Annotated in this window: 110 protein-coding genes and 1 pseudogene (1 of these 111 only partly in view); 55 read left to right on the top strand and 56 right to left on the bottom strand. The window is 67.6% G+C overall.

Features of this window, described 5'->3' with window-relative positions:
* Window positions 1–105: 105 nt before the first annotated feature.
* The 3 genes from HF877_RS09265 to HF877_RS09255 all read right to left on the bottom strand — a co-directional run bounded on the left by HF877_RS09265 (window position 106) and on the right by HF877_RS09255 (window position 1,777).
* Window positions 106–747, bottom strand: a complete 642-nt coding sequence (locus tag HF877_RS09265; RefSeq protein WP_169621076.1) for a LysE family translocator — start codon at window positions 745–747, stop codon at window positions 106–108.
* A 169-nt stretch (window positions 748–916) separates the two neighbouring features.
* Window positions 917–1,342, bottom strand: a complete 426-nt coding sequence (locus HF877_RS09260; protein WP_169620866.1) for a hypothetical protein — start codon at window positions 1,340–1,342, stop codon at window positions 917–919.
* Window positions 1,343–1,504: 162 nt separating this feature from the next.
* Window positions 1,505–1,777 carry a GlsB/YeaQ/YmgE family stress response membrane protein gene (locus HF877_RS09255; protein WP_169620865.1) on the bottom strand — a complete coding sequence of 91 codons (273 nt, stop codon included), beginning with the start codon at window positions 1,775–1,777 and terminating at the stop codon, window positions 1,505–1,507.
* Window positions 1,778–1,988: 211 nt separating this feature from the next.
* Between HF877_RS09255 and HF877_RS09250 the strand changes: the two genes are divergently transcribed.
* Both HF877_RS09250 and HF877_RS09245 read left to right on the top strand, forming a co-directional pair.
* Entirely contained in the window at window positions 1,989–3,566 is a 1,578-nt protein-coding gene (locus tag HF877_RS09250) for an MFS transporter (protein WP_346765099.1), read from the top strand.
* 75 nt (window positions 3,567–3,641) lie between these two features.
* The gene (locus HF877_RS09245) at window positions 3,642–4,316 is read left to right on the top strand and encodes a phosphatase PAP2 family protein (RefSeq protein ID WP_240952198.1); all 675 of its coding nucleotides are present in this window, start codon (window positions 3,642–3,644) and stop codon (window positions 4,314–4,316) included.
* A gap of 18 nt (window positions 4,317–4,334) precedes the next feature.
* Here the strand turns inward: HF877_RS09245 and HF877_RS09240 are convergent, their stop codons facing one another.
* Window positions 4,335–5,207 carry a TIGR03620 family F420-dependent LLM class oxidoreductase gene (locus tag HF877_RS09240; protein WP_206036873.1) on the bottom strand — a complete coding sequence of 291 codons (873 nt, stop codon included), beginning with the start codon at window positions 5,205–5,207 and terminating at the stop codon, window positions 4,335–4,337.
* Between the two features lie 105 nt (window positions 5,208–5,312).
* Here HF877_RS09240 and HF877_RS09235 point away from each other — a divergent pair, with 105 nt between their 5' ends.
* Window positions 5,313–6,041 carry a Clp protease N-terminal domain-containing protein gene (locus tag HF877_RS09235; RefSeq protein ID WP_169620864.1) on the top strand — a complete coding sequence of 243 codons (729 nt, stop codon included), beginning with the start codon at window positions 5,313–5,315 and terminating at the stop codon, window positions 6,039–6,041.
* Window positions 6,042–6,123: 82 nt separating this feature from the next.
* Window positions 6,124–8,241, top strand: coding sequence for a catalase (locus HF877_RS09230; protein ID WP_169620863.1), 2,118 nt, complete (start codon window positions 6,124–6,126; stop codon window positions 8,239–8,241).
* 111 nt (window positions 8,242–8,352) lie between these two features.
* Here HF877_RS09230 and HF877_RS09225 read toward each other — a convergent pair whose 3' ends face one another.
* Window positions 8,353–9,999, bottom strand: a complete 1,647-nt coding sequence (locus tag HF877_RS09225; RefSeq protein WP_169620862.1) for an acetolactate synthase — start codon at window positions 9,997–9,999, stop codon at window positions 8,353–8,355.
* Between the two features lie 60 nt (window positions 10,000–10,059).
* Window positions 10,060–11,091 (bottom strand): FAD-dependent monooxygenase, encoded by a 1,032-nt coding sequence (locus HF877_RS09220; RefSeq protein WP_169620861.1) that lies wholly within the window; start codon window positions 11,089–11,091, stop codon window positions 10,060–10,062.
* 68 nt (window positions 11,092–11,159) lie between these two features.
* Here HF877_RS09220 and HF877_RS21615 point away from each other — a divergent pair, with 68 nt between their 5' ends.
* From HF877_RS21615 to HF877_RS09205, 3 genes are all read left to right on the top strand, one after another.
* Complete coding sequence (locus HF877_RS21615) at window positions 11,160–11,729, top strand: TetR family transcriptional regulator (RefSeq protein WP_169620860.1); 570 nt, start codon at window positions 11,160–11,162, stop codon at window positions 11,727–11,729.
* Between the two features lie 302 nt (window positions 11,730–12,031).
* Entirely contained in the window at window positions 12,032–16,627 is a 4,596-nt protein-coding gene (gltB, locus tag HF877_RS09210; protein WP_169620859.1) for a glutamate synthase large subunit, read from the top strand.
* A complete protein-coding gene (locus tag HF877_RS09205) occupies window positions 16,620–18,071 on the top strand; it encodes a glutamate synthase subunit beta (protein ID WP_169620858.1) in 1,452 nt (483 codons plus the stop codon). The genes gltB and HF877_RS09205 overlap by 8 nt, the downstream gene beginning before the upstream one ends.
* Before the next feature lie 64 nt (window positions 18,072–18,135).
* Here the strand turns inward: HF877_RS09205 and HF877_RS09200 are convergent, their stop codons facing one another.
* From HF877_RS09200 to HF877_RS09185, 4 genes are all read right to left on the bottom strand, one after another.
* Window positions 18,136–19,107 carry a nitronate monooxygenase gene (locus tag HF877_RS09200; protein ID WP_240952197.1) on the bottom strand — a complete coding sequence of 324 codons (972 nt, stop codon included), beginning with the start codon at window positions 19,105–19,107 and terminating at the stop codon, window positions 18,136–18,138.
* Entirely contained in the window at window positions 19,104–20,837 is a 1,734-nt protein-coding gene (locus HF877_RS09195; protein WP_169620857.1) for a class I adenylate-forming enzyme family protein, read from the bottom strand. Before HF877_RS09195 ends, HF877_RS09200 begins: the two co-directional genes overlap by 4 nt.
* A gap of 49 nt (window positions 20,838–20,886) precedes the next feature.
* Window positions 20,887–22,074, bottom strand: a complete 1,188-nt coding sequence (locus HF877_RS09190) for an acetyl-CoA C-acyltransferase (protein WP_169620856.1) — start codon at window positions 22,072–22,074, stop codon at window positions 20,887–20,889.
* A 104-nt stretch (window positions 22,075–22,178) separates the two neighbouring features.
* The gene (locus HF877_RS09185; RefSeq protein ID WP_346765098.1) at window positions 22,179–23,120 is read right to left on the bottom strand and encodes a helix-turn-helix domain-containing protein; all 942 of its coding nucleotides are present in this window, start codon (window positions 23,118–23,120) and stop codon (window positions 22,179–22,181) included.
* Between the two features lie 155 nt (window positions 23,121–23,275).
* On the opposite strand from HF877_RS09185, the gene HF877_RS09180 reads away from it, so the two are divergent.
* The 4 genes from HF877_RS09180 (at window position 23,276) to HF877_RS09165 (ending at window position 27,900) form a co-directional block, all read left to right on the top strand.
* On the top strand, window positions 23,276–24,496 hold the full coding sequence (locus HF877_RS09180; protein ID WP_169620854.1) for an acetyl-CoA acetyltransferase: 1,221 nt from the start codon (window positions 23,276–23,278) through the stop codon (window positions 24,494–24,496).
* 15 nt (window positions 24,497–24,511) lie between these two features.
* Window positions 24,512–26,029, top strand: coding sequence for a carotenoid oxygenase family protein (locus HF877_RS09175; protein WP_169620853.1), 1,518 nt, complete (start codon window positions 24,512–24,514; stop codon window positions 26,027–26,029).
* A 94-nt stretch (window positions 26,030–26,123) separates the two neighbouring features.
* Window positions 26,124–26,885, top strand: a complete 762-nt coding sequence (locus HF877_RS09170) for a hypothetical protein (RefSeq protein WP_169620852.1) — start codon at window positions 26,124–26,126, stop codon at window positions 26,883–26,885.
* Between the two features lie 109 nt (window positions 26,886–26,994).
* Window positions 26,995–27,900: a cutinase family protein gene (locus HF877_RS09165; RefSeq protein ID WP_169621071.1), complete on the top strand. Its 906-nt coding sequence runs from the start codon at window positions 26,995–26,997 to the stop codon at window positions 27,898–27,900.
* A 13-nt stretch (window positions 27,901–27,913) separates the two neighbouring features.
* Here the strand turns inward: HF877_RS09165 and HF877_RS09160 are convergent, their stop codons facing one another.
* Entirely contained in the window at window positions 27,914–28,555 is a 642-nt protein-coding gene (locus HF877_RS09160) for an MSMEG_1061 family FMN-dependent PPOX-type flavoprotein (protein WP_169620851.1), read from the bottom strand.
* Between the two features lie 208 nt (window positions 28,556–28,763).
* On the opposite strand from HF877_RS09160, the gene HF877_RS09155 reads away from it, so the two are divergent.
* Window positions 28,764–29,219 carry a GNAT family N-acetyltransferase gene (locus HF877_RS09155; protein ID WP_169621070.1) on the top strand — a complete coding sequence of 152 codons (456 nt, stop codon included), beginning with the start codon at window positions 28,764–28,766 and terminating at the stop codon, window positions 29,217–29,219.
* A gap of 22 nt (window positions 29,220–29,241) precedes the next feature.
* Here HF877_RS09155 and HF877_RS09150 read toward each other — a convergent pair whose 3' ends face one another.
* The 3 genes from HF877_RS09150 to HF877_RS09140 all read right to left on the bottom strand — a co-directional run bounded on the left by HF877_RS09150 (window position 29,242) and on the right by HF877_RS09140 (window position 35,458).
* Window positions 29,242–29,844: a histidine phosphatase family protein gene (locus HF877_RS09150; RefSeq protein ID WP_169620850.1), complete on the bottom strand. Its 603-nt coding sequence runs from the start codon at window positions 29,842–29,844 to the stop codon at window positions 29,242–29,244.
* A gap of 45 nt (window positions 29,845–29,889) precedes the next feature.
* Entirely contained in the window at window positions 29,890–33,240 is a 3,351-nt protein-coding gene (gene lysX, locus HF877_RS09145; protein WP_169620849.1) for a bifunctional lysylphosphatidylglycerol synthetase/lysine--tRNA ligase LysX, read from the bottom strand.
* Window positions 33,241–33,325: 85 nt separating this feature from the next.
* Window positions 33,326–35,458 (bottom strand): efflux RND transporter permease subunit, encoded by a 2,133-nt coding sequence (locus tag HF877_RS09140; protein ID WP_169620848.1) that lies wholly within the window; start codon window positions 35,456–35,458, stop codon window positions 33,326–33,328.
* A gap of 46 nt (window positions 35,459–35,504) precedes the next feature.
* Here HF877_RS09140 and HF877_RS09135 point away from each other — a divergent pair, with 46 nt between their 5' ends.
* Both HF877_RS09135 and HF877_RS09130 read left to right on the top strand, forming a co-directional pair.
* Complete coding sequence (locus tag HF877_RS09135) at window positions 35,505–36,020, top strand: MarR family transcriptional regulator (protein WP_296550657.1); 516 nt, start codon at window positions 35,505–35,507, stop codon at window positions 36,018–36,020.
* 21 nt (window positions 36,021–36,041) lie between these two features.
* Window positions 36,042–36,851, top strand: coding sequence for a putative protein N(5)-glutamine methyltransferase (locus HF877_RS09130; protein WP_169620846.1), 810 nt, complete (start codon window positions 36,042–36,044; stop codon window positions 36,849–36,851).
* A gap of 7 nt (window positions 36,852–36,858) precedes the next feature.
* On the opposite strand, the gene HF877_RS09125 is transcribed toward HF877_RS09130, so the two are convergent.
* From HF877_RS09125 to HF877_RS09115, 3 genes are all read right to left on the bottom strand, one after another.
* On the bottom strand, window positions 36,859–37,647 hold the full coding sequence (locus HF877_RS09125) for an anti-sigma factor (RefSeq protein ID WP_169620845.1): 789 nt from the start codon (window positions 37,645–37,647) through the stop codon (window positions 36,859–36,861).
* On the bottom strand, window positions 37,631–38,212 hold the full coding sequence (locus HF877_RS09120) for a sigma-70 family RNA polymerase sigma factor (RefSeq protein WP_169620844.1): 582 nt from the start codon (window positions 38,210–38,212) through the stop codon (window positions 37,631–37,633). Before HF877_RS09120 ends, HF877_RS09125 begins: the two co-directional genes overlap by 17 nt.
* A 171-nt stretch (window positions 38,213–38,383) precedes the next feature.
* Window positions 38,384–39,016, bottom strand: coding sequence for an alpha/beta fold hydrolase (locus HF877_RS09115; RefSeq protein ID WP_169620843.1), 633 nt, complete (start codon window positions 39,014–39,016; stop codon window positions 38,384–38,386).
* Between the two features lie 159 nt (window positions 39,017–39,175).
* Between HF877_RS09115 and HF877_RS09110 the strand changes: the two genes are divergently transcribed.
* Window positions 39,176–39,841: a fasciclin domain-containing protein gene (locus HF877_RS09110; protein WP_169620842.1), complete on the top strand. Its 666-nt coding sequence runs from the start codon at window positions 39,176–39,178 to the stop codon at window positions 39,839–39,841.
* A 48-nt stretch (window positions 39,842–39,889) separates the two neighbouring features.
* Window positions 39,890–40,471 carry a lipocalin family protein gene (locus HF877_RS09105; RefSeq protein ID WP_169621069.1) on the top strand — a complete coding sequence of 194 codons (582 nt, stop codon included), beginning with the start codon at window positions 39,890–39,892 and terminating at the stop codon, window positions 40,469–40,471.
* Window positions 40,472–40,536: 65 nt separating this feature from the next.
* Here the strand turns inward: HF877_RS09105 and HF877_RS09100 are convergent, their stop codons facing one another.
* The 3 genes from HF877_RS09100 to HF877_RS09090 all read right to left on the bottom strand — a co-directional run bounded on the left by HF877_RS09100 (window position 40,537) and on the right by HF877_RS09090 (window position 45,007).
* A complete protein-coding gene (locus HF877_RS09100) occupies window positions 40,537–42,009 on the bottom strand; it encodes an SDR family oxidoreductase (protein WP_169620841.1) in 1,473 nt (490 codons plus the stop codon).
* An 8-nt stretch (window positions 42,010–42,017) separates the two neighbouring features.
* A complete protein-coding gene (locus tag HF877_RS09095) occupies window positions 42,018–43,400 on the bottom strand; it encodes a TIGR01777 family oxidoreductase (RefSeq protein ID WP_169620840.1) in 1,383 nt (460 codons plus the stop codon).
* A 221-nt stretch (window positions 43,401–43,621) separates the two neighbouring features.
* Window positions 43,622–45,007, bottom strand: coding sequence for a deoxyribodipyrimidine photo-lyase (locus tag HF877_RS09090; RefSeq protein ID WP_169620839.1), 1,386 nt, complete (start codon window positions 45,005–45,007; stop codon window positions 43,622–43,624).
* Between the two features lie 28 nt (window positions 45,008–45,035).
* On the opposite strand from HF877_RS09090, the gene HF877_RS09085 reads away from it, so the two are divergent.
* The gene (locus tag HF877_RS09085) at window positions 45,036–45,260 is read left to right on the top strand and encodes an RNA-binding S4 domain-containing protein (protein ID WP_169620838.1); all 225 of its coding nucleotides are present in this window, start codon (window positions 45,036–45,038) and stop codon (window positions 45,258–45,260) included.
* Window positions 45,261–45,273: 13 nt separating this feature from the next.
* Here HF877_RS09085 and rraA read toward each other — a convergent pair whose 3' ends face one another.
* Window positions 45,274–45,768 (bottom strand): ribonuclease E activity regulator RraA, encoded by a 495-nt coding sequence (rraA, locus tag HF877_RS09080; protein WP_169620837.1) that lies wholly within the window; start codon window positions 45,766–45,768, stop codon window positions 45,274–45,276.
* A gap of 170 nt (window positions 45,769–45,938) precedes the next feature.
* On the opposite strand from rraA, the gene HF877_RS09075 reads away from it, so the two are divergent.
* Complete coding sequence (locus HF877_RS09075; RefSeq protein WP_169621068.1) at window positions 45,939–46,688, top strand: GntR family transcriptional regulator; 750 nt, start codon at window positions 45,939–45,941, stop codon at window positions 46,686–46,688.
* A 29-nt stretch (window positions 46,689–46,717) separates the two neighbouring features.
* Here the strand turns inward: HF877_RS09075 and HF877_RS09070 are convergent, their stop codons facing one another.
* Together HF877_RS09070 and HF877_RS09065 are read right to left on the bottom strand one after the other, a co-directional pair.
* Window positions 46,718–47,098: a DUF5313 family protein gene (locus HF877_RS09070; protein WP_169620836.1), complete on the bottom strand. Its 381-nt coding sequence runs from the start codon at window positions 47,096–47,098 to the stop codon at window positions 46,718–46,720.
* Window positions 47,099–47,115: 17 nt separating this feature from the next.
* Window positions 47,116–48,957 (bottom strand): long-chain fatty acid--CoA ligase, encoded by a 1,842-nt coding sequence (locus HF877_RS09065; protein ID WP_169620835.1) that lies wholly within the window; start codon window positions 48,955–48,957, stop codon window positions 47,116–47,118.
* A gap of 151 nt (window positions 48,958–49,108) precedes the next feature.
* On the opposite strand from HF877_RS09065, the gene HF877_RS09060 reads away from it, so the two are divergent.
* A complete protein-coding gene (locus tag HF877_RS09060) occupies window positions 49,109–50,662 on the top strand; it encodes a succinic semialdehyde dehydrogenase (RefSeq protein ID WP_169620834.1) in 1,554 nt (517 codons plus the stop codon).
* On the opposite strand, the gene HF877_RS09055 is transcribed toward HF877_RS09060, so the two are convergent.
* The 3 genes from HF877_RS09055 to HF877_RS09045 form a co-directional block, all read right to left on the bottom strand.
* Window positions 50,631–52,208: an MDR family MFS transporter gene (locus HF877_RS09055; RefSeq protein WP_169620833.1), complete on the bottom strand. Its 1,578-nt coding sequence runs from the start codon at window positions 52,206–52,208 to the stop codon at window positions 50,631–50,633. The genes HF877_RS09060 and HF877_RS09055 overlap by 32 nt on opposite strands.
* Window positions 52,205–52,858, bottom strand: coding sequence for a TetR/AcrR family transcriptional regulator (locus HF877_RS09050; RefSeq protein WP_169620832.1), 654 nt, complete (start codon window positions 52,856–52,858; stop codon window positions 52,205–52,207). Before HF877_RS09050 ends, HF877_RS09055 begins: the two co-directional genes overlap by 4 nt.
* Window positions 52,859–52,943: 85 nt before the next feature.
* On the bottom strand, window positions 52,944–53,714 hold the full coding sequence (locus HF877_RS09045; RefSeq protein WP_169620831.1) for a DUF427 domain-containing protein: 771 nt from the start codon (window positions 53,712–53,714) through the stop codon (window positions 52,944–52,946).
* A 63-nt stretch (window positions 53,715–53,777) separates the two neighbouring features.
* Between HF877_RS09045 and HF877_RS09040 the strand changes: the two genes are divergently transcribed.
* Complete coding sequence (locus HF877_RS09040) at window positions 53,778–54,509, top strand: ABC transporter permease (RefSeq protein WP_346765105.1); 732 nt, start codon at window positions 53,778–53,780, stop codon at window positions 54,507–54,509.
* The gene (locus tag HF877_RS09035; RefSeq protein WP_169620829.1) at window positions 54,503–55,147 is read left to right on the top strand and encodes a UdgX family uracil-DNA binding protein; all 645 of its coding nucleotides are present in this window, start codon (window positions 54,503–54,505) and stop codon (window positions 55,145–55,147) included. Before HF877_RS09040 ends, HF877_RS09035 begins: the two co-directional genes overlap by 7 nt.
* Before the next feature lie 52 nt (window positions 55,148–55,199).
* Here HF877_RS09035 and HF877_RS09030 read toward each other — a convergent pair whose 3' ends face one another.
* From HF877_RS09030 to HF877_RS09010, 5 genes are read right to left on the bottom strand one after another with little or no spacing between them, the layout of a single operon-like run.
* On the bottom strand, window positions 55,200–56,141 hold the full coding sequence (locus tag HF877_RS09030; protein WP_169620828.1) for a CopD family protein: 942 nt from the start codon (window positions 56,139–56,141) through the stop codon (window positions 55,200–55,202).
* 4 nt (window positions 56,142–56,145) lie between these two features.
* On the bottom strand, window positions 56,146–56,667 hold the full coding sequence (locus HF877_RS09025; RefSeq protein ID WP_169620827.1) for a copper resistance CopC family protein: 522 nt from the start codon (window positions 56,665–56,667) through the stop codon (window positions 56,146–56,148).
* Window positions 56,664–57,329, bottom strand: coding sequence for a YcnI family protein (locus HF877_RS09020; protein WP_169620826.1), 666 nt, complete (start codon window positions 57,327–57,329; stop codon window positions 56,664–56,666). The genes HF877_RS09025 and HF877_RS09020 overlap by 4 nt, the downstream gene beginning before the upstream one ends.
* Before the next feature lie 37 nt (window positions 57,330–57,366).
* Window positions 57,367–57,849: a hypothetical protein gene (locus HF877_RS09015; RefSeq protein WP_169620825.1), complete on the bottom strand. Its 483-nt coding sequence runs from the start codon at window positions 57,847–57,849 to the stop codon at window positions 57,367–57,369.
* A 7-nt stretch (window positions 57,850–57,856) separates the two neighbouring features.
* Entirely contained in the window at window positions 57,857–58,540 is a 684-nt protein-coding gene (locus tag HF877_RS09010) for a DUF6474 family protein (protein ID WP_169620824.1), read from the bottom strand.
* Window positions 58,541–58,650: 110 nt separating this feature from the next.
* Between HF877_RS09010 and HF877_RS09005 the strand changes: the two genes are divergently transcribed.
* On the top strand, window positions 58,651–60,243 hold the full coding sequence (locus HF877_RS09005) for a TM0106 family RecB-like putative nuclease (RefSeq protein WP_169620823.1): 1,593 nt from the start codon (window positions 58,651–58,653) through the stop codon (window positions 60,241–60,243).
* An 86-nt stretch (window positions 60,244–60,329) separates the two neighbouring features.
* On the opposite strand, the gene HF877_RS09000 is transcribed toward HF877_RS09005, so the two are convergent.
* The 6 genes from HF877_RS09000 to HF877_RS08975 all read right to left on the bottom strand — a co-directional run bounded on the left by HF877_RS09000 (window position 60,330) and on the right by HF877_RS08975 (window position 65,317).
* Window positions 60,330–61,097, bottom strand: coding sequence for an SDR family NAD(P)-dependent oxidoreductase (locus tag HF877_RS09000; protein ID WP_169621067.1), 768 nt, complete (start codon window positions 61,095–61,097; stop codon window positions 60,330–60,332).
* Between the two features lie 56 nt (window positions 61,098–61,153).
* A complete protein-coding gene (locus HF877_RS08995; RefSeq protein ID WP_169620822.1) occupies window positions 61,154–62,392 on the bottom strand; it encodes an MFS transporter in 1,239 nt (412 codons plus the stop codon).
* Window positions 62,389–62,847: a MarR family transcriptional regulator gene (locus tag HF877_RS08990; protein ID WP_206036871.1), complete on the bottom strand. Its 459-nt coding sequence runs from the start codon at window positions 62,845–62,847 to the stop codon at window positions 62,389–62,391. Before HF877_RS08990 ends, HF877_RS08995 begins: the two co-directional genes overlap by 4 nt.
* Before the next feature lie 124 nt (window positions 62,848–62,971).
* Window positions 62,972–63,670, bottom strand: a complete 699-nt coding sequence (locus HF877_RS08985) for a TMEM165/GDT1 family protein (RefSeq protein ID WP_169621065.1) — start codon at window positions 63,668–63,670, stop codon at window positions 62,972–62,974.
* Window positions 63,671–63,931: 261 nt separating this feature from the next.
* Complete coding sequence (locus tag HF877_RS08980) at window positions 63,932–64,465, bottom strand: peptidase (RefSeq protein ID WP_169620821.1); 534 nt, start codon at window positions 64,463–64,465, stop codon at window positions 63,932–63,934.
* Between the two features lie 228 nt (window positions 64,466–64,693).
* Entirely contained in the window at window positions 64,694–65,317 is a 624-nt protein-coding gene (locus HF877_RS08975) for a superoxide dismutase (RefSeq protein ID WP_169620820.1), read from the bottom strand.
* A 337-nt stretch (window positions 65,318–65,654) separates the two neighbouring features.
* Between HF877_RS08975 and HF877_RS08970 the strand changes: the two genes are divergently transcribed.
* The 3 genes from HF877_RS08970 to HF877_RS08960 all read left to right on the top strand — a co-directional run bounded on the left by HF877_RS08970 (window position 65,655) and on the right by HF877_RS08960 (window position 68,158).
* The gene (locus tag HF877_RS08970; RefSeq protein WP_169621064.1) at window positions 65,655–66,749 is read left to right on the top strand and encodes an acyltransferase; all 1,095 of its coding nucleotides are present in this window, start codon (window positions 65,655–65,657) and stop codon (window positions 66,747–66,749) included.
* A 9-nt stretch (window positions 66,750–66,758) separates the two neighbouring features.
* Window positions 66,759–67,427 (top strand): peptide-methionine (S)-S-oxide reductase MsrA, encoded by a 669-nt coding sequence (gene msrA / locus HF877_RS08965; protein ID WP_169620819.1) that lies wholly within the window; start codon window positions 66,759–66,761, stop codon window positions 67,425–67,427.
* A gap of 125 nt (window positions 67,428–67,552) precedes the next feature.
* Window positions 67,553–68,158 (top strand): hypothetical protein, encoded by a 606-nt coding sequence (locus HF877_RS08960; protein ID WP_346765097.1) that lies wholly within the window; start codon window positions 67,553–67,555, stop codon window positions 68,156–68,158.
* A gap of 24 nt (window positions 68,159–68,182) precedes the next feature.
* Here HF877_RS08960 and HF877_RS08955 read toward each other — a convergent pair whose 3' ends face one another.
* The gene (locus tag HF877_RS08955) at window positions 68,183–69,118 is read right to left on the bottom strand and encodes an LLM class F420-dependent oxidoreductase (RefSeq protein WP_169620818.1); all 936 of its coding nucleotides are present in this window, start codon (window positions 69,116–69,118) and stop codon (window positions 68,183–68,185) included.
* 220 nt (window positions 69,119–69,338) lie between these two features.
* Between HF877_RS08955 and HF877_RS08950 the strand changes: the two genes are divergently transcribed.
* From HF877_RS08950 to HF877_RS08935, 4 genes are read left to right on the top strand one after another with little or no spacing between them, the layout of a single operon-like run.
* Window positions 69,339–69,680, top strand: a complete 342-nt coding sequence (locus tag HF877_RS08950; RefSeq protein ID WP_169620817.1) for a rhodanese-like domain-containing protein — start codon at window positions 69,339–69,341, stop codon at window positions 69,678–69,680.
* Entirely contained in the window at window positions 69,680–70,735 is a 1,056-nt protein-coding gene (locus HF877_RS08945) for a DUF4328 domain-containing protein (protein ID WP_169620816.1), read from the top strand. The genes HF877_RS08950 and HF877_RS08945 overlap by 1 nt, the downstream gene beginning before the upstream one ends.
* Window positions 70,732–71,505: a glycerophosphodiester phosphodiesterase family protein gene (locus HF877_RS08940; RefSeq protein WP_169620815.1), complete on the top strand. Its 774-nt coding sequence runs from the start codon at window positions 70,732–70,734 to the stop codon at window positions 71,503–71,505. The genes HF877_RS08945 and HF877_RS08940 overlap by 4 nt, the downstream gene beginning before the upstream one ends.
* 35 nt (window positions 71,506–71,540) lie before the next feature.
* On the top strand, window positions 71,541–72,458 hold the full coding sequence (locus HF877_RS08935) for a DUF5926 family protein (RefSeq protein ID WP_169620814.1): 918 nt from the start codon (window positions 71,541–71,543) through the stop codon (window positions 72,456–72,458).
* A gap of 100 nt (window positions 72,459–72,558) precedes the next feature.
* On the opposite strand, the gene HF877_RS08930 is transcribed toward HF877_RS08935, so the two are convergent.
* The 8 genes from HF877_RS08930 to HF877_RS08895 all read right to left on the bottom strand — a co-directional run bounded on the left by HF877_RS08930 (window position 72,559) and on the right by HF877_RS08895 (window position 80,470).
* Window positions 72,559–73,113 carry a ferritin gene (locus HF877_RS08930; RefSeq protein ID WP_169620813.1) on the bottom strand — a complete coding sequence of 185 codons (555 nt, stop codon included), beginning with the start codon at window positions 73,111–73,113 and terminating at the stop codon, window positions 72,559–72,561.
* A gap of 156 nt (window positions 73,114–73,269) precedes the next feature.
* Entirely contained in the window at window positions 73,270–74,511 is a 1,242-nt protein-coding gene (locus HF877_RS08925) for an LCP family protein (protein ID WP_296550643.1), read from the bottom strand.
* A 145-nt stretch (window positions 74,512–74,656) separates the two neighbouring features.
* On the bottom strand, window positions 74,657–75,472 hold the full coding sequence (locus HF877_RS08920; RefSeq protein WP_169620812.1) for a CPBP family intramembrane glutamic endopeptidase: 816 nt from the start codon (window positions 75,470–75,472) through the stop codon (window positions 74,657–74,659).
* A gap of 58 nt (window positions 75,473–75,530) precedes the next feature.
* Window positions 75,531–76,253, bottom strand: coding sequence for an ABC transporter ATP-binding protein (locus HF877_RS08915; protein WP_169620811.1), 723 nt, complete (start codon window positions 76,251–76,253; stop codon window positions 75,531–75,533).
* The gene (locus HF877_RS08910; protein WP_169620810.1) at window positions 76,229–77,119 is read right to left on the bottom strand and encodes an ABC transporter permease; all 891 of its coding nucleotides are present in this window, start codon (window positions 77,117–77,119) and stop codon (window positions 76,229–76,231) included. The genes HF877_RS08915 and HF877_RS08910 overlap by 25 nt, the downstream gene beginning before the upstream one ends.
* Before the next feature lie 27 nt (window positions 77,120–77,146).
* Entirely contained in the window at window positions 77,147–78,499 is a 1,353-nt protein-coding gene (locus HF877_RS08905) for an LLM class flavin-dependent oxidoreductase (protein ID WP_169620809.1), read from the bottom strand.
* A gap of 20 nt (window positions 78,500–78,519) precedes the next feature.
* A complete protein-coding gene (locus HF877_RS08900) occupies window positions 78,520–79,572 on the bottom strand; it encodes an ABC transporter substrate-binding protein (RefSeq protein ID WP_169620808.1) in 1,053 nt (350 codons plus the stop codon).
* A gap of 103 nt (window positions 79,573–79,675) precedes the next feature.
* Window positions 79,676–80,470, bottom strand: coding sequence for a DUF2470 domain-containing protein (locus tag HF877_RS08895; RefSeq protein ID WP_169620807.1), 795 nt, complete (start codon window positions 80,468–80,470; stop codon window positions 79,676–79,678).
* Between the two features lie 110 nt (window positions 80,471–80,580).
* Here HF877_RS08895 and HF877_RS08890 point away from each other — a divergent pair, with 110 nt between their 5' ends.
* From HF877_RS08890 to HF877_RS08875, 4 genes are all read left to right on the top strand, one after another.
* Window positions 80,581–81,243, top strand: a complete 663-nt coding sequence (locus HF877_RS08890; RefSeq protein WP_169621061.1) for a hypothetical protein — start codon at window positions 80,581–80,583, stop codon at window positions 81,241–81,243.
* 55 nt (window positions 81,244–81,298) lie between these two features.
* Window positions 81,299–82,213, top strand: coding sequence for a prephenate dehydratase (gene pheA / locus HF877_RS08885; protein WP_169620806.1), 915 nt, complete (start codon window positions 81,299–81,301; stop codon window positions 82,211–82,213).
* Entirely contained in the window at window positions 82,210–82,872 is a 663-nt protein-coding gene (locus HF877_RS08880; RefSeq protein WP_169620805.1) for a histidine phosphatase family protein, read from the top strand. The genes pheA and HF877_RS08880 overlap by 4 nt, the downstream gene beginning before the upstream one ends.
* 182 nt (window positions 82,873–83,054) lie before the next feature.
* Window positions 83,055–83,726, top strand: a complete 672-nt coding sequence (locus HF877_RS08875) for a TetR/AcrR family transcriptional regulator (protein ID WP_169620804.1) — start codon at window positions 83,055–83,057, stop codon at window positions 83,724–83,726.
* A 3-nt stretch (window positions 83,727–83,729) separates the two neighbouring features.
* Here the strand turns inward: HF877_RS08875 and HF877_RS08870 are convergent, their stop codons facing one another.
* Window positions 83,730–84,515, bottom strand: a complete 786-nt coding sequence (locus tag HF877_RS08870; protein WP_169620803.1) for an enoyl-CoA hydratase — start codon at window positions 84,513–84,515, stop codon at window positions 83,730–83,732.
* Between the two features lie 229 nt (window positions 84,516–84,744).
* Here HF877_RS08870 and HF877_RS08865 point away from each other — a divergent pair, with 229 nt between their 5' ends.
* From HF877_RS08865 to HF877_RS08850, 5 genes and pseudogenes are all read left to right on the top strand, one after another.
* Window positions 84,745–85,938, top strand: a complete 1,194-nt coding sequence (locus HF877_RS08865; protein ID WP_169620802.1) for a thiolase family protein — start codon at window positions 84,745–84,747, stop codon at window positions 85,936–85,938.
* Window positions 85,939–85,991: 53 nt separating this feature from the next.
* The gene (locus HF877_RS08860) at window positions 85,992–86,753 is read left to right on the top strand and encodes a 3-hydroxyacyl-CoA dehydrogenase (protein WP_169620801.1); all 762 of its coding nucleotides are present in this window, start codon (window positions 85,992–85,994) and stop codon (window positions 86,751–86,753) included.
* A 32-nt stretch (window positions 86,754–86,785) separates the two neighbouring features.
* Window positions 86,786–86,947 (top strand): annotated as a pseudogene (locus HF877_RS21610) (SDR family NAD(P)-dependent oxidoreductase); the annotation flags it as partial.
* 44 nt (window positions 86,948–86,991) lie between these two features.
* The gene (locus tag HF877_RS08855; protein ID WP_346765096.1) at window positions 86,992–87,543 is read left to right on the top strand and encodes an SDR family oxidoreductase; all 552 of its coding nucleotides are present in this window, start codon (window positions 86,992–86,994) and stop codon (window positions 87,541–87,543) included.
* Between the two features lie 65 nt (window positions 87,544–87,608).
* Window positions 87,609–88,010, top strand: a complete 402-nt coding sequence (locus tag HF877_RS08850; protein ID WP_169620800.1) for a TIGR03668 family PPOX class F420-dependent oxidoreductase — start codon at window positions 87,609–87,611, stop codon at window positions 88,008–88,010.
* On the opposite strand, the gene HF877_RS08845 is transcribed toward HF877_RS08850, so the two are convergent.
* Window positions 87,996–88,856, bottom strand: coding sequence for an alpha/beta hydrolase (locus tag HF877_RS08845; protein WP_169620799.1), 861 nt, complete (start codon window positions 88,854–88,856; stop codon window positions 87,996–87,998). The two genes, HF877_RS08850 and HF877_RS08845, sit on opposite strands and share 15 nt — an antisense overlap.
* 335 nt (window positions 88,857–89,191) lie before the next feature.
* Between HF877_RS08845 and HF877_RS08840 the strand changes: the two genes are divergently transcribed.
* Both HF877_RS08840 and HF877_RS08835 read left to right on the top strand, forming a co-directional pair.
* Window positions 89,192–89,602 (top strand): NUDIX domain-containing protein, encoded by a 411-nt coding sequence (locus tag HF877_RS08840; RefSeq protein ID WP_296550634.1) that lies wholly within the window; start codon window positions 89,192–89,194, stop codon window positions 89,600–89,602.
* 120 nt (window positions 89,603–89,722) lie between these two features.
* Window positions 89,723–90,010 (top strand): antibiotic biosynthesis monooxygenase, encoded by a 288-nt coding sequence (locus tag HF877_RS08835; RefSeq protein WP_169620798.1) that lies wholly within the window; start codon window positions 89,723–89,725, stop codon window positions 90,008–90,010.
* Between the two features lie 81 nt (window positions 90,011–90,091).
* Here the strand turns inward: HF877_RS08835 and HF877_RS08830 are convergent, their stop codons facing one another.
* Both HF877_RS08830 and HF877_RS08825 read right to left on the bottom strand, forming a co-directional pair.
* Window positions 90,092–91,063: a nitronate monooxygenase family protein gene (locus HF877_RS08830; RefSeq protein ID WP_169620797.1), complete on the bottom strand. Its 972-nt coding sequence runs from the start codon at window positions 91,061–91,063 to the stop codon at window positions 90,092–90,094.
* Between the two features lie 26 nt (window positions 91,064–91,089).
* Complete coding sequence (locus tag HF877_RS08825; RefSeq protein ID WP_169620796.1) at window positions 91,090–91,491, bottom strand: nuclear transport factor 2 family protein; 402 nt, start codon at window positions 91,489–91,491, stop codon at window positions 91,090–91,092.
* 198 nt (window positions 91,492–91,689) lie between these two features.
* Here HF877_RS08825 and HF877_RS08820 point away from each other — a divergent pair, with 198 nt between their 5' ends.
* Window positions 91,690–91,851: a hypothetical protein gene (locus HF877_RS08820; protein WP_169620795.1), complete on the top strand. Its 162-nt coding sequence runs from the start codon at window positions 91,690–91,692 to the stop codon at window positions 91,849–91,851.
* Window positions 91,852–91,879: 28 nt separating this feature from the next.
* Here HF877_RS08820 and HF877_RS08815 read toward each other — a convergent pair whose 3' ends face one another.
* Together HF877_RS08815 and HF877_RS08810 are read right to left on the bottom strand one after the other, a co-directional pair.
* Entirely contained in the window at window positions 91,880–92,218 is a 339-nt protein-coding gene (locus tag HF877_RS08815; protein WP_169620794.1) for a metallopeptidase family protein, read from the bottom strand.
* 11 nt (window positions 92,219–92,229) lie between these two features.
* Window positions 92,230–93,279: a septum formation family protein gene (locus HF877_RS08810; protein ID WP_169620793.1), complete on the bottom strand. Its 1,050-nt coding sequence runs from the start codon at window positions 93,277–93,279 to the stop codon at window positions 92,230–92,232.
* Window positions 93,280–93,325: 46 nt separating this feature from the next.
* On the opposite strand from HF877_RS08810, the gene HF877_RS08805 reads away from it, so the two are divergent.
* Both HF877_RS08805 and serS read left to right on the top strand, forming a co-directional pair.
* On the top strand, window positions 93,326–93,718 hold the full coding sequence (locus HF877_RS08805; RefSeq protein WP_169620792.1) for an ankyrin repeat domain-containing protein: 393 nt from the start codon (window positions 93,326–93,328) through the stop codon (window positions 93,716–93,718).
* Between the two features lie 10 nt (window positions 93,719–93,728).
* Window positions 93,729–94,988 (top strand): serine--tRNA ligase, encoded by a 1,260-nt coding sequence (gene serS, locus HF877_RS08800; RefSeq protein ID WP_169620791.1) that lies wholly within the window; start codon window positions 93,729–93,731, stop codon window positions 94,986–94,988.
* Between the two features lie 40 nt (window positions 94,989–95,028).
* Here serS and HF877_RS08795 read toward each other — a convergent pair whose 3' ends face one another.
* Both HF877_RS08795 and HF877_RS08790 read right to left on the bottom strand, forming a co-directional pair.
* Window positions 95,029–95,382, bottom strand: coding sequence for a VOC family protein (locus HF877_RS08795; protein WP_169620790.1), 354 nt, complete (start codon window positions 95,380–95,382; stop codon window positions 95,029–95,031).
* A gap of 112 nt (window positions 95,383–95,494) precedes the next feature.
* Complete coding sequence (locus HF877_RS08790; protein WP_169621059.1) at window positions 95,495–95,914, bottom strand: PaaI family thioesterase; 420 nt, start codon at window positions 95,912–95,914, stop codon at window positions 95,495–95,497.
* A gap of 215 nt (window positions 95,915–96,129) precedes the next feature.
* On the opposite strand from HF877_RS08790, the gene HF877_RS08785 reads away from it, so the two are divergent.
* Complete coding sequence (locus HF877_RS08785) at window positions 96,130–97,323, top strand: MFS transporter (RefSeq protein WP_346765095.1); 1,194 nt, start codon at window positions 96,130–96,132, stop codon at window positions 97,321–97,323.
* A 23-nt stretch (window positions 97,324–97,346) separates the two neighbouring features.
* Window positions 97,347–98,360, top strand: a complete 1,014-nt coding sequence (locus tag HF877_RS08780; RefSeq protein WP_169620789.1) for a hypothetical protein — start codon at window positions 97,347–97,349, stop codon at window positions 98,358–98,360.
* Between the two features lie 19 nt (window positions 98,361–98,379).
* On the opposite strand, the gene HF877_RS08775 is transcribed toward HF877_RS08780, so the two are convergent.
* Window positions 98,380–99,963, bottom strand: coding sequence for a Rieske 2Fe-2S domain-containing protein (locus tag HF877_RS08775; RefSeq protein ID WP_169620788.1), 1,584 nt, complete (start codon window positions 99,961–99,963; stop codon window positions 98,380–98,382).
* A 125-nt stretch (window positions 99,964–100,088) separates the two neighbouring features.
* On the opposite strand from HF877_RS08775, the gene HF877_RS08770 reads away from it, so the two are divergent.
* Both HF877_RS08770 and HF877_RS08765 read left to right on the top strand, forming a co-directional pair.
* Window positions 100,089–100,883, top strand: a complete 795-nt coding sequence (locus HF877_RS08770) for a lysophospholipid acyltransferase family protein (RefSeq protein ID WP_169620787.1) — start codon at window positions 100,089–100,091, stop codon at window positions 100,881–100,883.
* Window positions 100,884–100,887: 4 nt separating this feature from the next.
* Window positions 100,888–101,709 (top strand): HAD family hydrolase, encoded by an 822-nt coding sequence (locus HF877_RS08765; protein WP_169620786.1) that lies wholly within the window; start codon window positions 100,888–100,890, stop codon window positions 101,707–101,709.
* A gap of 27 nt (window positions 101,710–101,736) precedes the next feature.
* Here the strand turns inward: HF877_RS08765 and HF877_RS08760 are convergent, their stop codons facing one another.
* Window positions 101,737–103,770, bottom strand: a complete 2,034-nt coding sequence (locus HF877_RS08760) for an N-acetylmuramoyl-L-alanine amidase (RefSeq protein ID WP_169620785.1) — start codon at window positions 103,768–103,770, stop codon at window positions 101,737–101,739.
* A gap of 292 nt (window positions 103,771–104,062) precedes the next feature.
* Here HF877_RS08760 and HF877_RS08755 point away from each other — a divergent pair, with 292 nt between their 5' ends.
* The 8 genes from HF877_RS08755 to HF877_RS08720 form a co-directional block, all read left to right on the top strand.
* Window positions 104,063–105,622 (top strand): SpoIID/LytB domain-containing protein, encoded by a 1,560-nt coding sequence (locus HF877_RS08755; RefSeq protein WP_169620784.1) that lies wholly within the window; start codon window positions 104,063–104,065, stop codon window positions 105,620–105,622.
* A 154-nt stretch (window positions 105,623–105,776) separates the two neighbouring features.
* Window positions 105,777–106,532 (top strand): MerR family transcriptional regulator, encoded by a 756-nt coding sequence (locus HF877_RS08750; protein WP_169620783.1) that lies wholly within the window; start codon window positions 105,777–105,779, stop codon window positions 106,530–106,532.
* 73 nt (window positions 106,533–106,605) lie between these two features.
* Window positions 106,606–107,829 carry a UDP-galactopyranose mutase gene (gene glf / locus HF877_RS08745; protein ID WP_169620782.1) on the top strand — a complete coding sequence of 408 codons (1,224 nt, stop codon included), beginning with the start codon at window positions 106,606–106,608 and terminating at the stop codon, window positions 107,827–107,829.
* Window positions 107,826–109,715, top strand: a complete 1,890-nt coding sequence (locus HF877_RS08740; protein WP_169620781.1) for a glycosyltransferase — start codon at window positions 107,826–107,828, stop codon at window positions 109,713–109,715. Before glf ends, HF877_RS08740 begins: the two co-directional genes overlap by 4 nt.
* A 58-nt stretch (window positions 109,716–109,773) precedes the next feature.
* Window positions 109,774–110,271: a phosphatase PAP2 family protein gene (locus HF877_RS08735; protein WP_169621057.1), complete on the top strand. Its 498-nt coding sequence runs from the start codon at window positions 109,774–109,776 to the stop codon at window positions 110,269–110,271.
* Window positions 110,268–111,173 (top strand): decaprenyl-phosphate phosphoribosyltransferase, encoded by a 906-nt coding sequence (locus HF877_RS08730; protein WP_169620780.1) that lies wholly within the window; start codon window positions 110,268–110,270, stop codon window positions 111,171–111,173. Before HF877_RS08735 ends, HF877_RS08730 begins: the two co-directional genes overlap by 4 nt.
* Before the next feature lie 58 nt (window positions 111,174–111,231).
* Window positions 111,232–113,130 carry a flagellar motor control protein ZomB gene (zomB, locus tag HF877_RS08725; protein ID WP_277350462.1) on the top strand — a complete coding sequence of 633 codons (1,899 nt, stop codon included), beginning with the start codon at window positions 111,232–111,234 and terminating at the stop codon, window positions 113,128–113,130.
* A 255-nt stretch (window positions 113,131–113,385) separates the two neighbouring features.
* Window positions 113,386–114,026, top strand: partial view of an alpha/beta hydrolase family protein gene (locus HF877_RS08720; protein WP_169620778.1) — the 5' portion only. 370 nt of this gene lie beyond the right edge of the window; only the first 641 of its 1,011 coding nucleotides appear in the window; its start codon is at window positions 113,386–113,388; its stop codon lies off the right edge, out of view.

Here is a 114,026-nt window from a genome sequence, read left to right as displayed (position 1 = left end):
TGATATATCGTCGTATTCAAACCGATAGTATGTGAGCGAGGCTGCGATGGGTTCGAATTCGTGAGTATCGACGGTTCTCCCCCGTTACCGGCTGGCGGCGCAGTCTCAGGCGGGCGCAGGTCCTTTGCCGAGCGCAGTCTTCACTGCGAAACCCGCCAAAAGTGTCCCGGCAGCCCATCGCTGGGCGAGCATCACGCGCGGCCGGGCGAACAGGAAACCCGCGATCTTCGCCGCTCCGAGCACGATCATCCCGTTGACAGCGACTGCGATCACGATCTGGACCGCGCCGAGTTGGAGGAGTTGCAGCCACACCGGGCCCGATTCCGGAGACACGAACTGGGGGAGCAGCGCGGCGTACATCACTGCGATCTTCGGGTTGAGCAGGTTGGTCAGAAGGCCCATCCCGAAGAGCCGGCGATCGCTTACCGGATCCAGTTCGCGAGGGGAGAACAGGCCGCGTCCGCCGGGGCGGATCATTCCCCAGGCCAGGTATACGAGATACGCAGCGCCGGCCAGTTTCAGCACGGTGAACGCCGCAGGGACCGCGCCGAACACGACAGACAGACCGGCAACTGCCATCAGCAGATAGCAGAGGAATCCCACCCCCGTGCCCGCCAACGACACCAGGCCGGCGCGTCGGCCCTGTCCGATCGCGCGGGACGTCAGGTAGACCATGTTCGGCCCGGGGGTGAGCACCATGCCGAGCTCGATGAGGGCGATACCCCCTGCTGCGGCCGCATCGACGATCATCCGATTCCCCTCGAGAAGGCTGTCGACGCAGAATAAGCGGAATCGTCCGGCTGAGTCCGACCGCTCGGTGTCCGACCGCTCGGTCACGGTCCTGCACGTAAGGCCCCGCGAGGCTGCAGGGCTAATGCCCCGCGCCCGCCGGGGACGCGGAGCATCTGCGCCTTTGTTACTCGACGATGGGGAAGATCGACTCGCCGTCTTCGGGGCTACCGTCGATCTGGCCGCGGTCCACGCGGGAATCCTCGACTATGACCCCGTCGACTACTTCCGCATGTTTGACGGTGCCGTCGTCCTCGTCCGGATCTTCATCGATGACCTCGTCCACGAGGTCTTCGGTGAGTTCGTCGTCCGGCATCACCGCGACCGGCACTTCCGGCGGTGTTTCGGGCTCGATGTCGGGTTCTTCTTCGGCAAGCCGCTGGTCGAGCGATTCGCCTTCCTGCTCTTCGCGCTGTGTGGTGCCGAATTTGTCGGCTTCGCTCCATCCTTCGGGCGGATCGACAACTTCGTCGCCGTCGTCATTGCGTACTTCGTCCGCGTCGAGACCCTCGCTCGGGCTGAGGGTGTCGCCGGGCCCATCTTCGATACTCATACGGCATGAAATACCCGAGCCGGCAGGCCCCGAAACGAAGCGGGCTGTGGCGGAGACAACGAAAATGCCGGGCCGTGCGGGCCCGGCATTTCCTTGTCGGTGAGTTGAAGAGTCTTCGAGGGCCGGCGTCGTCGGCGGGCCCAGGAAGAGCTACCTCAGTCTTTAGCGGCGAACACCACGGCCGGTGACAGCCTTGACGAGGAACAGCAGGATCACAGCGCCGAGGAGGCAGGTCAGGAAGCTGAAGATCAGCCCACCGCCTTCGACATCGACACCGAACAGCTTCAGGAGGAAGCCGCCGATCAGGCCGCCGATCACACCGACAACAACGTTGAGGAGAATGCCCTGCTGGGCGTCAGTGCCCATGAACTTACTGCCGATCCAACCGGCCAAACCACCGATGATGATCCAGCCGAGGATTCCGAGTCCGAGCATCGCGCGGGTCCTTCCTTGAGACTTCGGTAGAGAGATTGACTAGCCCATACTGCTTCTTTGCCGAGGTGGTTATACCCGTTTTGTCACGATCAAACCGTTGGTGCACAAAATTGTTCGTTCCCGGTGACTTTCCGGGCGCAGGTTCGGCGTGGACGGACCACTTCGCCGAACAACGCGTGCCCGCGGAGTCGCAGGACGCACACTGTTTCTCGTGCTCCCATCCACGACGGATAAGCCCGCCCGCGCGCCACTGGTGCTGGGAACGCTCATCCTCGTCGCGGCGGTCGCGAATCTCAATCTCGCCGTCGCCAATGTGGCCCTGCCCGATATCGGGAAAGCATTCGACAGCAGCCAGACCGACCTGAACCTCATCGCGGTCGGATACTCGCTGGGTTTGGCGGGGTCGGTGCTCTATCTCGGTGCGGTCGGCGACCGCTACGGCCGAAAAACGATGCTGGTGCTGGGCATGACGTTGTCGGTGCCGATCTCGCTACTCGCCGGTCTGGCGCCGACCACCGAGGTGTTGTTTCTGGCGCGGGTGCTCGGTGGCATATCCGCGGGACTGGCCTTCCCGACAACGCTGGCCTTGATCACCGCGTTGTGGTCGGGTGCGGCGCGGACCCGGGCGATCGCATTGTGGTCCGCCATCGGCGGTGGTCTCACGTCGCTCGGCCCGCTCGTGGCAGGAGCACTGCTCGAGTGGTTCTACTGGGGATCGGTCTTCCTGGTGACGATTCCGCTGGCGGTGGCTGCCCTCCTCCTGACAATCGTGTTCGTCCCGAGGCACGTCAACGAGTCCACCGCTCCGGTCGACCACCTCGGCGGGGTCGTGTCTGTCGTGATGGTGGGGTCGCTCGTTCTCGGCATCACCTTCGCGCCGGTGAGCGGTATGCAGACCACCGCCATCTCCGCGGGTGTGATCGCACTGGCAGCCGGGGCCGTGTTCGTCATCCGCCAGCTTCGGGCGCCGAACCCGCTGTTCGACCTGCGGGTCGCGCGCCGCCGAATCTTCTGGGTCGCGGCGGTGGCGGGCATCATCGTGTTCGGATCGCTGATGGGATCGATGTACGTTAGCCAGCAGTATCTGCAGAACGTTCTCGGATATTCGACGCTGGCGGCGGGATCGGCTGCCTTGCCGGCCGCAGCGGTGATGGTGCTGGTGGCGCCGCAGTCCGCGAAACTCGTGGAGGCGTACGGTTCGCGGTTCACGTTGTTGTCGGGATACGTGCCGATTGCGCTCGCGTTGGTCCTGGCGCTGGTGCTGTGGGACGAGAACGCCCGCTACTGGTCGATCGCCCTCGTATTCATGTTGATCGGTGCGGGCATCGGCCTCGCAGGGACACCCGCCTCCCACTCGCTCACGAGTTCGGTTCCGGTCTCACGGGCCGGAATGGCGTCGGGTACCTCGGATCTGCAGCGGGACCTGGGTGGCGCCATCATGCAGTCGACTCTCGGTGGACTCCTGACTGCCGGCTACACCGCTTCGTGGGCGGCGACGATCGCAAGCGCACCGGACGCTCAGTCCGTCAGCGAGCAAACGCAGGCAGCCCTCGAGAAGTCGTTTGCCGGTGCTGTGCATGTCGCGGAGAGCAACCCGCAATATGCGGAGCAGATCATGTCCGCGGCCCGCACCGCCTTTCTCGACGGTGACGATCGTGCGTACGCCGCAGCGATCGTGATCGTGGTCCTCGGAGCTCTGCTGGTGTTCTTCGTGTACCCGAAGCGCGACGGCGAAAAAGAACTTCTCGCGCACTACGCGGAGGAGGACTCCCTGGAAACGGCCGAGTAGCGATCGGTCGGGCCACTGCATCGCGGTCGCCTGCCGGTCTACGCCTCGGTGCAGGGCCGCGATAGCGTCGTGCCCATGAGTTTCGTCGAGGCTTCACCCGCCGTTCGCACGCGCTTGTCCCGGGCGACGCTCCGGCGTGCGATGCTCACCGCCGTCGTCCTGGCTGTCCTCGCACTGGCGGCTGTCCCTCTGCACGAGGAGTTGTACACCGCAATCGCCCGCACCATCGGGGCGTCGCCGCTGGCGGAGTTGGCGGGTGTGGTCGCGGAGAAGGGGCCGCTGGTACTGGTCGCGACGTTTGCGGTGCTGGCGGTGCGGTCCTGGCTGCGCGACCGCGGAGCGCTCCGGATCATGGTGGCCGGTGGCGCAGGAGCCGTGGTGGCGTACCTGACGAGTGAGCTCGTCAAACTCGTCATCACCGAGCCCCGGCCGTGCCGGGCATTCGACGTGACGACCGTCCTGGAGTGCCCCGAAGTGGGCGACTGGTCGTGGCCGTCGAACCACTCGGTGATCGCCGCGTCGCTGGCGACCGCCTGCGTTCTGGCCGTCCCGCGCATCATCTGGTTCGTTGCGCCCGTGGCGGTGCTGCTGGGATTCTCCCGGGTCGCCGGCGGCGTGCACTACGTGCACGACGTGCTCTCGGGTTTCGCCCTGGGCGTGCTCGTCGTCACGGGCATCACCGTTGCGCTGCTTCCCCTCGTCGACCGTCTCTACCTCCGGCTCCCGGACCGATTCGAGCGCACGGACTGACGCTCCGCGGGACGGCGTTCAGCTGATGAGTGCCGCTGCCAGTTCGCGGTAGTCGGCGGCCGGGAACGCGTTGGGATCGGCGGTCAGCACCTGGATGGCCACTTCGTCGGCGCCCGCGCGGTAATGCTTGTCGATGCCGGCGACGACGCAGTCGAGATCGCCCCACGGAATCAGCGCGTCCATCAGCCGGTCGCTGCCTCCCCCGGCCACGTCGTCCTCGGTGTACCCCAGACGCAGCAGGTTGTTCGAATAGTTCGGCAGTGACAGGTAGCCGCGCATGTATTCGCGCGCGATGCCACGAGCGGTGTCCTCGTCGCTCTCGAGCACGACGGCGACCTCCGGGGCGAGCAACGGACCGGCTCCGAGGATTTCGCGTGCCTGTGCGGTGTGTTCGGCAGGAACGAAGTACGGATGAGCGCCGGCCGCTCGTGCCGCCGACAGGGCGAGCATGCGCGGGCCGAGGGCCGCGAGGACACGGCGCTCGGCGGGAACCGGCGGCTGGGCGGCGTCGAGCGCGTCGAGGTACTCGACCATGTGGCTGTACGGCTTGGTGTAGGTGTGCGCAGCCTTCGCGTCGACGACGGGAGCATGGCTGGTGCCCACGCCGAGCAGGAACCGGCCCGGGTGTTCCTCCTCGAAGCGCGCGACGGTCGCGGCAACGTCGGCCGGTTCCGCATGCCAGATGCTGACGATGCCGCTCGCGACGCCGAGGCGCGTCGTCGCATTCAGGACTTCGCCGTACACGGGCGGAACGCCCTCGCCGAATCCACCCGACGTCCACAGTCGCTCGTAGCCCAGATCGTCGAGTTCACGGGCCGCGTCGAGCGCAGCCTCCCGGGTCTTTCCGCTCAGCCAGAACCCGCCGCCCCACACACTCACTCGTCGCGTCATGCACTCGACGATAACCGGAGGGCGGCGCCTGAGCCCCGCTACCTGAGCCGGAACGGCCGTCAACCAAGGGTTGACGAGCCTGGATCGTCAACCTAGCGTTGACGCATGGAACCCCTACGACCGACCCATCCCATCCGGCTCGACGACCTCATCGAAGGAATCAAGCAAGTCCATCCCGACGTCCTCGACCAACTCTCCGACGCCGTGATCGCCGCAGATCACCTGGGCGACATCGCGGATCACCTCATCGGCCACTTCGTCGATCAGGCGCGACGCTCGGGAGCGTCGTGGTCCGAGATCGGCGCCAGCATGGGCGTGTCCAAACAGGCGGCCCAGAAGCGATTCGTTCCGAAGCGAGAGAACGACCTGGATCCCGAGCAGGGGTTCTCCCGATTCACGCCACGTGCCAAGAACGTCGTCATGGCGTCGATGAACGCAACCCGGGCCGCGGGCAACCCCGAGATCGCGCCGGCGCACCTCGCTCTCGGCCTCCTCACCGACACGGACTCGTTCGCTGCGCAGGCGCTCATTGCCCAGGGGATCGATCTCGAGGCGCTGCGCACCTCGATCACAAGCGCCCTGCCTGCTCCGTCGAGTGAGTCGATGCCCGAACTGATCCCGTACGACGCGCAGGTCCGGAAGATCCTCGAGCTGACGTTCCGGGAGGCGCTGCGCCTCGGGCACAACTACGTGGGGAGCGAGCACATCCTTCTCGCGGTGCTCGAAGTGGAGAACGGTTCCGGCGTGCTGTCGGCGGCCGGAATAGGCAAGACACGCACGGAAGGGGAGATACAGAAGATGCTCGGTGAGACCCAGGAGACCACACAGGATTGAGAGCGCGCCGAATCGGTTTGTCGCGGGGGCATTCGGGTACTCGAAGAGAACCATCGCGCACTTACCGATCGGAGTTTTCGATATGGCAGGGCAACCCCCTAAGGTTCCGGGCGCACCCGCGTCCATCGAGCCACAGCTCACAGAACCCACGACACCGGTTGATGCTCCCGGAACGAAGCCCGACCAGCAGCAGCCGGCGGGCGTGACCGCAACGGGCAACAAGGTCGACATCGACGGTGCCCGCGCCCAGAGCGGCGCATTCCTCACCACCGGGCAGGGCGCGCGTCTCACCGATACCGATCATTCCCTCAAGGCAGGGGCACGCGGGCCTGTTCTTTTGCAGGACCATCACTTCCGCGAAAAGATCACTCATTTCGACCACGAACGCATTCCCGAGCGTGTAGTCCATGCGCGAGGCGCCGCCGCTCACGGAGTGTTCCGCGCCAACGGTGCAGCCACGACGGTGACCCGTGCCGGGTTCTTGAAGAAGGGCGCGGAAACGCCTGTCTTCGTACGGTTCTCGACTGTTCTCGGTTCGAGAGGCTCGGCGGACACCGTTCGCGACACGCGTGGATTCGCGACCAAGTTCTACACCGACGAGGGCACTTTCGACCTGGTCGGTAACAACATTCCCGTGTTCTTCATCCAGGACGCCATCAAGTTCCCGGATGTCATCCACGCCGGAAAGCCGCACCCCGACAGGGAGATTCCGCAGGCACAGAGCGCGCACGATACGTTCTGGGACTTCGTCTCGCTCCACACCGAGGCCACCGCGCACACGATGTGGAACATGTCCGACCGCGGTATTCCGCGCTCGTACCGGATGATGGAGGGCTTCGGCGTCCACACCTTCCGGCTCGTCAACGAGGCGGGCGAGACTTCTCTCGTCAAGTTCCACTGGAAGCCGCGCTTGGGCGTGCACTCCCTGGTGTGGGAAGAAGCCCAGATGATCAACGGCTTCGACCCCGACTACCACCGCCGCGACCTGGCCGACGCCATCGAGGCCGGGGCATACCCGCAATGGGATCTCGGGGTGCAGGTGTTCCCCGACAATCCGGAACAGACCTTCGAGGGCATCGATCTGCTCGACCCGACGAAGATCGTGCCGGAAGAACTCGCTCCGGTGCAGATCATCGGCACCATGGAGCTCAACGCCAACCCCACCAACTTCTTCGCGGAGACCGAGCAGGTCGCGTTCCATCCCGGCCACCTCGTGCCCGGTATCGACGTCACCGACGACCCGCTGTTGCAGGGGCGCCTGTTCTCCTACCTGGACACCCAGCTCACCCGGCTCGGCGGGCCGAACTTCGGCCAGATTCCGATCAACCGCCCGCACGCCCCCGTCAACGACATGCTGCGCGACGGGTTCCACCAGCACGCGGTCCACAAGGGCGTCGCGCCGTACAAGCCGAATTCGCTGGACGGGGGATGTCCGTTCTTCGCCGGTGCCGACGAAGGGGCCTTCATCGACTTCCCGGTCGAGCTGCCGGCGGCCCAGAAGGAACGCGCCCTCTCGCGGAGCTTCGACGACCACTACTCGCAGGTCCGCCAGTTCTACAAGAGCCTGTCGGAGATCGAGAAGGAACACGTCGCGTACGCGTACACCTTCGAACTCGGCAAGTGCTACGAGCAGACGATCAAGGAGCGTCAGCTCCAGATCCTCGCCAACATCGACGCCGATCTGTGCGCGACGGTGGCGGCAGGGCTCGGTCTCGAGGCGCCCGCACCCACGATCGAACTCGTCGATCCTGCCCCGAGCCCGGCGCTGTCGCAGGTGGGCAAGACATGGCCGGTTCAGGGCCGCATCATCGGTGTCGTCGCGGACGACACCAGCGACCTCGATCAGGTGCAGGCCGCGGTGAAGGCGATCGACGGCGCGGATTGTGTGCCGCTGGTCATCGCACCGCACGGCGGGAAGCTCGGCGGCGTTGTTCCGATCTCCCGAACGTTCCTCACCGCACGGTCCGTCGAGTTCGACGCGGTTCTCTTCGCCACCCCCGCACCCGACCCGCGGGCACGGCTCCTCGTCGACGAGACGCTCCGGCATCAGAAGGCGGTTGCCGCGTGGGGCGACGGCCGGGCGTTGTTCGAGGGCGTCGCGGCACCGGGCGTGGTCTCTGCGACCGGTCCGGAAGACGCCGTCAGCGCGGTGTTGGAGCTGCTCGGTACCCACCGAGTCTGGGAACGAACCGCGATGTGACAGAGTTCACCTGAGCGCGACTTACGGTTTCGAAAGCTCCGCGTTATTCTTTCGTTACCTCTGGCCGCAGCTGATGTTCATCGCTGCGGCCAGTTGTTGTTTACGGGCCTTTCAGATGCCCGTGGTCGCGCGAGGATAGGCCGCCTCCGTGTCGGTGAGAACGTTCACCACATAGGGGACCCCCGACGAGAAAGCCCTGTCCAGGGCCGGGCCGATCGCCCGGGGATCGGCGACCATCTCACCCCCGGCACCCAACGCGACCGCTACCTGGTCGTAGCGGGTGCCGGGGGTGAGGTCTGCCGCGACGTCATACCCGTACAACATCTGCATCGGCCCCTTCTCGAGCCCCCACGCCGAGTTGTTCCCCACCACGATCACCACCGGCAGCCGGTGCCGCACCAGGGTGTCGACGTCCATCAGCGACATCCCGGCGGCTCCGTCGCCGAGCAGCAACACGACCTGGCTCGACGGCCGCGCTATCCGCGCCGCGATCGCCGCCCCCAGACCGGCACCGAGGCATCCGTACGGTCCGGGGTCGAGCCACAGGCCCGGCTTTCGCGGCTCGACGAACTTTCCCGCGAAGGACACGAAGTCACCGCCGTCCCCGATGACGACGGCGTCGTCGGCCAGGCGCGGGAGAAGCTCACCGTAGATGCGGGCCGGATGGATGGGGTCCGAGTCGGCGGACAGCAGCGCGGTATCGCGAGCGGCCGCCTCGAGCGTGAGAGCGCGCAACCGGTCCGCCCACGCCCGAATATCCGGCCTTGCGGGCAAGGCCGAGAGAATGCCGTCGAAGCACGCCGTGAGATCCCCGGCCGCGGAGGCCGCGAGTTCGGCATGTGCCGAGATCTGGCCGGGGGAGTCCGCGATGTGCACGACCTGGGCGGCCGGCCCGCCGTCGCGGCCTCCGAACCGTCCGTACCCGAGCCGGAAATCCAGCGGGGTGCCCACGACCAGCACGAGATCGCACGTGCCGACCGCCGCGCTCCGTGCTTTGCTGACGAGCAGCGGATGACCGCCGGGGACGATGCCGCGTCCCATGCCGTTGGTGATCACCGGTATGCCCAGTTCGTCGACGAACCAGAGGGCCGCGTTCTCGGCGCCGTCCGCCCACACATCGGTGCCCAGGACGAGCAGGGGCCGTTCCGCGCTGGTCAGCAGCCGGGCGATCTCGGCCAGGTCCTCCGAATCCGGCTCGAGGCGGGAACGCACATGCGCCTGCGGCCGCGGCGCCGTCACTCGTCCGTACAGCTCGTCCATCGGGACATCAACGAAAGCCGGTCCGCGATGCGGGGATTCGGCCGCGGTGAACGCCGCATCCACCGTCGGGCCGACCTCACCGACGGTGCGGGCCGTCTCCGACAACTTGGTGACCGACCGGAACAACGGGGGCTGATCCAGTTCCTGGAGACTGCCCGTGCCCCAGCGCGCATTGGGGGCGCGGCCGCCCAGTACGACCAGTGGCGAGCCCGCGAAGTGGGCCTGCGTGACGGCGCTGATCCCGTTCGTGACGCCCGGCCCGGCGGTGAGTACCGCAAGGCCCGGATGCCGCTCGAGCTTGCCGGTCGCCTCCGCCGCGAACACCGCCGTCTGCTCGTGTCGCACGTCGACGAGACGCATCCTCGACTCGCCTTTCACCGCGGCGTCGTACAGGGGGAAGACGTGGGCGCCGGAGAGGGTGAACATCGTCTCCACACCGTGTGCGCGGGCCACAGCGGCGGCGTGATCGCCACCGTGCCCTTCCAATTCGGGGCTCATGCGCCCGAACGCTACGACGCGGCGGAGGGCCGTGGGTTCGGTTCGAAGGAACCCGGGGCGTCAGGCGAATCTCGAGGTGGCGCGCACCGCCGCGTTGCGCGCGGTGGTGAACCGGGTGGCGGTCGCGACCCCGGCCAGCATCCGGGAGGCCCGCACGAGTCGCTGGGTGCGGTGCCGGCGCGCGCGGTCGTAGCGATGGAGGGCTTCGGCGACGGGGTGGTCGCGAAGCAGGACGGCGAGCGCGGAGGCGTCGACGATCGCCTCGCAGGCACCGCGGCCGAGGTTGGGTGCCATCGCGTGTGCGGCGTCGCCGATGAGGGCCACCTTGCCGCGGACGTACGACGGCAGCGGTGGCGACTGGTACAGGTCGTGATGCAGCACCATAGAGGGGTCGAGGCGATCGAGTACGTCGAGGACCGCGGGGTGCCACTCGCGGAAGCGCTCGCGGAGGTCGGGAACACCGCCGGTCGAGTCGGCCGGCGCGCGGACCGCCGCGAACCAGTTGGTGAGGTCGCCGTCCCGGGGTGTGATCCCGAACAGCGCGTTCGGTCCCCAGCTTTCGCTCAGTGAGGCGGCACGCCCGTCGACCCATCCTCGCCATGCGGTGAATCCGGTGTAGACCGGCCGGAACCGCGACCCGAAGAGGGCGTCGCGGGTCGCGCTCCCGATGCCGTCGGCGCCGACCACGACGTCGTATCCGGAGAGATCCGGTGCCGCCGGCGCAGTGTGACCGAAGTGCACTGTGCCATCCGGTAACCCGGCGGACAGGAGCTCGAGCAACGGCGGCCGCGACAGGAGGACGGCGGGCCGCCGGAGATTCTCGAGGCGCGCGATGGGCAGGCCGTCCCAGCGCAGGAACCACCCCGAGGTCTGCAGCACTCCCCGTTTCTCGGCCTCGCCTCCGAGGCCGGCGACCTCGAGCGAGGCAAGTGCCTCGGGCCACAGTCCCAGCGCGGTTCCGGTGGGAGGCAGGCCCTCCGCGCGTTCGAATACGTCGACGTGCCAGCCGAAGCGGACGAGTGCGTTCGCAGCGGTGAGCCCGCCGATGCCCCCACCGAGAATCGCGGCCTTCCCTGCGTGTGTCCCGCTCATGCACCGCAATCTACTACGTTTGTAGTGTGGTGTCACTACAAACGTAGTGACCGGTTTATGCTGGGACCGTGACCGACAAGCGTGCCGCTGTGCTCGACGCCGCCATCGAGGTTCTGGGAGGGGACGGGGTGCGTGCCCTCACCCATCGCCGCGTCGACGCACGTGCGGGTGTTCCCGCAGGTTCGACGTCGAACTACTTCCGGACCCGGGGTGCACTCGTCGAGGGGGTACTCGATCGCCTCCTCGAACGTGATCGCCAGGATCTGGCGGCACTGACGGCGGACGGCACGGCACCGGACCGGCGAGGCCTCGAGGTCCTGTTGCGGGAGTACGTGCTCTACGCGACCGGTCCGGACGCGGTGCGCACCCGCGCGCGACTGGCGCTGTTCGTCGAATCGACCACGGTCCCGGCTCTGCGCGAGTCGGTGGGAGCGAGGCGCGGAGAACTGCGGGCGTGGGGCAGGGAAATCCTTGCCGCGCTCGGCGCCGACGACCCCGAGACCGCCGCGCAGATCGTGGTGGACTACGTCGACGGGGTGATCCTCCACCGCCTCACCTCCGAGGACGACGCGACGGACCCGCAGACCGGCATCGGCAGGATCCTCGACGCCGTCCTGCAGCGAACCGCGGTTATGTGAACGGCTCGTCACAGGCGTGTCAACGGGGCATTTACGCAGGTCAGCCCCAAGGTAGGGCAGCCTATGTTGCATTACCCCCGGTGACCTGGCATATCGTTTCCTCCAGAGCGGTGGGCCCACGATGTCCCACCGGTCGCCAGACCCGTCTCGTGCTGCCGACAAAAGGCACCCGCACCGTCGCGGATGAGCGGATACTGGCGGTGTCGAAGGTATCGGGACACCCGGCCGATACCCGTCTACGGCAGTAGATGGCCATCAGCGCTGCTGGTCGTCGGTGCTATCGCACGCAACGAAGGCTAGGTATGACTCTTCTCCCCGGGCCTCAAGGGCTCTACCACCCCTCGAACGAGCACGATTCCTGTGGCGTCGCGTTCGTTGTCGACATGCACGGTCGCCGAAGCCGCGACATCGTCGAGAAGGCGATCACCGCGCTCGTCAATCTGGAGCATCGCGGTGCTGCGGGAGCGGAGCAGAACACCGGCGACGGCGCCGGCATCCTCATTCAGATTCCCGACGCCTACTTCCGCGCTGTCGTCGACTTCGACCTTCCCGCCGAAGGCGCCTACGCGACGGGTATCGCCTTCCTGCCCAAGGGCACGGAAGCCGCCGATGAGGCTGTTGCACAGGTGAACCGCATCGTCGAGGAAGAGGGCCTCGAGGTCCTCGGCTGGCGTGAGGTGCCCGTGGACGAGTCGGAACTCGGCTCCATGGCGATCGACGCCATGCCGACCTTCCGCCAGATCTTCGTCGCGTCGGGCGCCCGCGCCCTGACCGGCATCGACCTCGAGCGCCGTGCCTACGTGGTGCGCAAGCGCACCGAGCACGAACTCGGACACGAGGGCCCCGGCGAGGACGGCCCCGGCCGCGAGACCGTGTACTTCCCGAGCCTGTCGGCGTCGACCTTCGTCTACAAGGGCATGCTCACCACGCCGCAGCTCAAGGGCTTCTACGTGGACCTCCAGGACGAGCGCGTCGAGTCGGCTCTCGGTCTGGTGCACTCGCGCTTCTCCACGAACACCTTCCCGTCGTGGCCTCTCGCGCATCCCTTCCGCCGCGTCGCACACAACGGCGAGATCAACACCGTCACGGGCAACGCCAACTGGATGCGTGCACGTGAGGCACTGATCGACAGCGACATCTTCGGCGGTCGCGACAAGCTCGAGAAGATCTTCCCGGTGTGCACCCCGGGTGCCTCGGATACCGCGCGGTTCGACGAGGTTCTCGAACTTCTCCACCTCGGTGGCCGCAGCCTGCCGCACGCGGTGCTCATGATGATCCCGGAGGCGTGGGAACGGAACACGGCCATGGATCCGGCCCGTCGTGCGTTCTACGAGTACCACTCCGCGCTCATGGAGCCGTGGGACGGCCCCGCGTCGGTGTGCTTCACCGACGGTGTCGTCATCGGTGCGGTGCTCGACCGCAACGGTCTGCGCCCGTCGCGCGCCTGGGTCACCGACGACGGCCTGGTCGTGATGGCGTCCGAGGTGGGTGTGCTCGACATCCCCGCCGAGAAGATCGTGAGCAAGCGGCGCCTGCAGCCGGGCCGGATGTTCCTCGTCGACACGGCCAAGGGCCGCATCGTCGAAGACGAGGAGATCAAGCGCGAACTCGCCGCCGAACTCCCGTACCAGGAGTGGGTCGAGAAGGGCGTCACCCGTCTCGAAGACCTGCCGCAGTCGAAGTACACCTACATGTCGCACGAGCGGGTGGTGTTGCGGCAGCAGGTGTTCGGATACACCAACGAAGAGGTCGACCTTCTCGTCAAGCCGATGGCTGCCACCGGTGGTGAGGCGCTCGGTTCCATGGGCACCGACACCCCGATCGCTGTGCTGTCGTCGCGGCCGCGGATGCTGTTCGACTTCTTCTCCCAGCTGTTCGCGCAGGTGACCAACCCGCCGCTGGACGCGATTCGCGAAGAGATCGTCACCAGCATGGGCGGGATGCTCGGGCCCGAGGGCGACCTGCTCGACCCCACCGCCGCGTCGTGCCGGCGCATCCTGCTCTCCGCACCGGTGATCGACAACGACGATCTGCAGAAGCTCATCCACGTCAACGACGAGAAGCAGTTCCCGGGCTTCAGCAGCGTCATCATCCGCGGCCTGTACCCGGTCGCGGAAGGCGGAGCCGGTCTGGAGCGGGCGCTCGCGAGCATTCGCGCGCAGGTGTCCCAGGCCATCGAGAAGGGCGCACGCCTGATCGTGTTGTCGGACCGCGAGTCCGACGAGAAGCTCGCGCCGATCCCGTCGCTGCTGCTCACCTCCGCGGTGCACCACCACCTCGTGCGGGAGAAGACGCGCACGCAGGTCGGTCTGCTCGTCGAGGCGGGCGACGCCCGCGAGGTGCACCACATCGCCGCGCTGTGCGGTTTCGGTGCGGCCGTGGTCAATCCGTACATGGCGTTCGAGAGCATCGACGAGTTGCTGCAGAACGGCGACCTGCCGGAGGGCATGACCCTCGACAAGGCCATCGCCAACTACATCAAGGCCGCGTCGAAGGGCGTCCTCAAGGTGATGTCCAAGATGGGCATCTCCACGCTCGCCTCGTACACGGGCGCGCAGCTGTTCCAGGTCATCGGCCTGTCGCAGGACCTCGTCGACGAGTACTTCACCGGCCTGCAGTCGCAGCTCGGGGGCGTCGGCCTCGAAGAGATCGCCCACGACGTGGCAGCCCGTCACCGGTCGGCATTCCTCGACCGGCCGTCCGAGCACGCGCACCGCGAGCTCGAGGTGGGCGGTGAATACCAGTGGCGTCGTGAAGGTGAGTACCACCTGTTCAACCCGGACACGGTGTTCAAGCTCCAGCACGCCACCCGCACCGGTCAGTACAAGGTGTTCAAGGAGTACACGAAGCTCGTCGACGACCAGTCGCAGCAGCTCGCGTCGCTCCGTGGCCTGTTCGAGTTCAAGACCGGTTTGCGCCCCGCCGTGCCTCTCGAGGAGGTCGAGCCGGCGAGCGAGATCGTCAAGCGGTTCTCCACCGGTGCGATGAGCTACGGCTCCATCTCGTCGGAGGCCCACGAGACTCTCGCGATCGCGATGAACCGTCTCGGCGGCCGATCGAATTCCGGTGAGGGCGGCGAACATCCCGACCGCTTCACGCCGGACGAGAACGGCGACTGGCGGCGCTCGGCGATCAAGCAGGTCGCGTCCGGCCGGTTCGGTGTGTCGTCGCACTACCTGACGAACTGCACCGATATCCAGATCAAGATGGCGCAGGGCGCCAAGCCCGGCGAGGGTGGACAGCTCCCGCCGCACAAGGTGTACCCGTGGGTCGCCGAGGTGCGTGGTTCCACGCCGGGTGTCGGCCTGATCTCGCCGCCGCCGCACCACGACATCTACTCCATCGAGGATCTGGCCCAGCTGATCCACGACCTGAAGAACGCCAACCCGCAAGCCCGCATCCACGTGAAGCTGGTGTCCGAACTCGGCGTCGGCACGGTCGCGGCGGGCGTGTCCAAGGCGCATGCCGACGTGGTGCTCATCTCCGGTCACGACGGTGGCACCGGCGCGTCGCCGCTGACCTCGCTCAAGCACGCCGGCGCACCGTGGGAGATCGGCCTGGCCGAGACCCAGCAGACGCTCATGCTCAACGGTCTTCGCGACCGCATCGTGGTGCAGGTCGACGGCCAGATGAAGACGGGCCGCGACGTCATCGTCGCGGCGCTGCTCGGAGGCGAGGAGTTCGGTTTCGCCACCGCGCCGCTCGTGGTCTCGGGTTGCGTCATGATGCGCGTCTGTCATCTCGACACCTGCCCCGTGGGTGTCGCGACGCAGAACCCCGTGCTGCGCAAGCGTTTCACCGGCAAGCCGGAGTTCGTCGAGAACTTCATGCTCTACATCGCCGAAGAGGTGCGCGAGTACCTCGCGGAGCTGGGCTTCCGCAGTCTCGACGAGGCGATCGGGCAGGTCGACTGCCTCGACACCCGCAAGGCCGTGGACCACTACCGCGCGTCGAAGCTGGACCTGTCGCCGTTGCTGCAGAAGGTCACCTCGCCGATCTACGGCGAGCAGGACATGCACTGCACCAAGGAACAGGACCACGCACTCGACAAGGCGCTCGACAACGACCTGATCGCCAAGGCGCAGCAGGCTCTCGAGTCCGGCACGCCCGTCGAGATCGACACGGCCGTCGCGAACGTCAACCGCACGGTCGGCACGATGCTCGGCCACGAGGTCACCAAGAAGTACGGCAAGGACGGCCTGCCGGACGGCACGATCGACATCACGTTGACGGGATCGGCCGGTAACAGCTTCGGTGCCTTCGTGCCTCGCGGTATCACGCTGCGCCTGTACGGGGACGCGAACGACTTCGTCGGCAAGGGCTTGTCGGGTGGCCGCATCGTCGTGCGTCCCCCGCTCGACGCCGCACCGGGATTCGTGCCGGAAGACAACATCATTGCCGGCAACGTGATCCTGTTCGGTGCCACCGGCGGTGAGGTTCTCATCCGCGGTGTCGCAGGCGAGCGTTTCGCAGTCCGCAACTCCGGAGCCACGGCCGTCGTCGAAGGCGTCGGCGACCACGGCTGCGAGTACATGACGGGTGGCAAGGTCGTCATCCTCGGCAAGACCGGCCGCAACTTCGGTGCGGGCATGTCCGGTGGCGTCGCGTTCGTGTACAACCCGGACAAGGACTTCGAGGACAACCTGAATACCGAGCTGGTCGACCTCGAGGATCTCGAGGGCGAAGACTTCGTCTGGCTCAAGGGCGCGGTCGAACGGCATCGTGACGAAACGGGCTCCGACGTTGCAGCCCGCATCCTGGCCGACTGGTCACAACAGGTCAGCCACTTCGCGAAGGTCATGCCTCGCGATTACAAGAAGGTGCTCATGGCTATCAAGGACGCCACCATTCGTGGTGGGAACGTGGACGAGGCGATCATGGAGGCAGCTCGTGGGTGATCCAAGCGGCTTCCTCAAGCACGGGTCGCGCGAGACTCCGGTCCGTCGTCCCGTCCCCCTCCGGCTGCTCGACTGGAAGGAGGTCTACGAGCCTTTCCCGCTCGAGACCCTCCAGGTCCAGGCGAGCCGCTGCATGGACTGCGGTATTCCCTTCTGCCACAACGGCTGTCCGCTCGGAAACCTGATTCCCGAGTGGAACGACCTGGCGTACAAGGGCAAGTGGGAGGACGGCATCGAACGCCTCCACGCCACCAACAACTTCCCGGAGTTCACCGGGCGGCTGTGCCCGGCACCCTGTGAGGCGTCGTGTGTCCTGGGCATCAACCAGGATCCGGTGACGATCAAGCAGGTCGAGGTCGAGCTGATCGAGAAGGCCTTCGAGGACAACCGCGTCAAGCCGGTGCCGCCGTCGAAGCTCACCGGTCGCAAGGTGGCGGTCGTCGGGTCGGGTCCGGCAGGACTTGCTGCGGCGCAGCAGCTTACGCGCGCGGGGCACACGGTCACGGTGTTCGAGCGGGCCGACCGCATCGGCGGACTGCTCCGCTACGGCATTCCCGAGTTCAAGATGGAGAAGCGGTTCATCGACCGCCGTCTCGCACAGATGGAGGCCGAGGGCACCGTCTTCCGGACCGGAGTGAATGTCGGGGTCGACATCACGGCCGACGAACTGCGCGAGCAGTTCGACGCCGTGGTCCTCGCCGGCGGTGCGACGGTGGCGCGCGATCTGCCCATTCCCGGACGCGAACTCGACGGGATCCATCAGGCGATGGAGTTCCTGCCGATCGCCAACCGTGTCCAGTTCGGTGACCTCCCCGCGCCGACCATCACGGCGGAAGGTAAGAAGGTCGTCATCATCGGTGGCGGCGACACCGGTGCCGACTGCCTCGGTACGTCACACCGTCAGGGTGCGGTGAGCGTCAGCCAGTTCGAGATCATGCCGCGCCCGCCGGAGCAGCGCGCCGACTCGACGCCGTGGCCGACGTACCCGTTGATGTACCGCGTCTCTTCGGCACACGAAGAGGGTGGCGACCGCGTCTTCTCCGTCAACACCGAGCAGTTCGTCGGCGAGGACGGCAAGGTCACGGGTCTCCGCGCCCACGAGGTGCGCATGGTGAACGGCCGTTTCGAAAAGGTCGAGGGAAGCGACTTCGAACTCGAAGCCGATCTCGTCCTCCTCGCGATGGGCTTCGTCGGGCCCGAGAAGCCGGGCCTGCTCACGGATCTCGGTGTTGACCTCAACGAGCGCGGCAACGTCGCCCGCTCCGAGGAGTGGTCCACCAATGTCGACGGCGTGTTCGTCGCCGGCGACATGGGGCGTGGCCAGTCTCTCATCGTGTGGGCCATCGCCGAGGGTCGCGCATGCGCGGCGGCAGTGGATCGATTCCTCGAGGGAGCAACGGCGCTTCCCGTTCCGATCACCACCAGCACGATGCCGCAGCGCTGACGCTGCCGAACGACAGGCGGGGCCGCACACGAGAGTGTGCGGCCCCGTTTGTCTCTTCCGGGACCTACCGAAGAGTCCGGCCTGCGAAGCGGCTTGTCGCGGCCGCGTATTCGGCGGCGAGGTCGTCGACGATGGATTTCACCGGCGTGACGCCGTCGATCAGGCCCAGACCCTGGCCCGCGGCCCAGATGTTCTTCCACCGCCCCTGCACGTCCGCACCGGCGTTGTAGTCACGGCCGGCCGGTGCGGTGAGGGCGTCGGGATCGAGACCGTTCGCAACCAGGCTGGGACGCAACCACGAGGCGCTGGTCCCGGTGATGCCGGAGCTGACGACGAGATCGTCCGGTCCGTGCTCGACGACCATCTGCTTGTAGTCGTCGGACGCCATGCTTTCCGTCGCCGTGAGGAACCGGGTGCCCATGTAGACGAGATCGGCGCCGGCCGCGACGGCACCTGCCACACCCCAGCCGTCGGCGATGCCCCCGCCGATGACGAGCAGCCCGTCGAAGAACTGCCGTACGGCGGAGACGAATGCGAACGGGGAGAGATGGCCCGTGTGCCCCCCTGCTCCCGCCGAGATGCACGCGAGTCCGTCGACTCCGAAGCCGGCGGCTTTACGGGCGAGCCGGACGGACACCACATCGGCGAGCACCAGTCCGCCGTATCCCTTGACCGTCTCCATCACCGGTTCCGGAGACCCCAGAGCCGTGATGACCACAGGCGGGCGATGCTCGGCGACCAAGCGCAAGTCCTCCTCGAGACGCTGGTTGGAGCGGTGGGTCACCAGGTTCACCGCCCACGGCGCGGCATCCGGTCCCGCGGCGGCGACACCGTCGGAGATCGTCCCCATCCAGCGGTCGAGTTCGGCGGTCGTGCGGCAGTTGGGCGTGGGGAAGGAGCCCACGATTCCGGCCGCGCTCGCCGCGATGACGAGTTCCGGGCCGGACACCAGGAACATCGGGGCCGCGACCACCGGGACGCGCACGCGCGCGGGAAGGTCGATCGAAGTGGAGTGGGGTGCTGTGGACATGCTCATAGGGATTCCAGGAGGTCGGTGCGAATGTGGCGTCGCAACAGTTTGCCTACCGCGTTGCGCGGCAAGGTGTCGACGAGTTCGATGCGTTCGGGCAGTTTGAACGACGCGATGTCCCGCGCGCGAAGGTGCGCCGTGAGGTCGTCGAGTGTCGGGGTGGCGCCGGCGGTGGGAACCACGACCGCACAGCATTTTTCGCCGAGTACTTCGTCGGGGATACCGATGATCGCGACTTCGGCCACCGCCGGGTGGTCCTGCAGCAGCCCTTCGATCTCTGCCGGTGCGATATTCATACCGCCCCGGATGACGATCTCCTTGATGCGGTCGACGAAGCGCAGGTACTCGCCGTGCTCACCGCACAACTCGAAAACGTCACCGCTGCAGAGGAAGCCGTCCTCGTCGAACGGGGACGACGTCGCGGTGCCCTCGAGGTAACCCGCGAAGACGGTGGGCCCCTTCAACCGGAGTTCGCCGCGGCCGCCGATGGTGTCGACCAGGGCGCCGGTCACGGGATCGATGAGGCGTACCTCGGTGCTGCGGCTCAGACGCACCACCCAGGACCGGTCCGGCGCCGCGTAGTTGGGCAGATGCTGCGCGCGGACGGTCGGGTCCGGGATATCGCCCGGTGCACCGAGAAGGCACACGCCCTCGTTGGATCCGAAGAAACTGATCACCTCGACCCCGTGGTCGTTCTGCCAGGACGCCACGACGGACGGCGGCAGCGGTGCGCCACCCGCCCCGACGCGCGTGAGCGACGAAAGGTCGAACTTGCCGCGCAGGGCGTCGTTCTTGAGCAGCATCGTCAGGATCGCCGGGGGCATGGTGGTGTGGGTGGCCCGGTGGTGCTGGATCTGGCCCAGATAGACCGCGATGTCCAGGGGGTGGTGGTGGACGAGGTGACCTCCACCGAGGAGCCAGGGCAGCAACGCCGCTGCGAACCCGGCCATGTTCACCAAGGGGAACGGGTTCACGAGCACGGAATCCTCCGTGGTTTCGAGGCCGTCCTGCACCCCTCGGCCCACCGCGAGCCAATCGGCGTGGCACCGGGGTACGCCCTTGGGCGCCGCCTCGGTACCGCTCGTCCAGCACACGGTGACCCGGTCGTTGACCGTGCGTACCACCGCGGCCGCGTAGGTATCGGCCTCGTCGAGGAGGGATGCGGGCACCGATGCGGTGTCGATCTCGACGGCCTGTTCGGGCACGTGCGGTCCGAAAGCGAATACGGTTCCGAGGGTCCGGTGGCCGGAGACCAGTTCGGACGCTTCGGTGGCGAGTGAGCGGTCGCCGAGTTTACCGACGGTGACGACGGCGACGGCAGAACACGCATCGACGATGCCGGACAGTTCGTGACGGCGATACGACGCGGGCATCGGGGTCGCCACGGCGCCGAGGCGCCACAGTGCCAGGTATGTCGCGGTGAGGGCGACCGAATTGGGCATCTGCACGGCAACCGTGTCGTCCTGCCGTATTCCACGCGCGTGGAATACCGCAGCGACCCGCCGCACGAACTCGTCGAGTTCCTGCCATGTCAGCGACCGGGGCTGTGCCCCGGTGAGATCCACCAGGTTGGCCGGGTCGGTGGTCGCAGCATGCGAAGGCCTGCGCTGTACCCAGGAATCGAAGAGGTCCGGGAGCGTCTCGTCCTGCCACCAGCCTCGTTCCAGGTATTCGGAGACTGTGGCGTCGGGATGGCACGCGCGTGCGGTGGGCGGGAGGGAAAGAGGTGTCGACATCAGGGGGCCTTTCGCGAAGTCCGGGTGGGAAAGCGGTCGCGGGTATCGCTCACAGCCGGCGGAGCACCAGGGCTGAGCCGAGACCGAGGGCTGCGGGGATGGTGACGAGCGCATGCTCGCCTCCGGTGCGTTCGAGCTGGTCGAGTGCGTGAGCCACGAGAATGCCGCCGGTGGCCCCGAGCGGATGTCCGACGGCGAGAGCGCCGCCGTGGACATTGACGCGGGCCGGGTCGAGGTGCAGTTCCTCGATCATCATCAACGGTGTCACGGCGAAGGATTCGTTGATTTCGACAATGTCGAGGTCCTGCGCGGTGATGCCGGCACGTGCGAGCGCCCGGTGCGCTGCGGCCACGGGAGCGGTAAGAAGCGGTGAGCGGACCGCGCTCTGCGCCGTCCCGACGATCTGGGCGCGGGGCCGCATCGACAGCGCCGCACCGGCTTCGGCGTCACCGATCAGAATCGCGGAGGCTCCGTCTGCCAGCTGGGGCGCGGTCGCGATCGTGTGCAGTCCCGCCGCCGGGCGCGGTGAATCCGGCAACCGGCGGGCGACCCGCTCCCATCCGGCGTCTTCTCCGAAGAGCGCGGGCAGCGCGGCGAAATCGTCGAGTGTCACTCCGGGGCGCGGGCCCTCGTCCGAATCGAGTTCGGTATCGCCGACTTTCATGCTGATCAGGGACGGCGAGGGGGGAGCGGTGGCGGCACGTCCGTGCGAGGCGACCGCGTAGGCATCGAGCAGCTCGCGGGTGAACCCGTACCGTGCCGCCGTGAGATCGGCCGACACCCCGATGGTGACGAACCCGGTGCGTTCACCGAGTTCGGGGTCCACGGCGATCGGGGGCGAATCGGAGAACATCGGCACCCGGGACATCGATTCGACGCCCCCCGCGACCACCGCGCGCGCCGTACCGGCGGCCACCCGTGCGGCTGCGCCTTCGATGGCATCGAGCCCGGAGCAGCACAACCGGGAGACGACGCCGCCGGGGATGTGATCGGGCCAGCCCGCCCACTGCACGGCCGCTCTGGTGAGGTCGCCGGCTTGTTCTCCGGTGGCGGTGCTGATTCCGAGGAGCACGTCGTCCACAACCTCGGATGCACCGCAGCGTTCGTCGAGTGCGGTGAGAAGCCGGGCGATCAGCTCGACCGGGCGTACGCCTGCCAGGGTGCCGCCGCTCTTGCGCACGCGGGCACGGGGGAGGCGGACGGCGTCGTAGATGTACGGGGGATTGATCCGATTCACAGATTTGCTCCGACTCGTTGAATGTCGTGACCCGAGTCACTACAGCTAACGAAGTGATACCGGGTGACATCGGTCGGTGTCAAGATGGGGACCGAAGGCCCGCGTCAGGGATGGGGCAGCATCGGCTCGATCCGCGCACTGTGCCGATCCACCGGCCCGTCGCATCCCCTGCACTGAAGTTCCGGATGCAGGATCGCGCCGCACTCGCGGTGCAGGATCCGCAGCGGCCCGGGCGCCTCCGGGAAGGCCTGTGTGGACCACCGGATCAGGAAGACGAACACGCCGAACAGCGCACGACCACGGTGCGTCAGGCGGTATTGGCGGTCGGTACCGGACGGGTGGCCGAGGATCTGCGCGGCGCACAGCCGGGCGAGGCGATCGGTGAGCGTCGTCGGGGAGATGTCCAGCGCCGACCGGAATTCTCCGAACCGGCGGGCTCCGGCCAGTGCGAGACCGGTGATCGCGCCGCTCCAGCGATCACCCAGAGCCTCCATCACCGCGTTGAACTGCATGTCTGCCGACACGCTCTTGCCGGCGGGCCCGCGGGTGGAGCGCCGCCGGGCCCCGGAGGTCACGGTCCAGATCGCTTCCGCATCCATCTCGATGTCCGTGTCGTGGGTGGTGACGACGGTGCCGCAGGATCCACAGCGGATGACGGCGGGACCACGGTGCCCGCAGGCGTCGTGCACCAGGTCGGGCTGCCACGCACCTTCGGGTGTCCATTCCCGTTGCCAACTCCAGATGCACACGAGGATCGGCCAGGTGGCGGTCCCGAGATCGGTCAGCAGGTAGTCGTGTCGATCCGAGCCGGCCGACTGCGGGGAGCGTTCCAGCACACCCGCCGCCGCCAGTGACTGGAGCCGGTCGGTCAGCACCGAGGACGGGGCTCCCGTGAGTTCGAGCCACTGGTTGAACCGGGTCGTGCCGCTCACGAACGCGTGGCCGAGCAGCGCGAGTGTGAGGCGGTCGCCGAGCAGATCGAGCGTGGCGGCGACCGGATTGACGGTCCCAGCCCGGTCGCTCGGCACGGTATTGCTTCGGGTCACGGGCCAACCTCCTCCGGTGCGCATTCGTCGTTGCGTGGCTCACACCAAGATGCTTCAATAACTGTACTAAACGGGGACGGCGGGCTTCACCGTCGCGGAATTACTCTCCCAAGACCTCCACCGACCCGTCGAACCGATCTCGAAAGCGAGACGACATGACATCAGCCCAGGTGTGGATCGCCGGCGGCTACCAGAGCGACTTCGCCCGCAACGTCACCAAGGAAGGCTTCGACATCGGCGATCTCACCGCCGAGGTCGCGAGCCGCACGCTCGACGACGCGGGGATCGGCGCGAGCGAGGTCGACGTCGTCCACGTGGGCAATGCCTTCGGCCAGCTCTACACCGGGCAGGGCCACCTCGGGGCGATGCCGGCGTCCATGATCCCCGAATTGTGGGACGTTCCCGCGAGCCGGCACGAGGGAGCATGCGCGTCGGGCTCTCTGGCGATTCTCGCCGCGATGGCCGACCTCGAATCAGGGCGTTACGACTGCGCACTCGTCCTCGGTGTCGAACTCGAGAAGACCGTGCCGGGCGACGTCGGCACGAACTACATGAGTCCGGCCGCGTGGGTGGGGCGAGAGGGCCAGGACGCAAAATTCATGTGGCCCTATATGTTCGATCGCATCGCCGGTGAGTACACGAGACGGTACGGACTCGACCCGGCGCATCTGTGGGCCATCTCCGAACTCAATATCCGCAACGCCCGGAGCAATCCCCGCGCGCAGACCCGGACGCGGTCTTATTCCCCCGAATCGTTCACGGCCGACGACACCGCCAATCCGCTGGTGGAGGGCAGCCTGCGCAAGATCGACTGCGGCCCCCTCACCGACGGAGGAGCGGGCGTGGTCCTCGTCAGCGATCGGTACGTCGCCCGGCACCCGGACTTCGACGCGCACCCCCGCTCCCGGATTCTCGGCTGGGGTCACCGCACCGTCGGGCTCTCCCTCGACGAGAAGCTCGCACGCAGTTCGGACGGCGGCTTGATGTTTCCGCACCTCGCGGACACCGTCGCGGACGCATACGGACGCGCCGGAATCGGAGATGTGGACGAACTCGACCTGATCGAAACACACGACTGCTTCAGCATCAGCGAGTACGTGGCGATCGACCACTTCGGTCTCACGCCGCCCGGCGAAAGCTGGCGGGCCGTGGAAGCCGGCGATCTCGAGATCGGCGGCCGGATGCCCATGAACCCCAGTGGGGGACTCCTGGGCGGAGGACACCCGGTGGGGGCGACGGGCGTGCGCATGGCGCTGGACTGCCATCGCCAGGTCACCGGTACCGCCGGTGACTACCAAGTCGACGGCGCCCGACGGGCGGCCACCTTCAACTTCGGTGGTAGCACCACCACTTCCGTATCCCTCATCATCGGCTGAGCCGAAGGAGCATCGATGGACCTCGAAATTCTCGGCCGCGCATTGTCGACGCTGCCCACCGACGACGACCACCCCTATCGCACGGGGCCGTGGCGACCCCAGGTCACCGAGCACCGCGCCGACGATCTGGAGGTCGTCGGGGAACTGCCCGCCGATCTCGACGGGGTGTACATCCGGAACACCGAGAATCCGGTGCACCCTGCCCAGCAGGGCCGCTACCACCCGTTCGACGGTGACGGCATGGTGCATGTCGTCGGCTTCCGCGACGGGAAGGCGTTCTACCGGAACCGGTTCGTCCGGACGGACGGCTTCGTCGCCGAGCAGGAAGCCGGCCGCGCACTCTGGGCGGGAATCGCCGAGAATCCGGCGAAGTCGGAACGCACCGACGGATGGGGTGCGCGCACGAGGATGAAGGACGGCTCGAGCACGGATGTCACCGTGCACAACGGGGTCGCGCTCACCAGTTTCTGGCAGTGCGGCGACTTGTACCGGGTGGAACCGATGTCGCTCGAGACCGTCGGCAAAGCGGAGTGGGGCGGCGACTTCCCGTCGAACCTCGGAGTGTCGGCGCATCCCAAGGTCGATCACCGCACCGGGGAGATGCTCTTCTTCAACTACGGAACGGACGCGCCGTACATGCATTACGGCGTCGTCGACTCGTCCGACAAACTCGTGCACTACACCGACATCGAATTGCCCGGTCCCCGGCTACCCCACGACATGGCGTTCACCGAGAACTACGCCATCCTCAACGACTGCCCGCTCTTCTGGATACCCGAAGCCCTCGCGGCGGGTAAGTACGTCTCGCGTTTCCACCCCGATATTCCGATGCGCCTCGGCGTGCTCCCGCGGCGCGGCGGCGGGAGCGAGATCAGGTGGTTCGACGCGGCTCCCACTTACGTCCTGCACTGGACGAATGCCTACGAGGACGGCGACGAGATCGTCCTGGAAGGGTTCCACCAGGAGACACCCGAGCCGGAGGACACCGGGAACGGGTCGATCTACCAGCGCATGTTCCGCTTTCTCGCTCTCGACAGAATGGGCACGCACCTGCACCGGTGGCGCCTGAACCTGCGCACCGGCGGCGTCACGGAAGAGCGCCTCTCCGAACGGGTCACGGAGTTCGGCATGATCAGTCCCGTACACACGGGAGTACCGCACCGCTACACGTATGCGGCGACGGGCCTGCCCGGGTGGTTCCTGTTCGACGGCCTCGTCAAGCACGACTCGCTGACCGGCGCCGAGGAGCACTATGCGCTCGGTGAGGGAGTGTTCGGAAGCGAAACCGTGATGGCGCCGCGGATCGGGTCTTCGGGTGAGGACGACGGATACCTCGTCACCATGACCGTCGACATGAACCGTGATCTGTCCGAGTGCCTCGTCTTCGACGCACAGCGTCTCGCCGACGGCCCGGTCGCCCGGATTCGTCTTCCGGAACGGGTCAGTTCGGGCACGCACTCCACGTGGGCGTCGGGCGCGGAGATCCCCGGGTGGCGGACCGCCGAGCGGCCCGAGGACGCAGTCGGTTTGTAACCAGGGTGTGCCGGCGGGCGGTGTAGACACGTCGCCGATTCGAGTTACCGTCGTTCTTCCGCCCACCGGCGACGGAGCGGTTACCGTTCTGCCCATGACTGTTTCGCGACGGCGATGGACGCTCCTCACGGTCGGCGCGTGCATCGCCGGAGCGGCTGTGTCGACGGCTCCGGCGGCCACTGCCGATCCGACGGGAGCGTGCATCCAGAACGCCGGCGGAATCGTCTCGGTGGACGGGGCCGATCCTGTCCCCGCCGTGTTCGGCTTCGACGGCCCACGGCTTCTCGGCGTCGAAGGCGGCACCGGCAACGCCTGCATCACCAATGTCGGTCCGGGCACGGTGAGCGTCAGCCACCCGGAGGGCCGGGTGGCGGGACGCACCGAGGTGTCGACGGCGTTCGTCGAGATGCGCGTCGACGGGGGCGTCGGCAACGTCGCGGTGACGAACTTCGGAACGGGCGCGGTCGCCGTCGACCGCCGGTCGGTCACACCGGAACCCGCGGCGCCACGCACACCCCCACCGGATCCCGGGATGCCGGAGATATCGGTCGACGCGGGCACCGACGGCGTGTTCGTGACGAACATCGGCACCGGTGCGGTCACCGTCACGGACGGTGATCCGGGACCGCTGCCCCCGTCGACTCCGCCTCCCCCCGGCGCGGTGATCACCGATCCGGTCACCGGAAACGTCTACGTGACCAACCTTTTCGGTCCGGATATCGCCGTGGTCGATCCCCCGGCAGGGACCGGAGCGAGCGTGGTCGACCGATCGGTACCGGGCACCGATGTGGACTACGGGACGGGCAACGTCTTCGTGACGAACATCGGCGGCGGGCAGGTCACCGTCATCCGGTGAGGACGATCCCGCCCGTGCCCGCCACCGGCATCGAAACCTCGCGCTCGCTTCGGGCATATGCCATTCTCTTGGTCAACAGTGGGCGACGGAGCGGGACGGGTCGATGGGGATGAAGAACGTGTGGGCCGCGGTGGTCACCGTCGTCGCGGCATGTGGGTCGGTGATCGTGGCAGCGCCTGCCGCCGCGGCGAATCCGCCGGCGTGCCCGACAGTGAATGTGGTCGCCGTCCCGGGTACGTGGGAAACGTCGAATACTCCCGACCCCTCACGCGGCAACGGCATGCTCGCCCAGGTCACGAGCGGCCTCCCCGCGGGGACCCGAGTCGACTACGTGCAATATCCGGCGAGCGCGTTTCCATGGGAGGGCGAGGTATACGTCGCGTCGCGCAACCGTGCCGTCGACAATGCCCGTGCCCTCATCGCGGCCACTGCGGCCCACTGCCCGCTCACGAGCTTTGCCCTCGTCGGATACAGCCAAGGTGCCGACGCAGCAGGTGATCTCGCGGCCGCGATCGGAACCGGGCTCGACGTCGTGGGACCACACCGGCTGGTTGCGGTCGGATTACTCTCCGATCCGCGCCGCTCGGAACAAGATCCGCTCGTAGGACACCCTGTGGCCGGTAACGGTGCCGGGGGCGCGCGGGTAGGAGGATTCGGTCTCGTCTCGCCGAACGTACGGACGATCTGCGCGGTGGGCGACCTGTACTGTTCCACGCCCCCGGAGGATTTCGTCACGAGAGTGGCGGGCTTCCTCGCGATGTCGGCGGGCAGCCCGCTCGACAAGCTCGAGGATTATCGGGACGAGGCCACGCTTCTCTACGCGGACATCATGGCCGCAGGCGGAATCCCCACGCTGCACGCACAGCTCACACCCGACGCCAACGGGCGTCGCGAGGCCCAGATCCGCGAGTTCTACCGATCGCAGATCCATCAGGACTATTCGAACTACCCGGTCGACGAACGGGGCACCACCGCAACGCACTGGCTACGGGACTGGATCGCATCCAAGGCGTGAGCCGGGCACGACCTCAGTACAGGTATTCGCGATAGAGTTCGCGCTTCCCGGCTTCGGCGTCGGCGGGGACGTCGATGGAGACGAGTTCGGCGTGCATATCGCGCATGCTGGGGACGAGTTCGTGTTTCGGATACGTCGCCGCATCCCACAGCTTCGCGCGGAGCATCGCGCGGGCGCAGTGCAGGAACACTTCGTCGATGCGGACGATCACCGCGAGCAGAGCCGGCTTCCCGCTCAGCGACAGCTTCTCGAGAAGTTCGGGGTCGGTGGAGAGGGTGGCACGGCCGTTGATTCGCAGAACTTCTTCGTCACCGGGGACGAAGAAGAGCAAGCCCACGTGCGGATTCTCGAGGATGTTCCGGTAGGAGTCGGCGCGCCGGTTTCCCGGCCGGTCCGGCAGCACGATCGTGTGGTCGTCGAGGACCAGCACCGTAGACGTGAGGTCGCCCCGAGGTGAGCAGTCGCAGTTGCCCGCGGCATCGGCGGTCGCGAGGGTGAAGAAGCGGGCGAGCGACAGAAAGTTGCGGATGAGCGGCGTCAGGTGCGGTCGGGCCTTGTCGACGATCGCCGGATGCGGTGCCCCGAGGACCGCCTCGAGTTCGTGTTGTGTGCTGAGCCCGTTCTGCACGAGCTCGTCGATCCTGTCCGCGTCCATCCGGTGCCACCTCCGGCGGTGACCGTACCAACCGGGTCGGCGGCGTCCGCACCCGGAACAGGGTTCTTCCACTCCTGCGCGACGGGCGACACAACCGGCGCGGCCATATGGGAAGACGAACGGCACCTCGCACCACGGAGTCGTTCGATGTCACGCTCCACGCTCGTCTTATAACCGGAGTGTAAAAACGACGCAGGCGTGCCGGGATATCTGTTTACGGTGGGAACCATGGCGAAGGCGGTCGAGACCTCACCGTCCGGCCCCGGGAATCCTCGCGTATCTCGCCGGAGAGGTGGTCGGATGTGCGGGCGTCGCACCCCGCTCGCAGGTCGCCGCGTTACGGGACACAGAGACCTATCCACTGGTGGACGGGGTCGATCCGTGGTCGATCTTCTGTCTCCGTACGAAGGGACGGCGTCGCCGCAGAGGTATCGGACAGCAACTCCTGCTCGGAGCGATCGCGTTCGCACGTGAGCACGGCGCCGAGGTCGTCGAGGGCTATCCCCTCGATACCGGAGACAAGGTCGATGCCGTGTTCACCTACCCGGGGTTGCGCTCGATGTTCGAGAAGGCCGGGTTCGTCGAGGTCGCGCCCGTGCGGGGAACCCTCGGCGGCGCGCCCCGGGTCGTCATGCGCCTCGCCGCTCCACGTACCCCGCGGTGACCGGGGCCGGGTCGGCACCGATTCACACCCGCAGGGTGTCCCTCACGTGGCCGGTCTCGTTGATCGAGGCGACCCGGCGAGCTCCCGTGCGCGAAACCAGGATGCGGGTGACCGACGTGTATTCGATCGGGAACATCAACGGTCGCGGAAGACCGAGCAGGTCTTGCAGCACCACGTTGACCACTCCGCCGTGCACGAAGATCGCGGCGGTGTCGGAGTGATCGCACGAGGCCACGACATGGTCGAGTCCCCGCAGCACCCGGGTGCGGAAAAGTTCCGCGTCGACGAAGTCCGGTAGCTCACCGGCACGGATTCGGTCGTAGGCGTCCGACGCGACGTTCTTGGCGGTCTCGATGGTGAGGTAGTGGTCGAGGCCGTAGTCGTACTCGGCGAGATCCTCCACCTGTTCGACCTCGAGCTGCCGGGTCGCAGCAACCGGTTCCGCGGTCTGGGCCGCGCGCTGTTGGGGGCTCGAGAACAGCCGCGTGATCCGGTACGGCGCGAGCGCGTCCGGGAGACGCTCGGCTTGCCGTCGTCCGCCCTCCGTGAGCGGCGGGTCGACCGGGAGGCCGTTGCCGGAACGCGCGTTGTTCGGCTCAGCGTGGCGGATCAGAAGTAGCTGCACGGACTTCACGATGCCAGGTGCGGCGGTTTCACGTGAAACCGCCTGTCAGGACCGGCGCGGCCTCGCGAACGGGAACGCCAGCGACTCGCGGATGCTGCCGCCGAGGACAAGCATGACGATCCGGTCGACACCCATACCCAGTCCGCCGGTAGGCGGCATCGCGTATTCGAGCGCTTCCAGGAAGTCCTCGTCGAGTTGCATCGCCTCTTCGTCGCCGCCTGCGGCGAGGAGCGACTGCCGGGTGAGACGGGCACGCTGGTCGACCGGGTCGGTGAGTTCGCTGTAGGCCGTGCCGAGTTCGACTCCCCAGGCCACCAGATCCCACTTCGCGGCGACACCCGGTTTACGGGGGTGGGGCCGGGTCAGGGGTGACACCGACGACGGGAAGTCGGTGTAGAACGTCGGGAATTCGGTGCGGGCCTCGACGAGGTGCTCGTACATCTTCTGCGCGGTTGCGCCCGCGTCCCACGACGGGTTGTAGGCGATCCGGTGCTCGTCGCAGAGGCGTCGCAGTACGTCGGCGGGCGTTTGTGCATCGACGAACGTGCCGAGTGCTTCGGAGAGGGCATCGTGGAACGTCGTGACGGGCCACTCTCCCGAGATGTCGATCTCGGTCGATGTGCCGTCCGGATTCGGGCGCAGGACGACCTCGCGGCCGTGTGCCGCACGCGCGGCGGCCTGGATCAGTTCGCGGGCGACGACCCGCATATTCTCGTAATCACTGTGTGCTTCATAGGCTTCGAGGATTGTGAACTCGGGATTGTGTGTGAAGTCGGCACCCTCGTTGCGGAAGACGCGTCCGATCTCGAACACCTTCGGCATGCCCGCGACACACAGTCGCTTGAGGTACAACTCGGGGGCGATCCGGAGGTAGAGGTCGGTGTCGTAGGCATTGATGTGCGTGACGAACGGCGCCGCGTTGGCGCCGCCGTGCACCGCCTGCAGGATCGGGGTCTCGACCTCGAGGTATCCGCGGGACTGGAGTTCCTCGCGCAGCGACCGCACGACCGCACTTCGGCCGGCGAGATGTTCTCGCGCCCCGGTGTCGACCGCGAGGTCGAGGTAACGCTGCCGCACTTTGGTTTCGGGATCGGTGAGCCCATGCCACTTGCCGGGTAGGGGGTGCAGGCACTTGCCGTCGATCCGCCACGAGTCGGCGAGCACCGAGATCTCCCCGCTCCGGCTGCGTCCCATTCGGCCGGTCACCTCCACGAGGTCACCCAGATCGAACAGGAAGCGCTGTCCGGCAACGCGTTGGCTGTCGACGAGAATCTGGATGTCACCGGACCAATCGCGGAGAACCGCGAACAGCACCTCACCGAAATCCCGGATGCGCATCAGCCGTCCGGCGACGACGACACGCGTGCCGGTGAGGGCGTTACGTGCTTCGGCGGCGGTGTGCGTCGGGGGGATCGCGACGGGATACGGGTCCACCCCGTGCTCGATGATGCGTTCGAGGGTCGCCCTCCGCACCCGGTCCTGTTCCGGACGGGTATCGCTGCGGGCGTCCACGGTGTCGGTGTCGCCCGGCGCCGAGTCGGGTGCGCTTCCGTCGTCGTGCAGTGCTTCTGCCGAGTCGACGTTGTGGGGGAACGACGAATGGGTGCCGGTGTGGGTGCGCGTGGTACGACGGCCGAAGCTCGGCAGGGTGAGGAATCCTTCGGCAACGGCTGCGGCGAGCGCGACCCGCGGGATCTCCCGTGTCTCGCGGAAGCACAGATACCGCGGTACCCACTCGGGCCGGTATTTCACGTTGGAGCGATACAGCGACTCGAGTTGCCACCACCGCGAGAAGAACAGCAGGATCGACCGCCACATTCGCATGATCGGCCCGGCTCCGAGGCGTGAACCCTCTTCGAATGCGGAGCGGAACACCGCGAAGTTGAGGGACACACGACGGATCCCGAATTCCGGTGCCTGGGAGCACAGTTCGGACACCATCAACTCGACGATGCCGTTGGGGGCGTGCGGATCGCGCCGCATCAGATCGAGGGAGACTCCGTCGGAGCCCCACGGGACCAGCGACAGCATCGCGACGACCGACCCGTCGACCACTGCCTCGACGAGCAGGCAGTCGCCGTCGATCGGATCGCCGAGGCGCCCGAGGGCCATGGAGAACCCACGCTCGGATTCGGTGTCACGCCACGCGTCGGCGCGCTGAGCGACCGCGGACATCTCGATCGGAGACAGATCCCGGTGGCGGGTGATGCGCACTGTCGCACCGTGTTTCCGCGCCCGATTGACGGCTTGGCGGACGGGACGCATCTCACGACCCGCGAGAGTGAAACTGTCCGTGGACAGCACTGCCTCGTCTCCCAGTTCCAGAACGTTCAGTCCCGCACGGTGATACGCCGTCGCCCCTTCCCTGCCGGCGCCGAGCACAGCGGGTGTCCAGCCGTAGGCGCGTGCCAGTTCGAGCCATTCGTCGATCGCGTGCGGCCAGGCTTCCGGATTCCCGATGGGATCGCCGCTCGCGAGACAGACTCCGAGTTCGACCCGGTAGGTCACCGCAGCTTTGCCGCTCGGCGCGAATTCGACCCCCTTGTCGCGCCGCGTCGCGAAATAGCCGAGCGAGTCGTCGCTCTGGGACAGGAGCCCTCGGATCGCCGATTCGTCGGGTCCGGTGAGGGCGTTGGTGGAGCGCTGGGACCGGAACAGCACCACGACGGCGGCGAGCACAGCCAGTGCGCCGAGCAGACCGAGGGTCGTGTTGACGAATCCGTGCGGGCGACCCGCGAACTGGTCGTTGTCGATGAATCCCAGCGCGGTGACACGGTTCAGTGCCCACAGGAAGCGGTCGGCGGGCGGCAGGGTGCCGGGAAAGAGTTCGACCAGACCCCATCCGGCGAGGGTGCCGGCGACCAGTCCGCCGGCGAGCACACCCACCGACGTCCAGACCGCGCCGCGCCGGACCCGGGTGTAGAACTCCGGGTAGGCGAGGAGCAGGACGGCTACCACCGCGAGATGCACAACGAGGGCCACCAGGTGCGTGGCGTCGCTCTCGACGATCGCGGACACGAGATTGGTGATCGTGAAGCCGCCGAGGTAGATCGTGAGAATCCACCACGCGATGCGTTTACGCCCTGCGACTGCTCCGGCGAGCAGTCCGACGACCAGTGCGAGCGCGAGACTCGTGTCGGGGGCGTCGAAGTAGTACTCGTCGATGTATTCGCGCGGCGTGCGGATCAGAAACCGGAGGGTGGGCGAAATCGACCACGCGGCCATCGCGATCGCGTACACGCCGAGGATCAGCCCGGCGATGTGCGGAACGGCGGTGAGGTGACTGCTCAGGCGTGCCGACAGCGACGGGTGGGGCTCCGGGGTACGCCGTTCCCGGGCCGCCGAGGGCGACGGTGACGGCGACGACGAGGGCGGCGCTATGGGATCCGCAGACATGCACCGACCGTAACGCTACGGCCGGTGCACGGCGCCGGGAACCCTCCGAGTGACCGGCGGGAGCGCGGTCACTTGGAGTGCATCCCTATCGAATTCGTCCGGATTCGGGTGTGGGGGTCACTCCGGGCGTGTCGTCGTCGGTCGCGGCGTGTTCGTCGGGCTCGGTCCGGGACAGCGCACTCGGCCACCAGATCTTCTTGCCGATGTCGATGGACAGCGCGGGCACGAGGAGCGCGCGCACCAGCAGGGCGTCGAGCAACACACCGAACGCGACGATGAACGCCAGTTGTGCGAGGAACAGCAACGGGATCACAGCGAGCGCCGAGAACGTCGCGGCCAGAACGACGCCCGCCGAGGTGATGACGCCGCCGGTGACGGTCAGTGCGCGCAACACGCCCTGCCGGGTACCGACCTTCTTGGTCTCCTCTCGGACCCGGGTCATCAGGAAGATGTTGTAGTCGATACCCAAGGCCACGAGGAACACGAAGCCGAACAACGGCACCACCGGATCCGCACCGGGGAAACCGAATACGTGATTGAACAACAGCGACGACACGCCGAGTGTGGCCGCGAACGACAGGATCACGGTGAGCATCAGCAGGATCGGCGCGACGACGGCGCGCAGCAGCACGATGAGCACCAGCAGCACTACCAGGGTCACGACCGGAATGATGAGGGTCCGGTCCCGGGTGGCAGTGTCCTTGGTGTCGAGGTCGACGGCGGTGGGACCACCGACCAGCGCATCCGCCTCCGGCACGGCGTGGGTCACATCGCGGATTCTTTCGACGGTCTGTTCTGCGGCGAGCGAGTCGGCGGGATCCGACAACGTGGCCTGAACCGCGACGAGTCCGTCGATGACGACAGGTACGTCGCCCGGTCCGGTGACGGGCCGGGCCTCCGTGACACCTTCGACCCCGGCCGTGGCGTCGACGATTGCGTCCAGCGAGGATTCACGCGCGACGACGATCGTGGGCGATCCGGTGCCGGCGTCGAAGTGCTCGCCCAGGACCTCCTGGCCGGACTTCGAGTCGGTCTGGAGGAGGAACACGTCGGAGGACGCGACCCCGCTGGCCTTGAACTGGGGAGCGAGGATGCCGAACGCGACGAGCACGAGCGTGCACACGATCCAGATGGGGCGGGGCTTGGAGCCGACCCATCGGGCGACACGGCCCCAGAAGCGGTGTCCGCTGTCGATGTCGTCCTGGTCCGTGCCGGGTTCGTACTTGGGCCGGGTGGGCCAGAACGCGGTCCGGCCGAGCAGAACGAGTGCGGCGGGCAGGAAGGTGACGGAGGCGAGGAAGGACGCGGCGATACCGATCGCCGCGACCGGACCGAGGCCGCGGTTGGAGTTCAGGTCGGAGAGCAGCAGGCACAGGACGCCGAGGATGACGGTGCCCGCGGACGCGGCGATCGGTTCGATCGACCCACGGAGCGCCGCGCGCATCGCGGTGTACTTGTCCTGCTCCATCCGGAGTTCTTCGCGGTATCGGGATACGAGGAGCAATGCGTAGTCGGTGGCGGCGCCGAACACCAGGATGAACATGATGCCCTGGCTCTGCCCGTTGAGCGCGATGATGTCGGCGTTGGCGAGCTGGTACACCACCAGGCTCGCGAGGGCCAGTGCGAACACCGCCGAGATGATGACGACGAACGGCAGGATCGGACTGCGGTAGACCACCACGAGGATGACGAGGACGACGCCGCCGGCGACGAGCAGCAACAGACCGTCGATGCCCCCGAAGGCCGACGACAGGTCGGCGGCCTGGCCGGCCGGTCCCGTCACGTGGACGGTCAACCCCTCAGGGGCGTTCTCCAGTGCCGTACGCAGTTCCTCGACGGCGTCCCCTACCTCCCCGGAGGCGTCGATCGGGACGATCATCTGCACCGCGCTGCCGTCCTCGGACGGGATCGGTGGCGGACCGGCCGATTCGGACGCGATGAACTCGATGTCTTCGGGGGTGATCGCACCGTCGCGTTCGGCGACCACGATCGCCGGGATGAACTCGCTGCTGTTGAACTGCGCATAGAGCTCGTCGGCCCGGGTGGACTCGGCGGAGGCCGGGAGGAACGAACTGGCGTCGGTGGACGCGACTTCGCTGAGCTTGCCGGCGAACGGCCCGCCTCCGCCTGCGGCTACGAGCCACGCGATGAGGAGGAGGGCGGGGAGCAGCCACCTCCAGCGACCGGTCTTTCGCGGTGGTGCGGTTGCAGTGCTCAAGATTCCTCCTGGCGTGAGCGAATATCCGAATACTAGATTATTCAGCGTGCTGAACGATGCGGGACCCGACGATCTCGAGGCGTGGCCCACCGGGCGGTTGCTCTCCACCGCTGCCCGCCTCGTCGAACAGGCGTGGGAGCAGCAGCTTCGCAAGCGGGGGCTCACCCATGCCGGGGTTATCGCGCTGCATTCGATTGCGGCGCAACCGATGTCCCAACGAGAAATGGCGCGGGCGTGTCGCGTGACGGACCAGACGATGAGCCGCACCGTCGATCATCTCGTGCGTGGCGGATTCGCTTCCCGCTCCGTCGATCCCGCCGACGAGCGTCGGATGCGTGTGCGGATCACGGCCGCCGGTGCTGCCGAATACCGCCGGGTGCTCGAACTCGAGCGAGACGACAACGCCGCTGTCGGCGACAACACCGCGTCTCCGCTGTCGGTCTCCGATCCGGAGACGTTGCGCCGCCTGCTCGTCGAACTCGTCCGCGCGCACCGGGGCAGCTCTGCTCACACGACCGGGAGTACCCCCGTCGCCGACGATCCATCCACGGAAACCGGTTGACGCCGCGCGATAGGGTTCACCATGGCTTTCGAACAGCCGATACCGCCGCAGCCGAACTCGCCGCAGCAGGTGCCCTCGCCCGCCGTCGTCGCGGCGCTGCGCCGGGGCGGATGTGTGTTCGCCGAAGACGAAGCGCGCCTGCTCACCGACGCCGCAACCTCCGAGCGGGAACTGGATGTTCTCGTCGCGAGACGAATTGCCGGAGCGCCTCTCGAGCATCTCCTCGGGTGGGTGCAGTTCTGCGGCATGCGGGTCGCGGTGTCGCCCGGGGTATTCGTCCCCCGCCGTCGTACGGAATTCCTGGCGAGATGCGCCGCGCGGGTGGCTCCCCCGAACCCGGTCGTGGTGGACGTGTGCTGCGGTTGCGGTGCGGTGGCGTCCGCACTCGCGGCGATGCTCGGCGTGTGCGAGGTGTACGCGACCGACATCGATCCTGTCGCCGTGCGGTGCGCGCGGCTCAATCTGCCCGGCGAGCGGGTGCTCGAGGGTGATCTGTGCGCGTCCTTGCCCGGCTCCCTGCTCGGACGCGTCGACGTGCTCGTCGCGAATGCCCCCTATGTCCCGTCGGGAGCACTCGAGTCTATGCCGCGCGAGGCGCGGTGCTTCGAACCGCGTGTCGCGCTCGACGGGGGCGAGGACGGGCTCGACATCCATCGGCGACTCGCCGCCGAGTCAGGGCGCTGGCTGGCACCCGGAGGGCATCTGTTGATCGAGATCGCAGCGACTCAGGCTCCCGCCGCGGAAAAGATGCTGACGCAGGCGGGGTACCGCCCGCGAGTGCTCTTCTCGGACGAGTCGGACGCCACGGTCGTCGTCGCGGACCGTAGGTGACATCGCGTCAACCCAGTGGCAGTTCGGCGAATATCGACGTCGGCGCGGTGGATCCACCGGCGGGTTCCACACTGAATCCCAGGGCGGTGGCGCCCGAGATGTCCTCGAGCAGCGCGGTCGTGGACGGTGCCACGTCCGCCGGGGTCATCGTGCCCGCGGACTCCGGTCCGTCCGGCCCGATCAGCCACATCTGGTAGACGGTGCCGTCGGCGGGTGGTGCGACGTTGTTCATCACGAGCACGCCGGCGCCGGCGTCCTCGGAGAAGACGACCGTCACCACGCCGCCGCCCTCGAGCGTGCCGGTGGTGGTGCGGACGTCTTCGGCGGCGAGCACCCGCTCGGCGAGGGGGCTGTCGGTCGTCTGGGTCCACTGGTTCGCGACGACGACACCGCCGAGCGCCACGACCACGGCTACGGCCGCGGCGAGCAGGAAGTTCCGCCGCCTGCTCTGCCGGCGTCGTTCGTCGAGCGAGATGACGTCGGTGGACGAATTCCCGATGTCCGGGCCGGAGTTCTCCGCGCCGCCGTGCTCGGCGGGACGGTCGGTGGCGCTCTCCGCGGCGACGAGTGCGAGCACCCGGCCCCGTAATCCGGCGGGCGGCTCGGTCGCGGTGGCCGCGGACATCTGGGCGAGTGTCTCCCGGGCGTCCCGGAGGTCGGTGGTGAAACGCTCGACCGTTTCGGGCGCGGCGTCGTCCAGCCGTGCCGTTACCTCGTCCCGCTCGTCGGGTGCGAGTGCGTCGAGGGCGATCACGGGCGCCATGTCGAGCAGGTCCCGATCATCGTCGAGCGCCATCAGAATTCACCCCCAAACAGGTCTTCAATCGGAGTAGTCCGTCGCGGATCCGCGACTTGACGGTGGGTAGCGTCGATGAAAGTTCTTCGGCCACTTCCCGATACGTGTATCCGCCGTAATAGGCCAGCTCGACGGATCTGCGTTGGAGATCGGTGAGCGAGCCCAGGCAGTCGGTGACACGCCGGCGATCGTCACGCTGGGTGACCTCTTCGCTCACGGAGTCGAAGGCGGAGTCCACCGTCGCCGAGCCGTAGCGCGACTCCCGGTCGGCGCCGGACTGCTCGCTGCGTACGCGATCGACGGCCCGCCGATGCGCGAGCGTGATGATCCACGACAGTGCGGATCCCTGGCTCGTATCGAAGCTGCCGGCCGAGCGCCACACCTGGAGGTAGACCTCCTGCGTCGTCTCCTCGCTGTAGCCGGGATCGCGCAGGACTCGCAGGACCATGCCGAACACCCGTGCCCGTGTGGCGTCGTAGAGTTCGGCGAACGCGGCCTGGTCCTGTGCGGCGACGCGCGTGAGTAGCGCCCCCAGGGTGTCGGTGTCTCTACCGACGCCGGTCATCGGCTCAGTCCGCTCATCGAACGAAAGCCTAGCCGGGCGAAACCGGCGGCTCAAGACATCGGAGTACAGCACCGCCGTCACCGCCGCGAAATACGGGAGCGCCGGACCGCGGCGCCGGCGGCGGCCGGCACCGCAATTCCACCGCCGGGCAGAGGAGCGGACCGTGGGGTGTCAGGAAGCATGATCGTCTCCAGGTGAGGTCAACGGCTCGCTGGTGAGAGTGCACACCAGAAAATCTGCGGTCGTTCTGGCCCACCAGCCGGGGTCTGTGAGTAGCAAATGTCCGGCTCCGGGCAAGGGACGCCAGCGCGCGTTCACTCCGCGGTCGCGGGCGGCCATCGTCTGACTCTGCGTGGCTCGCGGGTCCGTCTCATGGTCTTCGGTGCCGTGCGCGACGAGCAGATGACGGCCGATGGGTATGTGCTCGGAGTCGTTTTCGGGCCACCACGGTGCCAGGGCCACGACGGATTCCACCCCGCCCTGGGAGGCCAGGTGCGCGGCGACCCGCCCGCCCATCGAGTGGCCCACGAGCCCGATCCGGGTGTGGCCCCGCCGGGTGGCGCGGTCGAGCGCTTCCAGGGCATCGCGGACCGGACTCATATGCGTGCCGTTCCATCCTCTGTAGCGGTAACGCACCTGCTCGACGGTGATGTGATGCGGACGTAGGCGTGAGCCCAGCGTGTGGGTGAACGCCGTCATCCGGAGCTCGGACGCATGCCACGGGCGCGGCGCCTCGGTACCGACAGGCCTGCCGCCCGGAAGCACCAGCACGTGGGCCCGTGAACGGCCCGGAAGAATCTCCATGAATGTCGTTCGTTGCAGCACGCATCCCGGATTGGTCCGGGGCGTCGAAGGAAAAACTCCACGCCCCGACCCATCCGCCTTCACACTGGTAGCGAATGACCCCTGACACATCGATCGGCGTGGTCGTCCAGGCCACGGCTTACGAAGGGAATTTCAGCTATGAACATTGCTACACGTAAGAGCCTGGCGGTCATCGGAATCGGTGCGATGTCCGCGTTCGGTGTCGCGGCCTGTACGTCCGACGATTCCGACACTGCGTCGGACACCTCGGCAGCGACCACGACCACCGGTTCGGCAATGGAGACCACGGAAAGCACCTCGGCGCAGGCTGCGGCAGCGGGTCCCGTCGGCCCCGGTTGCGCCGCCTACGTCGAGGCGAATCCGACCGGTCCCTCGTCCGTCGAAGAACTCTCGACGCAGACGATCACCGAGGCCGCGGGTAACGTACCGATCCTCACCACGCTGACACAGGCGGTCAGCGGCCAGCTCAACCCCGATGTCAATCTCGTCGAAACGCTCGACGGCGGCGAATTCACCGTCTTCGCACCGGTCGACGAAGCGTTCGCGGCTCTCGACCCCGCCACGATCGAAACGCTGCAGACCGACTCGGGGATGCTGACGGACATCCTGACCTACCACGTGGTTCCGGGTGAGCTCACCATCGACGACGTCGCGGGCACCCAGACCACCGTGCAGGGTGGGACTGTCGAGGTAGCCGGTTCCGAGGATATGTGGACGGTCAACGGCGCCAACGTGATCTGCGGCGGCATCGAGACCGAGAACGGCGTGGTCTACCTGATCGACGGCGTCCTGACCCCGCAGTAAGTGCTCTCTCCAACTCACCCTCGGGAAGGTCAGGTATCGATGCCGAAAATCCGAAGCAGCGTTCGGGGACTCGCGGCGGCGTTCATCGCCGCCGCGGGTGCGGCTGTTCTTGCGGCGCCGGCTCAGGCCGCGCCGCTCACACCCGTCCCGCAGTTGGACGTGAACAGGTATGTCGGACAGTGGTATCAGCTCGCTGCCAATCCGGCGCCGTTCAACATCGACTGCGTGCGCGACACCACGGCGAACTACACGTTGCTCGACGAACGTAACGTCCGAGTGGAGAATTCGTGCACCACGGTGACCGGTGAGCGTCGCGGCATCGTCGGAAATGCACGGGTGAACGACACTGCGCAGCTGCATGTGTCGTTCCCCGGAGTACCGTCCCAGGATTCACTGGACGGGCCGACCAACTACATCGTCACCTACCTGGCAGACGACTACTCGTGGGCGTTCGTCGGTGATTCGACACGCCTGTCCGGGTTCGTGCTGTCGCGTTCTCCGGTAGTCGATCCTGCTGCATGGCAGGAGATCCGGCGCGTCGTCGAAAACAGCGGGTACAACGCGTGCCTGATGCTGACGTCGCCGACGACCGAGGGGATGCAGGAGATCAGACCGCTCTGCACCGTCTAGTACCGGTCGGGGAGGGAGGAGGGCTTGCCGTGAAGGCAGGCCCTCCTTTCCGGTCGCGAATCCGGTCAGGAACCCGATCGTGACGCCGTGCCCGCAATGTTCTCGAGCATGCCGCGGAAGATGATGCCGTGGAACGGCAACAGCGAGTACCAATACAGTCGCCCGGCAATACCTTTGGGAAAGAAGATCGCTCGTTGCGTGAGTCGGGTGCGGTCGGCCGCGAGTCGTTCGACCCGCCATTCCAGCCATGCGCCACCGGGTGCCCGCATCTCGGCGCGCAATCGGAGGAGTTCGGGGCGCTCGATACGTTCGACCCGCCAGAAATCGAGTGCATCGCCGGTGTGCAATCTTTTCGGATCGCGGCGCCCTCGGGTGAGGCCGACACCTCCGGAGAACCGGTCGAGCCACCCGCGCACAGTCCACGCGAGCGGGAACGAGTACCAGCCGTTTTCGCCGCCGATGCTCTCGACCACCGCGAATACCCGGTCCGCCGACGTGTCCGATTCGACGGAGCGTTCGTCGATATAGACGACCTCGCCCGCCCAGTCCGGGTCGGACGGCAACGGATCTGCGGGTGCGCCCACGGGGGACGCGCTCGACCAGCTTGTTTCGACTTCACCGTGTTCGAGCCGGCTCAGTGCGAGACGCACCGCTTCGCGATATCCGGTGAGTCCGCCGGACGGGGGAGGGATCACGGCGTCGATGTCGTGATTACGCATCACCGCGTCGGAACCCAGCGATTCGATGAGTGCCCGGCCGAGTCCCGGCGGGATCGGAGTGACGAGCCCTATCCACAGACCGGCGAGTCGTGGGGTCAGTACGGGAAGTACGACGATGCGTCGCCGCACCAGGCCTGCCACCTCGGAATACTGTTGCATCATCTCGCCGTACCGCAGCACGTCGGGACCGCCGATGTCGTAGGTCCCGCTGCGGGGAAGGGGTGCGTCGGCGGCGGCGACGAGATAGTGCAGAACGTCGCGCACGGCGATCGGCTGGATGCGGTTGTTCACCCAGCGCGGTGTGGTCATCACCGGTAGGCGGTTGCTCAGGTGCCGGATCATCTCGAACGACGCCGACCCCGACCCGATCACGACGCCTGCCTGGAGTACCAGGGTGGGAACACCTGATTCGAGGAGGATCCGTCCCACCTGGGCGCGAGAGCTCAGATGTGGTGACAATTGCCCGGATTCGGGATGCAGACCTCCGAGGTAGACCAGGCGCGACACCCCGGACTCGCGCGCAACGGCCGCCACGTTCTCCGCAGCCCGCCGCTCGGCTTCGACGAATTCGTCTCGGCCCCCCATCGAATGGACCAGGTAGTACAGGACATCCACGTCCCGGCACGCCTCGCGGAGAGACGCGGGGTCGGTGAGATCACCGCGCACGATCTCCACATCGTCGGCCCACGGCACGTCCCGTAGTTTGTCCGGACTGCGCGCGAGTACCCGTACCCGATAACCGGCTTCGAGCAGTCGCGGCGCGAGCCTTCCGCCGATGTATCCGGTGGCACCGGTGACGAGGACACGGCCGGCGGTCATCGCGCCCGTCACTTCCCGTTCAGGATGTGGCCGAGCTGGTGCCTCAGCGACGACTCGAGGTCGGGTCTGCGGAATCGATGCCCGATGTCGAGGAGCGTTTTGGGAACGACGAACTGACTCGCGCCGGCGACCTCGCGTGCGCCCTCGTCTCCCAGCAGCAGTCGTGGACCGAGACCGGGGACGGGCAGCAACGCGGGACGGTGCAGCACACTCGCCAGGGTCCGCGTGTACTCCTCGTTGCGGACCGGTTGCGGCGCCACCGCATTCACCGGACCCGAAACGGACGGATCCGTCAGGGCACGGTGATAGATGTCGAGCAGATCGTCGATATCGATCCAGGACAACCATTGCCGGCCGTTGCCCAGTCTGCCGCCGAGGCCGGCGGAGAAGAGCGGCCGCATCAGTTGCAGGGTGCCGCCGCGCGGAGTCTGCACGATCCCGGTCCGAACCTGGACCACTCGCACACCACCCTTCTCCGCGGGCTGCGTCGAGGATTCCCACTCGGCGACGACGTCGGCGAGGAAACCTGCCCCGCGTGAAGACTGTTCGTCGAGAGGCGCATCGCCCCGGTCGTATCCGTAGAAACCGATGGCAGACGCACACACGAAGGTCGCCGGCCCGTTGCTGGTGCCGGCGGCGAGTTCGGCGAGTCGCCAGGTCGGCGCGACCCGGCTGTCGCGGACGGCTGCCTTGTGCGCCTCGGTGAAGCGTCCGGCGATCGAGGCGCCCGCCAGATGGATGACGGCGTCGACGCCTTCGAGCAGATCGGGCGCGGGATCGATCGGATCCCACTGCCTTTCCTGATCCAGTTGCTTTTCCCGGAGTCCGTGAACGGGCCGGCGCACCAGGCGCACCACCCGGTAGCCGCCGGCGCTCAGGAAAGCGGTCAATGCGCTGCCCACCACGCCGTGTGCGCCGGTCACCGCGACCGTGCGGGGACACACTCCCTCTGTGTGCGCCCGGCGGTGGCTGGCGAGATCGTCGGCGAGCTGGCGGTGCCTGTACCGAAATGTCTGGGTCAGAACGCGTTCCGGGACCGGTGTGTCCACTTTGTCTGTCACGCGGGTCCGGAATTCGTCCACGACGTCGAACCGGTGCTCGTGCCGCCACGACCGGATCAGGTTCGGCGGCAGCGACGTCAACCCGTCACGGCCGAGCGCATCGACGAAACGGTGAGGGGGATCGTAACCGTCGGGCTGGTGGTCGGAGATCCAGCGCAGGCCGCCGGGGAGGCCGAGGACGGCACGTCCGTCGGCGAGCGAATCGGCTTCGGACACCACGCTCATCGGCTGCCAGGGTGGAATCAGTCGATGAACGGCGCCGGGGCGGGCATGCCAGGCGAACACGTCGTCACGGGGGGCGTCGACGATACTGCTGTACTCGATGCCCATGTTTCCTCCGGGTTGGATTCGCCGCTGTGGCGCCGTGATTGTCGGGATCCGGTGTGCGGCGCCGGCACTCCCGGCGCCGCATTCCGGTCAGGCTGGAAGCACGCTGAGGAGGAACGTGTAGCCCTCGACGAGCGGGGTATGGATGGCCAGGAATGCAGTCTCGACGAAATCTCGCAGCACGGTGTCTCCTTATTGTCGGAGGCGGACGGTCCGCCTGTTTCTCATTCGGCGCGACCCGACCGGCGGATGGGTCGATTCGTCGATCGAATTTCCCCGTACCGTTCGAGCGCCACCCGGCGTTCGTGAGCGTGGTCCACCAGGGGCGCGGGATATCCCTCCGGCGGGCCGTCCGGCAGCGTGTGCACCCGGCTGCCCACGACACTCCGGAGTTCGGGTACCCAGCATCGGACGTAATCACCCTCGGAATCGAATTTTTCGCCTTGCGCCGTCGGATTGAATATCCGGAAGTACGGCGCGGCGTCCGTTCCGGTCCCCGCGGTCCATTGCCAATTGTGCTGATTCGAGGCGAGATCGCCGTCCACGAGGTGCGTCATGAAGTGCCGTGCCCCCCGCCACCACGGAATGTGCAGATCCTTGGTGAGGAACGACGCGACGATCATCCGGACCCGGTTGGGGACGAAGCCTTCCGCCAGAAGCTGGCGCATACCGGCGTCGACGATCGGAAACCCGGTTCGCCCTTCGCACCACGCGGTGAACAGCGCGTCGGCGTCGGGTCCGGAGTCGTATCGGATCGCGTCGAACGTCTCGTTGTAGTTCCGCCGCGCGGTGTCGGGACGGTGGTGCAGCACATCGGCGTAGAAGTCGCGCCACACGAGTTCGCTGCGGAACGTGATGGTCCCGGCGCCGGCGTGGTCGCGCAGGTCGTGCAACAGGGTGCGGGGGTGAATGCATCCGAACTTGAGGTGGGCCGACAACCTGCTCGTGCCGTCGGCACCGGGCCGGTCCCTGTCGGTCGCATACCGCTCGAGATCGCCGGCGAGGAATTCGCGCCAGCGGGTGAGGGCGGCCCGTTCGCCGGCCGGAGGAAGCGCGATGTCGCCGGCGTCGGGGATCGCTGTGCGGTCCGGCGTGCCCGCCGGGTCGATCCAGTCGATGGTCCCGGCGTCGGTCGCCGCGGGTGGCCGCACGTCGTGTTCGAGCCAGGCGCGCCGGTACGCGGAGAACACCTTGTACGGCGTGCCGTCGGGTTTCGTGATGCGGCCCGGCGACACCGCGTACGGCGATCCGGTGGATACCAGTGCCACATCCTCGAGCGCCTCGGCAACGCGCGCGTCGCGCCGTGCCCCGTACGGGCCGAAATCGGCGCTGACGTGAACCTCGGACGCGTCGAATGCGCGGGCCACCGCGGGCACAGCCTCTGCTGGATCACCTCGCACCACGAGGAGGCGGCCGGACAGATCGTCGTCGAGCGCACGGAGGCACGCCATGAGGAAGGCGCGTCGGCGCGGCCCGGACGGACCGAGCAGGGCGTCGTCGAGAACGAACAACGCCACGCCCTGCTGCGCGATGTCGGTGGCGGAAAGCACGGCCGGAAGATCGCGCAGCCGGAGGTCGCGTCGGAACCAGACGATGGCGGGACGGCTCATCGAACCAGTGTGCTGGACAATGGCTGGCATGTCCGATGTCTTCGAAGTACCGATCCGTGACGAGTCGATCAGACTCGGCCAGTTCCTCAAGCTGGCGAGCCTGATCGAATCGGGTGCCGAGGCCAAGGAGGTCATCGCCGACGGCCTGGTCTCCGTCAACGGTGAAGTCGACGTGCGACGAGGCCGTCAGCTCCAGGTCGGCGATGTGGTCGAGATCGGCGGGATGAGCGCGCGGGTCGCGCGCGACACCTGACCTGCGTACTGCGTCAGTTCTCCGCGCGCACGACGACGCCGTCGTGGTCGCTGTAGACGATCTCGCCGGGGTTGAACGTCACGCCGCCGATCTCGACCGGCACGTTCTTCTCGCCGGATCCCGTCTGAGTGCTCTTACGGGGATTCGTGCCGAGTGCCTTGACCCCGATGTCGAGCGTGCGCAGGATCGCGGAGTCCCGGACCGCGCCGTTGACGATCACGCCGGCCCAGCCGTTGTCGACCCCGCGGCCGGCGATGATGTCGCCGACGAGCGCGGTGTGGATGCTGCCGCCACCGTCGACGACGAGCACGCCGCCGTTGCCGGGCTCGGACAGGGTCTGCTTGACGAGCAGGTTGTCCTGGAAGCATTTGATCGTCGTGACGGGGCCGGCGAACTCGCTGCGGCCACCGAACTGGATGAACTGGGTGTCGCAGCTACGGATGTCCGGGCCGATCTCGTCGGCGAGGTCGGCGGTTGCGGTGAATGCGTGGGCAGTGGCTTCGCTCATGTGCTGAGGATAAAGGGGCGGTGGCGGGCCGTTCCGGACGGCGGGGACCGAGATCGCCGCAATCAGATGGATGATTAATCTCTTCGCAGGCCAAAGCGTTAGATCCTTGTATCCTTCACAAAGGTTCACTTATGCCGGTGAACGACAGACTGGGAGAACGGGACGGGGACATGCCACTCGACGGACGTTCGACGATCGTGCGTGTGCCCAAGGCCGGGGAACTGATCGCGGCGAACCTTCGCCGCCAGATCATCACCGGCGAACTCGAAGCCGGGGAGCCGCTCCCCAACGAGGCCGCGCTCATGGAGCGGTTCGGCGTCTCGCGCCCGACATTGCGTGAGGCGTTCCGGATACTCGAGTCGGAAGGCATCATCACCGTTCTGCGTGGGGCCCACGGGGGCGCCCGCGTGCAGGCGCCCGACCGGTCCACCGCAGCCCGCTACGCCGGCTTGCTGCTGCAATACCGGGGCGTCCCCCTGGCCGACGTCTACCGCGCCCGCACCGAACTCGAGGTCGCCGCGGTGGGTTTGATCGCGGCCGATCCCGACGGGCGGATCGACGAACTCGCCGCCGTGGTCGACCGGGGAGAAGCCCTCCTGGACGATCCGCACGCGTTCGCGAAGGCGAATACCGAGGTGCATCGCACGGTGATGGAACTCGGCGGCAACGAGACGCTGAACACGCTGGCCGGCATGCTCCTCGACATCATGGATGCCCATGCCGCCCTGTACATTTCCTCTCGTGCCGAGCCGGACCGGCCCGGCGCGGCCGTCGCGCTGCGTGCGAGCCGCAAACTCGTCGCACTACTGCGCGCGGGTGAGCCCGGCCGGGCGCAAGCCTTCTGGCGTCACCATCTCGACAAGGTCGAGAAGTACATGACCGGCGACAGCGAGACCACGCTGGTGGAAGTGCTGTCGTAGGCGGCACCGGCGAACGGTGACGCCGAGGCTCAGACGGCCCGGCCCATGCGACGTTCGTAGTCCTCGCGTTCCCGGGCCGCCCGCTCACGGGCTTTCTCGCTCAGCAGTTCGGGATCGATTCCGTGTTGCTGCAGGCGATGGCGCTGCCACACGGGCATGAGTGCCGCCGAGAAGTAGACCCAGGGCAGGAACAACAGCAGCATCATCGCGAAGGGGATCCAGACCGGGCCCGGGATGAGGAGGAACAGCATCAACGGCGGGATGATCGGCAGGTTCCAGCGCAGCAGATAGCGCCGCGCGCCTCCGGGACCGAGGATGTCGTTGCGAACCCACTCGCGCATCTCGGGCGGCAACGTGCGACCGACCATGTATCCGAGGCGCTGAAACAAATTAGGTCGTGCACTACTCATATCGACAGCATAAGCCCTCAGTCGTACAGACCCACCAGGCTGTCCGAGAACGAGTCCACGACCACTTTGCGGCGCAACTTCATGCTCGGCGTCAGGTCACCGGATTCCACCGTGAGTTCGCGATCGATGATCGTGAACTTCTTGACCTGTTCCCACCGGTTGAGCTGCAGATTCAGCTCCTCGATGTACGTCGAGATCATGCCGCGCGTCTTCTCGTGCTGCGAGATCTCCGCGAAACTCGCCCCGTCGAGCCCGTTCCTGCCGGCCCACTCGGTCATGGTCTCCGCGTCCAGGCCCACCAGCGCGACGCAGTACGGCCTGCCTTCGCCGTATACGACGATCTCCGACGCGTACGGGCAGATTCCCTTGAAGGTCGCCGCGGTCGCGGACGGCGCGACGTACTTGCCCTGCGAGGTTTTGAACATGTCCTTCTTGCGGTCGGTGATCCTCAGATAACCGTCCTCGATGCTGCCGATGTCGCCGGTGCGGAACCAGCCGTCCTCGGTGAGCGACTCGGCCGTCGCCTCGGGGCGATTGTGATAGCCCGTCATGACGCCCGGCCCCTTGATCATCACCTCGCCGTCGTCGGCGATCGCGATCTCGGTGCCGGGCACCGGACGCCCGACCGTGCCGATCCGGTTCGAGTCCGGGCGGTTGACGCACGACGCGGCTGCTGTCTCGGTGAGCCCGTACCCCTCGAGCACCGGGATACCCACCGCATCGAACCACCTGCCGATGTCCGGGTTGAGCGGCGCGGAACCGGAGATGAAGAAGCGCAACCTGCCGCCGAACCGCTCGCGGACGGTGGAGAACACGAGTCGGTCGGCGAGCGCGTAGCCGAGCCTGTCGCGCGTGCCAGGGGACCTGCCGTCCTGCCGGGCCCGGGACATCTTCAGTCCGACGCCGACGGCCCAGTCGAAGATCCTCTTCTTCGCGCCGCCTTCGTCTTCCATCATGGATTCGATTCGGGCATGCGCCTTTTCGAAGATCCGTGGCGCCGCCCCCATGAATGTGGGGTGCACGACCGCGAGGTTCTCGACAATCTTGTCGACTCGTCCGTCCACCACTGTCGGGAAACCGATCTGGAGGGGAAGGGTCAGCAGCACCTTCCCGAACACGTGCGACAGCGGAAGCCACAGGTATTGGAGGTCGTCGGGACCGAGGAGGCCGATGGCGTCGATCGCGGCGGCCTCATAGGTCCAGGCCGAGTGCGGCAGACGAACACCCTTGGGCCTTCCCGTGGTACCCGACGTGTAGATGAGGGTCGCGAGGTGATCGGGCCGGATCCGCTGGATCCGGTCGGACACCGCGTTCGGGTTCTCGGCGAGCAGTGTGCGTCCGCGGTCCTCGAGATCGTCGTAACCGAGTACCCAGTCGCCGTCACCGTGGCCGTCGACGACCACCACCGCGGAGACATCCGGCAGTTCGTCCCGGTGCTGAACCAGCTTGCCGACCTGGTCGGCGTCCTCGGCGATAACGATCCGGCTTCCCGAATCCGCCACGATGAACGCGACGTCGTGGGCATTCGTGGTGGGGTAGACCGTGGTCGTGGCCGCGCCGGCACACATCACCGCGAGGTCGGCGAGGACCCACTCGTACCGTGTGGTCGACGCGAGAGACACCCGGTCCTCGGGTTGGATACCGAGGGCGATGAGGCCGGCGGCGAGCAGGCGCACGCGTTCGCCGGTTTGCGCCCACGTGACCCCGATCCATTCCTCCGCACCCATCGGAAACCGGAAGGCCTCGGCATCGGGAGACGCGGTGATGCGGTCGAGGAACATGTGAGCCACAGAGGGCGCCCGGTTCTCGATCTTCTCTCGATCGACCTTCTCATCGGATGTGCCGTTCGATGTGGTCATATGCCCCAGTCTAGGAAGCCGGGCCGCGCGGGATGCCCGGTTTCGCCGGGTGACTCACGACCCGAGCGGAGGCAGGCGCTTGTGACAGGGGCCACCTTTCGAGGGTACGTTTGGTGTAACTCCGAGAACTACTCACCGGTAGGGGTGTCTTATGCCTGCTCCGAGCGCTGCGACCTTCGCACGTCTCGCCGATCTCATCGCCATTCCCGACGCGGCGGACCGGCCCACGCGGCCTGTCGTCGAGGCGTTCACCGGGAAGGAGATCGCGTCCGTCCCCGTCGGAACCGCCGACGACGCAAAGGCCGCGATCGATCGTGCCCGCACTGCGCAGGCGTCCTGGGCGCGGATGCCCGTCACCGAGCGCGCGGAGATCATCCTCCGTTACCGCGAACTGGTGTACGCGCGGCGAAACCAGCTGATGGACATGGCTCAGGCGGAGACGGGTAAGTCCCGCACGTCCGCGCAGGAGGAGGTGCTCGACATTTCGATGACGGCGCGGCACTACGCACACGTCGCTCCGAAACTGCTCGAGCCCCGCCGGGCGACCGGGATGCTTCCCGTCCTGACGAAGACCACCGTGCTGCACCATCCGAAGGGTGTCGTCGGCGTCATCGCGCCGTGGAACTACCCGATGACCCTTGCGGTGTCCGACGCGATTCCCGCGTTGCTCGCGGGCAACGCGGTGGTGCTCAAGCCCGACAGTCAGACGCCGTACTGCGCTCTCGCAGTCGCCGAACTGCTGTACGAGGCGGGTGTGCCACGCGATGTGTTCGCCGTGGTGCCCGGCCCCGGATCGGTGGTGGGCACGGCGATCGTCGAGAACTCCGACTACCTGATGTTCACCGGGTCCTCGCAGACGGGCCGGTTGCTCGCCGAGCAGGCCGGCCGGCGCCTGATCGGTTTCTCCGCCGAACTCGGTGGCAAGAACCCGATGATCGTCACCGCGGGAGCGAACCTGCGGAAGGTCACCGACGCGGCGGTGCGCGCGTGCTACTCGAACTCCGGGCAGTTGTGCATCTCCATCGAACGTATCTACGTCGAGAAGTCGATCGCTCCGGAGTTCCTGCGGATGTTCGGCGACCGGGTGCGCGCGATCAAGCTCGGCGCGTCCTACGACTTCGACACCGAGATGGGCTGCCTCGTCAACGAGACCCAGGTCAAGACGGTGTCGGGCCACGTCGACGACGCGGTGGCGAAGGGCGCGACGCTGGTGGCGGGCGGCAAGGCCCGCCCCGACCTCGGTCCGCTGTTCTACGAACCGACCGTGCTCACCGACGTTCCCGAGGACGCCGAGTGCTACCGGGACGAAACCTTCGGTCCGGTCGTGTCGGTGTACCCGGTCGACAACGTCGACGAAGCGATCCGGCGTGCGAACGACACCGAGTACGGGCTCAATGCCTCCGTCTGGGCGGCGACCAAGGCGCAGGGTGAAGAGATCGCGGCGAAGGTCCGCGCCGGCACCGTCAACGTCGACGAAGGTTACGCGCCGGCGTGGGGCAGCATGGATGCTCCGATGGGTGGCGTAGGCATCTCCGGTGTGGGCCGCCGGCACGGTGCCGAAGGGCTTCTCAAGTACACCGAGTCGCAGACCGTGGCCGTCACCCGGGTGCTGAACCTCGACGGCCCGCGCGGGCTTCCGAGGCAGATCTGGGCCAAGATGCTGCCCCCGCTCGTCAAGGCGATGGGGTGGCTGCCGGGTCGTTGACGGCCGGGTCCGTACGCCGCGTGATGGTGGTCGCGAGGGGCTTCTCGACGACGAAGCACAGTAGTACCGCGGCCACCATCGCCAACGGGCCGATCGCCAGATAGATCGGTGTGAGGGCGTCGTTGTAGGACTCGAGGATCGGCTGCTGCACGGCGTCGGGCAGGGTGTGCACCATGGCCGGGGTGAGGGAATTGGCGTCGTCCGCGGCGAGGCCCCCTTCCGGGACCCGTTCCGCGAGAAGCACGTTCAGGCGGGTGGCGAACACGCTGCCGACCACGGCCGAACCGAGCGTCGCTCCGATCTGCCGGAAGTAGTTGTTGCCCGCGGTGGCGGTGCCGACCTCTTCGACCGGGAACGAGTTCTGCACGACGAGCACCATGATCTGCATGGATGCGCCCAGTCCGACCCCGAGCACGGCGAGGAAGCAGCACAGCACCCAGATCGGTGTGTCCACGGTGAGCAGGGACAGCAACAGCATCGCCACCGCGACGAGCACCGAGCCGACGATGGGCGTCACCTTGTATCGGCCGGTCCGGCTCACCAGACGTCCCGCCAGCGTCGAGGTGATCAGCATCGATCCCATCATCGGGAACATGAGCAGGCCCGCGACCGTCGCGCTCCGTCCCGCCACCATCTGCAGGTAGGTCGGCATGTATGCCGCGACACCGAACAACGCGATGCTGTTGAGGAGACCGGCGAGGGTGCTCACGTCGAAGTTGCGGTCGCGGAACAGGTGCAGCGGGAGAATAGGTTCTGCCGCACGGCTTTCGATGAACAGGAACAGAACTGCCGTGGCGAGCGTGCCCGCGATGAGACCCAGCACCACGGGAGAGGTCCACGGGTAACGCGAGCCGCCCCAGGTCGCGACGAAGACGAGAAGCGTCGTGGCGAGGGACAGGACCGTCATCCCGGCGATGTCGATGCGGGGCCGCGAGTTGCGGGTGCGGGGTAGCCGGAGAAAGAACGCCACCGCGATGAAGGCGAGTACGCCCAGCGGGAGGTTGATGTAGAAGACCCACCGCCATCCCGGTCCCTCGGTGAACCAGCCGCCGAGCAGGGGACCGGCGACCGAGGACACCGCGAAGACGCTGCTCATGATGGCCAGGTACTTTCCGCGTTGCCGGGCCGGAATCACGTCGGCGACAGTGGCCTGCGACAGCACCATCAGTCCGCCGCCGCCCGCACCCTGGGCGGCGCGGCCGACGATCAGCCACGTGATATCTCCCGCGAACGCGCTGATGGTCGAGCCCACCAGGAAGATGGTCAGGGCGGTCAGCAGCAGTGGCTTGCGGCCGAACAGATCTCCTAGTTTGCCGTAGATCGGCATCGTGATCGTGGACGCGAGGATGTACGCGGTGACGATCCACAGCATCTTGTCGACACCGTGGAGTTCGCCGACGATGGTGGGGAGTGCGGGGTTGAGCACGGTCTGGTTGAGCGAGGCGACGAGCATCGTCGCCATCAGCCCGATGAAAATGAAGGTGATTGCGCGGCGGTCGAATTCGGTGTGGCTGCGCGGTGCGGCGGTGGTGGCGGTGGCATTCATGCTCGCGTGACCTTCCTGAAGTGTGCGCAGGTGCGGCGGAGGACGGAGTCCGCGTCGCCCTCGGTCCCGTTCCGAAGGTCGAGCACGGGAGCCATCGCGGTGCGCATCACGGCACCGGCCACCGTCACGATCAGCAGGGCTGTCTCCTCGACGGTGTGCCCGCCGTGTCCGCCGGGCGTCTGCGACTCGGCGAGACGTGCGGTGACGAGGTCGGCGACGAGTGCCTCCACGGCATCGATGTGCTGAAGGCGCCGGCGCGCCAGTTCCGGGTGGCGGTCGAGCAACGTGGCGTATTCGCCGTACGTGATGAGGCGGTGGACCGAGGTGCGGAACACCGCGAGCAACAGGAACGCGACCTTCTCGACGAGGTCGTCGCCGGCCTCGATGTGGAAATCGTCGGCGATGTCGTCGTGGATCACCGGAGCCTGCTGGCCCAGGACGGCGTCCTCCTTCGACCTGAAGTAGTTGAAGAAGGTGCGCGGCGAAATCTCGGCCCGTTCCGCGACCGCTTCCACGGTCACGTCCGAGAGGCGGTCGTGCACGGCGGCGGATTCGGCCGCGGCGAGATGGATTGCGGCCCACGTGCGGGCCCGCTTGCGCTCGCGATGGGAACCTTTCGCGTCCTGGCCCCTGGGCTCCGCTGCAGTCATGAAGTTTTACATTAGTGCAAATATAAGAATCTGCAAATGTAGTTCTCTCGAAGTGAGAACAATATTACCGCGTGCGATGCGCAGGTCAGTCCTCGACGGTGATCTCCGCGGCGTCGTCGTAGAAGCACAGGTAGCCCTCGATATCGGCGACCGCGGCGAACGGTTCGGGATACGACCACGCCACGTTCTCCGCGGGAGGCTGGCCGACGAACGACCAGTACCGCGCGGTCCCCTTGTAGGGGCAACTCGTCCGCCATTCGGATTCCTCGAGGACGGAGAAATCGACATCCTCCGGCGGCAGGTAGTAGCGGGTGGGCAATCCCGTCTCGAAGACGAGCACCGGATTGCGCGTCTCGCCGACCACGGTGCCGCCGATCTCGACCCGAACGTGGCGCGAACTGCGCAGAGCATCGACCCGATGGTGCGGGTCGCGTGGATGGGTGAACACTTCGGTTTCCTCCTCGAACCAGCGTTCGCCTTCGTCGACCTCGTCACCCGGCCCGGTCTCCCCGTGCCGGAACCACTGGAAGATCAGCCGATCGTCCAGACCGTCGACGTCGAGTTGGTAGACCACCGAATACGCGCGTTGCTCGTCGATCACGACGTCGTACCACTGCCACACATCCGGTCGGCTGCGACTCGGGGACAGCGACGCCGCGATCAGATCGAGCCGGACGTCGTCGCGGGGGAACGCGTAGAACGGCACCGGCTTCCCCGGCGCCCAGACCAGCAGAGCCCGGCTGCTGTCGACGATCGTCCGATCGAACAACTGCCCCCGGATCCTCCGTTCGGTGGGCTCGTAGAGGTAGTCGTCGGACTCGGGTTCGTGACGGCGAACAGCGGACTTGCGTGCCATGCATCGACCGTATCGCGCACGGCATCGCGATGGCATGTCCGGGTGGATACGCTCGATCCGATGATCGACGACCCTGACGTGCTCCTCCGCACACTGATCGGTGTCCTCGCGCTCGCAGCGGTGGCCACGTCGGTGTTGTGGGTCTTTGGGGTTCCGCACAGGTTCGCGTCGTTGTACGCGGTGGCGGGTGGCGCCCTGCAACTCGCGATCGTCAGCGTCGTGCTCACCGGAGTCATCACCAACGGGGCGTGGGTCGGCGTCGTTCTGCTCGTCATGTTCTCGGTCGGAACATGGACGGCCGCGCGCCGGGTCGGAAGCGGCGTTCGCGTCCTGGCCATCGTCGCCGGGGCCATGCTGCTGGGAATCGGTGTCGCGCTCGCGGTGATCTTCGTGACCGGAGCGGTAGCGGCGACGCCGCGGTACGCGCTCGCGCTCGGCGGCATCGTCATCGGCAACGCGATGACCGTCGCAGGTCTCGCAGGCCGGCGGTTCCACGAGTTCGTCGTCGATCGATGGCTGGAAGTCGAGGGATGGCTCGCGCTGGGCGCGACCATGCGGCAGGCAACGGCCGAGCACGCACGGCTCGCGGTGCACGCGGCGATGATTCCGCCGATCGATCAGACCAAGACAACCGGCCTGGTGACACTTCCGGGTGCGTTCGTCGGCGCGATCTTCGGCGGGCTCTCCCCGCTCGAAGCGGGGCTGATGGGGCACGCCGCTCACCACCATCCCGCACGTTCGTGTCGCCGCGCGCGTGGATCGGCGGCGTCCGGGGGTATCCCGTCGTCGTGGTGAGCTATCCCGGTGCCCAGGAGTACCTGCCCGAGACACGCGAGGTGCCCGCACTCGCGGCGGCGGCGCGCGCTTGCCGCGGATGCGACCTGTACAAGGCCGCCGACCGAACCGTTTTCGGAGCGGGGCCCGAGAGCGCACGCATGCTCCTCGTCGGCGAGCAGCCGGGAGACCAGGAGGACCGCGCCGGCGAGCCGTTCGTCGGACCGGCGGGGTATCTGCTCGACAAGGCTCTCGAGCAGGCGGGTGTCGATCGCGGCTCGGTCTACGTCACCAACGCCGTCAAACACTTCCGCTTCGACCGTTCGGCGAACGGCAAGCGCCGCATCCACAAGAAGCCGTCGGGTGGCCAGATAGCGGCGTGCCGCCCCTGGCTGCTGGCCGAACTCGAGGCGATACGCCCGGAGGTGGTCGTGTGTCTGGGCGCGAGCGCGGCGCAAGCGCTGCTGGGCAACGGATTCAGGCTCACCGAACACCGCGGCGAAGTGCTGCGCCTGCCCGCCGAGATACGCGGCGGGCACGATCCGTCGGTGGTGGTGACCATCCATCCGTCCGCGGTTCTCCGCGCCCGATCGGACCGTGACGACGCGCTCCGGTCGCTCGTCGGTGACCTCCGCCGCGCCGCCCGCTCAGGGCAGTGACGGTCGCGCGGGACGCGGTAACTCAGGAAGCGGTAGTTCAGGAGGCGGTAGTTCAGGAGGCGGTGGCGAGGGCAGCGGCGAGGCCGAAGACGACGGCGATGCCGCACACCTCCACGACTGCGTTGCGGAGCGACTCCTCGGCGGTGACGCGGTGCGACACCGCGTCCGGCACCCACGTTCGGCGCCAGGTCCACGCCAGCACCAGCAACGCCACGAGCACAGCGGTCTTCGCCAGCACGATGCGTCCGTAGCCGGTGCCGAACAGTCCGCTGAGCGACCCGATCCGGACAGCAGCGTCGATGACGCCCGTCGCCGCGAGAATCGCCACGCACCGCAGTGCGAGCGCCGAGTAGCGCGGGAGCAGCTGAGCCCACGTACCGCGTCTGCGCACGAGGAGGGCCAATGCGGCCAGCACCCCGAACCAGACGGCCGCGGCCAGGACGTGCGCGGCATTGAGCAGGGAACCGAGTGTCTGCTGAGCCATGTGCCCGGTCGCGGGCCGCGCGATCAGCGCCAGCGCCGCGAACACCAGTACCGGTGCGGTGGACCACGACGCCGACCGCCGGTACGCCACCACCGCGACGATGCCGCACGCGGCGACGCAGACCCAGGCGGCGGCTTCGACGCGCCCGGAACCGGCAGTGGCGAGGTATTCGGCGAACAAGCCGGCGCGCAGGTCGCCCACCGGAACGGCGACCGCGGACGCGGCCTCCCGGACGAGCTGGACGGATTCGAGCGCGAGCCACACTCCGCTCGACGTCGCGATCGCGCGCCACACGTCGTCGGGTTCGATTCCGGGCCGACGTTCACCGCGGATCATCGCAGCGAGGACCGCGATACCGAGCACGGTCGATCCCGTGCCCACCGACAGCGCCCGGACCCAGCTGGAGGCCTCCGGGGTCGCGAGGATCCAGCCGCACGCCACTCCGGCGACGGTGCCGGCGAGTACGCCGACGGCGGCACCGAGAAGCCACCGCCGGCGCACCGAGATCATCCGATCATGCCTTCGGCTTGCGAAGGGCGAAGACCAGTCCGCCGGCGATCACGACTACACCGGCGACGACGAACCACCACACGGCGGGCCCGCTGTCGCCGCTCTCGTTCCCGTCGGCCGTCTCGGACGTACCGGACGCCGGCTCACCGGGCGCGCCGGTGCCCTCCTGCGTGAGGGTGAAGGTCCGGGTACCGCTGACGGGATGCCCATCGGCGGACGTCACCCGGAAGGCCACGGTGTACTCGCCGACCGGACCGAGTCCGTCCACGGCGACACTCACCGTGGAACCTTCGACGGCGGGGTCGCCCACGGACCACAGGTTGCCGTCCGGGCCGACGACGGTGATCGCCGCGAACTGCTCCTGCAAGGGCTCGTTGAACGTCACGCTCACCCGCTCGGGTGCCTGCGCGATCTGCTCACCGTCCTCCGGCGAGCTCGACAGCACCACGGAATGCGCCGCCGCGGGACCGGCCGAGAGCGCCAGTGCGGTGAACAACGCGGCGAGAACGACGAAGAGGCGTCTCATGAGCGCCGTCCCCGGATCACGGCGCCGAGGCCGAGGGCCACGCCCAGCGCACCGAGGACGAGACCGATGCCGCCGAGCCACCGTGCGGTGACATCGGTGCCGGAGTCCTCCGACGTGGTGCCGGAGTCGGTGCCGGTGGTGTGTGCTCCGCCGCCGTGCCCGTCGCCGTTGCCCGCCGCGAGTGTCAGGCTCGGAGCGGGACGTTCGGGTTCGGTGTCCCCGGTCGTGACCTGGTCCCATGCGACGACCTCGCCGTCGCTGTAGGTCTGTACCGCGGGGAACGACACTTCCGCCTCGTCGGGGAGCGGCCCGGCGGAGAGCACGAATTGCTGGAACTCGCCCGGACCGACGGCAACTCCCGGATCCGCGGTCCAGGTGACGCCGGTGGCGAGTTGGGTCTCGGGATCCTTCTCGATCGTCGCGGACCAGCCCGGCAATGGTTCGGTGCGTGCCGACTTCAGGCCGGGCAGGCCGACCGACACCGCAGTGGTTCCGGCGGTATCGGATTCGGTGGGCACACGGAACGTCAGCACGGTGTAACCGCCCTGCTCCGCGCCCGGTGCGACGACCGTGACATGTGCGGACGCGAGGCCGGAACCGGCCAGCATCAGCACAGCAGTGGCGCCCGCGCCGACGAGGGCACGGGTAGGTGATGTCTTCATGGGTGGATCTTTCTCGGAGAACGAATACGGCTGCGCGTCACCGCGCGACCGGAGGACCTCTCCGGGAGATCGCCGGGGGAGCGCGACCCCAGACGAGCGGGTCGGTCGTTCTCGTCGGGGCGAGCGACGCCGGCACGTGTACGCCGCCGAGCCGGAGTGTCACGGCCCGGATCGCGGTACTGCACGCGTCGAAGAGCCGGGCGGCGGCGACCAGCAGCACCGCGCAGCCTGCGACGGCCACGAGGTGTGCGGCGAACATCGATCCCGACGTGTGCGGGTGGCCCTCGGTGAGGGCGGAGAGAACGGCGTGGGTGCCGAGTTGCCCGACGGCGAGAAGTGCGATCGGCGGCAGCGTCGGCACGTACGCACCCACGATCCCGACCCCCGCGGCGACTGCGAGCAGCAGTGCCGAGGCGGGGCCCGTGGGCACACCGCCACCGGCCGCGCCGTGCGCAGCCGCAGCCAGCGCCGCGGTCGTGATGCCCGCGGTGCTGCCGAGGAGGGCCGGGTTCGTGTTCACGTTCGGGTCAGCGGACCCCGAGCCGGGCGAGCAGATCGGCCTCGATGCCGTCGAGCTCGGACGAGATCGCGGCGTGCGCCGACTTCCGGCGCGCCGCGGGCATCTGCTCGGCAGCCTGCACCGCCGCGGTCAGGTCGGTGAGACGACCGCGGATCGCCGCGGCGAACTTCTGCGTCTCGGCGTCCTTCGGGTGCAGGGACTCGATCTTGGTGAGCGACTGTTCGGCGCCGGCGATCCGGGCACTGAGTCGTGCACCGCGGCCCGTGTACGAGCCGAGCTCGTCGATGGGGACACCGAGTTGCTGTGCCCGTCGCGCGTCGAGCTGACCGCGCAGCGCCGTGACCACCTGGTAGACGATCGGAACGAGCACCGGCGCGAGCAGACGGGCGACACCGAGGTACCGGCGCACCTTCGCTGCGGTCAGGCCCTGGCTCTCTGCGGCCTTCTTCTGTGCCTTGAGCGTTGCGATCTGTTCCTTCTCGATCTTCGCCTGCGAACTGAGCAGTTCCTGATCGAGCTTGACCTGCGACTTCGCCAGCTTCTTGCTCAGCTTCTGCTGCGCTTTCGCTGCTCGCCGGTCGTTCTTGAGCTGGTTCTTCGCCACCAGCTTCGCTTCGAGCTTCGCCCTGTGCTTGAGAGCTTTGGCTTCCGCCTTGCGAGTGGCGCGACGTTTCCGTGTGAACAACCCCATCGAACAGCACCCTCCATTCGGTACGACACGACGCTCCGGCGCCCCGCGTCAGCCTAACGTGACGGTGCTGGTGCGAGGCGATCCGTGCGCAGCGAATACCCTGGACAGTTGTGGAGCCAACCCGTGATGTGCGGCGAACACCCGTTTCCCTCGAGGCGAGTGCGCTGACGCGGTGCCGCCACCGGGTGTATCTGGACGCTTCGTTCCCCCACGAACTTGCAGGTGCGGCCGAGAACGCGGGTGCGCGGCAGCGCCAGGAGGCGGCCGCCGCCCACCGTGAGGCGATCCGTCAGCACTTGTTCGAGGCGGACCCCGAGGGCTGGGTGCTCATCGGCCCAGACGGCTCGATGTCGCAGCGCGCAGAACAGACTCTCGAGGCGTGTCGCGCCGGAGCCGACCGGATCTGGGGTGCGGTGCTGCCCGTCGAGGTCGACACCGGACGCCGGGGCAGGTCGGAGATTCTGCTGCGCGACACCGTGCGCGGGGGCTACATCCCGGTGATCGTCGTGAACCACAAGGTCACCGATCCCGGTCAGGGCGCCACGACCACCGGGCTGTTCGAGTGGAAGCCGGTGGTGGACCAGACACGCAAAGTGCGCAGCCAGGTCCGCGACCAGATGCGCCTCGCGCACCTGTACCGGATGCTCGAGCGTCACGGTCTCGCAAGTCCCGGGCAGATCGGCGGCGCGATCGGGTACGGCGGCGACTGCATTCTGGTGCACGACCTGAGCGCGGTCCTCGACGAGTACGACGCCCGGTTGACCGATCGCGTCGAGATCGCCCGCGGCCGGACGCCGACGAAACCGTCGCAGATCGGGGAGTGCAGGACGTGCCCGTGGTGGGATCGGTGCCGGGCCGAACTCACCCGCGAACGCGACGTGTCGCTGGTGGCGTCGGGTCAGCGCGCCGAGGTCCTCAGGGAACTCGGAGTTCACACCATCGACGGTCTCGCGGGCTGGGAAGGCGAACCACCCGAGATCTGGCCCCAGGGCCCCTTCGAGGATGCGGTGGTGATCGCGAAGGCGTGGCTCGCGGGCGCCCCCCTCGTCCGCCGGTACCGCCATGTGCACGTCCACCGCGCCGACATCGAGGTCGATGTCGACATGGAGAGCTTTCACGAGCACGGCGCCTATCTGTGGGGGACGCTGCTCAACTCCGGATCGCAGTCGGAGTACCGGCCCTTCGCGACCTGGGTGCCGGTACCCACCGACGACGAGGCGCGGTCGTTCGCCGAGTTCTGGGCGTGGTTGTCGGACCAGCGGCGTACCGCCGAGCGCCGTGGGAAAACCTTTGCGGCCTATTGCTATTCGAGGTCGGCGGAAGACAAGTGGTTGTTGTCGTCGGCGCGGCGGTTCCGCGGTTTTCCGGGTGTGCCGCCCGAAGCGGAGATCAAGGCGTTCATCGGATCATCCGAATGGGTGGACATCTACCAGGCCGTCACCGACCAGTTCGTGTGCCCGAACGGGAAGGGGCTCAAAAAGGTCGCCCCGATCGCCGGTCACCACTGGCGCGACGACGAAGCCGGGGGAGAGGCGTCGATGAGCTGGTACCGCGAGGCCGTCGGGCTGGACGGCGAGCCGGATCCGAGTCAGCGCGCGCGGCTGCTCGAGTACAACGAGGACGACGTGGTCGCGACCAAGATCCTGCGGGAGTGGATGTCCGATCGTGCGGTCCTCGAGATTCCGCACATCGACGATCTCTGACCGCACGCGGCCGCCGCACGCGGCGACGGTGGGCACGCAGTACGTGACTCCACCGCGCCGACGTGGGAAGCGTTGTGCGTCGCGGATCAGCGCGGCGCCATGCGCAGCGCACCGTCCATGCGGATGGTCTCGCCGTTGAGGTAGTCGTGCTCGACGATCATCTGCACGAGCTGTGCGTACTCGGCGGGCTGTGCGAGGCGCGACGGGAACGGCACGCCCGCCTCGAGGCCCTTGCGGTACTCCTCGGTGACGCCGGCGAGCATCGGGGTGTCGACGATGCCCGGCGCGATGGTGTTGACGCGAATCCCGTACTGCGCGAGGTCGCGCGCTGCGGGAACGGTCATGCCGTGCACGCCGCCCTTCGACGCGGAGTAGGCGATCTGCCCGACCTGGCCCTCGAACGCGGCGACGGACGCGGTGTTGACGACGACGCCGCGCTGGCCGGACTCGTCGACCGGCTCGGTCTTGGCGATCGCATCGGCGGCGAGGCGCATGACGTTGAAGGTGCCGAGCAGGTTGACGGTGATGACCGTGCGGAACAGTTCGAGGTCGTGCGGCCCGTTCTTCGACAGGATCCGGCCGGCCCAGCCGACGCCGGCGCAGTTGACGACGGTGCGCAGCGGCAGTCCCGACTCGACGATGCGGTCGATCGCGGACTGGACGCCCTCGGCGCTGGTCACGTCGGTGGGGATGAGCGTGACGCCCTCGGGTGCCGCGTCGCCGACGCGCTCGATCGACTGTTCGAGGTCGAGACCGAAGACGGTGGCCCCCGCGTCGGTGAGGCGACGGGCGGTGGCGGCACCGAGGCCGGATGCGGCGCCGGTCACCAGTGCGGCAGATCCCTGAATTTCCACTGTTCGTAACTCCTCGTCCGGGCCTTGCGGCACGCGTGTGTGGTCCGTCACGAACCCTAGCGTGCAGGTGTCAGTTCGATCGCAGCCCGTCGGCGCATCACCGCGGCACCCATCGCGGCGGCGACGAGGCACGCGCCCGCGCCCAGCAACAGCCCGGCTCGCCCGCCGCCCTGCTCGCAGACCCAGCCGGCGATGGGACCGCCGATCGCGGTGGAGCCGAGGAAGGCGACGGACCAGAGGGCCATCACCCGGCCACGCATGGTCGGCGCGGCGGTGAGCTGGAGCGTGCTGTTGGTGGTGGACGTGAAGGTCACGCTCAGAGCGCCGACGACGACCATCGTCGCCACCAGGATGGGCATGGTCGGGGACGCTGCGGCTACGGCCATTGCGACACCGAATGCGAGCGCCGTCAGGACGAGAGGCTTGGTGCCCGTGTGCCCCCAGGTCGCGACCACGAGACCGCCGACTACCGATCCCGCACCCATCGCTGCGGTGAGCAAGCCGTACGCCTCGGCACCCGCGTCGAACGTCTGGTCGGCAAGCACCGGAAGCACGACCTGGAACTCGAAGGCGAGGCATCCCACCAGCGCCATCATCAGCAGAGGCACCGCGAGATCGGATGTGCGCCGCACGTAGGCGAGTCCCTCGCGTAGCTGGCCGCGCGCGCGGGCTGCGGGCGGTGAGGGCACGAGTTTCGACACGTCGAGTGTCAGCAACGACGTGACGACGGCGACGAAGCTTGCCGCGTTGAGCAGGAAGCACAGTCCGATACCACCTGCGGCGATCACGATGCCCGCGACAGCCGGGCCGATCATGCGGGAACACGAGGCGAGCACCGATTGGAGACTCACCGCGTTGCGGAGATCGTCGGGCCCGACCATTTCGAGCATGAAGGACTGCCGTGCGGGGTTCTCGAAGCACTGATTGAGGCCGAGCAGTACGGCGAGCACGTAGACGTGCCACAACTCGACGGTGCCGGTCACGACGAGCAGACCCAGCACGAGTGCCTGCACACCCATGAGGCTCTGCAGCCCGATCATGAGCCGGCGCTTGTCGGTGCGGTCCGCGATCACCCCGCCGTACGGCCCGAGGAGCAGCATCGGCACGGTCTGCAGGGCGAGGACGATGCCGATGGCGGTGGCCGAGCCGGTCAGCTGGAGGACGAGCCACGACTGGGCGATGGTCTGCATCCATGTGCCGACGAGTGAAATCGCCTGACCGCCGATGTAGCGGCGGAAGTTGGGCCCGCGGAGGGCCGCGAACGTCTGTCCGCGGATGTCGTCGATGACGGTCACTCACGCACCTCCCGTCCCCGGCACATGCGCTCACCGAGTGCTTCGAGGGCGGGCAGGGCGTCGTGGAGTGCGTCGAGTCGGTCGTCGTCCAGTTCCGCCAGGTGCCGGGCGAACATCGCCGTCCGGCGAGCGCGTAGCTCATCCGACTGCCGCGCCCCCGCCGGGGTGATGTGGATCCGCACGACGCGCTTGTCGCCGGCGTCGGAGGAACGCGTGACGAGTTGGGCTTCTTCGAGCTTGCCGACCATCCGCGAGCACATTGTGGGGTTGAGTCCCTCGTGCTCCGCGAGTTCGCGCACCCCGATCGTCCCGTGCTTCGCCACGGTCGTCAGCAGCAACGACTGGGACCGGGTGAGCCCCTCGTCGGTTGCGGACCGGCCGACGCTCCGGGCGATCCGGCCGAGGGCGATGCGCAGGCGGTGGATGTCGTCGTCGTCGAAGTGTGTGCTTCCCATCGGTGGTGTCATTCAACTCCCAAAGTATTTGCCTATCGGCAAGCATACTCTTCTGGAGCGAGAGGAGCCCGGATGTTCGGCGCTCACGCGGTGTCGTTGGTCACGCCGGGAAGCCGGGTGGACATCAGGGCTCGACGGGAGCCGGAACCTCCGCAGTCGTCCGGCGTGCCGCCCGCCTCCCGACGACGACCGCCCCCGCAGCGGCGAGGACGAGGGTGATCCCTCCGGCGACCGGACCGACCACGGCCGAGTCCGGCGCGAGTCCGTCGCCGAGCATCCACGCGCCGAACCCGAAGAACAAGGCGGACGCGCCGAGCCGGATGGCGTTCTCCGGCATGTGACGGCCGAGCACCGCACCGGCGATGATCGCGAGTGCGTCGGCGGCAACCATGCCGACGGTCGATCCGATCCACACGCCCACCCAGTCGTTGTCGGCGGCGAGGGTGATGGTCGCGAGCATCGTCTTGTCGCCGAGTTCCGCGAGGAAGAAGGCCGAGACCACGGCCAGGAACGCGGAACGCGCCACGCGTCCGGCCTTCGATTGTTCGGCGTCGTCGAGCGAATCTCCTCGCAACGTCCACAGACCGAAGAACAGGAACGCGAGGCCGCCGACGATGGACATCGCGACGGGGGGAATGGCGACGCCGAGATAGTGCCCGACGGCCACCGATACGAGATGCACGGCCGTCGTGGCGAACAGGATGCCGGTCAGGACGACCCACCAGCGGTACCGCAACGCGAACGTCATGGCCATCAACTGGGATTTGTCGCCCAGTTCGGCCACGAAGATGACTGCGAAGCTCAGTACGACGGCGGACCACATCGGCATTCCTCCTCACCCGCTGGAGGAAAATTGGGCTTCCTCCGGACGTCGGGCACGGTGCGCCGACGGCCGAAGGTCTCGCCCACCGGACTACCGTCCGGTTCGCCGTGCCGGGCGGTCCGCCTGCGCGGCGCCGCCAGTATGTCGACTCGGCGATTGGGGGCTACTCCCCTTCGCGAAGCAAACGATACCGGCCCGACAGCGCATCGGTAAAGGGCATGCTCAGTTTCGGAGAACCGAACTCTCTTGTGCGGGTGCGGGTCACGCGGCCAGCAGCATCGCCAGAATTGCGGTGTCGGGATCACTGCTCGGATTCACTCCGACCCTGCTCACCAGGGACGTCACGGTACCGTCCGGCTCCGCTTCTACCCAGGCTGCCCGGTGGTCGAGGCCCAGGTGGGGGAGGCCCGGCAACAACACACACCCCGACGCGGCACCCGCATTCTCGGGCAGCGTCGGAGCCGTCTCCGACGGAGGATGCAACATGATGAGCGCCGACGGCCGGCAGTCCGCGAATCGCTCCGGCGTCACGGCTTCGGCGCCGATGACGGGCCCCTCGGCGATCAGCAATCCGACCGTTCCGGGCTCCGGATCGTCGGGCAACTCCTCCTTGACCCCGAACACGGTCGAGGTGGGCAGCAGTCCGGGCAACGATGCCACGCGCACCGTCAGCGCGAGCAGTTGCGTCCACTCCCGGGTCGTGTCGGGCCACCTGCCCGACACGACGAAACCGCGCAGCGCTCCTGCCGCGTGAAATGCGGCGAGTTCGATCCGTCCGTGTGCGTAGTCCGTCATCGAACCCACCCCGATCCACTCGAGCCGGTCCGGTCGCGCCGTTGCAAGCCGGTTCCCGGCCCTATGGCCGGTAGACGAAGAATGCCCACTTCTCGTGCTTGCACACAAGAGGTGCCGAGTGCCAGTCCGGGTGGGGGCCGGATACGGCAAGAGGGACGCCGCGCTGCGGCGTCCCTCCGTTCGTATCCGGCGCAGCCGATTCGGCTCAGCCGATCGGAGCCTCGGGCTCTAGACGATCAGACCTGCCGTCTGGGTGCGTGCCCGGTCGAAGCGAGCCTGCACGTCGGCCCAGTTCACGATGTTCCAGAACGCCTTGACGTAATCGGCCTTCACGTTCTGGTACTGCAGGTAGAAGGCGTGCTCCCACATGTCGAGCATGAGCAGCGGGGTCAGGCCGATCGGGATGTTGCCCTGCTGGTCGTACAGCTGCACGATGAGCAGACGCTGCCCGATGGAATCCCAGGCCAGGATCGACCAGCCGGAGCCCTGGATGGAGTTCGCGTTCGCGGAGAAGTGATCGCGGAACTTGTCGAACGAACCGAACGCGTCGTCGATCGCCGCGGCCAGCTCGCCTTCGGGCTTGTCGCCACCCTCGGGGGAGAGGTTCTGCCAGAACACCGTGTGGTTGGTGTGGCCACCGAGGTGGAAGGCGAGATCCTTCTCGAGCTTGGTTGCCTGAGCGGCCAGCGTGCCGTTCTCGCGCGCCTCGGCCAGCTTCTCGAGAGCGGTGTTCGCACCTGCGACGTAGGTCGCGTGATGCTTGTCGTGGTGCAGCTCCATGATCTTCGCCGAGATATGCGGCTCGAGCGCTGCATAGTCGTAGGGCAGTTCCGGAAGTGTGTACTCAGCCACGAGGGTCCCTTCTTTGCGAGCCCGGTAGGGCCCGTGCGGTTGTTTCCGTGCCTTGCGGGTTTCACCACAACACTTGTGTGGATTACCCACACCGTGTGGTTTCCACCCCAACTCATAAGTACACCCCGCGCAACCACAGCTGTCACTCGGACGTACGCCCACGAGGCTCGGGGCGGCAGCGACGAGAATCGCCGTTTCCCGCGAGGACATCTCCCGCGACCAGCAGAAACCCCGGTCGAGCTGGACCAATTGGTGACGCTCGAGAGCGGAACCTTAACATTGGGCGGTGTATCGGCCCTTCCTGAACGAACCCGCGAACGGGGTCGACGCACCTCGCGTGGATCTTCCGGGCGTCAATCTGCTGCGGTTCGCAGCAGTGCTCGCGGTCGTCTATTCCCACATCTCGTTCTATCTGATCGACGACCTCGGGACCGGATGGTGGGGCATCGACCTCGTGTACCGGGTCTTCGTCGACGGGGCCGGGCTGAACCAGCATCTGTCGTTCGTCGGGGTCGCGGCGTTCATGATGCTCACCGGGCTCCTCATCACCCGGTCCGCCATGCGGCAATCACCCCGGCGTTTCCTCATCGCCCGCGCCGCGCGCCTGGTTCCCGCGTTCTGGGTCTGCATCCTCGCCGCGATCGTGCTGGTCCGGCTCGGTATCAACGGCATGTTCAGTGGTCACACGGGTGTCTCGAACTCCGAGGCCGCGTTGAGTTTCATCCTCGGCGCCTTCTTCCTGAAGCCGCAGGTGGCCGTGCTCGGAGTCGCCTGGACGCTCGCCGTGCAGATCGTCTTCTACCTGTACTGCGTCGCCGGCCGCTCGCTCCTGCGCGCCAACCCGCTCATCATTCCCGTTTTCGGGGCCGTGTTGTGCATGCTGGTGCTCATCTACAACCTGTACATCCCGGAGCCGTACAGCGTGCCCTTCCTCTCCCGGATCGCGGCGACGCTCCCCACGGTGTTCCTCGGGCAGATCGCCTACCTCGGATGGGCCGGACTGATCTCCGGCCGCGGGCTCGTCCTGGCGTTGCTGGCGCAGGTCCACGTGATCGTGCTCGCCACCGACACCCAGGTGTACTGGGCGGGGACGCGCTACCTGTGGACCATCACCGTGGTGTTCGCATGCGTCGTGCTGGTCTCCCGCTACAACGGCCGCTTCGCGCATCTCCGGGTCGTCGACTGGGTCGCGACCCGCAGCTACGCCATCTACCTCACGCACACCCTGGTGATGTACCGGATCTACGAGAACACGGTCGGGGTGGTGGGGCAGACCGGTGCGATCGTGTGCGTGCTGCTCGGCTGCGCCCTCGTGTCGGAAGTGGTCTACCGCGGTGTCGAGGTACCCGCCGCGCGCTGGATCAGCACCCGGTGGCTCACCCCGGCCCGCACGGTGGCCGCGGAACCGGCCACCACCGGGCCCCGCGCGTAGCATCGGGACATGTCCTGGTTCGACGAGATTCTGGCCCGTGCAGGTTCCAAGTCGCAGATGGTGGCCCGCGAGGACGCACTACCCGGGCGTTCCGAGCCCGTAGTCGTTCCCGAGACCCACTACGTCAACGGCAATCGCATCGTTCCCCCCTTCCCCGAGGGGCTGCAGACCGCCGTGGTCGGGATGGGGTGCTTCTGGGGTGCGGAGAAGGAGTTCTGGCAACTCGACGGCGTGTACTCGACCGCCGCCGGGTACGCCGGTGGTTACACCCCCAACCCCACGTACGAAGAGGTGTGCTCGGGCCGGACCGGTCACACCGAGGTCGTGCTCGTCGTCTTCGATCCCAAGGTGATCGGTTACGCGCGCATCCTGCAGGAGTTCTGGGAGAACCACGATCCGACGCAGGGGATGCGGCAGGGTAACGATCAGGGAACCCAGTACCGCTCGGCGATCTACACGCACGACGAGACGCAGATCGAGATGGCCGAGGCGACGGCCGAAGCGTACGGCGAGCGGCTCGCGGCAGCCGGCTACGGCGCTGTCACCACCGAGATCGCACCTCTGACGCACTTCTACTACGCCGAGGACTACCACCAGCAGTACCTCGCGAAGAATCCCCACGGTTACTGCCCGGTGCACGCAACCGGCGTGAGCTGCCCGGTGGGGCTCGGCGCCTGATCCCGTTCCCGGCACCTCCCGGAGCGTGAGTCCGGGGTGCGCGAATCGGTCGTCGCGTCTTGAAATCCGCCGACGACCGTCGCATCCTCGGAGAACACGACTGCCGAGGGGGAGGACCGGTCACCGTGAAAACCTCGACGTGCGCGGGCGACTACCTCGCGCGCATGCGCCGCAGCCGGCGCGGCGGGAATCCGCTCGTACGCCGGGCCGACCGCATCGAAGCGTGGTTGTTCTTCGTGCTGTTCACCACCCTCGCGCTGACGATTCCGGTCGCCGGGGTCGTCGGCGCCGGATCGTGGCAGTCCTGGGTAGCGCTCGCCGAGAAGCAGAGCACCGAACGCACCCCGGTCTCCGCGACCCTCGAGTCCGCGCCCGACCCTGCCGCGCCGGGAGGGGGAGAGGTCGCGTCGTCGGTTACCGCCCCCGCGTCGGCCACCTGGCAGTGGGGGGACGAGCAGCGCCGGGCCGTGGTTCCGGTGGACAGCTGGTCCGTTACCGGGGGCGACGTGACGGTGTGGGTCGACGCCCGTTCGGGTGAACTCGCCGACCCTCCGCTCACGGTGGCCGCCGCCAAGGTCTCTGCCGTCTGCGCCGGTGTGTTCCTGTGGGCGCTGTCGGTCGCGCTGGCGATCACGATGTTCGAGTCGGCGCGGTGGGGACTCGAGCGCACCCGTCGCCGCCGGTGGAACCGGGAGATCGAGGCGTTCCTCGGCTCCACCAGCAGCTACTGAGCCACCGTTTTCCAGCTGTGAGGGCTACAGGTCGCGCACGGCCGGCATGACCTCCGCCGCGACCAGCTCGAGGTGTTCGAGGTCGCTGAGATCGAGCATCTGCAGGTAGATGCGCTGCGAGCCGACCGCCGCGTAGCACTTGATCTTCTCGACGACCTCCGCGGGGGTGCCCGCGAGACCGTTCTCGCGCAGCTCGCCGACCTCCCGGCCGATCCGTTCGGCGCGGCGGGCGATCTCGGCTTCGTCGCGCCCGCAGCACAGCACGAGGGCATTGGAGTACGTGAGCGTGGCCGGGTCGCGGTCGGCGTCGCGGCATGCCCCTGCCACACGGTCGAACAACACCTCGGTGTCCTCGGCCGACATGAACGGCACGTTGAACTCGTCGGCGTACCGTGCGGCGAGGGCGGGTGTGCGCTTCTTGCCGGCGCCGCCCATCACGATGGGCGGATGGGGCTGCTGCTGCGGCTTCGGAAGCGCCGGTGAGTTCTGGATCCGCACGTGCGTGCCCTCGTACGAGAACGTCTCGCCGACGGGTGTGTCCCACAGTCCGGTGATGACGGCCAGCGACTCCTCGAGCCGGTCGAAACGGTCCTTCAGGGACGGGAACGGGATGCCGTAGGCGAGATGCTCCTCCTCGAACCATCCTGCGCCGAAACCGAAGTCGACACGGCCGCCGCTCATCGCATCGACCTGTGCGACGGAGATGGCGAGCGGACCGGGATAGCGGAACGTGGCCGACGTGACGAGGGTGCCGAGCCGGATCGTCGAGGTGTCGCGCGCGAGTCCGGCCAGCGTGATCCACGCGTCCGTGGGGCCGGGCAGGCCGTCGGCGTTCATGGCGAGATAGTGGTCGGAACGGAAGAATGCGCCGTAACCGAGCCGCTCGGCTGTCTGTGCGACGGCGAGAAGATCGTCGTACGTGGCGCCCTGCTGAGGTTCGGTGAAGATTCGTAGTTCCATGAATGCATCATTTCAGGTGCCCCCCTCTCCCGGGTTTCGTACCGAACGACCGACGATGTGACGTATCTCGAGCCGGGCATCCCTACCTCCGGTAGAGCCTGGGGATGAACCTGTGGAAACTGTGGATAACTCCAGGACCTGCGGTGTGTGGAGGTGACACGAGCGCGTAGTGAAGCGTCCTCGGCTGCATCGCCCCGCAGCACGTGCCACTATTGGAATCGTGAGTTTTTCCGACGTCCCCACCGTGTCTGTGGACGAGGTGCCAGAGACCAACGCCGCCGCTGTACTCCTCGACGTACGCGAAGACGACGAATGGGCGCTCGGACACGCACCCGGCGCGGTCCACATTCCGCTGGCCGACGTCCCAGCACGACTCGAGGAAATCGACATCGATGCCGAGGTCTACGTGGTCTGCCGCCAGGGCGGACGCTCGCTCGGCGCAGTCCAGTACCTCAACCGCATCGGGTACGACGCCATCCAGGTGAACGGTGGCATGGTGGCGTGGCAGAAGAGCGGTCTTCCCCTGGTTTCCGACGGTGATGAACCCGCGAAGATCTATTGATGGCCGCCTACCAGATCTGTGTTCGGTGCGAGAACCGCTGGCCGGTGACCTATCAGCCCCGGCAGTGGTGCCCATCCTGCCGTGGCGTCCTGCTCTCGCCCGTCTCCACCGACGTTCCGGTTCCCCCGTCGCGCCGCAACTTTCGCTGGGTCGCGCGCCCGGCGGTACCGATCGGTCCCGTTGAGCCCACGCGCACGCGCGGGACGGCTCCGACGCCGCGATACCGGGAGATACCGCGCTGGGGACTGACAGATCCGCGGCCGGTCGACACCGAGTACGAACCGAGCCGTAGCGAGACGATCTCCGATCTCGCGCCGACACTCCTCGTGGGCGCCGCCGTCGTGTTCGGCCTCGCGGCTCTCGCCGAGGCGTTCCGGTACGGACTGCTGGTGTTCAACCGGACCAGACTCGTCGACCCGCTGGCTCTCGCGGTCTCCGACGCCGCCGTGTGGGCGACGCAGGTGGGTGCACCGTTCGTCGCGCTCGCCGCGGCCGTCGCGTGCGCGGTGCGCCTGCTCGAACTACGCCGGCGCGTCTTCGCCGAACGCGGCGAGGTCGATCCCCGGCCGTCGCCGACGGTGCTGCTCGGTGTCGTCGTGCCCGGAGTCAACCTCGCGATGCCGGGAGTGCTCCTCACCGAGATCGCCGGTCGCGACCCCAGGCTTCTCCGGGCGATCCGGATCTGGTGGGTGCTGTGGGTACTCGACGCGGTGATGTTCGTCGTGGTCGTGCTGTGGCGTCAGCGCGACACGATCCAGGCCCGTGCGGACGGCGTGCTGCTCGCGGCGTTCGCTGCGGCGCTGGCCACGGCGGTCGCGCTCACGACGCTGCACGTGGTGCGGTTGTTCGAGGGAACGGACATCTGGGGCAGGCCGCTGCGCCACCGGAGATTCACCTACGCCAACGGACCCGCATACGCGCCGATTGCCCCGATCGTGCCGCGCGCCGCGACCGCCGGCAGCCCGGCCGACACGGCGTCCCTGTCGCAGGACGACACTCCGGCCGCTACCCAGGACGAGCGCGACGACGTACCCCAACCGGTGGCAAGCACGTGAGCGCCGTGGATCGCCCTCGGGTGGTCGCACATCGGGGATCGTCGGCGGCCAAGGCCGAGCACACTCTCGCCGCGTACGAACTGGCCCTCGCGGAAGGCGCCGACGGACTCGAGTGCGATGTGCGGCTCACCAGTGACGGGCACCTCGTGTGCATCCACGACCGCACGATCGACCGCACGTCCGACGGAACGGGTGTCGTCAGCGAGATGACTCTCGCCGAACTGTCCGAGCACGACTACGGCAAGCCCGGTGAACCTGCGGAACTGCTCACCCTGCACCGCTTGCTCGAGCTCGTCATGGACTGGACGAGTGTGCCGGTCAAACTGTTCGTCGAGACCAAACATCCCGTCCGGTACGGTGCGCTGGTCGAGGCGAAGCTGCTCGACGCGCTGGCGAGCTTCGGGCTCGCGACGCCTGCGTCGGCCGACTTCTCCCGCGTGGTGGTGATGTCGTTCGCGGGCAGCGCGGTATGGCGGATCCGCCGGGCAGCTCCGTTGCTGCCCACCGTGTTGCTCGGCGAGACCTCCCGGTATCTGCGGGGGAGTGCTGCCACTACCGTGGGCGCCACCGCGATCGGCCCGTCGATCATGACGCTCCGGGAGCACCGGGATCTCGTCGACCGTGCCGCTGCGTCGGGCCGTGCGACGTATTGCTGGACCGTCGACGACCCCGCAGACGTCGAGCTGTGCCGCGAACTCGGCGTCGGATGGGTGGCCACCAACCATCCGGGCCGTACCAAGCTGCAACTCGACGCTGCTCACGGCGTATAGATCGGGCGGGCAGGCCGGGCGTGTAGTTTGGCGCCGTGGCCAAGAAGAGCAAGAGAAACAGTGGACCCAAGCCCGGTGCCAACCGCGCCGCCAAGCTCGAGCAGCGGAGACTGGAGCGGGAAGCCGCGGTCGCCGCGTCCACGCGACCGTTCGAGGGCCTCGCATTCGAATGCGACCTCGTCGCGCTGCGCGAGTTCGTTCCGTCCGCACTGGTCGACCTGCCGCTGACCGATGAGGGACGCAAGATCGTCGGTGCGACCATCCTTCCGGGTGGCGTCGCGGCGCTGGTCCGCGAAGAAGACGACGAGACCGTCGCGTACGTCGGCTTGCAGCTCGCGAGCGGGTACGGCCCGGACCCGGCCGGGGAACTCGCCGCCGCGATCGAGTGGGCCCGCACGGCCGAGCCCGGATCGTCGCTGCAGACCGCGACCGTGGACGACGACACCCCGCGGCTGCAGGACCTGCTCGACGCGAATGTTGTTCCCCCGATCACCGTGCACACCGACTTCAACTGGTGGATTCCGGCCGGCGTCGAGCCGAGCCAGGACATTGCGCACACCGTGCAGCACGCCAACAGCGCGGTGTTGCCCTCGGCGCGTCTGAACGGTGACGGGCTGGTCGGTGCGTGGTGGGTGGATCCCGGCGAGAAGGCACACCTGCGTTGGGTTCGGCCCGAGGACGAGGACGCGCTCATGGCCGCGTTGTCGCGCGTGCACGCGGCCGGTGGCCTCCACCTCGGGGAGGGATCACGCTTCGCCGGGTCGTTCCGCACGCACGGACTGCTGGTTCCGGTTTTCGATCTCGACCGGGAGAAGCACGCCGACGAATGGGTGGAACCCGCACTCGAACTCGGCGCGCGCCTCGATGCCGCGCTGGCCGTGGACGAGCCGCTGACCACTGCCGAGCTGCGCTCCCGCGACGGAATCCGCAGTCGTCAGATCACCCTGCGCTGATTTTCCCGGGGCCGAGAGAAGTCCCCCGCAAAGCCGAATGCCACAGTTCGCCGGTGATCCGGGAACTGTGGCATTCGGGCCCTGTGGGCTGCAGGTCGCGTCAGATGCTGCCGCCAGCGACGGTCGGCGCGTTGCCGCGCAGTTCGCGGGTCTTCGAGTTGAGCTCCCGCGCGACGAAATCCTCGAGGTTGAACAGGTTGGAGCCGGCGCGGTCGGCGACGGTGAGCAGCGTCGTCATCGTGGCGACCTCTTCGACCTGCTCCTGCAGGAACCACTGCATGAACTGCTCGCCGAGGTAGTCGCCCTCGTCGCGCGCGGTGCGGGCCAGCTCGACGATCTGGTCGGTCACGGACCGCTCCTGGCGGAGAGCCAGCGCGATCGGTTCGCGCGCGTTGTCGAACATCGACTGTGCGGCGTCGACACCGGTGAGGTCGACGGCCATGTCCCGGTCCAGGAAGTACTGGACGATCATCATGGCGTGGTTGCGTTCTTCCACTGCCTGCGCGTAAAAGTGCTTCGCCAGCTGGGGAAGATCGGTGTTGTCGTAGAAAACCGCGATGGCGATGTACTGGTGCGACGCATTGAATTCGTTGCGGATCTGGTCGTGCAGCAGCGAATGGAATTTGGTCTTGTGCGTTTCGCCCATTGTCGTCATGATCAAGACGTTAATGCAGGTCAGGTGATAAATCATCCAAGCTTTGGCTAGGCTGACTCTTCAAAGCTTCGGCTTGCCTTGGTCAATTCAGGGTTGCCTGGCCGAATATCTCCGCCCCGAATTTCGCGAGAATATCGGGCCGCGGAGACCGCAATGTCAGGGTCCGGGCGTCAGCAATTCAGCCGGGATCTGCTGATCTTTCGCCAACGCATCGAAGAACGGCGCCGCGCGGGAGCGGTCCCACAGCAACACGTTGCCGATGCCGTAGACGTCTTCGAATCCTCCGACGGGCACCGTCGCGGTCAACGTCTCACCGCGCATCGCCCACGCCAGTCGCGCGAGGTCCCAGAGATGATCGTCCTCGTCGACCCGCACGGACCCGGCGGCGCCCGTCGCGAGCGGCACCGCGCGGAACGGGTTGAGGAACGTGGAGGGACTTGTTGCCTTGCCCAGAAGAGCGGACAGGAACAGCCGCTGGTTGTTCATCCGGTCCAGGTCGGCGAGAGGTGTCGCGCGGGTGCGCACGAACCCGAGAGCCTCGGGTCCGCTCAGTTCCTGGCACCCTGCCTCGAGCGACAGACCGGCCAGCGGATCGTCGATCGGGTACGGGACACAGATATCGACTCCGCCGACCGCGTCGACGATCGACGCGAACCCGCCGAAGCCGATCTCCACGTAGTGGTCGATGTGCACGCCGGTCGCGCCTTCGACGGTCTGTACGAGCAACTGGGGTCCGCCGAGTGCGAACGACGCATTGAGCTTGTCCCGCCCGAAGCCCGGCACGTCCACATAGGAATCGCGGGGCAGCGACACCATGGTGGTCGCGCCTCCGCCGCTCGGTACGTGGATGAGCAGGATCGTGTCGGTCCGGTCGGTACCCACGTCGCCGCCGGTGGCGAGTTCCTGTTCTTGTTCCGGGGTGAGGCCGACTCGGCTGTCGGAGCCCACGAGCAGCCAGTTGGTGCCGGGGGTGTCGCCCCCGCGCCCGTCGTACGCGGCGAGCGCGTCGACGCGGTCGAGCGTGCCGTCGAGGTAGATCGTCCCGCCGATCACGGCGACGAGGAGTACGGCCAGGACCGCACCCAGGCGCCGCATCGTGCGTCGTCCGGCGCCGGGGCGTGGTCGTCGTGGTTCGGGTTGCGCGGCGGGCTTGCGCCGCACCGGCGGAACAACAGGCGGCGGAGTCCCGCCGCGAGAGCGTTCGTCGGCGATTCGTTCGGGCCGTTGCGTGGGCGCCCAGTCGCGACTGCGTGACGCCTCCTCCTGCGGCGCGGGCACGCGGGGAGGTGGCTGGCGCCGCGGCGGGGGCGGCGGGGCAGGGGGACGGTACGTCGGCGTGGGGGCCTGCGACCACGCCTGCGGGGGCGGTGCGGGTCGTCGTCCGTCGCGGCGAATCACCTGTGTTCCCTCGGGAGGCGGCGTCGCCCGGGGCGGAGGCACGGGACGGCGGATCGGCGCGGGCCGCTGCGGGGGAGGTCCCTGCGGTGGCCGCGGCCTGTTCCGAGGGTCTCGAGGATCGCCGTTCACTCGCACAACTGTACGGTCACGGCAGCCAGGACACGTGTCCTCGGAGTGCCTGATATCCCACGAATGCCACGGTGTCGATCAAGGCATGGGCGATCACCAGGGGCCACAACCTGCCCGTGCGCTGCCAATACCGGCCGAAGACGAGACCCATCACGACGTTGCCGAACCCGCCACCGAGGCCCTGGTACAGGTGATAACTGCCACGCAGCACCGCGGACGCGAACAGTGAAGAGTTCTCCGACCAGCCCAGTTGCCGCAGGCGGGTGAGGATGTACGCGACGACGAGGATCTCCTCGGCACCGGAGTTCGCCACTGCCCACAGCACCTCGGTGGGCACGCGCCACCAGTAGTCCGCCAGCACACTGGGCGCGACCGTGAGGTTCAGTCCCGCCGCGCGCGCGCCGAGGTAGAGCAGCAGGCCGGGGAAACCGATCAGGGCGGCGAGCCCGACACCGGGCAGTACATCCCGGCGGAGATACGGACGGGCCAGACCCACGGCTTTCGGGCCGAAGCCGCTGCGCCAGAGCAGGTACAGGCCCAGCGCTCCCCAGGCCGACAGCCGGAGGATGCCCAGGAGCTGACGGGCGAGATCGATGAACTGCTGTGACGACTGCGGGCTGTTCAGCGCAACGGTCCGGTCCGACAACGGCTCCGGTGCGAGCGCCGCCTCGAGCAGCGACAGGATCGACGAGAGACCGCTGAGCCCGAACGTGACGAGCAGAACGATCGCGATCTCGATCCACAGCGCGCGGCGTGCGGGGGCATCGAGAGGCGTGGCGGGGTTCTGCGCCGGCGGGCTCAGCCAGGAACGAAGCGTCGTCACCGGTGTCATTGTGCCGGACCCCGGCGGTGTCACTGTGCCGGACCGCGGCGGTCTCGTTCGGCCTAGATCACGCCGCGACCTCGACGCCGAGCGCCTCGAGCAGAATCCGCCGATACTCCGCCGTCTGCAGGGGGTGCGCCGCTCGCGGGTGTGGCAGATCGATCGTCAGTTCCACCGCCGGCGAACCGTGATCGAGCACCAGCACGCGGTAGGCAAGCGCGATCGCTTCGTCGACGTCGTGGGTGACCAGCAGCACCGCCGGCCGGTGCACCGCGCACAACTCCTGGAGCAGCGCGTGCATCTTGATCTTCGTCAGCGCGTCGAGTGCACCGAAGGGTTCGTCGGCGAGAAGCAACTCGGGTTCGCGGACGAGCGACCGCGCAAGCGAGACCCGCTGTTGTTCACCGCCGGACAATTCGTTGGGCCACGCCGACTCCCGGCCGGCGAGGCCGACTTCGGCGAGCGCTGTCCGGCCACGTTCCGTCGCGTCGGTGCCGGTGAGTCCGAGGGTGACGTTGGCGAGCACACGGGCCCACGGCAGCAGCCGGGAATCCTGGAAGACGACCGCTCGCTTGCGCGGCACGTCGATCTCCCCCGACCCGGGCACCCCGTGGTCGAGTTCGGCGAGGGCGCGCAGCAGCGTGCTCTTGCCGGACCCGCTCCGGCCGAGCAGTGCGACGAACTCGCCTTCGCGAATCTCGAGGTCGACGTTGCGCAGGACTGCGCGCCCGTCGAATCCCCGGCTCAGGCCCGAGGTGCGGACCGTCAGCTTCCGATCGTCTTGCGCCATGCCAGCGCCTTCCTTTCTGCCGAGCGGACCAGCAGATCGCTGCCGAAGCCGAGGATCGCGTAGACCACGAGGCCGACGATGATGATGTCGGTGAGCCCGTAGGTGCGGGCCTGGAACATGAGGAACCCGATACCGCTCGTCGCGTTGACCTGTTCCACGACGACGAGGGCGAGCCAGGCCACGGTCACCGCCATGCGGAGACCGGTGAAGAACCCCGGGAGCGCGCCGGGCAGGGCCACCCGCCGGACGAACTGCGCGCGCGAAAGGTCCAGTGTCTCGGCGAGTTCGACGTAGCGGGAGTCGATGCCGCGCAGTGCCGAATAGGTGTTGATGTAGACGGGCACGAACACCGACAGGGCGATGAGCAGGATCTTCATCTCCTCGCCGATGCCGAACCACAGGATTGCGAGCGGCATCAGTGCGAGCGTCGGAATCGACCGCTTGATCTGCACCGGGCCGTCGAGGAGCGCTTCACCGATCCGGGACAGGCCCGAGATCAGAGCGAGCAGCAACCCGAAGAAGACACCGAGAACGCCGCCGATCACCGCACGCTGCACGGAGGTGAGCAGGTTGCTCTGAAGGCGGCCGTCGGCGATCAGATCCCAGGCGGTGGTCACCACCGTCCACGGTGCCGACAGTGTCTTCGGGTCGAGTTGCCCGGTCGCCGACGCCACGATCCAGACGGCCAGCAGGATCGTCGGTCCGATGGCGAGGCCGAACTTGATCGGCCGTCCGGGTGCGAGGCGGCTACGGCCGCGCCGAGGAGGCAGACCCGGCTCGTTGTCCAGGTCCGGTTTCTGGTCGGTGGCGCCGTCCCCGGCGAGGCCGCTCCCGAATCGCCGGAGGTCGACAGTGGGCACGCTCATGTGGCTTGTCCTTTCGTCGGGGGAGAGTCAGGCCGTCCCGGAACTCGCGAAAGTGCGTGCGTACTGGCTTTCCGGCCGGGTCAGGCCGTAGTGGTCGCGCAAGGTGGTACCGGTGTACTCGGTGCGGAACAGTCCGCGCTCCTGGAGGATCGGGACGACGGTGCTGGTGAACGCCTCGAGTCCCTGGGGGTACTGGGGCGGCATGATGTTGAACCCGTCGGCCGCACCGCGGGTGAACCACTCTTCGATGATGTCCGCGATCTGCACCGGGGTTCCGGCGACGACGTTGTGCCCGCGCGCTCCGGCAAGCTTGTGGAGCAGTTGACGCAGCGTCGGCTGTTCACGCTCGACGATCTTGGCGAAGACGAGACGCCGGCTGTTGTCGTTGTCGGTGATGTCGCCGGCTCCCGCGAAGAGTTCGGCCGGCACGACGGCGTCGAGGTCCAGTCCGGAGACGTCGATCCGCCCCATCTTCTGTAGTTGCCCGAGTCCGTACTCGACGATGGTGAGTTCGTTGAATTCGCGGTGCAGTTCTTGTGCTTCGGCCTCGGTCGCGCCGAGGAACGGGCTCAGGCCGGGGAGGATCTTGACGTGGTCGGGATTGCGTCCGGCGTCCGCCGCGCGGAGCTTGATGTCTCGGTAGAACGCCTGCGCATCCGAGATCCGCTGGTGTGCGGTGAAAATCGCCTCGGCATAGTTCGCGGCGAAATCGCGTCCGTCGTTCGACGATCCGGCCTGGACCAGGACCGGCCGGCCCTGCGGGGATCGGGCCGAGTTGAACGGGCCGCGAACGCTGATGTACTCACCTTCCACGTCGACGCGGTGGATCTTGTCCGGGTCGGCGTAGACCCCCGCGGCCTTGTCGGCGACCACGGCGTCGTCCTCCCACGAATCCCACAGTTTCACTGTGGCGTCGACGAATTCGCGTGCACGTGCGTATCGCTGCCGTACGTCGGGATGGTCGGTGAGGCCGAAGTTCGCCGCTGCGGCATCGGACGCGGTGGTGACGATGTTCCATCCTGCGCGGCCACCGGAGATGTGGTCGAGCGACGAGAAGAGCCGCGCGAGATTGTAGGGCTCGTAATAGGTGGTCGACGCGGTGGCGATCAGGCCGAGATGCGTGGTGACCGTGGCCATCGCGACGAGCGTGGTGATCGGTTCGAGGCCGTAGTCGGGCCGGTACCGCACTTCGGTGCGCAGCGCGGGCCCGTCGGCGAAGAACACCGCATCGAGTTTGGCGGCTTCGGCTGCACGTGCCAGTTCCTGGAAGTAGTGCACGTCGTAGATGCGCTCGGGTGCGCTCCCGGGGTGACGCCACGATGCTTCGTGGTGGCCGGTCGGGTAGATGAAGGCGTTGAGGCTGAGCTGGCGGTGCGTCATGAGAAAGGTCCCCTCGGAGATCAGTTGCGAACGTGTCCGGCGCCGGCGTCGGCTACCGCGGCCTGAACTACTTCGTCGAAGCGCAGGTCGAATGCTTCGGCTGCCTCGACGGGTCGTGGCAGTTCGCCGGCCGCGTCGATCACGTCGACGGTGTGCTGCTGGGTGGCGACGAGGTTCTCGTCGAGTCTCGGGAAGGTCGTCGGGCCGTTGGCGTCGAGAATGCGGCGCCCGTCCTCGACGGTCAGGCCCTGGCTCTTGACGAAGTACTCGTCGATCCACGCGTCGCGGTTGTCGTTCGCCCAGTCCACGGAGGCGATGTACGCACCGACGTAGGCGCGGATCGCGGCCGCTGTCGCGGGATCGGACAGTGCCTTCGCGCTCGAGTACAGGTAGGAGATCCCGTCACTGAGATCGGCGATCTCGTCGCGGGGGAGGGCGGTGGCGCCCGGGGTCTGCATGTACCGGGAGAACACCGGTTCGCTCATCGGTGCGGCGTCGATCTGGTCGGATCGCAGCGCGTCCGGGAAGTCGGCGAGTGCCATCGGCGTGAGTGTCACATCGTCGACGTCGAGACCGGCCTTGTCGAGCGCGCGGAGGACGAACGCCTGCTGGGAGGTGCCCTCGGCGTAGCCGATGCGCTTGCCCGACAGTGCGGCCAGCGAGTCGATGTCGGAGCCCGGCGCGACGCCGAAGTTGAGGCTGTTGTCGGTCTGGACAGCGGTGATCACCCGCACGTCGTCGCCCGCGACGAGCGATTGCACGGCCATGATCTCGCCTGCCCACGCCACGTCGACGGCGTCGGCGCGAAATGCCTCGAGGATCGACGGTGCGCCCTGGAACGTGGCGAACTCGTATTCGAACGGCAGCGAGTCGAGGTTGCCGGACGCTGCCAGCGCGACCTGCTGTCGTTCGCCCTGGTCGGCGATGACGATCTTCGTCCCGGCGGGGATGTCGGTCGGAAGCGGACTGTCGGGCGAGAGACCGCCGCCCGCGGGTCCCGAACCACACGCGACGACCGCGGTCAGGACGAATGCGGCTGCGGTGGTGAATCCGGCGTGACGTAGGCGGAACATGTACTTCCCTCGGGCTCGAACGATCGACGGTGAGTCCGCCCGGACGGTGCCGGGGGCTGATGATCATCATCGAGTTCGAGCGCGGGGGTCACCACAGTTAGCGTCAGCGTGATCCGAAGTCCTCCCGGCGCAGGCGAGGGTGCAGGCCGTTCCGGAACGGGCATCCGACCAGCAGGCGCAACGCCCGGCTCAGCCCGGAGGGGTCGTCGACCGGTTCGTCGAACGGGATGCGGACGTCGTGGTCGCCGCGGCCCGATTCGATCCGCAGCCGCACGCCGTACCGGTCGATGCCGAGCGGACGGATTCGTCCCCCTCTCTGGGCTTCCGGAATCCGGCGGGCGATGCGCATCACCAGGTCCGCGTGCTGTTCTTCGAGGTGCTCGAGCCACGCGGTCTCGAGTGCGGCGAACGGGTCGGGCGCGGCGTCGAGCACATCCACGACGTTCACGGCCTCCGCGCCGGTCGTATCCGCCGCGACGACGGAATCGAGGCTCAGCCGCAGCAGTTCGGACCCGTGGCCCACGTCGAGAAGTTCCGGATGAGGCAGGGTTTCCGCGATTTCCGCGGCGAGCAGGCGAGGGTCCCGGACCGGGTGCAGGGTGCCGCTGAACCAGATGAGCGAGCGCACCGGGTTGCGGAGGGCCAGCGGTGAGTGGTCGGCGAGTTCGAGGACCGCGGATAGTCCCGCGCTGCCCGCATGCCGGGTGAGTGCGGCGGCGGGGCTGTGCGCGGGCACGACGATGGCGAGGTCGTCGTCGGTATGGAGGTGGTGGATCGTGGTGGGGACGGGATCGCAGCCGTCGACAGCGAGGCGGGAGGTGTCGGCGCGGATGAGGGCGGTGCGCACGCGTTCGGCCGTGGTGGGTGCGGGGACGGCGGTGGACGTGGTGGTGTGCATGACAACCCCTCCTGGCTATGTAGGTGAGGCAAACCTAAGTCATCGTCCTCGGGGAGGCAAGAGGTCCCGGGTCTAATCTGGGATGCGTGCCGATCCCCCTTCCCCTCGGAATGCCGCCGTCCCGCGAGGAGCCGCGCGGGTTGCTGGACGGGCTGCTGACCGGACGGTACGACTCGCCGGACGATGACCGCGAGGTCACCGGACCGCTGTTCGCGCCTCCGATCGTCCCGGCCCGCGCGATCACCGTCCCTCCGGGCCGCGACCTCGTCGTCGAACTCGATACGTCGGGTCCGCCCCCCGCGCCGGCGGGCTGGCGACCGGTGCGTTACCAGATCGGGTGCACTCCCGACGTCCTCGACGATGTCCTCGCAGTCACGGCACCCGCACCGCTGGCCGTATACGTGGACGGACCCGACGACACGCTCGCCGACACCGCACGCGCACTCACCGAAGCCGGACATGTACCGGGTCTTCCCGCAGGTCACGGCCTCGGCGCGGTCTCCGACTTCCTCGCGGTCCTCGCCCACGCCGACACGGGCTACGTCGCCCGCGCGACCAGCACGCAGGACGTGGTGGCGCTGCTGTCCGGGACCGCGGCGGCCCTGAGCGGTTTCGACATCCGGGAGGCCCTCGCGTCACCCGACGTGTCCTGGTTGCGACGGCTGATCCCCGAAGCGGCGTCCGCACTGCGGGAGATTCTTCTGGCCGTCGAAGTCGACGACCCCGGCCGGGTCGCGCGCGAACTCGGCGAACTGGGGCTGTCGGCCGGCTGAACGGCACCGGCCCGACACCGCAATCCGCAGACTCGGGGTGCGTAACCTCGTAGGCGTGCCACGTATCGCCTATTTCGGCCCGTCGGGAACCTTCACCGAGATGGCCCTCGCCCGTTTCGAGGAACTCGGTGCCTTCGATGCGCCGGTCGAGCGGGTCTCCGCCGCCAGTCCTCCCGCGGCCTTGCAGATGCTGCGTGACGGCGAGGTCGACGGAGCGGTCGTGCCGATCGAGAGTTCGGTCGAAGGCTCGGTGCCGCCGACGATGGACGGACTCGCCGTCGGTTCTCGGCTGCAGATCGTCGCCGAGACCGAACTCGACGTCGCCTTCACGGTGGTCGCGCGGCCCGGAGTCGCTCGCGAGGATGTCGCGACGATCGGTGCGTACCCCGTCGCAGCGGCCCAGGTGCGGCAGTGGATCGCCGACAATCTGCCGGGCGCCGCGATCGTCGCCGCAGCCTCGAACGCGGGGGCCGCAGAGGATGTCGCATCCGGGAAGGTCGACGCGGGGGTTGCCACGGCGCTGGCCGGTGATCGGCTCGGTCTGGCGGTGCTGGCCGACGGCGTCGCGGACTTCACAGGTGCCCGCACCCGGTTCGTGCTCGTCTCGCGGCCCGGGCCGGTACCGAAGCGCACCGGCTGCGATCGCACGTCGGTGGTCCTGCAACTGCCGAATGTTCCGGGTTCGCTGGTGCGGGCCATGACGGAACTGGCGACCCGCGGAATCGATCTCACCCGCATCGAATCACGCCCCACCCGTATGGATTACGGGACCTACTTCTTCCATCTGGACTGGGTGGGCCATATCGACGACGCGCTCGTCGCGGAGGCACTCAAGGCCCTGCACCGTTTCGCGCAGGTACGGTTCCTCGGTTCGTGGCCGGCAGTGTCCGAGCACGGGGTGCCTCCCGTCTCCGACGACGACGATGCGCAGTGGCTCGAGCGACTGCGCCGCGGAGAGGAACAGCGGTGAGCGGAAAGTTGATATTGGCCCGGCACGGCCAGACGGTGGCGAACGTCGCACGGCGTCTCGACACCAAATTGCCCGGTGCGGAACTGACCGAACTGGGAATCGAGCAGGCACGGAGCCTCGGCCGCAATCTCGTCGAGCGCGGCCCGTCGCTTCTCGTGGCGTCGCGGGCGATCCGGGCGCGGCAGACCGCGGAGCAGGTCTCTCCGGCCGTCGGGCTCGACACCTCGGTCCTCGACGGCCTGCACGAGGTGCAGGTCGGTGATCTCGAGGATCGCAGCGACGAGGAGTCGCACACCCTGTTCATGAAGGTCTACGAGGAGTGGCACAGCGGCGACCTGCGCACGCGGGTGCCGGGCGGCGAATCGGCGATCGACGTTCTCGACCGGTTCGTGCCGGTGATCGACGCATTGCGCGCCGACCATCTCGAGGAAGGGTCGGGGGAGGTCGTCGTCGTCAGCCACGGCGCAGCCATCCGTCTCGTCGCGGCGTACCTCGGCAAAGTGCCGGGCGGGTTCGCCACGAGCAATCATCTGGCCAACACCGAGACCGTCGAACTCGTGCCGGTGCGGGGCGGGGGCTGGGAGTGTGTGCGGTGGGGCACGTTCACCGGCCCGTTCCGCGACACCCACCGCGCCGGCGCCGACGACCCGATGGGCTGAGAACGCGCAGTTCACGCGGACTCTCGCAATCGATATCGCTCTCGCCCACTGCTCGTATACAGGTGCGCACCCCGTCCCTCCGGCGGAGCGACGTGCCGCGGTGTCGATCGTTCGCGGACGAAACCGCCGGGTATCGTCGAGCCGTCCGGATGAAGTAACGATCGGTAGGTTGGGTGCGGTACATGGATGGTTCCACCGACGACGCCGTCGACCCGCTCGAGGGTCGGGTCGTGCCGGATGCGGAGAACGCGCACTCCGATTGGCGGACGTTGCAGCCGCTCGACCTCAGCCCCATCCTGTCCGCAGCGCTCGACGCCTTCTACGAGACCGGGTTCCACGGGACGTCGGTGCGTGAGATCGCGCGGCGGGTCGGCGTGACCGTGCCCGCGCTGTACTACCACCACGAGAACAAAGAGGGCCTGCTCATCGCCCTGCTCGAGCTGTCGACCAGCGATGTGCTCTCCCGAGCGCACGCCGCCGACGCGGAGGGTGCCGGCGATCCGGTGCGCAGACTGGCGAACGTGATCGAGGCGATCGTGCTGCGGATGACGATGCGGTCCGCGCTCGCCGCGCTCGAAGGTGAGGCTCGCTATCTCAGTCCCGAGAATCGTCAGCGGTACCGCGCGGTGCGCAAGGGCATCGAAGACCTGGTGCGCGAGATCGTCGAGGAGGGTGCTGCGACGGGCGACTTCGACGTCGACGACCCGGCCGAGACCACCCGGGCGCTGCTCGGGATGTGCCAATCGATCCCGCGCTGGTACCACGCGGAGGGCACTCTGAGCCCCGAGGCGGTCGCGAAGAAGTATGTGGCGATCGCCCTCAAGACGGTCGGCGCCCGCCGCGATCCGCTCTGACGGTCAGGCGCGACGCCGGAAGTCCGCGGTGCGCTTGTCCTGGAAGGCGGACACTCCTTCGGCGAAGTCCGGGCCGGCGAGCAGATCGAGTTGACCTGCGCGCTCACGGCCGAACGCGTTGCCGAGTTCTGTGAGCGTCGCGTCGTTGATCGCCCGTTTGGTGGACGCGAGGGCCACAGACGGGCCGTCTGCGAGCCGGACTATCAATTCCTCGACTGCCGTGTCGAATTCGTCGTCGGGGTAGACATCGGCGATGAGGCCGGACGCGAGTGCTTCCGGCGCCGGGAGTCGCTCGGCGAGCATCGCCATCCGCAGCGCCCGGGCACGACCGACCGACGCTGCGACGAGCGCCGTCGCACCACCGTCGGGCATCAGGCCGATCTTGGCGAACGCGAGCACGAAGTAGGTCGATTCCTTCGCGACCGTAAGGTCGCACGCAAGTGCGAGTGACACACCGACGCCGGCGGCGACGCCGTTGACCGCCCCGACAACCGGTCGCGGAAAATCCAGGATCGTCGCGACGACCCGGTTCGCGGCGTCGATGGTGTCGGGCGTGGGAGGAGCGGTCAGGTCACGGCCGGAGATGTCGGCGCCCGAACAGAACGCCCGTCCGCTTCCGGTCAGGATCGCGGCGCGGACCGTGGGGTCGCCGCCGTGCCTGTCGAAAGCCTCCGCGACGGCGACCAGGGTGTCGGTCTCGACCGCGTTCATCCGGGCGGGACGGTCGATCGTGACGCGCAGGATGCCGTTGCCGACGCTCGAGGTGACTCCGGGCGGGTCGGTGCTCATGCGGTTCTCCTCGGTGTGGTGGCCGACTGCCTGCGGTGACGGCGCGCAGCGGCGAAGCCTCTTCTCTCCCTATCAGACCTGCGTGTCGTCCGCTGGGTACCGAGTTCGTTGACCGCGTGCTTACCCCGTGGTAAGCCTTTAGCGATCGATAGGTACACGGTTGGGAGTGGGGCGCTCCACACTCCACGCACTCCGGCCGGCCCTGCTCGAACCCCTCGGAAGGAACGTCATGGCACAGGCCGTCATCGTCGACGTGGTCCGCACTGCCGTCGGCAAAGGCAAGCCCGGTGGTGCGCTGTCGGGCACGCATCCCGTCGAACTTCTGGCCCACGTCCTGCGTTCGCTCGTCGAGCGCAACAACCTCGACCCCGTCCTCGTCGACGACGTCATCGGCGGTTGCGTGCAGCAGGTAGGCGAGCAGGCACTCAACATCTCGCGCTCGGCACTGCTGTCGGCGGGTTTCCCGGACTCGGTTCCGGCCACCACCATCGACCGTCAGTGCGGATCGAGCCAGCAGGCTGCGCATTTCGCGGCGCAGGGCGTCATCGCGGGTGCGTACGACATCGTCATCGCGTGCGGTGTCGAGTCGATGAGCCGCCTCCCGATGGGCACGTCTTCGATCGGGCAGGACTCGTTCGGCCCCGGCGTCGCCGCCCGGTATCCGGAAGGTCTGGTCAACCAGGGGATCTCGGCGGAACTCATCGCCGCGAAGTGGAGTTTCGACCGCGACGCCGTCGACGCCTACTCCGCGCGTTCGCACCAGCGCGCCGCCGCCGCGATCGCGGCAGGAAACTTCGACCGGGAGATCGCCCCGATCACCGTCACGAACGCAGACGGCGAGCAGGTCGTGCACGGCGTCGACGAAACCGTGCGCGCGTCGACCACCGTCGAGGCACTTGCCGGGCTGCGTCCGTCCTTCCGCACCGACGAGTACGCCGCACGATTCCCCGAAGCGCAGTGGCTCATCACCCCCGGTAACTCGTCGCCGTTCACGGACGGTGCGTCGGCCGTTCTGATCATGAGCGAAGAAGCCGCGACCAAGCTGGGCCTGACTCCGCGCGCGCGATTCCACTCGTTCGCCGTCGCCGGAGACGACCCGCTCTTCATGCTCACGGCGCCCATCCCGGCTACCCACAAAGTGCTCGCCAAGTCGGGCCTGTCCATCGACGACATCGACTCCTACGAGGTGAACGAGGCGTTCGCGCCCGTCCCGATGATGTGGGCCGAGGAGTTCGGCGCGGACGAGGCCAAGCTCAATCCGTGGGGCGGTGCCATCGCACTGGGTCACGCACTCGGCTCGTCGGGTACGCGCCTGCTGAGCACGCTCGTCAGCACCCTCGAGGCGACCGGCGGCCGCTACGGCCTGCAGACCATGTGCGAGGGCGCGGGCATGGCCAACGCGACCGTGATCGAACGTCTCTGACCCACCGCCGTACCGAATCTCTCGTCCGAAATCCCCACAGTGAAAGGCTTTTCATGATCGTCAACGACAGCGTCGCCGTCGTCACCGGTGGTGCCTCCGGGCTCGGCCTCGCCACCGTCAAGGCTCTGCTCGCCGACGGCGCCCAGGTCGTCATCATCGACCTGCCGTCCTCCAACGGCGAGACCGTCGCCAAAGAACTCGGCGACCGGGTCCGCTTCGCGGCGGCAGACGTCACCGACGAGGCCGCGGTCACGGAGGCGCTCGACCTCGCCGAATCGCTCGGCCCCCTGCGCGTCGCGGTCAACTGCGCCGGGATCGGCAACGCCATGAAGACGGTGAGCAAGAAGGGTGCGTTCCCGCTCGACGCCTTCAAGAAAGTCGTGGACGTCAACCTCTTCGGCACGTTCAACGTGATCCGCCTCGCCGCCGAGCGCATCGCCAAGACGGAACCGGTCGACGGGGAGCGCGGCGTCATCATCAACACCGCCTCCGTCGCGGCATTCGACGGCCAGATCGGCCAGGCCGCCTACTCGGCATCTAAGGGCGGCGTCGTCGGCATGACCCTGCCGATCGCACGCGACCTCGCCTCGCTCCTCATCCGCGTCGTCACCATCGCACCCGGCCTGTTCAAGACCCCGTTGCTCGGCTCTCTGCCGGAGGAGGCGCAAGCGTCTCTCGGACAGCAGGTTCCGCATCCCGCGCGCCTCGGTGACCCCTCCGAGTACGGCGCTCTCGCGGCGCACATCGTGTCCAACCCGATGCTCAACGGTGAGGTCATCCGTCTCGACGGAGCCATCCGCATGGCGCCGCGCTGAACCTCGCGGAAGAACCCGCCGGGAGGATCTCGATGTTCGACCTGACAGGCACACGGGCGCTGGTGACGGGCGGTTCCGCCGGGCTCGGCCTCGGTATGGCGCGGGGTCTCGCACGTGCCGGCGCAGACATCGCGCTCTGGGGACGAGACACCGCCAAACTCGGACGCGCGGCCGACGAACTGAGCGGCTTCGGTGTCCGCGTGACGACGCGGTCGGTCGACGTGTCCGACGAGCACGGGTGGTCGACGGTGTCGCATCCGTCGTCGGCGAATTCGGTGGGCTGGACACGGTGGTCGTCAACGCCGGAATCGGTGCGGCACTGCAGAAGTTCCACGAGTCGTCGACGGAGCAGTACCGGAAAGTGATGGGCACCAACGCCGACGGTGCGTACTTCACGTTGCGGGAGACGTCGAAGGTGCTGGTGGATCAAGGTACCGGCGGGTCGGTGATCGTGACGTCGAGCCTGGGAGCGTTGCAGGGTGCAGGACGCAACCAGGCGTACGGCGCGAGCAAGGCCGCGGTGCTCGCGCTCGCCAACGGGTGCGCCGTCGAACTCGCGCGCTACGGCATCCGGGTCAACAGTGTGCTGCCGGGCTGGATCGCGACCGATATGACCGGGCCGCTGCAGGACTCGGACGTGTTCAACCGCAACGTCATCTCCCGCGTGCCCTTGGGTCGCTGGGGGCGGCCGGAGGATTTCGAGGGTATCGCCGTGTACCTCGCGAGCGACGCATCGGCGTTCCAGACCGGAAGCGCGACGGTGATCGACGGCGGCTACAGCATGTTCTGATCCGCAGCCCGGCCGAGTCGATCGAAGGACCGGCATACCGGCTCGGCCGGGCTACGGTGAGGCACATGGACGTCCGCCGCCGCGTCACCGAAGCCCGGGTGGCCCGCCTGGCCACCGCAGACGGGTCCGGCGAACCGCACCTGGTCCCGATCGTGTTCGCCCTCGACGGCGATGCGATTCACACCTGCGTCGACGACAAGCCGAAGACCACCCGGCGGCTGCGTCGCCTCGCAGACATCGCGGCGAACCCCCGCGTGAGTGTGCTCGTCGACCATTACAGCGACGACTGGTCACAGCTGTGGTGGATTCGCATCGACGGCATCGCCACGGTCCACGCCGCGGACACCGATGCGGGCGCCACCGGCCTCGATGCCCTGGTGCGCAAATATCCGCAGTACCGGTCGACACGACCACCGGGACCGGTGATCACGATCGCTCGGCTGCGCTGGCGATCATGGTCGGCGTGAGTCCGAGGTCAGCGAGAGCATCGCTTCGGCGACCTCCTCGACCGCCGCTTCGGGGACCGCTGTGGCAGCGTCGTCGAGCACCAGCAACTGTGCTCCCGGAATCTCGCGCGCGATGGCCTCGCCGTTGCCGAGAGGAAAGAACGGGTCCCGCCGGCCGTGTACGACCAGCGTGGGGACATGGATCCGGGAAAGGCGCTCGCGCCAGCGGGGTGTGCAGTCGAGCGTGGAAAAGACCGTTCCGAGCTGGTTGGCCATCTGGATCGCGGGAGTTGTGCCTGGTGTCCGGTCCCAGATGCGCGCGGCGGTCGCGCGTGCGGTGACGGGGGCGTCGCCGAGGATCTCCGCGCCGGCAGCGGCGAACTCCGCCACCGCGTTTCGGTCGGTCCAGTCGGGCATCGGAAGCGCGAACAGTCGATTCATCGTCGCCTGGTCGTGGTCGGGGAGGTCGGGGTCGCACTTGCCGGGCGCGACCGCGCGGGTACCCACCAAGGTGAGTGCCCGGAACGCGCGGGGGTGCTCGAGCACAGCGAGCTGGGCGACCATCCCGCCGACCCCGATTCCCGCAAGGTGCGCAGGCCTGCCGCCGAGCGCGTCGGCGAGGGCGGCCGCGTCGGCCGCGAGGTCACGCAGGGTGTAGTTGGGTGTCTCCGGGTCCGCCGTCGTCGACTGACCGCTGTCACGCAGGTCGTACCGCACGACGCGACGTCCGCCCGCGGCGAGGTGCTCACACAGTCCATCGGGCCAGGAGAGCATCGTCGTCCCGCCGACGAGCAGGACGAGTGGCGCATCGGGGTCACCGAAGGACTCGACACCCAGATCGACCCCGTTGGCACCGACGGTGGTCATCTGCCGCTCAGCTTTCCGACGCGGCGACTGCCGCCACGGTTTTCGAACAGCCGGCAGCCTCGACAATCTCGGCGTCGACGACCCTCATGACGTTGCTGCGTGTGTCCCATGGTCTCGGCTCCTTCTCGACAAGCTTCGTGCCCGTCCGCTTTCCGGAAGCAAAGCCCGCACAAGCAGGAAGTGGGCCGGGCGTTACTCGGACAGACCGGAGCAACGTCCCGATCTCATCGGCCGAGTCCCTCGGCGACGCCCGTTCCGTCCTCGCCGCCCGATAGTTCCCACCGCGGTGCGTGTGCCGCGGGCGGCTTCGGTCTCGTGGTTCCTAGGATGGGCGGGTGTCCGATTCCCCCGAAAAACTCATCCGTGTCAGCGCGGTCGTGCTCCGCGACGCCGACGGGCAGGTGCTGACGGTACGCAAGCGCAACACGTCCCGGTTCATGCTTCCCGGTGGAAAGCCCGAACCCGGTGAGTCGGCAGCCGAGGCTGCGGTGCGTGAGTGTGCGGAAGAAGTCGGGGCGGTGCTCGACCTCGGTTCGCTGCGACGGATCGGGGTGTTTCTGGCGGATGCGGCCAACGAACCGGGCTGGAAAATCGAGGGGACGGTGTTCGAGCACCCGTTCGTCGGCATCACGGGCAGCGCGGCGGAGATCGAGGAGATGCGCTGGCTCGACCCGGCGCTCCACCCGTTGCCCGGCGATCTCGCACCTTTGCTCGAGCATTTCGTCCTCCCGGCGATCGCGCGCTGACAGACTGTGCGCCCCGGAGGGAAGTGTCATTTCCGGAACGGTATTGCGCCGTTCTCGTGAATCGGGAAATGTGAGCGGCACCAGTACGGCACTGCACACGTTTGCACGGAAGGACTCTTCATGGCGCTCACCGCCCTGCTCGAACTCGAATTCAAGGCCGACGCGCTCGACGACGCCAAAGCGGTGATGAGCCGGGTGCTCGGCGAGACCCGCGAGTTCGACGGTTGCGACGGAATCGAGATTCTGGTGGACCGGACGAACGAGGCCCGCTGGGTCGTCGTGGAGAAGTGGCGTTCGGCCGAGCACGACGCCGCCTACCGCAAGTTCCGCGCGGGCGAGGGCGCCATCACCGATCTCGGTCCGCTCCTGGCCGGAGCGCCGAAGCTCACGCAGTACACGACTCTCTGAGTCGCACCCCACAGACGACGACAGCGTGGCATGCCTGGGCATGCCACGCTGTCGTGTGTGCCGGACGAACCCGGAGGGTCGTCAGAGCGACAGCCGCTTGCGGGCCGCGGCGTATTCGTCGGCGAGTCGCTCGACGACGCGAGCGGTGGGAGCGATCCGGTCGATGACGGCGATGCCCTGACCCGCACCCCAGATGTCGCGCCACGCCTTCGCGGTGCCGCCGGGTTCGGTCTTGTCGTCACCCAGGTTCATCGCGGACGGATCCGAGGTGGCGAGGTTGTCGGGGTCCATGCCCGCGCGGCTGATGCTGCCCCGGAGGTAGTTGGCGTGCACGCCGCTGAACAGGTTCGTGTAGACGATGTCGGAGGCCGACGAGTCGACGAGCATCTGCTTGTACTCGTCCTGGGCGTGTGCCTCCGTCGTCGCGATGAACGCCGACCCGATGTACGCGAGATCCGCACCGGCAGCCTGCGCGGCGAGAATGGAATTGCCGTGCGCGATCGCGCCGGACAGCAGCAGCGGACCGTCGAACCAGGTGCGGATCTCCTGGACGAGAGCGAACGGAGACTGCGTGCCCGCATGTCCGCCGGCGCCGGTGGCGACCGCGATCAAGCCGTCGGCGCCCTTCTCGACGGCTTTCTTCGCGTACCGGTTGTCGATGACGTCGTGCAGGACGATGCCGCCGTACGAGTGGATCGCGTCGTTGACGTCGGTGCGTGCCCCGAGCGAGGTGATGACCAGCGGCACCTGGAACTCGACGATCGTCGCGAGGTCTTCTTCGAGGCGGTCGTTGGACCGGTGCACAATGAGGTTCACCGCGTACGGCGCGGACGGTGTCTCGGGATTGTCGGCGTCGTACCGGGCGAGTTCGTCGGTGATCCGGGTCAGCCACTCGCGCAGTTGCGAGTGCGGGCGGGCGTTGAGCGACGGGAACGACCCGACAACACCCGAAATGCATTGTGCGATCACGAGATCGGGGTTGGACACGATGAACATCGGCGATGCCACGACGGGCAGGCGCAGGCGATCCTTCAGAATCGGCGGCAGACTCATATACGTAACTCCTCGAGGGTGAGTGGTCAGGCTTGCTCTAGTTGTGCCGCCATGCGGGGGATCAGCGCCTGCAGGCCCTTGACGGGGCGGATCATGACTTTGAACCCGACGATCCGGTCCCGGTCGTCCCACTCGATCAGATCCACGCCGTTGACGTGTACGTCGTCGAGATCGGCGACGAATTCGAGCACCGCGGAGTTCGGGCCGTACCACTCGCCGACGTAGTGGAACCCGGTGTCGCCACCGAACACGGTGAGCGCCGCCCGGAGGTACGCGACCGTCTTGGCCTTGCCTTCCTGCGGGGTGAACACGGCGGGCGACAGGAACACGGCGTCGTCGGCGACGAGTACATCCAGCGCGTCGAGGTCGTTCGTCTCGATCAGGTGATGCCATCGGTCGATCACTGCCGGGCGGGCGGGATGCGTCACGTGGGTTCGCCTCTCGGTGGGGTGGGTCCGAGCGTAGAGTCCGCCGACTAAACGGTCAACAGTGACTGTTCGTGATTCCGCTCCGGGTGGGGTGCGCCCGGGTGCCGGTCCCCGGCGGCGCAGCGGCAGAGGCTAAGGTACGACGGGGCGGCGCGTGTCGCGTGCCTCGTCGTGACATCGAAAGTGGAGGTAACCGGGATGTTTGAACTCTTCGGCATGATCGTCGTCGTGCTTTCGATCGCTGTCGTGACCGTCGGCACCCTGATCCTGCTCGTGATCTCGACGATCAACCCGCATTTCATGCAGCGCAAGGCCAAGAACCCGAGCCTGGTCAAGGCCGACGCACACCGCGCCGAGTAACCAGCCCGTCGGACCGGCCGGAGAGCGCCTACCCCCAGCCCAGCTGGTGGAGGCGCTCTTCTTCGATGCCGAAGTAGTGCGCGATCTCGTGGACCACCGTCACCAGCACTTCGTGGACGACGTCGTCGTCCGTCCGGCAGATATCGAGAATGGCGTCCCGGTAGATCGAAATCGTGTCCGGTAACGAGCCCGCGTAATGACTGTCGCGCTCGGTGAGCGCGATCCCCTGATACAGACCCAGCAGATCCGGTTCCTCGTCGTGGCGCGGTTCGACGAGCACCACGACGTTGTCGATCGCGCGCGCCAGTTCGGCCGGGATCTCGTCGAGCGCCTCCGAGACGAGCTCCTCGAAATGCTCGTCGCTCATGTGTACGCCCATCACTGACCCGGGAGGGGAACGGCGCCGGGCAGCGGACTCGGCAGCGACCTGCCCTCGGGCAGCGGTTCCGGCGCCACCGGCGGCTGGCCGTCGATGAGGATGTCACCCTTCGCCGATCCCGTGATGGATGCGAATCCGCCGCCTTCGACCTGCTTGCCGATCGAGCAGTTGACCTTACGGCTGCCTGCGAGCCAGCTGTCGTACCCGAGGTTGTCCCAGAACAACGTCAGCGTCTTGTTGCGGAGCGCCTGCGGGTCGCCCAGGTATTCGCCGACCAGTCGCGTGCACGTCTCCTCAAGGTACCTGTCCTGGTCTTCGATGCTGGGGAGACCTTCGGGGAACTGCGACGACAGATCGACGGTGGCGACGACCTCGAACGCGTGCGGTTTCGCGCAGTCGACGGGGTCGGCCGGGATGCCGTTGTTGATGCCGATGCACACTCCGGTGTCCCACGCCCGCGACTGGTCCTGCTCTGCCACCCGTCCCTCGATGGGGAGGAGATTGCCCGTCGTCGACGAGAACTGCAGACCGCACCGCAGCGTTCGTTCTCCGGCGGCCCATCCGGCCTCGCCGGGATTGATCAGACCGACGCTGAACTTGCCGACCGGATCGAATCGGCTCTCGAGATAGTCCATCGCCGCCGGGACACACAGTTCGTCGCGCAGGGCGGTGAACCGCATCACCGACGGGAATCGGGAACCCGGCCCCCACTCGGCACCCGGGAACGTGCTCAGATCGATGTCGGCGACCACCTCGAACAGGTGCCTCTGCTCGCAGTCGACCTTGGTGAGATCGCCGGCATCGAGAGCGGTCCAGGTGAGGCAGTCACCCGTCGAGGCGGTGCCGAACGCTTCGCCCGCCACCGCGCCCGTGGTCGCCACGCTCCGGCCGTTGTCGGTGGTTCCGTCGGTGGAACCCTCGAAACCCGCCACGACGAACGTCGCGACCGCCGCGAGCACAGCGCCCACGGCGACGAATATCAGCGCGCGTCGGGTCAGCCTCGCGGAAGGCGGGCGTCGGTGGGGCTGCTGCTCAGATTCTTCGGCCATCACGTTCCATCATGCCCGTTCGTGCGGCCGGCGGTAGCGTCGGATCATGACCGATGAGCCTATAGATCCGCGAATTCTCGAGATCGCCCAGCTTATGTTCGACGCGGCGCGCGCCGGCGATGCCGCAACCCTTGCCGAGTATGTGGACGCGGGGGCGCCGGCGAACCTCACCAACGGTTCCGGCGACACGCTGGTCATGCTCGCGGCGTACCACGGTCATGCGGATGCGGTACGGGTGCTCGCCGAGCGGGGTGCAGATCTCGATCGCCTCAACGACAAGGGCCAGTCGCCGCTGGCGGGTGCCGTGTTCAAGGGAGCCGACGACGTCGTCCGGGTTCTGTCCGAAGCCGGTGCCGATCCACAGCTCGGGCATCCCACCGCAATCGATACGGCCAAGATGTTCGGGCGCGAGGAGTATCTGGAACTGTGGCAGCGGTAGGCTTCCAGTCGTGATCGACCTCAAGTTCCTCCGCGAGAATCCCGATGTCGTGCGTGAATCGCAGCGCACCCGAGGCGAAGATCCGGGCCTCGTCGATACCCTGCTCGAGGCCGATGCGGCGCGCCGGGCGGCTGTCCTCGCCGGCGACAACGCGCGAGCCGAACAGAAGGCTCTGGGTAAGAAGGTCGGCCAAGCCGCCCCGGAGGAGCGCGCCGCGCTTCTCGAGGGAGCGAAGGAACTGGCCGCCAAGGTCAAGGAACTCGAGGTCGAGCAGAACGCCGCCGAGCAGACGCGGGAGCGCGCACACCTCGCGATCTCCAACGTCGTGGAGGGCGCCCCCGCCGGTGGCGAGGACGATTTCATCACCCTCGAGACCGTCGGTGAGCTGCCCACCTTCGACTTCGAGCCCAAGGATCACCTCGCGCTCGGTGAGTCGCTCGGGCTGATCGACATGGAACGCGGAGCCAAGGTGTCGGGTGCGCGGTTCTACTTCCTCACCGGCTACGGCGCGCTGCTGCAGCTCGGCCTGCTGCAGCTCGCCGCGCAGAAGGCCACCGCGAACGGCTTCACCATGATGATCCCGCCGGTGCTCGTGCGTCCCGAGGTCATGCAGGGCACCGGGTTCCTCGGGCAGCACGCCGACGAGGTGTACCACCTGGAAGAGGACGATCTGTACCTGGTCGGTACGTCCGAGGTTCCGCTCGCGGGCTACCACTCGGGCGAGATCCTGGACCTGGAGAAGGGCCCGAAGCGGTACGCGGGCTGGTCGTCGTGCTTCCGCCGCGAGGCCGGCAGTTACGGCAAGGACACGCGCGGCATCATCCGCGTGCACCAGTTCGACAAGGTCGAGATGTTCGTCTACTGCAAGCCGGAGGACGCCGCTGCCGAGCATCAGCGTCTGCTGTCGTGGGAGCGCGAGATGCTCGCCTCGATCGACGTGCCCTACCGGATCATCGACATCGCCGGTGGCGACCTCGGATCGTCGGCGGCCCGGAAGTTCGACTGCGAAGCCTGGGTGCCCACGCAGGAGCGCTACCGCGAGCTCACGTCGACGTCCAACTGCACGACCTTCCAGGGCCGCCGGCTCAACGTCCGGTATCGCGACGAGAACGGCAAGCCGCAGATCGCGGCGACCCTCAACGGAACGCTCGCGACCACGCGCTGGCTCGTCGCGCTGCTCGAGAACCACCAGCAGGCCGACGGCTCGGTGAAGGTGCCGGCGGCGCTGGTGCCCTTCGTCGGACGCGAGGTGCTCGAGCCCGTCGTCTGAGCTGCTCGGGCTCACTCGTCGACGGTGTGGTGACGCGCACTCAGTCGCGGTGACGCACGACGTTGATCACGTTGCCATCCGGTGCCCGGACCAGGAATCGGCGCACACCCCACTCCTCGGTGGTGAGAGGGTGGACGATCTCGTAGCCGGCCTGCCGGGCTTCGTCGTATGCGGCATCGACGTCGTCCGTGTGGACGGACATCACCGCATCCTCCGGTGCGGTGGCGTCACCGCTGACGAGCTGGACGTGCGCTCCGCTGTCGGGATCGGTGTAGCGGGCCACCCAGCCCATGTCGAACTCTTCGGTACTCAACCCCAGGTAGTCGCGGTAGAAATCCTTGGCCGATTCGACGTCGGATACATGAAGGTTGGTGGTGATGCGCCTGGCATGCATGTCGTCCTCCTACGCGGCGGGTACACCGATCGTCGGCGCAGGGCGCCTCGATGTCGACCCTTCGAGCTGCGGGCGCGACGAACCGAGGCGCTCCAACCCTGACGCGTCGGGTTCAGCGCAGAACCAGGCAGGTCGAGGACGCGGTGGCGATCAGTCGGCCGTCCGCGTCGCGCGCCTCGCCCCGCGCGGTCGCGGTGCGACGCCCGGTGTACTCGCAGAACCCGTGGACACGCACGGCGGACTGTCCGGGCTGGATCGGCCTTATGTACCGGACCTGCAGGTCCAACGTCGTGTACCCCACTCCGGCCTCGAGCGTGCTCGACACGCTCAGTCCCATGGCGGTGTCGAACATCGCCGCGAGCACGCCGCCGTGCACGCTGCCGACGGCGTTGGCGTGGAACTCCTGAGGTTCGATGCACACCTCGACGAACCCCTCGCGGGCGTCGGTGACGGCGAAACCGAGGGTCCGCGACGTCGGATGCTGCGGGATGGAACCGTCGATCATGCCGCGCAGGAAGTCGAGGCCGTGCATGTCACGATTGGCGGCAGCGGTGGGCGCCGGATCGTCCCAGGTGTAGGTGCGCGAGCGCTCGGGCGCATTCTCCTCGGTCACCGTCCGACCGTATCCGATGCCCGAAAAGGGGAGTGACAGGCACCGGGGACACGTGGCACCCTGGCATCATGCGCCGACGACGTTGATCCGAACCGCACGATCCCCTGTCCTGCCGGGCTATATCGGTCCGTGCAGTGTCCGTCCGCGCGGTGGCCTACGCCTCGGTCCGGGAGTTCGTGCCGTTCTACGGCCTGTACGTCCTGCTGTTCGAAGATCACGGACTCGGCGCCGGCAGCATCTCGTCCCTGTTCGTCCTCTGGTCGGTGGTCGCGTTCGTCTCCGAGGTGCCGTCGGGCGCCTGGGCGGACACGGTGTCGCGACGGGCACTCCTCGCCGGAAGCGGCGTCCTGCTCACCGCGGCCTTCACGATGTGGCTCGTGTGGCCGACGTACTGGGGATTCGCCGCCGGTTTCGCGCTGTGGGGCCTCAGTGAGTCGCTGAAATCCGGCACGTTCGAAGCGCTGGTCTACGACGGACTGGCCGCACGCGCCGGCGAACACCGGTACGCAGCCGTGATGGGCTGTGCCGCCGCCGGGGAGATGGTGTGCGTGTTCGCCGCGACGCTGTCTGCGGCCCCGCTGTTCGGCCTGGGCGGTTACGCGCTCGTCGGATGGACGTCGGTGGCGATCACGGTCGCCGGCACGCTGCTGGTGTTCACACTCCCGGCCGCGCCGAAATCGACGGAGGCCGACGAGATCGACGGCCCCGGCGACACCCTCGCGGCGCGGTACCTCGCACGCCTGCGCGACGGCACGAACGAGGTCCGCACCGATTCCGCCGTCCGTCGCGCCGTTGTTCTCACCGCTGCGCTGCTCGCGTGTCTCGCGTTCGACGAGTACTTCGGGTTGCTCGCCCGGGAGGACGGCGCGAGTACGGAATTCGTACCCGTTCTCGTCGCGCTCACCGTCGTCGGACAGGTCGTCGGGGCGGCAACGGCGGGACGCGGCGCGCAGATGCGCGGCCGGGCGATGGGCGTGATCGTGACGATCGGCGCGCTGGCCCTGGCCCTGGGCGCTCTCGCAGGGGGCGTTGCGGGCTTCGTGGCCATCGGTCTCGGCTACGGCGCCCTGCACCACACCGCGATCGTGGCCGAAGCCCGACTCCAGGAGACGATGTCGGGCCGCGCCCGCGCCACGGTGTCGTCCGTCGTGGGCGTCACGAGCGAGATGTTGTCGGTGGCGATATTCACCGGGTTCGCCCTCGGCTCGGTGTGGTTGCCCGTCGCGATCCTCGTCGCGGCGGCAACGATGCCACTGTTCACCCTGGGAGCCGTGGCCGGCCGGATGCTTCCTTCCGCCGCGAAGGGGGAGCCCTCAGGAAGCCCTTAACTCGTCCGCCTAGATTACGGAGCATGTATGCCCGTTTTCTCCCTATTTCCCTCATCGCCGCCGGTGCCGTCATGGTCGGCACCGGCTCCGTGTTCGCCTACACCGACGACCCGCAGGTGACGGTCGTCGCCGAGACCGCGGGCAGCGGTGACACGCCGGATGCCGCCGCGGTCGCCGCCGCCCGGGACACCCTGCAGCAGGCGAGTCTCCCGCTGGCCCTGCTCAACGGCGGAGTGGGACAACTCGCCGACGGAAGCCGCCAACTCGACGTCGGCGCACAACAACTCGCCGACGGACTCACGCAGGCGCACGAGGGCGGTAAGCAGCTCGCGGACGGACTCGGCCAACTCGAAGGCGGAGTGGGGCAACTCGGAGACGGCGCGTCGCAGATCTCGTCGGGCGTCGACGAGGTGGTCACGCGGCTCAGCGGGTTCGGTGAGATGCAGGGATCGGTGACGGCACGGCTCTCCGTCGTCGCCGACACACTCTCCATGAGCGGTGATCCGGTCTCGGCTGGTACCGCCGACGAACTGCGTTCCCTCGTCGACATGCTGAACAGCCAGGGTCTCGGACCGGACACACTCGACCAACTCGGGCAACTGCGCGACGGTGCTCGGCAGCTGTCCTACGAATTGACCTCGCCCGACGCACAATTCGTCGCGGGAATGTCTCAGGCCGCCGACGGGTCCCGGCAGCTGCGCGACGGCCTGATGCAGCTCGACGACGGCGGCCGTCAGCTCGTCGATGGCACGGGGCAGCTCGTGGGCGGAGTCGAACCGGTCGGCAACGTCGTCAAGGGGATTTCGGAGAACGTGAGTGAGGCCACGGGAGTGCTCCCCGCGCGACCGTCCTCGGCAACTTCCGACGGTACGTCGGAACAGGTTGCCGCCGGTGTCGACGAAGCCGGTGTCGCGGCACGGCAATGGTGGCCGTACGCCTTGATCGCCGCGGGAGCTGTCGCGCTCGCCGCGGCGGCCCTGCTGCCGGCCGGTGCACGGCCGGCAGCCCGGGCCGGACAGCGGCGAGCGGCGGAATAATCGGGCGGGGCGGTGCCCGTCAGGCCTTGCTGCTGCGCAGTTCGTGGCCCTTGGAGGTCTTGCACCGCCCCGATTCGAGATCCCACTGCCAGCCGTGCAGGTTGCAGGTGAGCGTGGTGCCGTCCACCACCCCGAACTTCGACAGGTCGGCCTTGAGGTGCGGGCAGCGCCGCTGGATCTCGTAACCGCCCAGCTCGATCGACGCAGAGTCGTCGTGCGCCTCCGCGAACCAGCCGTCCGCATACGCGATGCGCTCGTCGGTGAGGCACTTGAAGAACGTGTACAGGAACTCGTTGTACCCGCCGACCCGCCACGTGCTGAAGCGTGTCGAGAGGAAGATCGTGTTGACCCAGTCCGGCTCGTCGTCGCGTAGCACCGTACGGACGATCTCCGGCGCGATACGGAATCCGTAGCGGTACTTGCCTTCTCCCTCGACGGGCTCGCGGACGATGCGCTTGGGGAAGTCGAGCACCACGGTCTCGTCGCCCATCACGAGGCCGACGGGGTAGCCGATGCCGTCACAGATGAGATCGGACTGCGCCATGATCGGCTCGAACTTCGCCCTGAGTGCGGGCAACAGCGGCTCGCCGTCGGCCGGCGCCCACGTGGCCTTCTCCGCGGCGATGACCGGCGCGAAGCGCTGAGCCATGTCCTCGATGTAGGCGGCCTTGTTCGTGAAGATCGACTCGACCTCGTCCTCGGGAATCGGATGGGCCAGTGTCATCTTCTCGCTCCCGGCGAGGTCCACGACCGAGCCCGGGATCATCAGCAGGCCACCGTCGCGGCCGTTGATGCGCAACTGTTCGAGGAACACCTTCTGGTCGGGGAAGATGTTGCCCTCGTCGCCGTGGTCGTCGTTGAGGTAGCGCAGTTCGTCGTCGAGGAAGACCGGCGGACCGGCGGACGGGACGATCCAGGTCGCGCCGACCTGCTCGATGTAGCTGCGGCAGCGGTCCATACCGCGCTGACGCTTCTGCTTGCCGAAGTTGGCTTTCGTCTTCTTCGGGATGTCGTAGACCATCGGATACCAGATGGCGCCCGAGTACTGCAGCAGATGGATGTCGATGTGACCGAACGCGTCGTGCATCGGGTCCATGTCGATCGGCCGCGCGTCGTTCATGTTGAACACGGTGGTCTCGCCGTCCGAGACGACGAGCCCGGAGTCGCCGATCGGGCCGTCCGCGGGTGCTCGCATCGCAATGATCATGATGTCGAGCTCGCCGGGTGCGAGGGGAGCGTCGGGCGCGTCCCGGATGCCTTCCTTGCTGATCCGGTGCTTGACCGAATCGGTGGTCTCGTAGAACTTCGTGAAACCGAGCGCCTCGAGTTCGCGGCGCAGATCCGGCACCGGGTAATCGGGCAGCAGCACGGTGGCGTCCTTGCGGACGTGCTCACCGAGCGTCCCGGGATCGAAATGGTCCTTGTGGAGATGCGAGACGTAGAGGTAGTCGACGTCGCCGAGGGCATCCCAGTCGAGGCTCGTGTTGTCGGGGAACGGTACCCACGACGCGAAGTAAGCGGGATTGACCCACGGATCGCAGAGAATGGAGCCTGCCTCGGTCCGGATGTGGAACCCGGCGTGGCCCACGCTGGTGATCTGCACTCGTTGCCTCCTGACGTGCTGACCTATGTACCTCCAGGGTAAGTGGAGAGGCCGTGGAGACACGCGGCAGCCCGCCGGGGCCACGGGTGCGGCACCGTATCGGCCGTCCGGTTACGCTGGCCGACGTGGAACCCTTCTACCGGACGATCATCGGCGTCGCGCGCACTCTGTTCGCAGGCCAGGGACTGAAATTCTCCGTCACCGGGGAGGAGCACATCCCCGCGACCGGAGGTGCGGTCATCGCGATCAACCACACCGGCTACATGGACTTCACCTACGCGGGTCTGCCCGCCCGTCCCGCGAAGCGCTACGTGCGTTTCATGGCGAAGAAAGAGGTCTTCGACAACAAGATCTCCGGGCCGATGATGCGCGCGATGAAGCATATCCCTGTCGACCGTGGTGACGCCGGCGACTCCTACCGCCTCGCAGTCGAAGCGCTGCGCGCGGGCGAACTGGTGGGAGTGTTCCCCGAGGAGACCATCAGCCGCAGCTTCGAATTGAAGAAGTTCAAGACGGGCGCGGCGCGGATGGCCGAAGAGGCAGGTGTGCCGGTCATCCCCATGATCATCTGGGGGTCGCAGCGGGTGTGGACCAAGGGTCATCCCAAGCGTCTGGGCCGCAGCAATACGCCCATCACGATCAAGGTCGGCGCTCCGATTCCCCCCTATCTGCCGGCGTCGGCCATGACCGAGCAGTTGCACGCGACGATGGAGCAGATGCTCCACGAGGTGCAGGACGCCTATCACCACGAGCCCGGCGCCTACTGGGTGCCGCGCCGTCTCGGTGGTTCGGCGCCCACACTCGAGGAAGCAACCGCCGAGGACGAGCGTGTCGCGGCGGAACGCCGGGCCCGCAAGGAACGCGAGCGGACCGAGCGCGAAGGGCCGGACAGCGGCGACCGCGGCGTTTCGGCACAATGACGGAGTGAGTTCACAGCGCCCGAGCCTTGTCGCCACCGATGTCGACGGCACCCTGATCGACAAATCCGAGCAGGTGTCCGACCGCACTCGGGCTGCCGTGCATGCGGTCGTCGACTCCGGTACGCCCTTCGTTCTGGCCACGGGGCGTCCACCGCGGTGGATCGCGCCCGTCGTCGAGCAGCTCGGGTTTGCTCCCCTCGCGGTGTGTGCGAACGGCGCCGTGCTCTACGACAGTGCGACCGATCGGGTGCTCAGCGCTGCGGTGCTCCGGGCCGACGAGCTCGCGTGGGTCGCCGAGGTGGCCGCTGCGGTGCTTCCCGGCTGCGGCCTTGCCGCCGAGCGTGTGGGGGAGAGCGCGCACGACGCCGCCACTCCGCAGTTCGTCAGTTCCCCGGGTTACGAACATGCCTGGCTCAACCCCGACAACACCGAACTCGCCGAGCACGAAGTGATCGCCGAACCGGCGGTCAAGCTGTTGATCCGGCTCGCCGGAGCGACGAGTCGTGAGATGGCCGAGGCGATCGCGCCGAAGTTGCACGGACTGGTCGACGTCACCTATTCGACGACCAACGGCCTGGTCGAGATCTCCGCAGCCGGCGTGACGAAAGCATCCGGGCTACGTGAGCTCGCCCGTCACCTCGACATCTCGGACGACCGCATCGTGGCATTCGGTGACATGCCCAACGACATACCGATGCTGTCGATGGCCCGCCATGGCGTCGCCATGGAGAACGCTCATCCCGACGCGAAGTCGGTGGCAGACGAAATCACTGCCACCAACGACGAGGACGGTGTTGCGCGGATCCTCGAACGCTGGTGGCAGTGATTCGTAGCTACCGGTGAACCGCGGGACTCAGCCCACAGGCACCGGTTCTGGTGCCGGTTCCGGCGCGGGCGCACCCTCGGGTGCGGGTACCGCGATGTCGGCCGGCTGATCCTGCATCGACTGCTCGTAGGCGTCGTTGTAGGCGCGCAGCACCTTGGTGACGACCCCGGTGGCCTCGTTGAAGATCAGCGAACCGAACTCGAAGTCCGAACGCCAGCCGTCCGGCACCCGGTACTCGTCACTGGTGGGCAACCCCAGCTCACCAGTGTCGAGTCCGTATTCCTGCCACGCCTTGTAGATCTCGCCGAGCACCGCCCACACGTCTCCACCGGGGGACGAGTAGAGGGCGCCGTTGACGAACCGGGCGTGCTCGAAGCCGCCCTTGGCGGGTGCGATCGGCGACACGGCCGTGCCGAGACGGCCGGTTTCGCCGCCTTCCGCGATCCATTTCCGGGCGAGCGGGTTGTTTTCGGCAAGTCGCATCAGTTCTGCGACCAGATCCTGCACGTTCGTGGCGGTCTCGGCCGAGCCGGGCGGCAGCGCGCCGGTGCCCGGTGCGGGACCCGCATCCCGCGGAGGGTTGGTCACCACGATCGGCGGTGCGCTCGGCGCGCCCTTGGCGGCGGCCGCGGCGATGTCGCGGATCTTGTTCATCTGCGCGTAGCCGCCGTCGCCGGGGCAACTGGTGTTGCCGACGTCGCGGTGCGCGAAGATGATCGGCAGATCTACCGCCGCACCCCGCGGGTACGGCGTGAACGACGTGCCCTCCGAGTACATGCTGGTGCGGCCCTTGGGGTCCAGACCGGCCGCGGCGAGCCGCCAGCCGAGGTAGTTGCCCACGTTCTGCACGGTGACCTCCGGCGGTGCGGCCGTGGAGAAGTCGCCCATCATCGCGATGCCGACGGTGTTCTCGTTGAAGCCGCCCGCGTGGGCGCCCTGCACATTGCGTTCCAGACCGCCCGCACGACCTTCGAAGATCTGTCCGTACTTGTCGACGAGCACGTTGTACCCGATGTCGCACCAGCCGAGTGTCTGCGCGTGGTACGCGTAGATGGCGCGGACGATGCCCGCGGACTCCGCCTTCGAGTAGTTGTTGCTGCCCGCGGTGTGGTGCACGGTGGCGCCACCGAGGGAGTCGTCGTACGTCGCACTCTGGCAGCGCAGCGACTCGTCGGCACCCCATTGCGACCTGCCGATGACTTTCAGGCCCGAGGTGCCGAGCGGCGCCGCGATGTCGTCGAGCCGGCCGTCGGCCTCGCCGGTACCCGGATCGATCAGGACCGCGCTGACGCCTTCCGCAGCCGCGAGCACGGGTTCCTGGCTGCGCAACGGCTTCGACGAGGAAGCGGGTACGTAGCCGAGTTCCGGTGCCGCGCCGCCTGTTTCGGCGACCGGGACCGGCCCTTCGTCGACCGGGGCAGGCGCATCGGGTGCCGGAGCGTCGGGTGCGGGTGCGTCGGGCGTCTCGGCCGGCGGTGCTTCCGCGCCGGCGAGCGCGGGTTCGGGGCCGGGACGCGGGGTGAGGAGAACCTGCACCGCGCGTGTCGCGCCGACGAAGATCGGCTCGGTGCCGCGTCGCGCGTCGTCGGACGTGTCGTTGCGGCTCGACTCGAGGGGTTCGGTGACCGACCACGGGCCCCACGAACCGTCGCCGTTCTGCGCGCGAATCAGCGCGTCGGTGTCGGCGATGTCGTCGGCGGCCAGTGCGACCAGGCTGAACGGAGTCTCCCGGGTGAGTTCCTTGACCGTGGCGCCGACACGGGCGATGGGACCGCCGTCGGGATCCGGGGTGGTGGTGATCTGCGGCAATCCGTCGATGATCTCCGCAAGACCGATGTCGGGCAGGTTGAGCCCGGTCAGTTCCTCGAGCGGGATGATCAGGTCCGGTACGGACGCGAGCACCACTTCCGCAATGTCTGGGCTGACGGATTCGACGGAGTCGCTGGTGGTGCGAACTTCCGTCGGTCCTGCGGTGAGTCCGGACACGGCAAAGGGCGTGGCGACGGCCAGGGCGGCGACGGCACCCAGGACGATCGACGGCTTAGGGCGGCGATGCGGCACTGTTTGCAACTCCCTGTTCGTGTAGATCTGCGGTCGGAGGAGGGGTTCCGAGAGGTCGAAAACCTCCATCGCGGACCGCTTCGAGAGAGCGAAATGGCCGCGATCGGGTGCAACTTGTGGTGCTGTTGTTTCTGCTGTGACTTGTGTTGCGTTGGTCCGTCACTCTTGTCACACTAGACCCAGGCAACCTTAAGCCTCAACCTGAGCTTGAGGATCGGTCGTAAATGTCCGATCCGGCGATCTACGAGTCCGTGCATCGTCCCGGAATGCGAGAACGAGGGAGCGGAACGCCATGGCACCACAATCCATCGGCCGCAGAGGAAAGATCCGTCGGAGACGATTCGTCATCGGACGACCACTGCGGAACGGGTGGCAGCCCTCCGTTGCTCGTCTCGCGGTGATCGGACTCGCGCCGGCTCTGGTGGTCGGTACGGGCGTCGGCGTGCTCGTGCAGAACCGTTCCGATTCGGTCGGCGTCGTCGAAGCGGTGTCGGCCGACACGCCGTACACCTTCTCCGGTTTCGGCCACGGCCACGGGCGGGGCATGGGGCAATGGGGGGCCTACGGCTACGCCCAGGAGGGCTGGACGGCCGAGCGCATCATCGCGCACTACTACGGCGGAACCACGCTCGGTTCGATCGACGACTCGATGATCGCTGTGCGCCTGACGGGACAGGACGACCGCTCACTCGATGTGTATTCCGAGACCGGTCTCCGAGTTGCAGGACAACAACTGGCGCCCGGTGAGGCTGCCCATCTGACCCCCACGCCCGGCGGCGGCGCGAACGTCGTCGTCACGACCGGGTGCAGCGGCGAAGTGCTCTGGCAGGCGGCGACCGATGTGCCCTGGGCAGATCCCGTCGACCTCGGCGAGGACCGCCCGGCGGAGGAACACCTCCGGTTGTGCGGGAGCGACACGCCGTATCGCGGAGCCCTCGGAGTGGTGCTCGACGGCGCGGCGCCCCGGACGGTGAACCGACTGCACGTCGAGGACTATCTCCGCAGTGTCGTCCCGGCCGAGGCGCTTCCGGGCTGGGCCGACACCGGTGGCGCGGAAGCCCTCCGTGCGCAGGCCGTCGCGGCACGTTCCTACGCACTTGCCGAAAAGCGGAACGAACTCTGGCAGACCTGCGACTCCACCGACTGCCAGGTGTACACCGGATCGAACGCCGAGGACCCCCGTACCGACGACGGTGTCCGCAGCACGCGCGGCACCGTTCTGATGAAGGACGGCGCCGTCGTCCGAAGCGAGTTCTCGGCGTCGACCGGTGGATACAGTGCCGGAGGCGTCTTCCCGCCCGTCGAAGACGCGGGGGACAAGGTGGCACCGAACCGGGCCTGGGCCAAGACCCTGTCGGCCGGGGAGATCGGCTCCGCGTTCGGCGTGGGCGAACTCCAGGCGTTCGAAGTGCTTGCCCGCAACAACCTCGGCGCGGACGGTGGACGTGTCACCCGCGTGCGCGTCGTCGGCAGCGACCGCACCATCGAGACGACCGGCGCCGAGGCCCGCGCCAAACTGGGTCTGCGTTCGGACTGGTTCACAATCGCCGAAGGCGCAAATCTGCCGGCCCCGCCGACCACCCCGGCCGCAGAGCCCGGACCTGAAGTCGGTATCGATCCGTTCGGCAGCGGGAACGGCGCGTCGCCCATCGAAGCGAAATTCTTCGAACTCGGTGGTGTCGACGGTGTACTCGGCACGCCGGTCGGTCCGGAACTGATGCTGCCCGACGAACTGGGCAAGTTCCGCATCTTCACGGGTGGCGCGATCGTCTGGACGCCGGATCTCGGCGCGCAGGTGATCGACGCCAGCTTCCTCGACGAGTGGCTGCCGGGTACGGGTAGTACCGAGTAGCCGGACGCGAGTAGCCGGTACCGAGTAGCCGCCCGCGAAACGCAGCAAGGGGACGGACCTGATCAGGTCCGTCCCCTTCTTGCGTGTCCGAGGAAGGGTTGACATTGACGCAACGTCAAGACGCACCCTGAAAAGTGCCGAAAGGAGAGCGGAGATGCCACGCGAATGGTCGATCCAGGAACTGGCCCGGAGCGCGGGTGTCACCAGCCGCACGCTGCGGCACTACGGCGACGTCGGAGTGCTCGTCCCGTGTCGTACCGGCAGCAACGGGATGCGGTTCTACGACGCCGACGCGCTCGTCCGGTTGCAGCGCATCCTCCTGCTGCGTGACCTCGGTCTGGGTCTCCCGGCGATCCGGGAGGTCCTCGACGGGCACGACGACACGACGGCAGCGCTGCGGACGCATCTCGAACTGCTCGAGCACGAGCGGCGGCAACTCGAGAGGCGCATCGAAGCGGTGCGCAGCACCCTCGCGAAGACCGAAAAGGGAGAAGAGCTCATGGCAGACGAAGTGTTCGACGGTTTCGATCACACGCAGTACCGCGACGAGGTGATCGACCGATGGGGCAAGGACGCGTACGACAACAGTGACCGCTGGTGGCGCGGAATGGGCGAGGGCGAACGCGGCGACTGGAAGAGCCGCGCCGCGCAACTGTCCGCGGACTGGACCGCAGCGGCCGAGGCAGGGGTGGACCCGGCCGGCCCGGAAGCCCGGGAACTCGCTCGCCGTCACGTCGAGTGGCTGTCCTCGATTCCCGGCACTCCCGGATACGGCACCCCGGACGGCATCAGCCGGGAGTACGTGCTCGGCCTCGCCGACATGTACGTGGCCGACGAACGGTTCGCCGCGAACTACGGCGGACCCGCCGGTGCCGCGTTCGTGCGCGACACGCTGCACCGATACGTGTGAACGGGGCGCCCGGTCGGCCCGGTGACGGACCGAACCGGCGCGTTCGTACCCCGGTCGCTTACCCTGGTTCTCCGTGACTGCTGCATCAGCGCCCCAGCCCTCCACCGGTGAGTACGACCTGATCGTCGTCGGCTCCGGATTCTTCGGACTGACGATCGCAGAGCGGGCCGCCACGCAGCTCGGCAAGCGAGTTCTCGTCGTCGAGCGCCGCTACCATCTCGGCGGCAATGCGTACTCCGAACCCGAGCCCGAGACCGGCATCGAAATCCACAAGTACGGTGCCCATCTGTTCCACACGTCGAACAAGCGGGTGTGGGACTACGTCAACCAGTTCACCGACTTCACGGGCTATCAGCACCGCGTGTACGCGATGCACAAGGGCCAGGCCTACCAGTTCCCGATGGGGCTCGGCCTCGTCTCCCAGTTCTTCGGCCGCTACTTCACGCCGGACGAGGCGCGCGCCCTGATCAAGGAGCAGGCGTCGGAGATCGATTCCGCCGAGGCGAAGAACCTCGAGGAGAAGGCGATCTCCCTGATCGGCCGTCCGCTGTACGAGGCGTTCGTGCGCGACTACACCGCCAAGCAGTGGCAGACCGACCCGAAGGAACTGCCGGCGGGCAACATCGCCCGGCTCCCGGTCCGGTACACCTTCGACAACCGCTACTTCAACGACACGTACGAAGGGCTGCCGGTCGACGGCTACACCGCGTGGCTCGAAAACATGGCGAAGGACGACCGCATCGAGGTGCGGCTCGACACCGACTGGTTCGAGGTTCGCGACGAGATCCGGGCCGCGAGCCCCGATGCGCCCGTCGTCTACACCGGCCCGCTGGACCGCTATTTCGACGACGTCGAAGGCAAGCTCGGGTGGCGCACCCTCGACTTCGAAACCGAGGTCCTGCGCGACTGCGGTGACTTCCAGGGCACCCCGGTGATGAACTACAACGACGCCGACGTGCCGTACACCCGCATCCACGAGTTCCGGCACTTCCATCCCGAGCGCGAGACGTACCCGGCCGACAAGACGGTCATCATGCGTGAGTTCTCGCGCTTCGCGGGTGACGACGACGAGCCGTACTACCCGATCAACACCTCCGAGGACCGCGCGAAGCTCACCGCCTACCGCGAACTCGCGAAGAAGGAAGCAGCCGAGAACAACGTGCTGTTCGGCGGCCGCCTGGGGACCTACCAGTACCTCGACATGCACATGGCGATCGCCAGCGCGCTGTCGATGTTCGACAATGTCCTCGCGCCGCACTTCGAGTCGGGTGCCCCGATCGCGGGTGACGCGTCGTGAGCATCAGCGAACCGGGCCTGCTCGGTAAGACCCTTCTCCAGCGGATCATCCTGCCCCGGCCGGGTGAACCCCTCGACGTGCGCACCCTGTACCTCGAGGAGTCGCCGACGAATGCCCGTCGTGCCCACGCCACGACCCGCACGGCCCTGACCGTCGGCGCCGAGTCGGAGGTGTCGCTGTGCACCTATTTCAACGCGTTCCCGGCAAGCTACTGGCGGCGCTGGAGCACACTGCCGGCGGTGGTGCTGCGCCTCGAGCTGACCGGCCACGGCCGCATCGACATCTACCGCAGCAAGGCCGACGCGAGTCGCATCCACGTCACCGGCAGTGAATTCTCCGGCGACAAGGTCGTCGTCGAACTCGAGACCGATCTCGGTCCGTTCGAGGACGGCGGCTGGATCTGGTTCGACATCACGACCGACACCGAGGTCACGCTGCACTCCGCGGGCTGGTACTCGCCGGTGGAGGCCGAAGGCCGCGCGTCCGTCGCTGTCGGTATCCCGACGTTCAACCGGCCCGCCGACTGTGTGAAGGCACTGCGGGCGCTCGCGTCCGACCCGCTGGTCATGGATGTCGTCGACGCCGTGATCATTCCGGACCAGGGCACCCGCAAGGTTCGTGACGAACCGGATTTCGCCGAGGCAGCCGCACCGTTCGGCGACCGGCTCGTCATCCACGACCAGGGCAACCTCGGTGGTTCCGGTGGTTACAGCCGCATCATGTACGAGGCGCTGAAGACCACCGACTCGCCGTTCATCCTGTTCATGGACGACGACATCGAGATCGAACCCGACTCGGTGCTGCGCGCGCTGGCATTGTCGCGCTTCGCGAAGAAGCCGATGCTCGTCGGCGGCCAGATGCTCAACCTGCAGGAACGTAGCCACCTGCACACCATGGGCGAGGTCATCAACCGGGCGAACTTCATGTGGAGTGCCGCTCCGAACGTGGAATACGACCACGACTTCGCGACCAAGCCGTTGCACGACCGCGAGAACTCGAAGCTGCTGCACCGGCGCATCGATGTCGACTTCAACGGCTGGTGGATGTGCATGATCCCGCGGGTCGTCGCGGAGGACATCGGGCAGCCACTGCCGTTGTTCATCAAGTGGGACGACGCCGAGTACGGGCTGCGCGCCCGCGCCGCCGGCTATCCGACGGTCACCATGCCCGGTGCCGCGATCTGGCACATGGCATGGAGCGACAAGGACGACGCCATCGACTGGCAGGCGTACTTCCACCTGCGCAACCGACTGGTCGTCGCCGCAATGCACATGGACGGCGACTCCAAGGCCCTGGTGCTGGACACGGTCAAGGCCACGGTCAAGCACCTGGTGTGCCTCGAGTACTCCACGGTCGCGATCCAGAACAAGGCGATCGAAGACTTCCTGGCCGGCCCGGAGCAGCTCTTCGACCTGTTGCCCCGCGCCCTCGGTGAGGTGCACGCGCTGCGGAAGAACTTCTCCGACGCAGTGGTGCTGCCGTCGTCGACAGAGTTGCCGATGGCGTCGGGAGCCGAGGTCGGCGCGGTCGGAATCCCCGAAGGCGCGGCCGCGAAGGTCAAGCGTCTCGCCAAGGGTGTGCTGCACAATTTCCGTCCGGAGAACGCCGAGCACCACAGCCGTCCCCAGCTCAACGTGCCCACGATCGATGCGCGCTGGTTCCTGCTGTCCCAGGTCGACGGTGTGACCGTCACCACCGCGGACGGCCGGGGCGTCGTCTACCGTAAGCGCGACCGAGCACAGGCTCAGGCCCTGCTGACCGAGGCGCTTCGCCTGCGCCGTGAACTTGCGCGCCGGTTCCCCGAAATGAAGAAGCGGTACCGGGACGCGGTTCCCGCCCTGACCAGCAAGGAGGAGTGGGAGCGTGTCTTCGGCGCCGGTAACTAGCGAGACGAATCCGGCCGAGTGCGCTCGCACAGGTCGTTGGAAGAGCACCGACACCGAGATACGGATCCTGCAGACCGTGCAGGCTGCCGTCGGCAGCACTCCGGGCGCCATCTCCGCTGCGCGCGGTCTGTCGCACTTCGGTGAGCACGCGCTCGGCTGGGTCGCCGTCGGCGGACTCGGAGCCGTGGTCGACCGCAAGCGCCGCCGTCAGTGGGCCGGCGTCGCCGTCGGTGCCGTCGGTGCGCACGCCGCTTCGATCGTCATCAAGCGGGTGGTGCGCCGTCGTCGGCCGTCCGACCCGTCGGTGCAGGTCAACGTGTCGACGCCGAGCAGGCTGAGTTTCCCGTCGTCGCACGCGACCTCCACGACCGCGGCTGCCGTGCTGCTCGCCCGAGTCACCGGGCTACCCTTTCCCGCGGTGCTCGTGCCGCCCATGCTGCTGTCGCGCCTCGTTCTCGGCGTGCACTATCCGACGGACGTCCTGGCCGGCGCGGCACTGGGTGCGGCGTCCGCCGCCGTCGTGGTGCGGGCAGAGAAGAAGTTTGGAGAGCGATGAGCGAGGAACCGGCCGCCGTCAAGGAGGCCCCGAAGACCCTGCCCGCGGGGATCGTCAAGGCGATGCGCCCGCGGCAGTGGGTGAAGAACGTCCTGGTGCTCGCGGCACCGATGGCTGCGGGATCGGTCACCCAGCTCGACGTGCTGTTGCCGGTCGCGCTCGCGTTCGTCGTGTTCTGCATGGCAGCGTCCGGCATCTACCTGGTCAACGACGCGCTCGACGTCGAAGCCGACCGTGCGCACCCCACGAAGCGTTTCCGGCCGATCGCCGCCGGCATCCTGCCGATACGACTCGCCTACATGATCGCGGTGGGCCTCCTGGTCGCTTCGATCCTGCTGTCGTTCCTCGCGAACTGGCAGCTCGCGGTGGTCATGGTCGTCTACATCGGCATCCAGCTCGCGTACTGCTTCGGGCTGAAGCATCAGGCCGTGCTCGACATCTGCATCGTCTCGTCGGGATTCCTGATCCGGGCGATCGCGGGCGGTGTCGCGGCGGAGATCCCGCTGTCGCAGTGGTTCCTGCTGATCATGGCGTTCGGATCGCTGTTCATGGCGGCAGGTAAGCGCTACGCCGAACTCCGTCTCGCGACCCGCACCGGAGCCAAGATCCGCAAGTCGCTCGAGTACTACACCGAGACCTACCTGCGGTTCGTGTGGACCGTGGCCGCGACCGCCGTCGTGATCTGCTACGGCCTGTGGGCGTTCGAGCAGGACAACCGCGCGGACTCGAACTGGTACGCCATCTCGATGGTGCCGTTCGTCGTCGCGATCCTCCGGTACGCGGTGGACGTGGACGGTGGCGAAGCCGGGGAGCCGGAAGAGATCGCTTTGAAGGACCGTGTGCTGCAGTTCCTCGCGGTTGCCTGGATCCTGGTGGTCGGCGGTGCTGTCTACCTCTTCTGACGTCGTGAACGACGTCGACGACAACGCGGCAGGCCGAGCGGGCACCAACCGACCCGGCCTGCCTCGCGGTGTCGCACGCGGAGTGTTCGCCGGGGGAGTGGCCCTCTCGGCACTCCTGATGTTCTGGGGCGCGTGGGACCGCCGCTGGATCGCCGACGACGGCCTGATCGTCCTGCGTACGGTGCGCAACCTGCTGGCCGGATACGGACCGGTGTTCAACGCCGGGGAACGCGTCGAGGCGAACACCTCCACGGCATGGACGTACATCGTCTACGGCGCCGGATGGCTCACCGGCATCCGCCTCGAGTACGTCGTACTCGGCCTCGCGCTGGTGCTCTCGACGACCGCGGTGGTCCTGGCGATGCTCGGCGCGGCGCGGTTGTACCGGTGGCGCATGCGTGCCGCGACCGGCACGGTTCTGCTGTTGCCCGCCGGTGTGCTCGTCTACATCGCGGTGCCGCCGGCCCGGGACTTCGCGACATCCGGACTCGAGACCTGCCTGGTGATCTGCTGGCTCGCGCTGGTGTGGCTGCTCATGGTCCGGTGGGCAACGCCCGATCCCGCCGGGAAGCGGCCTCTCCCGGGGACCGTGGGGATCCTGGGCACGGCGTTCGTCGCCGGGCTCGGTCCGCTGGTGCGCCCCGAATTGGCGATCGTCGCGGGTCTGACCCTCGCTCTGCTCTTCCTCGCGGACGGCCTGACCTGGCGGATCCGCGCTGCGATGGTCGCGGTCGCGGGTCTGGTGCCGGTGGTCTACCAGATCTGGCGAATGGGCTACTACGGCCTGCCGTACCCGAACACCGCGGTCTCCAAGGACGCGGGCGGCGCGAAGTGGACACAGGGCTTCGACTACCTCGGCAACCTGGTCGTGCCGTATCTGCTGTGGCTGCCGCTGTTGTTCCTCGTCACGGTGACCGTCGCGGTGATGCTGTCCAGCGGTCGCGGTACCGGTGTTGCCGGCAACCGTGAAAGGTTCCTGTCGAAGGGAACCGACGTGCGCACCCTGCTGACGGCGGGACAACGAGTACTGCGCACGCCCACCGCCGTGGTCGTGCTGATGGTCCTGTCCGGTGTCCTGCTCCTGCTGTATTCACTGCGCGTAGGCGGCGACTTCATGCACGGCCGCGTGCTGCTCCCGCCCCTGTTCTGCCTGCTGCTGCCGGTAGCGGTGATCCCGCTCCGGGTCCCCGACCGGTCCGAACTCGGAAACAATCCCCGGACCCGCGTGGCCGGCGCGGTCGCGGTGCTCTGGGTCGGCACGGTGGTGTGGGCGCTGTTCGCGTCGAACACGACCGGCATGCCGGAGGGTGCGGTAGTCGGCCGATCGGGCATCGTCGACGAGCGGGCGTTCTACTCGCTCAACACCGGGCACCTCCACCCGATCCGCGCCGAGGACTACCTCGACTACCCGCGGATGCGCGCGATGGTCTCCACGATCGCCGAGACGCCGAACGGGGGCCTGCTGCTGCCCACGCCGTCGTACGACGCCTGGGACGTCGTCCCGCCCCCGGAACCCATTCCGCCGGGCGGAGCGGGGCACACGGTCTTTTTTCTGAACCTGGGCATGACGAGCATGAATGTCGGGCTGGATGTTCGGGTGGTCGATCAGATGGGCCTGGCCTATCCGCTCGCGGCACACACCGAACGGCTCGAAGACGGCCGGATCGGGCACGACAAGATCCTGTATCCGGACTGGGTGGTGGCCGAGTCGGGAGTGGTCGACGTCTATCCCTGGCTGCCGGGCTACCTCGACGAAGAGTGGGTGGCGATGGCCAAGCTCGCGCTCACGTGCCCCGAGACGCGCGAGTTGCTGGATTCGTCCGGTGCCGAGCTGACCTGGCCGCTGTTCAAGCGGAATCTGCGGAACGCATTCGAGTACGCGGGATACCGGATCGACCGGGTACCGGAGTACGAGATCCAGCGGTGCGACCTGCCGATGCCGTCCGCGGGTGGATGACCGAGTTGGCTTGAACTTCAGGTCTCGCTAGTATCACGGCATATTACGGTCGGATAACGGCGAGAACGGTCGCCGCGGCACGTCGGTCTGCGCAAGCCCACGACCTCAGAAATCGGGGTTTGTCAGAGATCACGCCATCCTTTACAGTCTTGACCGCAGTGTGACTTGTGGCGACCGCCCGCCGGTCGTCGAACGCCGGGTATTCACGGGGGACGCGAACGCGGACGCCGCTGATCGAGAAAGTGAGCATTGTTCATGCGTTTTGTCCCCAGGTTGTCGCAGGGCCTTCGTCGGCGCCTGCTCGGCACCGCCGCCGTGGCGCTGGTATTGCCCGTTGCCGCCGGTGTTGCCGGAACCTCCGCGGCTGTCGCCGCACCGGCCCAGAGTGCACCGGTCTCGCACCGCGCACCGGCCGGAGGATTCGAAGAGGTCTTCGTCGATTCCGACATGGGCCCGATCAAGGTTCAGATCCAGTGGGCAGCCCGTGGCGGTGATGCGGCTCTCTACATGCTCGACGGATTGCGCGCCCGCGACGACGCCAACGCGTGGACCTTCGAGACGAATGCTCTCCAGCAGTTCGGCAACGACAACGTCAGCTTGGTCATGCCGGTCGGCGGCCAGGCGAGCTTCTACACCGACTGGTACTCGCCCAGCAATCTCAACAGCCAGGAGATCACCTACAAGTGGGAGACGTTCCTGACCCAGCAGCTGCCCGACTACCTCGCCACCCGTGGCGTGTCGCGCAGCAACAACGGCATCCTCGGCCTGTCGATGGGTGGCTCGGCCGCTCTGACGCTGGCTGCCTACCACCGCGACCAGTTCAAGTTCGCGTCGTCGCTGTCGGGCTACCTGAACCTGTCGGCTCCCGGCATGCGTGAGGCCATCCGTATCGCGAT

The sequence above is a fragment of the Rhodococcus sp. BL-253-APC-6A1W genome, assembly GCF_012843405.1.
GTDB lineage: Bacteria > Actinomycetota > Actinomycetes > Mycobacteriales > Mycobacteriaceae > Rhodococcus.
This window is presented reverse-complemented; position numbering and strand designations above follow the sequence as displayed.

Coding starts and splice junctions, on each gene's coding strand:
- lysX (WP_169620849.1), bottom strand. CDS start 33,240: ATGTCTGCGGATCCCATAGCGCCGCCCTCGTCGTCGCCGTCACCGTCG.
- HF877_RS09065 (WP_169620835.1), bottom strand. CDS start 48,957: ATGACCACATCGAACGGCACATCCGATGAGAAGGTCGATCGAGAGAAG.
- HF877_RS09075 (WP_169621068.1), top strand. CDS start 45,939: ATGCCACTCGACGGACGTTCGACGATCGTGCGTGTGCCCAAGGCCGGG.
- HF877_RS08875 (WP_169620804.1), top strand. CDS start 83,055: ATGGATGGTTCCACCGACGACGCCGTCGACCCGCTCGAGGGTCGGGTC.
- HF877_RS08900 (WP_169620808.1), bottom strand. CDS start 79,572: ATGTTCCGCCTACGTCACGCCGGATTCACCACCGCAGCCGCATTCGTC.
- HF877_RS08835 (WP_169620798.1), top strand. CDS start 89,723: ATGGCGCTCACCGCCCTGCTCGAACTCGAATTCAAGGCCGACGCGCTC.
- HF877_RS08780 (WP_169620789.1), top strand. CDS start 97,347: ATGTATGCCCGTTTTCTCCCTATTTCCCTCATCGCCGCCGGTGCCGTC.
- HF877_RS08920 (WP_169620812.1), bottom strand. CDS start 75,472: ATGACACCGGTGACGACGCTTCGTTCCTGGCTGAGCCCGCCGGCGCAG.
- HF877_RS08830 (WP_169620797.1), bottom strand. CDS start 91,063: ATGAGTCTGCCGCCGATTCTGAAGGATCGCCTGCGCCTGCCCGTCGTG.
- HF877_RS08890 (WP_169621061.1), top strand. CDS start 80,581: ATGCCGCCGTCCCGCGAGGAGCCGCGCGGGTTGCTGGACGGGCTGCTG.
- HF877_RS09130 (WP_169620846.1), top strand. CDS start 36,042: ATGGCTTTCGAACAGCCGATACCGCCGCAGCCGAACTCGCCGCAGCAG.
- HF877_RS08805 (WP_169620792.1), top strand. CDS start 93,326: ATGACCGATGAGCCTATAGATCCGCGAATTCTCGAGATCGCCCAGCTT.
- HF877_RS08905 (WP_169620809.1), bottom strand. CDS start 78,499: ATGACGCACCGCCAGCTCAGCCTCAACGCCTTCATCTACCCGACCGGC.
- HF877_RS09220 (WP_169620861.1), bottom strand. CDS start 11,091: ATGAGCGGGACACACGCAGGGAAGGCCGCGATTCTCGGTGGGGGCATC.
- HF877_RS09195 (WP_169620857.1), bottom strand. CDS start 20,837: ATGTCGACACCTCTTTCCCTCCCGCCCACCGCACGCGCGTGCCATCCC.
- HF877_RS09010 (WP_169620824.1), bottom strand. CDS start 58,540: ATGGGGTTGTTCACACGGAAACGTCGCGCCACTCGCAAGGCGGAAGCC.
- HF877_RS08930 (WP_169620813.1), bottom strand. CDS start 73,113: ATGACGACAATGGGCGAAACGCACAAGACCAAATTCCATTCGCTGCTG.
- HF877_RS09225 (WP_169620862.1), bottom strand. CDS start 9,999: ATGAGCCCCGAATTGGAAGGGCACGGTGGCGATCACGCCGCCGCTGTG.
- HF877_RS09100 (WP_169620841.1), bottom strand. CDS start 42,009: ATGACCGCCGGCCGTGTCCTCGTCACCGGTGCCACCGGATACATCGGC.
- HF877_RS09045 (WP_169620831.1), bottom strand. CDS start 53,714: ATGGCACGCAAGTCCGCTGTTCGCCGTCACGAACCCGAGTCCGACGAC.
- HF877_RS08955 (WP_169620818.1), bottom strand. CDS start 69,118: ATGGAACTACGAATCTTCACCGAACCTCAGCAGGGCGCCACGTACGAC.
- HF877_RS09175 (WP_169620853.1), top strand. CDS start 24,512: ATGGACCTCGAAATTCTCGGCCGCGCATTGTCGACGCTGCCCACCGAC.
- gltB (WP_169620859.1), top strand. CDS start 12,032: ATGACTCTTCTCCCCGGGCCTCAAGGGCTCTACCACCCCTCGAACGAG.
- HF877_RS09235 (WP_169620864.1), top strand. CDS start 5,313: ATGGAACCCCTACGACCGACCCATCCCATCCGGCTCGACGACCTCATC.
- HF877_RS09025 (WP_169620827.1), bottom strand. CDS start 56,667: ATGAGACGCCTCTTCGTCGTTCTCGCCGCGTTGTTCACCGCACTGGCG.
- HF877_RS09050 (WP_169620832.1), bottom strand. CDS start 52,858: ATGACTGCAGCGGAGCCCAGGGGCCAGGACGCGAAAGGTTCCCATCGC.
- HF877_RS09245 (WP_240952198.1), top strand. CDS start 3,642: ATGAGTTTCGTCGAGGCTTCACCCGCCGTTCGCACGCGCTTGTCCCGG.
- HF877_RS08980 (WP_169620821.1), bottom strand. CDS start 64,465: ATGACGGACTACGCACACGGACGGATCGAACTCGCCGCATTTCACGCG.
- HF877_RS08990 (WP_206036871.1), bottom strand. CDS start 62,847: ATGGGAAGCACACACTTCGACGACGACGACATCCACCGCCTGCGCATC.
- HF877_RS08860 (WP_169620801.1), top strand. CDS start 85,992: ATGATCGTCAACGACAGCGTCGCCGTCGTCACCGGTGGTGCCTCCGGG.
- msrA (WP_169620819.1), top strand. CDS start 66,759: ATGTCCTGGTTCGACGAGATTCTGGCCCGTGCAGGTTCCAAGTCGCAG.
- HF877_RS08895 (WP_169620807.1), bottom strand. CDS start 80,470: ATGCACACCACCACGTCCACCGCCGTCCCCGCACCCACCACGGCCGAA.
- HF877_RS08910 (WP_169620810.1), bottom strand. CDS start 77,119: ATGAGCGTGCCCACTGTCGACCTCCGGCGATTCGGGAGCGGCCTCGCC.
- HF877_RS08945 (WP_169620816.1), top strand. CDS start 69,680: ATGGCCGCCTACCAGATCTGTGTTCGGTGCGAGAACCGCTGGCCGGTG.
- HF877_RS09240 (WP_206036873.1), bottom strand. CDS start 5,207: ATGACGCGACGAGTGAGTGTGTGGGGCGGCGGGTTCTGGCTGAGCGGA.
- HF877_RS09085 (WP_169620838.1), top strand. CDS start 45,036: ATGTCCGATGTCTTCGAAGTACCGATCCGTGACGAGTCGATCAGACTC.
- HF877_RS09125 (WP_169620845.1), bottom strand. CDS start 37,647: ATGGCGCTCGACGATGATCGGGACCTGCTCGACATGGCGCCCGTGATC.
- HF877_RS09020 (WP_169620826.1), bottom strand. CDS start 57,329: ATGAAGACATCACCTACCCGTGCCCTCGTCGGCGCGGGCGCCACTGCT.
- HF877_RS09255 (WP_169620865.1), bottom strand. CDS start 1,777: ATGCTCGGACTCGGAATCCTCGGCTGGATCATCATCGGTGGTTTGGCC.
- HF877_RS08870 (WP_169620803.1), bottom strand. CDS start 84,515: ATGAGCACCGACCCGCCCGGAGTCACCTCGAGCGTCGGCAACGGCATC.
- HF877_RS08795 (WP_169620790.1), bottom strand. CDS start 95,382: ATGCATGCCAGGCGCATCACCACCAACCTTCATGTATCCGACGTCGAA.
- HF877_RS09090 (WP_169620839.1), bottom strand. CDS start 45,007: ATGAGCCGTCCCGCCATCGTCTGGTTCCGACGCGACCTCCGGCTGCGC.
- HF877_RS09070 (WP_169620836.1), bottom strand. CDS start 47,098: ATGAGTAGTGCACGACCTAATTTGTTTCAGCGCCTCGGATACATGGTC.
- HF877_RS08865 (WP_169620802.1), top strand. CDS start 84,745: ATGGCACAGGCCGTCATCGTCGACGTGGTCCGCACTGCCGTCGGCAAA.
- HF877_RS08845 (WP_169620799.1), bottom strand. CDS start 88,856: ATGACCACCGTCGGTGCCAACGGGGTCGATCTGGGTGTCGAGTCCTTC.
- HF877_RS08810 (WP_169620793.1), bottom strand. CDS start 93,279: ATGGCCGAAGAATCTGAGCAGCAGCCCCACCGACGCCCGCCTTCCGCG.
- HF877_RS09200 (WP_240952197.1), bottom strand. CDS start 19,107: ATGAGCATGTCCACAGCACCCCACTCCACTTCGATCGACCTTCCCGCG.
- HF877_RS09160 (WP_169620851.1), bottom strand. CDS start 28,555: ATGGACGCGGACAGGATCGACGAGCTCGTGCAGAACGGGCTCAGCACA.
- HF877_RS09230 (WP_169620863.1), top strand. CDS start 6,124: ATGGCAGGGCAACCCCCTAAGGTTCCGGGCGCACCCGCGTCCATCGAG.
- HF877_RS08820 (WP_169620795.1), top strand. CDS start 91,690: ATGTTTGAACTCTTCGGCATGATCGTCGTCGTGCTTTCGATCGCTGTC.
- HF877_RS08850 (WP_169620800.1), top strand. CDS start 87,609: ATGGACGTCCGCCGCCGCGTCACCGAAGCCCGGGTGGCCCGCCTGGCC.
- HF877_RS09120 (WP_169620844.1), bottom strand. CDS start 38,212: ATGACCGGCGTCGGTAGAGACACCGACACCCTGGGGGCGCTACTCACG.
- HF877_RS08985 (WP_169621065.1), bottom strand. CDS start 63,670: ATGTGGTCCGCCGTCGTACTGAGCTTCGCAGTCATCTTCGTGGCCGAA.
- HF877_RS08750 (WP_169620783.1), top strand. CDS start 105,777: ATGCCACGCGAATGGTCGATCCAGGAACTGGCCCGGAGCGCGGGTGTC.
- HF877_RS09260 (WP_169620866.1), bottom strand. CDS start 1,342: ATGAGTATCGAAGATGGGCCCGGCGACACCCTCAGCCCGAGCGAGGGT.
- HF877_RS08730 (WP_169620780.1), top strand. CDS start 110,268: ATGAGCGAGGAACCGGCCGCCGTCAAGGAGGCCCCGAAGACCCTGCCC.
- HF877_RS09110 (WP_169620842.1), top strand. CDS start 39,176: ATGAACATTGCTACACGTAAGAGCCTGGCGGTCATCGGAATCGGTGCG.
- HF877_RS09030 (WP_169620828.1), bottom strand. CDS start 56,141: ATGATCTCGGTGCGCCGGCGGTGGCTTCTCGGTGCCGCCGTCGGCGTA.
- rraA (WP_169620837.1), bottom strand. CDS start 45,768: ATGAGCGAAGCCACTGCCCACGCATTCACCGCAACCGCCGACCTCGCC.
- HF877_RS09095 (WP_169620840.1), bottom strand. CDS start 43,400: ATGGGCATCGAGTACAGCAGTATCGTCGACGCCCCCCGTGACGACGTG.
- HF877_RS08755 (WP_169620784.1), top strand. CDS start 104,063: ATGGCACCACAATCCATCGGCCGCAGAGGAAAGATCCGTCGGAGACGA.
- HF877_RS09165 (WP_169621071.1), top strand. CDS start 26,995: ATGAAGAACGTGTGGGCCGCGGTGGTCACCGTCGTCGCGGCATGTGGG.
- HF877_RS09060 (WP_169620834.1), top strand. CDS start 49,109: ATGCCTGCTCCGAGCGCTGCGACCTTCGCACGTCTCGCCGATCTCATC.
- HF877_RS08790 (WP_169621059.1), bottom strand. CDS start 95,914: ATGCACGGCCTCGACTTCCTGCGCGGCATGATCGACGGTTCCATCCCG.
- HF877_RS08915 (WP_169620811.1), bottom strand. CDS start 76,253: ATGGCGCAAGACGATCGGAAGCTGACGGTCCGCACCTCGGGCCTGAGC.
- HF877_RS08815 (WP_169620794.1), bottom strand. CDS start 92,218: ATGAGCGACGAGCATTTCGAGGAGCTCGTCTCGGAGGCGCTCGACGAG.
- HF877_RS09115 (WP_169620843.1), bottom strand. CDS start 39,016: ATGGAGATTCTTCCGGGCCGTTCACGGGCCCACGTGCTGGTGCTTCCG.
- HF877_RS09170 (WP_169620852.1), top strand. CDS start 26,124: ATGACTGTTTCGCGACGGCGATGGACGCTCCTCACGGTCGGCGCGTGC.
- HF877_RS09180 (WP_169620854.1), top strand. CDS start 23,276: ATGACATCAGCCCAGGTGTGGATCGCCGGCGGCTACCAGAGCGACTTC.
- HF877_RS09055 (WP_169620833.1), bottom strand. CDS start 52,208: ATGAATGCCACCGCCACCACCGCCGCACCGCGCAGCCACACCGAATTC.